95 protein-coding genes and 1 pseudogene are annotated in these 115,343 nt (G+C 46.3%); 54 read left to right on the top strand and 42 right to left on the bottom strand.

Annotation, left to right across the window (positions count from 1 at the left end; all coding sequences use genetic code 11):
• Window positions 1-6 precede the first annotated feature (6 nt).
• From IJ23_RS14615 to IJ23_RS14600, 4 genes are all read right to left on the bottom strand, one after another.
• Entirely contained in the window at window positions 7-1,620 is a 1,614-nt protein-coding gene (locus IJ23_RS14615; RefSeq protein ID WP_033906653.1) for an alpha-amylase family glycosyl hydrolase, read from the bottom strand.
• A gap of 120 nt (window positions 1,621-1,740) precedes the next feature.
• Window positions 1,741-2,247, bottom strand: a complete 507-nt coding sequence (locus tag IJ23_RS14610; RefSeq protein ID WP_033906652.1) for a hypothetical protein — start codon at window positions 2,245-2,247, stop codon at window positions 1,741-1,743.
• Between the two features lie 317 nt (window positions 2,248-2,564).
• A complete protein-coding gene (locus IJ23_RS14605) occupies window positions 2,565-3,374 on the bottom strand; it encodes a MalM family protein (RefSeq protein ID WP_005374786.1) in 810 nt (269 codons plus the stop codon).
• Between the two features lie 101 nt (window positions 3,375-3,475).
• Window positions 3,476-4,747, bottom strand: coding sequence for a maltoporin (locus IJ23_RS14600; protein WP_005374784.1), 1,272 nt, complete (start codon window positions 4,745-4,747; stop codon window positions 3,476-3,478).
• 446 nt (window positions 4,748-5,193) lie between these two features.
• On the opposite strand from IJ23_RS14600, the gene glgX reads away from it, so the two are divergent.
• Entirely contained in the window at window positions 5,194-7,185 is a 1,992-nt protein-coding gene (gene glgX / locus IJ23_RS14595) for a glycogen debranching protein GlgX (protein ID WP_033906651.1), read from the top strand.
• A gap of 78 nt (window positions 7,186-7,263) precedes the next feature.
• Here glgX and IJ23_RS14590 read toward each other — a convergent pair whose 3' ends face one another.
• Together IJ23_RS14590 and IJ23_RS14585 are read right to left on the bottom strand one after the other, a co-directional pair.
• Window positions 7,264-8,634 carry an L-serine ammonia-lyase gene (locus IJ23_RS14590; protein ID WP_033906650.1) on the bottom strand — a complete coding sequence of 457 codons (1,371 nt, stop codon included), beginning with the start codon at window positions 8,632-8,634 and terminating at the stop codon, window positions 7,264-7,266.
• An 11-nt stretch (window positions 8,635-8,645) separates the two neighbouring features.
• The gene (locus IJ23_RS14585; protein WP_033906649.1) at window positions 8,646-10,187 is read right to left on the bottom strand and encodes a sodium:solute symporter; all 1,542 of its coding nucleotides are present in this window, start codon (window positions 10,185-10,187) and stop codon (window positions 8,646-8,648) included.
• A 339-nt stretch (window positions 10,188-10,526) separates the two neighbouring features.
• On the opposite strand from IJ23_RS14585, the gene IJ23_RS14580 reads away from it, so the two are divergent.
• The 3 genes from IJ23_RS14580 (at window position 10,527) to IJ23_RS14570 (ending at window position 14,203) form a co-directional block, all read left to right on the top strand.
• Window positions 10,527-11,822, top strand: a complete 1,296-nt coding sequence (locus IJ23_RS14580; RefSeq protein ID WP_033906648.1) for an MFS transporter — start codon at window positions 10,527-10,529, stop codon at window positions 11,820-11,822.
• Between the two features lie 101 nt (window positions 11,823-11,923).
• Window positions 11,924-12,940, top strand: coding sequence for a nuclear transport factor 2 family protein (locus IJ23_RS14575; RefSeq protein WP_005374772.1), 1,017 nt, complete (start codon window positions 11,924-11,926; stop codon window positions 12,938-12,940).
• Between the two features lie 177 nt (window positions 12,941-13,117).
• Complete coding sequence (locus IJ23_RS14570; protein WP_033906647.1) at window positions 13,118-14,203, top strand: porin; 1,086 nt, start codon at window positions 13,118-13,120, stop codon at window positions 14,201-14,203.
• Window positions 14,204-14,267: 64 nt separating this feature from the next.
• Here the strand turns inward: IJ23_RS14570 and IJ23_RS14565 are convergent, their stop codons facing one another.
• The 4 genes from IJ23_RS14565 to hisD form a co-directional block, all read right to left on the bottom strand.
• Window positions 14,268-14,987: an alpha/beta fold hydrolase gene (locus IJ23_RS14565; RefSeq protein WP_033906646.1), complete on the bottom strand. Its 720-nt coding sequence runs from the start codon at window positions 14,985-14,987 to the stop codon at window positions 14,268-14,270.
• A gap of 1 nt (window position 14,988) precedes the next feature.
• Window positions 14,989-15,993 carry a cupin gene (locus tag IJ23_RS14560; protein WP_033906645.1) on the bottom strand — a complete coding sequence of 335 codons (1,005 nt, stop codon included), beginning with the start codon at window positions 15,991-15,993 and terminating at the stop codon, window positions 14,989-14,991.
• 65 nt (window positions 15,994-16,058) lie between these two features.
• Window positions 16,059-16,793 (bottom strand): SDR family NAD(P)-dependent oxidoreductase, encoded by a 735-nt coding sequence (locus IJ23_RS14555; RefSeq protein WP_033906644.1) that lies wholly within the window; start codon window positions 16,791-16,793, stop codon window positions 16,059-16,061.
• Window position 16,794: 1 nt separating this feature from the next.
• Entirely contained in the window at window positions 16,795-18,087 is a 1,293-nt protein-coding gene (gene hisD / locus IJ23_RS14550; RefSeq protein WP_005374756.1) for a histidinol dehydrogenase, read from the bottom strand.
• 289 nt (window positions 18,088-18,376) lie between these two features.
• Here hisD and IJ23_RS14545 point away from each other — a divergent pair, with 289 nt between their 5' ends.
• The 12 genes from IJ23_RS14545 (at window position 18,377) to IJ23_RS14490 (ending at window position 31,583) form a co-directional block, all read left to right on the top strand.
• The gene (locus IJ23_RS14545; protein ID WP_033906643.1) at window positions 18,377-19,126 is read left to right on the top strand and encodes an HpcH/HpaI aldolase family protein; all 750 of its coding nucleotides are present in this window, start codon (window positions 18,377-18,379) and stop codon (window positions 19,124-19,126) included.
• Between the two features lie 150 nt (window positions 19,127-19,276).
• Window positions 19,277-20,233 (top strand): LacI family DNA-binding transcriptional regulator, encoded by a 957-nt coding sequence (locus IJ23_RS14540; protein WP_025768661.1) that lies wholly within the window; start codon window positions 19,277-19,279, stop codon window positions 20,231-20,233.
• 267 nt (window positions 20,234-20,500) lie between these two features.
• On the top strand, window positions 20,501-21,496 hold the full coding sequence (locus tag IJ23_RS14535; protein WP_033906642.1) for a TRAP transporter substrate-binding protein: 996 nt from the start codon (window positions 20,501-20,503) through the stop codon (window positions 21,494-21,496).
• 58 nt (window positions 21,497-21,554) lie between these two features.
• Entirely contained in the window at window positions 21,555-22,118 is a 564-nt protein-coding gene (locus IJ23_RS14530; RefSeq protein WP_025768663.1) for a TRAP transporter small permease, read from the top strand.
• Entirely contained in the window at window positions 22,115-23,395 is a 1,281-nt protein-coding gene (locus tag IJ23_RS14525) for a TRAP transporter large permease (protein WP_033906641.1), read from the top strand. Before IJ23_RS14530 ends, IJ23_RS14525 begins: the two co-directional genes overlap by 4 nt.
• 524 nt (window positions 23,396-23,919) lie before the next feature.
• Window positions 23,920-24,894 (top strand): nuclear transport factor 2 family protein, encoded by a 975-nt coding sequence (locus IJ23_RS14520; protein ID WP_017820104.1) that lies wholly within the window; start codon window positions 23,920-23,922, stop codon window positions 24,892-24,894.
• A 49-nt stretch (window positions 24,895-24,943) separates the two neighbouring features.
• Window positions 24,944-25,939, top strand: a complete 996-nt coding sequence (locus tag IJ23_RS14515) for a nuclear transport factor 2 family protein (RefSeq protein WP_017634491.1) — start codon at window positions 24,944-24,946, stop codon at window positions 25,937-25,939.
• Window positions 25,932-27,665, top strand: coding sequence for a sodium:solute symporter family transporter (locus IJ23_RS14510; RefSeq protein WP_005374733.1), 1,734 nt, complete (start codon window positions 25,932-25,934; stop codon window positions 27,663-27,665). Before IJ23_RS14515 ends, IJ23_RS14510 begins: the two co-directional genes overlap by 8 nt.
• Window positions 27,666-27,882: 217 nt before the next feature.
• Window positions 27,883-28,890 (top strand): LacI family DNA-binding transcriptional regulator, encoded by a 1,008-nt coding sequence (locus IJ23_RS14505; protein WP_033906640.1) that lies wholly within the window; start codon window positions 27,883-27,885, stop codon window positions 28,888-28,890.
• A gap of 145 nt (window positions 28,891-29,035) precedes the next feature.
• Complete coding sequence (locus tag IJ23_RS14500) at window positions 29,036-29,680, top strand: recombinase family protein (protein ID WP_033906639.1); 645 nt, start codon at window positions 29,036-29,038, stop codon at window positions 29,678-29,680.
• Window positions 29,677-30,861 (top strand): multidrug effflux MFS transporter, encoded by a 1,185-nt coding sequence (locus tag IJ23_RS14495; RefSeq protein WP_033906638.1) that lies wholly within the window; start codon window positions 29,677-29,679, stop codon window positions 30,859-30,861. The genes IJ23_RS14500 and IJ23_RS14495 overlap by 4 nt, the downstream gene beginning before the upstream one ends.
• A 77-nt stretch (window positions 30,862-30,938) precedes the next feature.
• Window positions 30,939-31,583, top strand: coding sequence for an START domain-containing protein (locus tag IJ23_RS14490; protein WP_017820098.1), 645 nt, complete (start codon window positions 30,939-30,941; stop codon window positions 31,581-31,583).
• 81 nt (window positions 31,584-31,664) lie between these two features.
• Here IJ23_RS14490 and IJ23_RS14485 read toward each other — a convergent pair whose 3' ends face one another.
• Entirely contained in the window at window positions 31,665-33,419 is a 1,755-nt protein-coding gene (locus tag IJ23_RS14485; protein WP_200877254.1) for a hypothetical protein, read from the bottom strand.
• Window positions 33,420-33,846: 427 nt separating this feature from the next.
• Here IJ23_RS14485 and IJ23_RS14480 point away from each other — a divergent pair, with 427 nt between their 5' ends.
• Window positions 33,847-34,800 carry a M23 family metallopeptidase gene (locus IJ23_RS14480; RefSeq protein ID WP_005374721.1) on the top strand — a complete coding sequence of 318 codons (954 nt, stop codon included), beginning with the start codon at window positions 33,847-33,849 and terminating at the stop codon, window positions 34,798-34,800.
• Window positions 34,704-35,156, top strand: a complete 453-nt coding sequence (locus IJ23_RS14475) for a bactofilin family protein (protein ID WP_080276973.1) — start codon at window positions 34,704-34,706, stop codon at window positions 35,154-35,156. The genes IJ23_RS14480 and IJ23_RS14475 overlap by 97 nt, the downstream gene beginning before the upstream one ends.
• A gap of 87 nt (window positions 35,157-35,243) precedes the next feature.
• Here IJ23_RS14475 and IJ23_RS14470 read toward each other — a convergent pair whose 3' ends face one another.
• The gene (locus IJ23_RS14470; RefSeq protein WP_033906636.1) at window positions 35,244-37,994 is read right to left on the bottom strand and encodes a M16 family metallopeptidase; all 2,751 of its coding nucleotides are present in this window, start codon (window positions 37,992-37,994) and stop codon (window positions 35,244-35,246) included.
• A gap of 364 nt (window positions 37,995-38,358) precedes the next feature.
• Here IJ23_RS14470 and IJ23_RS14465 point away from each other — a divergent pair, with 364 nt between their 5' ends.
• The gene (locus IJ23_RS14465) at window positions 38,359-40,245 is read left to right on the top strand and encodes a methyl-accepting chemotaxis protein (protein ID WP_005383451.1); all 1,887 of its coding nucleotides are present in this window, start codon (window positions 38,359-38,361) and stop codon (window positions 40,243-40,245) included.
• Window positions 40,246-40,362: 117 nt separating this feature from the next.
• Here IJ23_RS14465 and fecE read toward each other — a convergent pair whose 3' ends face one another.
• From fecE to IJ23_RS14435, 6 genes are all read right to left on the bottom strand, one after another.
• On the bottom strand, window positions 40,363-41,127 hold the full coding sequence (fecE, locus tag IJ23_RS14460) for a Fe(3+) dicitrate ABC transporter ATP-binding protein FecE (RefSeq protein ID WP_005374717.1): 765 nt from the start codon (window positions 41,125-41,127) through the stop codon (window positions 40,363-40,365).
• Window positions 41,128-41,129: 2 nt separating this feature from the next.
• A complete protein-coding gene (locus IJ23_RS14455; protein WP_033906635.1) occupies window positions 41,130-42,101 on the bottom strand; it encodes a FecCD family ABC transporter permease in 972 nt (323 codons plus the stop codon).
• Complete coding sequence (locus IJ23_RS14450) at window positions 42,098-43,057, bottom strand: FecCD family ABC transporter permease (protein ID WP_375792656.1); 960 nt, start codon at window positions 43,055-43,057, stop codon at window positions 42,098-42,100. The genes IJ23_RS14455 and IJ23_RS14450 overlap by 4 nt, the downstream gene beginning before the upstream one ends.
• Before the next feature lie 74 nt (window positions 43,058-43,131).
• Window positions 43,132-44,055 (bottom strand): Fe(3+) dicitrate ABC transporter substrate-binding protein FecB, encoded by a 924-nt coding sequence (locus IJ23_RS14445; RefSeq protein WP_033906853.1) that lies wholly within the window; start codon window positions 44,053-44,055, stop codon window positions 43,132-43,134.
• A gap of 101 nt (window positions 44,056-44,156) precedes the next feature.
• Window positions 44,157-46,295 carry a TonB-dependent siderophore vibrioferrin receptor PvuA gene (pvuA, locus tag IJ23_RS14440; RefSeq protein ID WP_025768677.1) on the bottom strand — a complete coding sequence of 713 codons (2,139 nt, stop codon included), beginning with the start codon at window positions 46,293-46,295 and terminating at the stop codon, window positions 44,157-44,159.
• A 120-nt stretch (window positions 46,296-46,415) separates the two neighbouring features.
• Window positions 46,416-48,452 (bottom strand): TonB-dependent receptor, encoded by a 2,037-nt coding sequence (locus IJ23_RS14435; RefSeq protein ID WP_033906633.1) that lies wholly within the window; start codon window positions 48,450-48,452, stop codon window positions 46,416-46,418.
• A gap of 249 nt (window positions 48,453-48,701) precedes the next feature.
• Here IJ23_RS14435 and IJ23_RS14430 point away from each other — a divergent pair, with 249 nt between their 5' ends.
• Genes IJ23_RS14430 through IJ23_RS14410 form a run of 5 tightly spaced genes read left to right on the top strand, consistent with a single transcriptional unit; the run spans window position 48,702 to window position 55,950 of the window.
• Window positions 48,702-49,913, top strand: coding sequence for an ATP-grasp domain-containing protein (locus IJ23_RS14430; protein WP_033906632.1), 1,212 nt, complete (start codon window positions 48,702-48,704; stop codon window positions 49,911-49,913).
• Window positions 49,910-51,742: an IucA/IucC family protein gene (locus IJ23_RS14425; protein ID WP_033906631.1), complete on the top strand. Its 1,833-nt coding sequence runs from the start codon at window positions 49,910-49,912 to the stop codon at window positions 51,740-51,742. The genes IJ23_RS14430 and IJ23_RS14425 overlap by 4 nt, the downstream gene beginning before the upstream one ends.
• Window positions 51,743-51,748: 6 nt before the next feature.
• The gene (locus tag IJ23_RS14420; RefSeq protein ID WP_033906630.1) at window positions 51,749-52,954 is read left to right on the top strand and encodes an MFS transporter; all 1,206 of its coding nucleotides are present in this window, start codon (window positions 51,749-51,751) and stop codon (window positions 52,952-52,954) included.
• Entirely contained in the window at window positions 52,926-54,755 is a 1,830-nt protein-coding gene (locus IJ23_RS14415; RefSeq protein WP_033906629.1) for an IucA/IucC family protein, read from the top strand. Before IJ23_RS14420 ends, IJ23_RS14415 begins: the two co-directional genes overlap by 29 nt.
• Complete coding sequence (locus tag IJ23_RS14410) at window positions 54,748-55,950, top strand: type III PLP-dependent enzyme (RefSeq protein WP_033906628.1); 1,203 nt, start codon at window positions 54,748-54,750, stop codon at window positions 55,948-55,950. Before IJ23_RS14415 ends, IJ23_RS14410 begins: the two co-directional genes overlap by 8 nt.
• A gap of 73 nt (window positions 55,951-56,023) precedes the next feature.
• Here IJ23_RS14410 and IJ23_RS14405 read toward each other — a convergent pair whose 3' ends face one another.
• From IJ23_RS14405 to IJ23_RS14395, 3 genes are read right to left on the bottom strand one after another with little or no spacing between them, the layout of a single operon-like run.
• The gene (locus IJ23_RS14405; protein ID WP_033906627.1) at window positions 56,024-57,268 is read right to left on the bottom strand and encodes an ABC transporter substrate-binding protein; all 1,245 of its coding nucleotides are present in this window, start codon (window positions 57,266-57,268) and stop codon (window positions 56,024-56,026) included.
• 2 nt (window positions 57,269-57,270) lie between these two features.
• Window positions 57,271-58,701, bottom strand: coding sequence for an ATP-binding protein (locus IJ23_RS14400; RefSeq protein WP_033906626.1), 1,431 nt, complete (start codon window positions 58,699-58,701; stop codon window positions 57,271-57,273).
• A complete protein-coding gene (locus IJ23_RS14395) occupies window positions 58,691-59,398 on the bottom strand; it encodes a response regulator (protein WP_005383484.1) in 708 nt (235 codons plus the stop codon). The genes IJ23_RS14400 and IJ23_RS14395 overlap by 11 nt, the downstream gene beginning before the upstream one ends.
• Before the next feature lie 265 nt (window positions 59,399-59,663).
• Between IJ23_RS14395 and ptsG the strand changes: the two genes are divergently transcribed.
• Window positions 59,664-61,106 (top strand): glucose-specific PTS transporter subunit IIBC, encoded by a 1,443-nt coding sequence (ptsG, locus tag IJ23_RS14390; RefSeq protein WP_081886422.1) that lies wholly within the window; start codon window positions 59,664-59,666, stop codon window positions 61,104-61,106.
• A gap of 95 nt (window positions 61,107-61,201) precedes the next feature.
• On the opposite strand, the gene IJ23_RS14385 is transcribed toward ptsG, so the two are convergent.
• Window positions 61,202-61,648, bottom strand: coding sequence for a DUF302 domain-containing protein (locus IJ23_RS14385; RefSeq protein WP_033906624.1), 447 nt, complete (start codon window positions 61,646-61,648; stop codon window positions 61,202-61,204).
• Between the two features lie 227 nt (window positions 61,649-61,875).
• Here IJ23_RS14385 and IJ23_RS14380 point away from each other — a divergent pair, with 227 nt between their 5' ends.
• From IJ23_RS14380 to IJ23_RS14355, 6 genes are all read left to right on the top strand, one after another.
• A complete protein-coding gene (locus IJ23_RS14380; RefSeq protein ID WP_033906623.1) occupies window positions 61,876-63,867 on the top strand; it encodes a U32 family peptidase in 1,992 nt (663 codons plus the stop codon).
• Between the two features lie 105 nt (window positions 63,868-63,972).
• Entirely contained in the window at window positions 63,973-64,218 is a 246-nt protein-coding gene (locus IJ23_RS14375; protein WP_005374689.1) for a DUF3297 family protein, read from the top strand.
• Between the two features lie 225 nt (window positions 64,219-64,443).
• Window positions 64,444-65,154 carry an ABC transporter ATP-binding protein gene (locus tag IJ23_RS14370; RefSeq protein ID WP_017820083.1) on the top strand — a complete coding sequence of 237 codons (711 nt, stop codon included), beginning with the start codon at window positions 64,444-64,446 and terminating at the stop codon, window positions 65,152-65,154.
• Window positions 65,141-67,651: an ABC transporter permease gene (locus tag IJ23_RS14365; RefSeq protein WP_033906622.1), complete on the top strand. Its 2,511-nt coding sequence runs from the start codon at window positions 65,141-65,143 to the stop codon at window positions 67,649-67,651. Before IJ23_RS14370 ends, IJ23_RS14365 begins: the two co-directional genes overlap by 14 nt.
• Window positions 67,651-68,775: a lipocalin-like domain-containing protein gene (locus IJ23_RS14360; RefSeq protein ID WP_033906621.1), complete on the top strand. Its 1,125-nt coding sequence runs from the start codon at window positions 67,651-67,653 to the stop codon at window positions 68,773-68,775. The genes IJ23_RS14365 and IJ23_RS14360 overlap by 1 nt, the downstream gene beginning before the upstream one ends.
• Before the next feature lie 103 nt (window positions 68,776-68,878).
• Entirely contained in the window at window positions 68,879-69,145 is a 267-nt protein-coding gene (locus IJ23_RS14355; protein WP_004746427.1) for a DUF2999 family protein, read from the top strand.
• A 110-nt stretch (window positions 69,146-69,255) separates the two neighbouring features.
• Here IJ23_RS14355 and IJ23_RS14350 read toward each other — a convergent pair whose 3' ends face one another.
• Together IJ23_RS14350 and IJ23_RS14345 are read right to left on the bottom strand one after the other, a co-directional pair.
• On the bottom strand, window positions 69,256-69,843 hold the full coding sequence (locus IJ23_RS14350; protein ID WP_033906619.1) for a GNAT family N-acetyltransferase: 588 nt from the start codon (window positions 69,841-69,843) through the stop codon (window positions 69,256-69,258).
• 91 nt (window positions 69,844-69,934) lie between these two features.
• Window positions 69,935-70,795 carry a helix-turn-helix domain-containing protein gene (locus tag IJ23_RS14345; RefSeq protein WP_033906618.1) on the bottom strand — a complete coding sequence of 287 codons (861 nt, stop codon included), beginning with the start codon at window positions 70,793-70,795 and terminating at the stop codon, window positions 69,935-69,937.
• A gap of 184 nt (window positions 70,796-70,979) precedes the next feature.
• Between IJ23_RS14345 and IJ23_RS14340 the strand changes: the two genes are divergently transcribed.
• Both IJ23_RS14340 and IJ23_RS14335 read left to right on the top strand, forming a co-directional pair.
• A complete protein-coding gene (locus IJ23_RS14340; RefSeq protein WP_033906617.1) occupies window positions 70,980-71,879 on the top strand; it encodes an AraC family transcriptional regulator in 900 nt (299 codons plus the stop codon).
• Window positions 71,880-72,177: 298 nt separating this feature from the next.
• On the top strand, window positions 72,178-73,275 hold the full coding sequence (locus IJ23_RS14335; protein ID WP_005374642.1) for a YdcF family protein: 1,098 nt from the start codon (window positions 72,178-72,180) through the stop codon (window positions 73,273-73,275).
• 53 nt (window positions 73,276-73,328) lie between these two features.
• Here IJ23_RS14335 and IJ23_RS14330 read toward each other — a convergent pair whose 3' ends face one another.
• From IJ23_RS14330 to IJ23_RS14320, 3 genes are all read right to left on the bottom strand, one after another.
• The gene (locus IJ23_RS14330; protein ID WP_020195558.1) at window positions 73,329-73,664 is read right to left on the bottom strand and encodes a type II toxin-antitoxin system RelE/ParE family toxin; all 336 of its coding nucleotides are present in this window, start codon (window positions 73,662-73,664) and stop codon (window positions 73,329-73,331) included.
• A gap of 13 nt (window positions 73,665-73,677) precedes the next feature.
• Window positions 73,678-73,920: a type II toxin-antitoxin system Phd/YefM family antitoxin gene (locus tag IJ23_RS14325; protein ID WP_005383516.1), complete on the bottom strand. Its 243-nt coding sequence runs from the start codon at window positions 73,918-73,920 to the stop codon at window positions 73,678-73,680.
• Between the two features lie 264 nt (window positions 73,921-74,184).
• On the bottom strand, window positions 74,185-74,607 hold the full coding sequence (locus IJ23_RS14320) for an organic hydroperoxide resistance protein (protein ID WP_005374640.1): 423 nt from the start codon (window positions 74,605-74,607) through the stop codon (window positions 74,185-74,187).
• Window positions 74,608-74,744: 137 nt separating this feature from the next.
• Here IJ23_RS14320 and IJ23_RS14315 point away from each other — a divergent pair, with 137 nt between their 5' ends.
• The 3 genes from IJ23_RS14315 to ahpF all read left to right on the top strand — a co-directional run bounded on the left by IJ23_RS14315 (window position 74,745) and on the right by ahpF (window position 77,792).
• The gene (locus IJ23_RS14315) at window positions 74,745-75,203 is read left to right on the top strand and encodes a MarR family winged helix-turn-helix transcriptional regulator (protein WP_020195556.1); all 459 of its coding nucleotides are present in this window, start codon (window positions 74,745-74,747) and stop codon (window positions 75,201-75,203) included.
• Window positions 75,204-75,508: 305 nt separating this feature from the next.
• Window positions 75,509-76,066 (top strand): alkyl hydroperoxide reductase subunit C, encoded by a 558-nt coding sequence (gene ahpC / locus IJ23_RS14310; protein ID WP_005395542.1) that lies wholly within the window; start codon window positions 75,509-75,511, stop codon window positions 76,064-76,066.
• A gap of 157 nt (window positions 76,067-76,223) precedes the next feature.
• The gene (ahpF, locus tag IJ23_RS14305) at window positions 76,224-77,792 is read left to right on the top strand and encodes an alkyl hydroperoxide reductase subunit F (RefSeq protein ID WP_015313693.1); all 1,569 of its coding nucleotides are present in this window, start codon (window positions 76,224-76,226) and stop codon (window positions 77,790-77,792) included.
• A 245-nt stretch (window positions 77,793-78,037) separates the two neighbouring features.
• Here the strand turns inward: ahpF and IJ23_RS14300 are convergent, their stop codons facing one another.
• On the bottom strand, window positions 78,038-78,607 hold the full coding sequence (locus tag IJ23_RS14300) for a hypothetical protein (protein WP_033906616.1): 570 nt from the start codon (window positions 78,605-78,607) through the stop codon (window positions 78,038-78,040).
• 229 nt (window positions 78,608-78,836) lie between these two features.
• On the opposite strand from IJ23_RS14300, the gene IJ23_RS14295 reads away from it, so the two are divergent.
• Window positions 78,837-79,256, top strand: coding sequence for a VOC family protein (locus IJ23_RS14295; RefSeq protein WP_005374615.1), 420 nt, complete (start codon window positions 78,837-78,839; stop codon window positions 79,254-79,256).
• Between the two features lie 79 nt (window positions 79,257-79,335).
• Here the strand turns inward: IJ23_RS14295 and IJ23_RS14290 are convergent, their stop codons facing one another.
• Both IJ23_RS14290 and IJ23_RS14285 read right to left on the bottom strand, forming a co-directional pair.
• The gene (locus tag IJ23_RS14290; RefSeq protein ID WP_033906614.1) at window positions 79,336-79,875 is read right to left on the bottom strand and encodes a CAP domain-containing protein; all 540 of its coding nucleotides are present in this window, start codon (window positions 79,873-79,875) and stop codon (window positions 79,336-79,338) included.
• Between the two features lie 127 nt (window positions 79,876-80,002).
• Window positions 80,003-80,959, bottom strand: coding sequence for a LysR family transcriptional regulator (locus IJ23_RS14285; protein WP_017820076.1), 957 nt, complete (start codon window positions 80,957-80,959; stop codon window positions 80,003-80,005).
• Between the two features lie 126 nt (window positions 80,960-81,085).
• Between IJ23_RS14285 and IJ23_RS14280 the strand changes: the two genes are divergently transcribed.
• The 3 genes from IJ23_RS14280 (at window position 81,086) to IJ23_RS14270 (ending at window position 83,285) form a co-directional block, all read left to right on the top strand.
• Complete coding sequence (locus IJ23_RS14280; RefSeq protein ID WP_005383525.1) at window positions 81,086-81,772, top strand: DJ-1/PfpI family protein; 687 nt, start codon at window positions 81,086-81,088, stop codon at window positions 81,770-81,772.
• Between the two features lie 120 nt (window positions 81,773-81,892).
• The gene (locus tag IJ23_RS14275) at window positions 81,893-82,423 is read left to right on the top strand and encodes a sigma-70 family RNA polymerase sigma factor (RefSeq protein ID WP_255209459.1); all 531 of its coding nucleotides are present in this window, start codon (window positions 81,893-81,895) and stop codon (window positions 82,421-82,423) included.
• 166 nt (window positions 82,424-82,589) lie between these two features.
• The gene (locus tag IJ23_RS14270) at window positions 82,590-83,285 is read left to right on the top strand and encodes a VC0807 family protein (RefSeq protein WP_005383527.1); all 696 of its coding nucleotides are present in this window, start codon (window positions 82,590-82,592) and stop codon (window positions 83,283-83,285) included.
• Between the two features lie 73 nt (window positions 83,286-83,358).
• On the opposite strand, the gene IJ23_RS14265 is transcribed toward IJ23_RS14270, so the two are convergent.
• Together IJ23_RS14265 and IJ23_RS14260 are read right to left on the bottom strand one after the other, a co-directional pair.
• Window positions 83,359-84,351 (bottom strand): zinc-dependent alcohol dehydrogenase family protein, encoded by a 993-nt coding sequence (locus IJ23_RS14265; RefSeq protein WP_033906613.1) that lies wholly within the window; start codon window positions 84,349-84,351, stop codon window positions 83,359-83,361.
• Between the two features lie 88 nt (window positions 84,352-84,439).
• On the bottom strand, window positions 84,440-85,255 hold the full coding sequence (locus IJ23_RS14260; protein WP_033906852.1) for an AraC family transcriptional regulator: 816 nt from the start codon (window positions 85,253-85,255) through the stop codon (window positions 84,440-84,442).
• 111 nt (window positions 85,256-85,366) lie between these two features.
• Here IJ23_RS14260 and IJ23_RS14255 point away from each other — a divergent pair, with 111 nt between their 5' ends.
• Complete coding sequence (locus IJ23_RS14255; RefSeq protein WP_033906612.1) at window positions 85,367-86,059, top strand: MOSC domain-containing protein; 693 nt, start codon at window positions 85,367-85,369, stop codon at window positions 86,057-86,059.
• A gap of 66 nt (window positions 86,060-86,125) precedes the next feature.
• Here the strand turns inward: IJ23_RS14255 and IJ23_RS14250 are convergent, their stop codons facing one another.
• On the bottom strand, window positions 86,126-87,364 hold the full coding sequence (locus IJ23_RS14250) for a DEAD/DEAH box helicase (RefSeq protein WP_033906611.1): 1,239 nt from the start codon (window positions 87,362-87,364) through the stop codon (window positions 86,126-86,128).
• A 265-nt stretch (window positions 87,365-87,629) separates the two neighbouring features.
• Window positions 87,630-88,631 carry an arginine deiminase-related protein gene (locus IJ23_RS14245; RefSeq protein WP_033906610.1) on the bottom strand — a complete coding sequence of 334 codons (1,002 nt, stop codon included), beginning with the start codon at window positions 88,629-88,631 and terminating at the stop codon, window positions 87,630-87,632.
• A gap of 404 nt (window positions 88,632-89,035) precedes the next feature.
• Here IJ23_RS14245 and IJ23_RS14240 point away from each other — a divergent pair, with 404 nt between their 5' ends.
• Together IJ23_RS14240 and IJ23_RS14235 are read left to right on the top strand one after the other, a co-directional pair.
• Complete coding sequence (locus tag IJ23_RS14240; protein WP_005374597.1) at window positions 89,036-90,886, top strand: ABC transporter ATP-binding protein; 1,851 nt, start codon at window positions 89,036-89,038, stop codon at window positions 90,884-90,886.
• Between the two features lie 591 nt (window positions 90,887-91,477).
• Entirely contained in the window at window positions 91,478-92,185 is a 708-nt protein-coding gene (locus IJ23_RS14235) for a DUF445 domain-containing protein (RefSeq protein WP_005374596.1), read from the top strand.
• 103 nt (window positions 92,186-92,288) lie between these two features.
• Here IJ23_RS14235 and IJ23_RS14230 read toward each other — a convergent pair whose 3' ends face one another.
• Both IJ23_RS14230 and IJ23_RS25580 read right to left on the bottom strand, forming a co-directional pair.
• Window positions 92,289-92,765, bottom strand: coding sequence for an Lrp/AsnC family transcriptional regulator (locus IJ23_RS14230; protein WP_005374595.1), 477 nt, complete (start codon window positions 92,763-92,765; stop codon window positions 92,289-92,291).
• Window positions 92,766-93,057: 292 nt separating this feature from the next.
• Window positions 93,058-93,306: a hypothetical protein gene (locus IJ23_RS25580; protein ID WP_005374593.1), complete on the bottom strand. Its 249-nt coding sequence runs from the start codon at window positions 93,304-93,306 to the stop codon at window positions 93,058-93,060.
• 358 nt (window positions 93,307-93,664) lie between these two features.
• Here IJ23_RS25580 and IJ23_RS14225 point away from each other — a divergent pair.
• Window positions 93,665-93,940, top strand: a pseudogene (locus tag IJ23_RS14225) (GNAT family N-acetyltransferase); the annotation flags it as partial.
• Window positions 93,941-93,945: 5 nt separating this feature from the next.
• Window positions 93,946-94,380 (top strand): hypothetical protein, encoded by a 435-nt coding sequence (locus IJ23_RS14220; RefSeq protein WP_033906609.1) that lies wholly within the window; start codon window positions 93,946-93,948, stop codon window positions 94,378-94,380.
• A 91-nt stretch (window positions 94,381-94,471) separates the two neighbouring features.
• Here IJ23_RS14220 and IJ23_RS14215 read toward each other — a convergent pair whose 3' ends face one another.
• Window positions 94,472-94,711, bottom strand: a complete 240-nt coding sequence (locus IJ23_RS14215; protein ID WP_005374587.1) for an RNA recognition motif domain-containing protein — start codon at window positions 94,709-94,711, stop codon at window positions 94,472-94,474.
• A 148-nt stretch (window positions 94,712-94,859) separates the two neighbouring features.
• On the opposite strand from IJ23_RS14215, the gene IJ23_RS14210 reads away from it, so the two are divergent.
• Window positions 94,860-95,393, top strand: a complete 534-nt coding sequence (locus tag IJ23_RS14210; protein WP_033906608.1) for a GNAT family N-acetyltransferase — start codon at window positions 94,860-94,862, stop codon at window positions 95,391-95,393.
• Between the two features lie 124 nt (window positions 95,394-95,517).
• Here the strand turns inward: IJ23_RS14210 and putP are convergent, their stop codons facing one another.
• The 4 genes from putP to IJ23_RS14190 all read right to left on the bottom strand — a co-directional run bounded on the left by putP (window position 95,518) and on the right by IJ23_RS14190 (window position 102,217).
• Window positions 95,518-97,011 carry a sodium/proline symporter PutP gene (putP, locus tag IJ23_RS14205; RefSeq protein WP_005374582.1) on the bottom strand — a complete coding sequence of 498 codons (1,494 nt, stop codon included), beginning with the start codon at window positions 97,009-97,011 and terminating at the stop codon, window positions 95,518-95,520.
• A gap of 136 nt (window positions 97,012-97,147) precedes the next feature.
• Window positions 97,148-97,855 carry a 1-pyrroline-5-carboxylate dehydrogenase gene (locus tag IJ23_RS14200; protein ID WP_033906607.1) on the bottom strand — a complete coding sequence of 236 codons (708 nt, stop codon included), beginning with the start codon at window positions 97,853-97,855 and terminating at the stop codon, window positions 97,148-97,150.
• A gap of 11 nt (window positions 97,856-97,866) precedes the next feature.
• Window positions 97,867-100,998 carry a bifunctional proline dehydrogenase/L-glutamate gamma-semialdehyde dehydrogenase PutA gene (putA, locus tag IJ23_RS14195; RefSeq protein WP_033906606.1) on the bottom strand — a complete coding sequence of 1,044 codons (3,132 nt, stop codon included), beginning with the start codon at window positions 100,996-100,998 and terminating at the stop codon, window positions 97,867-97,869.
• A 406-nt stretch (window positions 100,999-101,404) separates the two neighbouring features.
• Window positions 101,405-102,217 carry an AraC family transcriptional regulator gene (locus tag IJ23_RS14190; protein WP_017820064.1) on the bottom strand — a complete coding sequence of 271 codons (813 nt, stop codon included), beginning with the start codon at window positions 102,215-102,217 and terminating at the stop codon, window positions 101,405-101,407.
• A gap of 972 nt (window positions 102,218-103,189) precedes the next feature.
• On the opposite strand from IJ23_RS14190, the gene IJ23_RS14185 reads away from it, so the two are divergent.
• On the top strand, window positions 103,190-103,909 hold the full coding sequence (locus tag IJ23_RS14185) for a helix-turn-helix transcriptional regulator (RefSeq protein ID WP_017820063.1): 720 nt from the start codon (window positions 103,190-103,192) through the stop codon (window positions 103,907-103,909).
• 73 nt (window positions 103,910-103,982) lie between these two features.
• Here IJ23_RS14185 and pdxH read toward each other — a convergent pair whose 3' ends face one another.
• The gene (gene pdxH, locus IJ23_RS14180) at window positions 103,983-104,618 is read right to left on the bottom strand and encodes a pyridoxamine 5'-phosphate oxidase (RefSeq protein ID WP_005374570.1); all 636 of its coding nucleotides are present in this window, start codon (window positions 104,616-104,618) and stop codon (window positions 103,983-103,985) included.
• 115 nt (window positions 104,619-104,733) lie between these two features.
• Here pdxH and IJ23_RS14175 point away from each other — a divergent pair, with 115 nt between their 5' ends.
• The 7 genes from IJ23_RS14175 to IJ23_RS14140 all read left to right on the top strand — a co-directional run bounded on the left by IJ23_RS14175 (window position 104,734) and on the right by IJ23_RS14140 (window position 115,323).
• On the top strand, window positions 104,734-106,608 hold the full coding sequence (locus IJ23_RS14175) for a sensor histidine kinase (RefSeq protein ID WP_033906605.1): 1,875 nt from the start codon (window positions 104,734-104,736) through the stop codon (window positions 106,606-106,608).
• Window positions 106,601-107,824, top strand: a complete 1,224-nt coding sequence (locus tag IJ23_RS14170) for a sigma-54-dependent transcriptional regulator (protein ID WP_005383565.1) — start codon at window positions 106,601-106,603, stop codon at window positions 107,822-107,824. Before IJ23_RS14175 ends, IJ23_RS14170 begins: the two co-directional genes overlap by 8 nt.
• A gap of 173 nt (window positions 107,825-107,997) precedes the next feature.
• On the top strand, window positions 107,998-109,389 hold the full coding sequence (locus tag IJ23_RS14165; protein WP_005374562.1) for an HlyD family type I secretion periplasmic adaptor subunit: 1,392 nt from the start codon (window positions 107,998-108,000) through the stop codon (window positions 109,387-109,389).
• A gap of 114 nt (window positions 109,390-109,503) precedes the next feature.
• Entirely contained in the window at window positions 109,504-110,187 is a 684-nt protein-coding gene (locus tag IJ23_RS14160; RefSeq protein WP_005374561.1) for a transglutaminase-like cysteine peptidase, read from the top strand.
• Between the two features lie 5 nt (window positions 110,188-110,192).
• Window positions 110,193-112,106, top strand: a complete 1,914-nt coding sequence (locus tag IJ23_RS14155; protein ID WP_005383568.1) for a bifunctional diguanylate cyclase/phosphodiesterase — start codon at window positions 110,193-110,195, stop codon at window positions 112,104-112,106.
• 15 nt (window positions 112,107-112,121) lie between these two features.
• A complete protein-coding gene (locus IJ23_RS14150; RefSeq protein WP_005374556.1) occupies window positions 112,122-114,236 on the top strand; it encodes a type I secretion system permease/ATPase in 2,115 nt (704 codons plus the stop codon).
• Between the two features lie 493 nt (window positions 114,237-114,729).
• Entirely contained in the window at window positions 114,730-115,323 is a 594-nt protein-coding gene (locus IJ23_RS14140; protein WP_033906604.1) for a mechanosensitive ion channel family protein, read from the top strand.
• The last annotated feature ends 20 nt before the right edge of the window (window positions 115,324-115,343 follow it).

Below are 115,343 nucleotides of genomic sequence, written 5' to 3'. Positions count from 1 at the left end.
AATTCCTTAAGGTTTTACCGCAAAGAATCGTCCTTGTAGTGGCGACATCAGAATCTGATATTGACCATTACTCGGAGTAATTTTTTCATTCGTGAGCAAATCCACCAACTCACCAGTACCAACACTCTCCTGAGTAAGAGTGACGCTTCTAGCGCTCTCTAAGGTATTTAGCGCAAACAAGACTTTGTCCGAACCAGATTGTTTCAAGTCCACATAACTGCCGTTACTCGCAACTAAATTCGTGCGTGACCCTTGATAAAGTGCAGGATGCGCATCGCGCATTGTCATCAGCGATGTCACATAAGATTTGAGATCGGCTTGGTTTGCATCAAGCGTCGCCGTCACGCCTTCAATTTTCGCACTGCTGCGCGCAACGTGATCATCGCACAAACCTTGAATGGCACAGGTGCTGTTGTCTTCTTTTGCGGCAAAACCATCCACTTGATCCCCGATTTCATCACCGTAGTACAACGTGATTGGCCCGGTGTACGCCGCTTGGAAAGCAAATGCGGCTTTATGGCGTAACCAATATTCCACATCATTCACATCCGCTAAATTTCCGCGCTGTAACAAGTCACCAAAGCGCACTAAATCATGGTTGCCGATCATCAAATTCGGCTGCGCATGTGTTGGATATTGGTTGTGTGTGCTGTAGCCGTTGTCTAACCAATCCGCACCGCGACCACCCACGCCACTCTCATTCACGGCCAAAGTTTCAACGATGCGATATCGCATAGGAAAATCAAATGCAGAGCACAATGCTGGATCGCTGTTCGATCCATACGCCTCATTCGCGATTTCAGACTCCCCTTTCCAAATCTCTGCTACCATGTAACCCAACGGATTCACTTGTTCGCCTTTGCTATTGGTGTACGTCACACTTTGTGAGGCTTCATCGACGGCTTTACGAAGTTGTGTCCAAGCGTCTGTCGGAACTTGATAGGCTTGATCTAAACGCCAGCCGTCAATCTTCAGTTCTTTGATCCAATACGTTGCCACTTCTTTGTAGAAATCGAGACTGGCCGGGTAATCAACGGGATTGCTCGATCCCGATGGCAACAAACCCGAGGGAGATGGTTTGATCAAACCATCTTTGTGATGACCAAATACACCATCAAAAAACACGTATAAGCCGCGTTTGTGTGCTTCCTCGACCAAGGTTCTCGCCGTTTCTAAATCACCAAAACGTGGATCAATGGTGAAGTAATCCGTTGCAAAGTAGCCCGTGGCATCCAGACGATCGGCCCAGTGTTCTTGGCCCGCTATCGCTTCCGATTCAAAAACTGGCGTCAACCAAATCGCGTTCATCCCTAAATCTTGGATGTAATCGAGTGAATCAATCACTCCTTGCAAATCGCCGTTATGATGGCTGGTGCCATAACCTGTACCGTGACCAATGCTCGCATCACCATCCACAAAACTCTCTACCATGATTTGATAAGTACGAAGTTGGTTACTTTGCGCCATGACATTGGCTTGGCAAGCATAACTGGTATCCGGTAGCGGAGTGCTGCTATTAGTGTCGCCACCACCAGAAGAATTACACGCAGATAAAGCACCAATCACACTTAACGCAAGCAACGATCGAGACAGGCGATGGTTACGTAGGATATTACGCATTTTATTCTCCCTAACTTACTCAAATAAACTACGGAAATTTGAGTAATAAAATTAACCCCGACATGTGTTTCATGCAGGGGTTAATAAATAAAAATAGATTTTAAATAATTGAATTGAATATTATTGGCACTTATTTACCATGACATGAACAGGTTTGCCTTTTCCTTCAAACTGAAGACTCCATACATATTTACCATCGTCTTTAATATCAACCGAAGTATCCGTACCGTAACCACCAAATGTTAATGGTGTTAATTCACCAACGTTCATTCTATTACCTTTTGCGGTAAATTGTGGGAACCACAACTCGGTCGCATACTGCATTTTGTAGGAGCCTACTTTTTCTTGAACCACGGCTTGGTAGAAATTATTCCCTTTGTAGGTGTATTGACGCTGAGGCACGTGTTTCCAATCGGAATCCGCAAAAGTACCCACCACAAATAGTGGTTTAGAAATAGGTCCTTTCGCTGTGCTATCTGGGTTGTCACACGCTTTCATGAAAGCAACCACTTCGTCTTGAGACATATTAACAACAGGCTCTGCGGCCGCTTCTGGTTCTGCCGTCGATTGACAACCTACTAAGGCAACAAGTAGGGCAGCAGCAAGAGAGGTCTTCATCATGTTCATTTCACGTAATTCCTTTTTAGTATATCCAAAGCAAAATAAACTCAACGGTTAAAAGAAATATTAATCGTTATTAAAATGGAAATATCAAACGCCAAATAAATATCGTCAGATTTCGAATTTAAATCACTTCGAGAAGTTTGTTTATTTCCTAAGTACAAAAAATAAATTAGGAACTGCCATTAATTATTGATCCAACCTATATAAAAAACAAAGTAATAAAAATAATTATGTGAATAAGGTAACTCTATGTAGGGGTATTTTTATTAGTTTATTTTCTATGAAAAAGGTCAGCATTTCGCTGACCTTTTTTTATCTGATTATTTTCTATTTACGGCTTTCACAAACACTTGTTGCGCACCTTCGATACCCAGTTCTTTTGCTTCATCAAGCAAAGTGAGCGCTTTCGGAATATCATTCGCTGCGACTGCCGCTTCAATTGAGCTGTAGTAGTAGCTAGTAAGGTCCGTACCTTGGGGAATGTTATCGTTTTTCGCAACAATCTTAGTATTCACAATATCATTCGCGGATACCGAAAAGCGGAACTGACCGAGTGGGCTATGTTTCGCTAGAGGGTCTGCAATATCTGGCGGCTGAGTGTGACGCGCCATGGCGAAGGCTTTTGCAGGGTGTAAAACTTGTGTACTTCCTTTTAGATCGGCGGAAGTCGTGTAAACCAACACATGCAGATCGTTACCTGTCATGTCTGGAATCACATTGAGATCAAGTACGAATTTATCGTTGTCCAACAGTTTTGCTGGTTCATACTTAAACTTTGAAAAATCTGCTTGGTAAATGGTTTCTCCTGCCGAGTTCATCACTGCGACATTAGGAGCATAAAATTGAAGTTCTTTACTTACGAATGTCTCTAATTTGATATCGAGACTGCCACGGTTACCTGGAAGAGCAAACGCTGCAATAGCGCCAGCACTGTTACCATCCAACAACATTTGGCTTTTATCAGTCAAAGCGAATTCAGTAACCACAGGCACGTTAAGCGGTACCCATTGAATATCACCCGATTGCGTGATCACTTGTTGCTGACCTTTTGGACTCATCTCTACTTGTTCTACAGACGCACAACCAGTAGCCAACATGCCCAGCAGTACGGGAGCAAGCCATTTTTTCATTACTGTCTACCTCGACTCTTTATTGTTTTTTTAAATAAATACAGCCAGATAAGTTCTGGCTGTATCATTCTAGGACAATTTAGGACTTAGTGGTTAGATGATTACCACCAAGCTTCAGCTTGTACACCGAACTGGAACGTATCGTCTGAACGACCGTTGTCAAATGTGTTTGAGTTGTCTTCTTTGTCAGCCGTTAGGTAAGAAGCGTAAACACGGATTTCAGGACGAGCCCAGAAGCTAGAGCCAGCAGACCATGCTTGAGCAACAGTTAGCTTACCGTATTTGTTTTCTTCGCCGTCGTTATCGTCGATAGCGTAACCAGCTTCGAAAATAGTTTTGTGGTTGTCATCCCATTTGTACATTGGACGAACAACAACAGACATTGTTTCCCACTTGTCTTGGCCAGCCCACATGTCTTCACCAACACCGTACACTAGCTGGTGGCCCATTTCCCAGCTGTCGCCCATGCCGATTACACCCCAGTTGATTAGGCGGTAACCAGATGCACCGTTGTCAGCTTCTGCGCCGTACCAGCTACCGTCGCCGTAGAATGCCATTGTTTTTGAGTAACCTTCAGTACCGTACTGAAGCACTGTTTTGTTGAAACCAGCGTCTAGACCTTGAGTCAATTCTGCTGTGAACATTACGCCGTTTTTCGCATCTTTAGTGCCGTTTGGCGCAGCGTCAGTTTCGTTAAGAATTGCGTAGTTCAAGCCCATTTCTAGAGAGCCGTTGTCCCATAGAGGAAGACCTGCGTAACGTACGTCTAGAGTGTTTACGTTTGTTGCGCCGCCATCGTTGCCTGGGTCTGCGATATCGCCGCGGTCGTTACGAACCCAAGCGAAAGAAACTTTACCAGGACCAGCTTCGATACCTTCAACACCAGCGCCCGCGCCAGAGATGTTCCAGTAGTAGAAGTCAGAGATATGAATGTCGTGACGTTGGTAGTAGCGTTTACCTGCCCAAAGCGTTGCTTCAGGAGCAAAGTTTAGTAGGCCTTTAGCTTGAACGTTGAACTGACGTAGTGCGAATTGTGCATCGTCTACACATTTCACTTCGCCGTTATCCAAACCACAGTTAGCAGAAGTGCTTTCCCAGTCGTTTGAACCGTTAGAAGTCATTGCAACCATAGAGTCTACGTAGAACGTTTTGCCGTTGTTGTTGTAAACTTCTTTACCTAGTTGAATCTCGCCGTAGATATCGCTTTCATTACCTAGACGACCGATCTTGTTCTTTTCGAATGTTAATTGTTGACCACCGTCAGCGTTCACGCCAACGCCAGCACGCATGTAACCGTGGAAATCCACTGCGAATGCAGAACCAGCAGCTAAAGTTGCAGCTACAGCAGCAGCAATTGCACTTACTTTTTTCATTCTTAACTCCATTAAGGGTATTTATAATTCTGTCTTCCCTGCTCACTCTTTTAGGTGAATATAGGCAGTAAAAACACACCTAAAGAAAGAGAGGTAAGATGGGAACGAATCCCCGTTTGTTTCAACAGTTGTGAGATTACCCGAGGCGTACAAGGATGACTTCCTCCGCCCTAAACTAATTTAAGGGGGATGAGAAGGGAGTAGAAAATTTACCGAATGGTGTTTTTTCGAGTCAGATCACCAATCTAGGGAGGAATTAGTAAGTTTGTTCGGTTTTGAGCCGCTACAAAGTGATAGCCATTTCATATTTTTGACTCTAAGCCGTCACATAAAGTAATTAAATTACACGAATATTTTTATATTTAGGGTGGTTGACCTTAGTAAGACAAAGTTTTTAACTTATAGTTTCCTAAAGGTAGCAATAAATATTAAATAAAGTATCTCCGATGACACGACTTCTCTCTCGCCCCTACCCCCTGGGCGCAACATTGAATAAAGAAGGCTGTAACTTCTCTATTCATGCTCCGGGCGTAAAAGACATTCAACTGGCATTGTTTGCAGACGATGGCAGCTACGAGCTTCACGGTTTACCGAATGAATACGCTGGCATACGTCATACTTTTATTCCAGATATTAAGCCAGGGCAAAAATACGGTTATCTTGTCTCCCACAAGGACGAGCCACTGTTAATTTCTGATCCGTACGCAAAATCAATAGATAAAGCCCTCCACTATCATCCTCCCTACTCTCCAGCCAAAAGTTTCGATATGCCGAAGTGCGTCGTTATCGAAGATGATTTTGACTGGCAAAACACGGATCACCCGCGTATACCCAGAGAAGAGATGGTGTTGTTTGAGACGCACGTCAAAGGGCTTACCCAACGCCACCCTGAGGTTGAGGACAAGCTGAAGGGGCGCTATTTAGGTCTTGCATCACCTGAAATGCTGGCCTTTTACAAACAGCAAAACATCAACACGCTGCAATTGCTACCTGTCGCAGCATGCATGCATGAGCCTCACCTACTAGAGATGGAAAAGGTCAATTATTGGGGATACAACCCTTATCTCTTTATGGTGCCCGATCCGCGCTACGCAGAACAAGACGCCGTTACGGAATTAAAAACAACAATTCGCGAATTGCATAAAAACGGCATCGAAGTGATTCTCGACGTGGTTTACAACCACACTGCTGAAGGTGGTGAAGGGCCTACAATTTTCAACCTGAAAGCCCTCGACTCCTGTTTTTACATCAAACATGGCAACCACTTCGCCAATTACACTGGCTGCGGAAATACAGTGGATCTCACCTACCAACCAGCCTTAAACCTTGTGATGGATACATTGCGCTACTGGGTTAGCGAATTTAAAGTCGATGGCTTCCGTTTTGACTTGGCTGCAACGTTAGGTCGACAGGGCGATGATTACAACCCAGAAGCAGCTTTCTTTAAAGCCGTTGCGCAAGACCCAATTTTGCGTGAAACCAAATTGATTGCCGAACCTTGGGATATTGGTCCAAATGGCTACCAAGTGGGTAACTTTCCATTTGGTTGGAACGAATGTAATGACAAACTGCGTGATATTTCCCGCAGTTTTTGGCGCGGTGATCAAGGCTATTTAAAAGAGTTTGCCACTCGATTAATGGGCTCTCGTGACATTTACAGTGCAGCGAACTGGCCATACAAACTCACCGTAAATTACATCACGTATCACGATGGCTTCACACTGCAAGATTTAGTGTCTTACAAGCACAAACATAACGAAGCCAATGGCGAAGAAAATCGCGACGGTCACGGTGACAATCGTTCAGAAAACTACGGTGTTGAAGGCGAGACCGAAAATCTGATGATCATCGCCACGCGTGAGAAGCAAAAACGCAACCTTATTGCTAGCTTGCTGTTTGCCTTCGGTATCCCACACATTCTCACTGCTGATGTTCTGTCTCACACCCAAGGCGGTAACAATAATGCCTATTGCCAAGATAACGAAACCAGTTGGCTGAACTGGGAAGAGACAGAACGTAAGCAACATTTCAAAGCATGGATGTCACAAATGGTCGCCAACCGAAATCAATACATGGTGCCATTTATCCGAGCTTTCAGTGGCGAGAATCGCAATAACAACCGTATTTTCTGGCGCCGTACAGACGGTCGCTTAATGGAGCACGATGATTGGAACCGTTTAAGCTCTGTCGCACTTCACCTTGGTATCGGTAAAGAAGGACAAGAGCTGGTTTACCTCATCAACCAAACTAACGCCACAGCGCGCTTTAAGCTCCCCAATGAGCGAAAGCAAGAATGGGTGACGATCTGTGATACAAACGTACGTAACCTCAACCCAGGACATGCTGAAGGCGAAGTCTTGCTGTCACCCACCTCGATGGTGATTTTGCACTATCAACCAAACCAAAGCACACCAAAAGGTGAGCAAACGCATAGCTAAGTTATAAACGCTCCAAAAAAGGAAAGCCGATGCATCTCAGTGCTTCGGCTTTTTTGTTGGTTAGATGTGCCTAACTCATTATTCGCAAGGCGGCGCTAGGTGAATCAAAGCTAACCCACCCAGTGACGTCTCACGGTATTTCTTGTTCATGTCTTTGCCCGTTTGGTACATGGTTTCAATTACCTTATCCAACGAGATCAGACATTTACTATTACGCTTTAATGCCATGCGAGATACATTGATCGCTTTCATTGCGCCCATTGCATTACGCTCAATACACGGTACTTGCACTAAGCCACCGATTGGGTCACAAGTCATGCCTAGTGAGTGCTCCATGGCAATCTCAGCCGCAATACAAATTTGCTCATTGCTGCCACCACGTAGCGCGGTCAAGCCAGCTGCCGCCATAGAAGAAGAAACACCGACTTCACCCTGACAACCTACTTCGGCACCCGAAATAGACGCATTGGTTTTGTACAAAATGCCAATCGCACCGGACACAGCAAGGAAGTCTTTAAGCTGTTTAGTATCAAGCTCTTTGATGAAGCGATGGTAGTACATCAATACCGCCGGAATCACACCCGCCGCACCATTAGTTGGCGACGTTACGACTTGTCCACCAGCCGCGTTTTCTTCACTCACAGCAAAAGCAAACAGGTTAATCCAATCCATGATTTCCATCGGATCGTTTTCGATTGCTTCATTTGCTTCAAGCTTCTTCAGCAAGTTAGGCGCACGGCGGGTCACATTCAAGCCGCCATCCAAGATGCCTTCTGTTTCGAAACCACGCTCCATGCAACGCGTCATCACACGCCAGATCTGTTCTGCACGTTGATTGATGGCTTCCATATCCTGAAACGCTTGTTCGTTTTTCAGAATCATGCCGCCAAGGCTCATGCCATTCTTCTCTGCCTGTGCCAACATTTCGTCTGCACTGGAGAATGGAAACTCAACTTCTACGGGAGCAGTCGCACTGCCATTTTGCAGTTCATCCGCCGTTGCGATGAACCCACCACCGATAGAGTAGTAAGTTTCAAACCCAACCTGATTGCCATGCGCATCTAACGCAGTAATCGTCATGCCATTCTCATGCAGAGGAAGGTTCTCTTCATGGAACAACATGTCCGTTTTGTAGTTGAATTCGATTTCATGACGGCCATCGACAGACATCATGCCCTCTTCAATTGCCTTGCGCATCGCTTTGTTCGCAGAAGCGATTTTGATGGTATCTGGTTTGTTACCCAACAGACCCAAAATGGTCGCACGGTCTGTATGGTGACCAATCCCCGTTAACGAAAGTGAACCGTATAAATCAACTTGAATACGAACCACTTTTGCCAAGTTAGATTCAATCAAACGAGTGAAGTGGTAACCCGCGATCATTGGACCATTGGTGTGAGAGCTAGAAGGGCCCACACCAATCTTGTAAATATCAAAGATGGACAGCATAAACTTACCTATTACGACAATGCAGCATAAAGCCAATCAGGGAGAACCATACAAGCAGCGATGGTCGCCACAGCGAACACCAACAGCCCGTAATGGCTTGCGGTTGGCTTTGCAAAAAGATGTTTTTGATTATTGATAAAGATTTGTTGCTCGGCAGTCACAGCGCCCCAACGACGGCTCACTAACACACCAAACAAAAGGAAGACGAATGTACCAATTGGCGCGAACCACGGCCAAGCCACGTCGAGATACATCGCAGTAAACACCGCAATCACACTCATGATACTGCCAACGATCACGCCTTTCTCATTGGCTTTCGCCCAGAATAAACCAAGCACGAATGACCCAAGACGGATACCAACAAAGATGGAAGTCAGGCTAGCGATGGTTTTGAGTACCGATTCATTCGATACCGCCAGAAGAGCTGGCACTACCACCATAGCCGCAGCGAGCAAACTCATCTTTCTTGCGACTTTTTCGTAGTGCTCATCATCGGCACTCTTGCGAACGAAACGCTTGTAGATATCGAACGTTGCGACGGTCGCCATTGAGTTGTAGGTAGAATCCAAGGTCGACATTGCGGCCGCCGCCAATGCGGAAATGATCAAACCAACGACGATTGGGTTAGTGTGGTTGAAGACGAAATCCAAAATCACTTCGTTGCTGTTTTCAAACGATTGATCTTGATAGAAAACACTCAAAAGAACACCGAGTACCGCGAAGAATAAGTACACAAAAAATGCACCGTAACCACACAACAGCATCGACTTCTGCGCCGTCTTTTCACATCTCGTCGCTAACGTGCGTTGGATGATCAATTGGTTGGTGCCGTACACACTCAAATGCAAAAAGCTCACGGCAACCACGCCAGCCCAGAGTGTGGTATCTACGCCTAAATCAAAGTCTAAGTTGATGATATTCAGGTGATTACGAGAAAGGTAATCTGCCGCATTAATCTCTGTCATTAGAATGGCAAAGATAGCGATGCTGCCTGCTACCAATACTGCAGATTGCAACATATCGGTCCAGATAACCGTGGAAATTCCGCCCGCATAGGTATAGCAAGCGGTGAAAATACTAATGTAGATAATGGCTTCAGAAATACTGATAGGCAGAACTTGCACTAAGATCAGCGCCACGGCATACAAAATCACACCCGCAGAGATACATTGAACCACAATGAACACAATCGAGTTGATGGTTCTTGCATACACCCCAAAGCGGTGCTCAAGGTATTCATAAATCGAAGTCAAGCCCAGCTTATAGAAGACAGGCACAAAGAAAATGACGGTGAAAAAGATAACGATGGGATAGTTAAGGTGAAGACTCATCGCTTCCATGCCAGAGCTATAAACCCAACCAGGCATCCCTACAAACGTCATCGCACTAATGTAAGTCGCAAGTATCGAAACACCCGCCGTAAACCAGCCAAATTGCTTTCCACCCGTAGAAAAGTCGCCACCATTGCTGTAGCGCTTGTTCACTAAATAGCTGATTAATATGGTGATTAACACGTATAACGCAATCACCACAAAACTTGAGTACGTAACCATTTCAGGGTTTCCATAATTCTGGGTGCTAATTATTTGTGCTTGGATATTACTTTAAAAAAGCATATCTAAACGATAACCCCGCCATAACTGTGACTATAATCACCAATATAGACGGTTATATATTCAAAAATGCCAAAAAGACCGATTTAATGAGACTCCCATCACTAAAAACCACTAATTGGGTACGCATTCATTTTAAAATTGATATTGATCACGGATCTAATGACCTTAAAAAAACTATGATTCACCACGACACGAAATCGAAGATGATCCCAATAAGATCGTATTCTTTAAGTTTGAATAGCAACAAATCCTAAGTGAAATAGAGGTTTATCGGTCATGAATGCCAAAAGACACATGAGCGAAGTTCCTATGATTCAAAGGGTAGCTGCCTATCTAGCGATACTGGTTGGTTACTTTTTCTATTGTTATAACTTTGTAATTATTGACTACGTACGCCCATACATCGTTGAAGCGTATGATGGTATTAGCCTGTCAGACACTGCCCAGTTCTATACATGGCAGTCGGTTGGTGCACTTATCGGTGCATTGAGCTGTGCTTGGTTCGCAACAAAATTTGGTAAGAAATCCACTCTTATTACCATCACAGCCCTAAACGGTGGCGCAACGATCATCAATATGATGTTCACCGACTACACAACATGGGCAGCAATGCGTTTCATCATTGGTTTGTCACTGGGTGGTTACTTCACCGTGGCAGTAAGCTTGATGATCGGCCTATTTACGCCAACGGTACGTGGTAAGTTGACGGCATTCGCGTCTTCTATGTTCTCTGTAGCACTGATGGTAATGGGTGCGTATGCAGCATTTATTGCAAGCATCGATGCACCATGGGAAAGCCTAATGCTTGTTGGTGGTATCCCACCATTGGCAGCCGCTGTGGTCATGATCTTTGTACTACCTAGCGACAGCAAAGTGATCGCTTACGGTGAAGAAGAGCAAGCAAAAGCAGAAGAATCAGATGCACCAGCGAAAAAAGGCTCTTGGGGCGAAATGCTAAGCAAGCCTTACCGTAAGATCACATTAACGTGTCTATTACTGGCTGGCCTTAACTTCTACGGTTTCCAATTCTTTGGTGGCTTCGTAACCACATACCTACGTGATGTACGTATGTTCGACGGTGCAACCATCGGTCTCATCTTCTCTATCTCAGCATTTGGTTCACTGTTTGGTGCGTGGTTCTGGGGTTGGGTAGCTGACAAATTCGGTCGTAAGGTGAACGCATTTGGCTTCATCCTAGCGGGCATCATGGTTTCAATCTTCTTTGTTGCACCTGGCGACATGGTGATTGGCGGCCTAAACATGCTGGCTCTACTTGGTCTGATTTACAACTTCGGTCTGTCTTCTTCAGCGGTATGGGGTGGTTACTTCTCAGAACTGTTCCCAGCACACCTACGTAGCTACGGCGCAGCGCTATTCCACGGCGGTCGTATCCTCGGTATGTGGGCACCAATGGTACTTATCTTCATCCAAGAGCGTACCGACCTACAAACCGCAATGTGGGGTTCACCAATCGTATGGATCCTTGCTGGTCTTCTATGGCTATCACTGCCAGAGACACTAAAAGGCGGCGTGTTCAATAAGAGCAAAAAAGCCGAAGCAGCAAAAGCGTAACTGAATTTCAAAAACTCCGGCTGGCTCCCCGGCCGGATGAAAAAACTTAATTTCGAGTCCTGTTCCCAAAGCCGACTCGACAGCAAATAAGAGAGTTTATTATGTCTAAATATCAAGAAGCGAAACGCGTTGTACGTGAATACTTCAGCGCAATGGAAAACGCAACTCACGAGAACGTGGCAGAAGTACTAAAAGCACACACTTCAGAAGATTACCTATGGCGTGGTGTTTACCCATTCCGTGAGCAACAAGGCGCTCAAGCAGCGGCTGACGTTTTCTGGGCTCCTTTGATGAAATCAATGACTCGCATGCAGCGTCGTCAAGACATCTTCATCGGTGGTGAGAACGAAGTAACATCAGGTGAAATCTGGGTAATGAGCATGGGTCACTTCATGGGTCTATTCGACGCTGAATACCTAGGCATGCGCCCAACTGGCAAAATCATGAACATCCGTTACGCAGAATTTAACTGTGTTGAAAACGGCAAGATCACTAAGACTGGCCTATTCCTAGACCTTCTAGGCGCGATGGACCAAGCGGGTTGTTACCCACTACCACCATCAACAGGTAAGCACTTCGTATACCCTGGCCCTCGTAACCACGACGGTCTACTGTTCGAAGACGCAGCACCAGAAGAAGGCGTAGCAACACTAGCACTAGTGAACAAGATGGTTGATGACCTATCTGCACTAAACGACAGTGGCGCTATGGGTTGCCCACCAGAAGTTCTTGAGAAGAGCTGGTCTAAAGACATGATCTGGTACGGTCCATGTGGTATCGGTGCGTCTTACACAATCCCTCGTTACCAACAGCAGCACCAATTGCCGTTCCGTAACAACCTGAAAGACAAGAAGTTTAACGGCCACGTATGTCGTTTCGCAGAAGGTAACTTCTCTTGTTTCTTCGGCTGGCCAAACCTATCTAACACGCCTATCGGTGGTTTCCTAGGTATGACAGGTGGTGAAGTACGTGCAGACATGCAAGTGGTTGATGTTTACTACCGTGACGGCGACAAGCTATCTGAGAACTGGGTACTGATCGACCTTCCTTACTGGCTAAAACAGCAAGGTCTAGACGTGTTCGAGCGTACTCAACAGATCCTAAACCCTTCTCTATAAGAAGTCCTAGGGGCGGGTTGTCAACCCGCCTTTATGTTGCCTGAATCCCCTCTCGGTTCAGGTGACATGCTCCCAACTCGTGCCTCAAGGATGGGGCACAACCTCAAGATAGAACCCTTATTCAAAACGGGCATGAACGCACGGTGGCTTTCTGCGCCCTGAATAATGAGATTGATGATGAAAAAGTCGACCCTTTCTGCAGTGATTTTAGCAGCGCTTACTTCTAGCTCAGCCTTTGCTGCACACACTTTTGTTAATGACGCTGGCGACAGCCTAACCATCGATGGCCGTTTCGATCTTCGCTACCAAGACCGTGGCGGTGATGACAACGGCGAATGGAACAGCGGCAGCTCACGTTTCGGTTTGAAAGGCCAAATGGGTCTGGATAACGGCTGGACTGGTTTCGGTCACGCGGAATGGGGCTACAACTCTGGCGCGAACGGCGACAACATTTACGACCGCTTGCTATACGCAGGTGTTGATCACGAAAAATACGGCAAGATTGCTGCGGGTACTAAGCTGTGGTCTACCTTCTACGACGTAGCATGGTACACCGATTTAGGTCGTGTATTCGGTACTCGTGGCTCAGGTGTTTACAACCTAGCTGACTGGGGTATCGCATCCGGTGCGGGACGTGCAGAAAACTCAATTACGTACCGTAATTCAATCAATGAAAAAGTGAGCTACGGCTTTACTTACCAAACCACGCGTGAAGATGTTGCTCTAGCAAGCAATGCGACAGCCTCACTGAAAAACGGCATGGGTGCTTCGATCACTTACAAACCCGTTGATGGCTTAACACTGGGTGCGGCTTACCATCAAAATGAAGTTGCGGATCTAGACGTAAGTGTGGTTGGCGTAGAAAACGGCGACAACATGCGCATCATGCTATTGGGTGCAAACTACAGCAACGGCGGCTTCTACGCGGGTGCGACTTTCCACGTTGGCGAAAACTGGGAAGCAGTGAGCCAAGGCGGTACGGACGTAATGTTCGATACCCTAGGTGGCGAAATCTACACTTACTACCACTTCGACAACGGCCTACGCCCAACGTTGAACTACAACTACTTGGAAGATCGTGGTGACGAGACGCAAAGTTACGAGCGTAACTTGCTGATTCCTGGTGTTGAATACCACTTCCAGAAGAACAAATTCCTAGTTTGGACTGAATACCAGTTCGACCTAGGTAAAGATCAGTACGATGGCAGCAAATTCGAAAATCGTGATAATCAATTCGCGGCAGGTATTCGCTACTACTTCTGATAATACTCATCCGCTCACCACCTATACCCAAGTAACCTTAAGGTGGTGAGTGATGAAGTTCTTATCAACACAAAGCAAAGTTATCTTGAAGCCAAGTAGTCATCACTTCACTAACAATTAAAGGCTGCTCAAGCGTAGATAGATGCCCACACTCTGGGATAACATGAAGCGTGACGTTTGGGATGCATCTCTCCATGAGCAGATGATTGTCTAGCGGACAAAGCTTATCTTCTTTACCTGTTATCACCAACGTAGGAACTTGAATGTCCGCCAATAAAGGTCGAGCATCCGGGCGAGTTGCTAACGCTTTAGCATGCGCTTCAAATGCCTCCAAACCTACATTGACCGCCATGCCTTCAATACGCTCTGTCAACACTTTGTCTTGCAAACGGCTGGGATGAATCAGCACAGGCATCAGAGTGTCAGGCGTAATGCGTTCAAACTCACCACTTAACGCACGGCTAACCAGTGCATCACGCTTTTGTGTCACCTCTGGCTTTTCATCTGCTGCATTGGTATCCATGAGGATCAAGCCTTTGACTCTGTTTGGCGCTTGACGGTACACCTCAAAGGCAAGAATCCCACCCATTGATAGGCCACCCAAGACAAACTCCTGCGGTGCGTCTTGCAACACTCTCTGCGCCAGCTGTTCCATTGACGGCAATGAAGCCAGCGTCGGGCATGAAGGCTCAACCCTACTTGGCAACGCTCGGTTAATGTCCTCAAACAATGTGCCATCACAAAGTAGTCCGGGTAGCCAAACTAACGAGGTGGGTTGCGTCATTTTATTCTCCTGCCAGCGGCTTTGGTTGATCAGAGCCAAGAATGCAATACGTCAAACTATTACCACGCAAGTTCGTCAGTGAGTATGACGCACCTTCTGGAACATTCAGCACATCACCGCGCGTTAAAACAACACTCGCTTGTTCGCCTTGATGCGTGAGGACCACTTCAGTATCGCCATCAAAGTTGATAAGCACTTGTTTTTCTTCTCGGCAGTGTTGAGGAATCGAGCCACCTTCAGAAAGCTCATAAGCCATGATGCTCACTTCATCTTCACTCTTTACTTGGAAGTCATAACTCGCCAAAGGATGACCCGTTAAGGCGTATTGTTTCACGTTGCTTCCGCCGAAATCGCCTTTGATTTCACGATAATCTTTTTGCAGAGCGACAAATGGCATCATCTCTTCTGCGGTGTAGGTATCGAAGGTCGCGAGCTCTTCTTCGGTAAGCAGCGGTATCAATTCTGATTCTTGTGGCACCGGGTCGCCATTAATGGTGTCCACGAGTGTGCCATCGGCTTTGAGGTATAAACCATAACCTTGACTGTCTTTAATAACGTTTGGATGCCAAATAACGCCGCCACCTGAATCGTCGCCGCCAAGTACCGAGAACATAAAGCCGTAATCGCGGCCAACCACTTCAAATCCACGGAAGAGATTGGTTGGAATCGAGATGACGTCACCGTGAGACAACACCGCCTCGTGCTCTCCATCGTTCCCCCAATAAAAACGGAACTGACCTTTGAACACCAAGAAAAGCTCAGCGGTGCGATGAGAATGTAACGAATTTTTGATGCCCGGCGGTTGGCCTGCGGCACCAATATTAAAGCCCGCCGTATCGCGAATATGAACATGCTGACGACTGCTCTCTGCCACCCCTGCACCGATAATACAAAAGTTATCTTTGAGATCACTGCCTGGCGTGCGCGCATCAATAAACGCACTCGTACCCGGAATCAGTTCCATGTAGCGGACCAGATTATTATTCATTTTAGATTGTAGAGTCATTGTAAATCCTTGTTGTCCTTGTTTGGACCTAGCCTTTGAATTGTTAGTTACAGACCGAAAGTGTGTTACAGACCTAAAGGTCGCCCACCATCAACCGCGATGGTATTGCCTGTCGAGAAGGTCAAAACTTCTGCTGCGGCGTACACGGCTTGAGCGACTTCTTCATCATTGGCTAAACGCTTAAGCGGTGTGGATTGTTCTTGTTGATTACGCCATGCGTCATCCAAGCCTTTGACAAACTCAGTGTCGACAAGCCCTGGAGCAACAGCCAAAACGCGAACCTCGGGAGACAGAGCGCGAGCTAAAGAACGGGTCATGTTCTCCGCGGCAGATTTACTTGCACAGTAAGCAATGTTGCTCCCCATCGCAGTCTGTGCCGCGATAGAAGTAATGTTCACCACACAACCATTGGCTTGCTTAAGCCAAGGCTCAAACGCTCGAACCATGGCAAAAGGCGCACGGACGTTCACTTGGAAAATTTGGTCAAACAGTTGATCATCTAAGCTTTGCAAATCAGAGTGCGCGACGAATTTCGTCATCCCCGCACAGTTGACCAACAAATCCAGCTTGTCGCTTATTTCACTGACTTGATGTTTAAGCTGTTCAATCGCACTAGAATCTGCCACGTTCAATTTGAATGCTAGATGCTCGTTACGTGGCAGCGAGGAAAGCACATCCTCGGCCGCTTTATGATTACTGTTGTAAGTCAGAATTACGCGATATCCCGATTCAGCTAGCTTGCGACAAATGGCGGCACCCAGTCCGCCACTGCCGCCTGTGACTAAGGCAAGTTTCGACATATTACGCCTCTTCTACTTTGCCTTTGTAACGGCGCACACGAATATCCGCTTGCTCTTTGTGGCCAGCAAAACCTTCGAGTGCACACAAGCGAGAGCAATACTCACCGACTTTGAGGGACGCAGCTTCCGTTACACGCTGGTAAGTACAGGTTTTGATAAATTTACCTACCCAAAGACCACCGGTGTATCGCGCCGCTTTCTTCGTTGGCAGTGTATGGTTGGTACCAATACATTTATCGCCGTAAGAAACGTTGGTTTCACGACCTAGGAACAAGGCACCGTAGTTGGTCATGTTATCTAGGAAGTATTTAGGATCTTCCGTCATCACTTGAACGTGTTCAGAAGCGATATCGTCTGCCACTTCCACCATTTCTTCGTAGCTATCACACACAATCACTTGTCCGTAATCTGCCCACGCTTTACCCGCGACTTCAGCCGTTGGGAGAATGGTTAACTGACGTTCGATCTCTTTAATGGTTTCTTGCGCAAATGTTTCGCTATTGGTCAACAATACAGCGGGAGAGTTGTAACCATGCTCAGCCTGACCAAGCAAGTCTGCCGCTGCCAATTCCGGGTCACAGCCTTTCTCATCAGCAATGACCAAGGTTTCCGTTGGCCCTGCAAACAAATCGATACCAACGCGACCAAACAACTGACGTTTTGCCTCTGCCACAAATGCGTTACCCGGCCCTACAATCATATCGACTGGCGCAATAGTCTCTGTACCAAGAGCCATTGCACCTACCGCCTGAACACCACCGAAGCAGTAGATTTCATCCGCACCCGCCATTGCCATCGCAGCGACAATCGCGACGTTCGGCTGGCCGTTAAACGGAGGCGCACAAGCAATAACACGTTTTACGCCCGCGACTTTCGCCGTCAGTACACTCATGTGAGCGGATGCAACCAATGGGTATTTTCCACCAGGGATGTAACAACCCACGCTGTTGACTGGAATATTTTTATGCCCCAGTACCACACCAGGCATGGTTTCTACTTCGACGTCTTTCATTGAGTCACGTTGAATTTGAGCAAAGTTTCGAACTTGTTGCTGAGCGAACTCGATATCATGACGAGTCGATTCATCAAGCGCATCCACACAGGCTTGGATTTGCTCTTCTGACAGGCGGAATTGCTCCGGCGACCAGTTATCAAACTTTTCAGACAACTCACGTACAGCGCTATCACCTTTCGATTCAATATCAGCAAGAATGTTTTCAACAATCTGACGCACTTTTGCGTCATTTGATGCTGATGCTTCTTCAGTGATTCCGTTTTTTAAAATGCGTGCCATTGGGTTTCTCCTTGAACATTGAGGCTGACGAACGGTTATTTTTATGCTTTTGGATACGAATGCAAAATCAGATTAAACACTTAATTAACATTTGACAAGTTAAGTAAACAAACCACAAAAACAATCCTTAAGCCTTTGTATTTATTAGTTTAAACAAATAAAAGCAAGTAATAAGGACCTTGATTGAGTTTAATTTTTAATCAAAAATGAGTTTTAGATCACATCATTTTTACTCATCATTTACATTTCGCCGTGTTAGCTTTTGCATACCTTTGCAAAGGAGATAATCATGAGCAATTTTAAGCAACGTCTGACTAAAGAAACGCTATTAGGTACATTTGTTAAAACCCCTCATCCTCACATTATCGAGGTATTGGCACTGGCAGAGTTGCCTTTTGTGGTACTGGATGCAGAGCACGCACCTTTCGATCGTTCCTCGCTTGATCTGTGCATCATGGCGGCCAGAGCGAATGACCTCGCGTGCGTGGTACGAGTACAAGACAGCGCCCCTTCAACCATTTTGAACGCGCTTGACTGTGGCGCGGCGGGTGTACAAATTCCCCATGTTTGTACTGCTGAGCAAGCGACGCAACTGGCGAAAATCTGCCATTACGGCGAAGGTGGCCGAGGGTATGCTGGTTCCAGTCGAGCAGCGCAATACGCCACTAAGCCCATGGTTGAACACTTAAAAGACAGCCGTGCGAATACGATTGTCATTGCACAAATTGAAGACCCTCAAGGGGTTGAAAATGTTGAAGCGATTGCCAATGTTGAAGGAATTGATGCGCTCTTCATTGGCCAAGTTGATCTCACTGTCGCTTATGGTGCTGATAGCGCTCATGATGAGAAAGTCGCACAAGCAAGTATGCGAGTAATCGAAGCGGCCAGAGCCGCCAATAAACCTGTTGGCATGTTTGTCGCGACGGCTCAACAAGCTCGGGAATGGCGTGAACTCGGCGTTAGCTTCTTTTGTGTTGGCTCTGAACACAAAATGATCATTGATGGCTTCAAGCAAGAGAGAAATGTGATGAATTCTTGAGTTTTCTCTGATATTTACGCCTTATCAATGTAATGCTCTAGACACAGAAATCCCCTAGCCCATACACTCAGCACGTATGAGCAGGTTCAATGGCCTTAAATAAGGAGTATCACCATTAAAGCGAAAGTAACTTCGATCGACGTCGCGAAGATGCTCGGCGTCTCTCAATCGACGGTATCTAGAGCATTCAGCCCGACTGCGAGTATTAGCGAGAAGAAACGCAAAATGGTGATGGATGCCGCAGCTAAGCTCGGATACACACCGAATGCCATCGCCCGAGGTCTGATTTCGAATCGTTCAGGCTTAGTGGCGATTGCGTTAGATAGCGAATCAAACCCAATGTACGACATGCAATCTCGTGCTTTGGCCGTCGAAATTCAAAAGCGAGGCGGACAAGTTGTGCTTTGCCCTATCGACAAGGACGACCTCGATCTCGCCATTTCACGCGCCATTGAATACCAAGTGGACGGACTCGTTATCGCCACCAGCCGTTTAACCTCACGCGCGTTTGCCCAATGCGAAAAGTTTGGCGTTCATTTAAGCTTGATTAACCGCTACGCCGAGGGTATTAATGCCAATAGCTCTGGTATTGATAACCGATTGGCGGGCCAACAAGCAGCCGAGTATTTAACGCAGAAAGGCGCAAAACAGTGTGCTTATATCAGTGGCGATGCTGGCTCCATGACCAGTGAAGAGCGTTGGCTGGGTTTCTCTTCAAAATTGCAAGAACTCGGCTCCCCGTCACCAACCTTTATCCAAGCCAAGTACAGCTTTGAAGCAGGCTTAGAAGCGGCGAAAGCGATCTTGTCGCACACTAGCAAACCCGATGCAATTTTTTGTGCAAACGACATCCTCGCCATGGGTGTGATGGATGGCTTGCGACAAGCCGGAGCAAAGATCCCCCAAGACTTCTCTGTGATGGGTGTAGATAACATTCCGATGTCTGCATGGCCGAGCTATGATTTGACCACCATTGCTCAACCAGTCGACAAAATTGTTAAACGAGCGGTTGAAGATTTGATGAATCGAATCAACGGCAACCTGGATGCAACTGGCGAATACCTTTTCGAGCAAGGCACCTTGATCGAACGTAGTAGCACCATTTAATAAATCCATTTTTATTCATTCTTCATAAACAAAATGCCTTGCTTTCGAGTAAGGCATTTTCTGTGATCACGATTAAATTTTCACCAATCGTTATTTAATTCCTCATCAATTCATCAATCTTGTTATTGACTTGTTACTTTAATGTTTTATTTTGGATTCGTATGCAAAATGGATATGAATTGCTCAACTAATTTATAAAAACATAAAAAGTTGTGTGACTTGCCGACGAATGCCCATGGCAGGTCATACCAGAAACAAGGAAGAACGATGAAGAAAGCAATCCTTACTTCACTTACCGCACTGGGGCTTGCATTTAGCAGTATGAATACGTTTGCAACCAGTGTTATTCGTCTTGCTCATGACAGTCAAGAAACCTCTCCCGTACACAAAGCAATGCTCTATTTCGAACAAGAAGTGGAAGCTCGCTCAAACGGTGAGATAGAAGTTGAAATCTATCCGGCAAGACAACTAGGCGATGTGCGTGAGACGACTGAACTCGTACAGCAAGGCAACTTACAAATGACGTTTGGTGCGTCAGTTTTACTCTCTCCCTACGTCCCAGAGTTTAACGTGCTCGACGTGTTCTACCTTTTTGATAGCGAAGAGCAAGCACACAAAGCGCTCGACAGTGAGAAGATCGGACAACCATTGTTGAATGCTATGGAATCAAAAGGCTTTCATGGACTTGGCTTTATGGAGGTCGGCTTTCGTAGCGTGACCAACAACAAACAGCCAATTGATAGTATTGAGGACCTGAAAGGGCTAAAGATTCGCTCGGCATCTAACCCCACTCAAATAAGCGCGTGGAAATCTATTGGTACTGCGCCAACACCTCTGTCTTGGGGAGAAACTTTCACCTCGTTACAACAAGGCCTGATTAACGCTCAAGAAAGTGCTATCTACTCTATTTATGCCGAACGTTTTTACGAGGCACAAAAGTACCTCTCTTTAACTAACCATATATACACCAACTACGTGTTGTTCATGAACAAATCGTTTTGGGATTCACTGCCTGCAGAGCAACAGGCGCTGATCAGTGAAGTAAGCAAAGAAACCATCGCTAAGCAGCGCGAGCTCGCCGCTAAGCAAAATCAAGAAGTGATCAAAGATCTCGAAGCGAAAGGCATGACGGTTAACATCGTCCCAGACGAGGTACGCAGCATCATGAAAGAGAAAATGAATGCGGCCGTGTACCAGGACTTGCGCAGTAAAACGGGTAAAGACTTGTTTGACAACGTGATGGCCGAGATAGAACGCCTATAACTCCCACTCTTTTGCACGATCTGGCAACAGGTCGTGCTTTCTCGTTTTGGAGGTGAACATGAAGTGGTTTCGCTTACTAGACAAATACCTAGAACCAACCCTTATCGTTATCGCGATCTCAACGATGACAACTTTACTGTGCTTGCAAATCGCCCTACGCCTGTTCGATGCAACGATCGCGTGGGCTGAAGAGCTGGCTCGTTATTTATTCGTATGGGCGATGTACCTGAGCATCAGCTACTGTATCCGAGATGATCGACACATCCGCATTCGTGTGTTCATCGATAAACTTCCGGGCAATTGGACGCAATTCAGTTTGATTGTCTCTGATCTTATCTACCTTGCCTTTAGTGCAACTGTCGCCTGGTTTGGATTTAAGGTTATAAACCGCAGCCTGCAACTCGGTCAGATTGCACCCGCAATGGAAATTCCTATTGCGTGTTTGTATGCCTCTGTTTTAGTTTGCGCACTATTAAGCTGCGCGCGCCTAGTGACAAGCATTTATCAACGTGTGAACGCGTGCTCCACCAGCAATGAACGAGTTCGCTTTTCTCGCCAACGCTATCGCCATATCAAAGCAAAGTATCGTACTTCTAACCGACTATTGGAGTTTAACGCATGACGTCTGCACTTTTGTTTGGCAGCTTTGGTCTGCTTCTGCTCATTGGCGTTCCGGTCGGTATTGCTCTGGCGGCAGCCAGTATGGTCGCGATACTCAGTCTGCCGTTTCTTAACATCGAGTTTTTAGTCCAAGGAATGGTAACAGGGCTCGACTCTTTCCCTCTCCTCGCCGTCGTTCTATTTACCTTGGCAGGTAACCTTATGAGCCAAGGAGGGATCTCAAAACGATTATTACACGTGGCGGAGGTCTTCTTTGGCCACTTTACTGGTGGGCTTGGCATCGTCGCCATTGTGGCGTGCATGTTCTTCGCTTCCATCTCTGGTACGGGGTCTGCCACTGTTGCCGCTATCGGCCTGACGATGATTCCATCTATGGTGAAGAAAGGCTACGACCGCAGCTTTGCCGGTGCCTTGATAGCCTCTTCCGGCGGAATTGGGGTCATTATTCCACCCTCTGTGGTGATGATCGTCTACGCGATCACAGCTGAAGTCTCGGTAACTAAAATGTTCATGGCAGGCATCATTCCTGGCTTGGTCGTCGGTATGGTATTGATCGGCTATTGTCTAATTGTCTCAAAAATGCGGGGCTACACAGGTAACGAACGCAAAGCCACTTGGTCAGAGCGTCTTGATGCACTAAAAGAAGCCAGTTGGGCAATGCTACTACCCGTAATCATTCTCGGCGGTATCTATTCCGGTATCTTCACGCCTACCGAATCCGCAGCGATTGGCGTGCTCTATGGCTTATTCTTTGGCATGTTTGTTTATAAAGAGCTCAAACCAGCGCAAGTTGTGAAAATCATTCTAGAGTCGTCACTGTTAGTTGGCGCAGTGCTCGTCATTGTGGGTGCGTCCGTGACGTTTGGCCGCATATTGACGCTAGAGCGTCTGCCGACTGAGATCGCTCAGTTCATTCTATCGATTACCGAAAACAAACTTCTGATACTGCTTTGCATCAATGTCCTGTTGTTGCTCGTCGGTACCTTTATGGAAACGCTGGCAGCGATTGTTATTCTCACACCAATTCTGTTACCCATTACGTCAGCACTCGGCATGGACCCAGTTCATTTTGGTATCGTGATGATCGTGAACTTAGCCATTGGCTTTGTTACGCCTCCTCTGGGTGCCAACCTGTTTATGGCAAGTCAGGTAGGCAAAGTACCGATAGAGTCGCTCTCTAAAGCCATCATGGGTTGGATTGGTGCAATGATAGTGGCCTTGATGTTGATTACCTTCATCCCTGCCATCTCGCTATCGTTACCTGCGCTTTTATCCTGATCGTTGCACTCATAGAGCGCTTATGACTGTTATAGCCACTAGATAAACACCTTTCTAGTGGCTTATTCGTTATCTACTTCCGATTTAATAAAAAAGCCTTTAAGCATTCGTATGCAAAAGGAAAATTTGAAAGATATAAGGATAATTGACACCAAAATAGCTGAATATTAGCGATAAAGTCTATTTGGGTGCCTTGATCTGCATGATTATCAGTTTTGGCTTAATCATTTGTTTCCATTCAAACAGATCAAAATAAATTAAGCGATTAAAAAACAATAAGATATTATGAAATTCATACAAAAAACTTTGACCTCCTTTCTTATTAACACGTCTCGATAAGAGATAGCTTCCATCTCTCCTGTACTTTTTTAGTTTATTTTCCGCTCAATTGTTAAAAACCTGATCATCAGCACGCTATTTAAACAATCGAAAAACAATCCGTTGACAAAATGGCAACATGATATATTTTGAATACGTAATCAAAACATAATTCAAACATAATTATTCAATTACGGAGGTGATTTATGGCCATGGTTGGCTTCGATGAAAAGTGGCGTGATTTTCCCGACTACATTCTTGGTATCACAAAAGAGATTTGGGAAGACCGAGGTTTAAACACCTTAGAACACTACTACTCTCCCGACATTGTTGTGCGTACTCCACTCTCTATCGTTCAAGGAAACGAAGGGGTGATCAGTGCAACAATGGCGACACTGGCCGAGTTTCCCGATCGCACGCTATATGGCGAAGACGTCATTTGGTCAGGCACCCCGGAACAAGGCATGCTTTCTTCTCATCGAATCATCTCTACTGCAACACACAGTGGCAACGGCTTCTACGGGCAAGCCTCGAACCGCAAACTTCGTTTCCGTATTATCGCAGATTGCCACGCTATCAATAACCAAATCAATGACGAATGGTTGGTTCGCGATCAAGCCGATATCGCGAAGCAACTGGGCATGACGTCAGAAGAGTTTGCACGCCAACAAATCGAATTTGAAGGTGGCGTGGAATCAAGCCCATTTCCGTTCACACCTGAAGTCGACATTCCTGGACCTTATTTGGGCGTAGGCAACGACAACGAATATGGTCAGCGATACGAAGCAATTCTCAGAAGCCTTATGAATGCCGAGTTCTCAATAGTACCGAAAGAGTACGACCGCGCTTGCATCGGCGAATACACTGGCGGTCAAACTGCCCTATCACACTCGGAAGTCGATCATTTTTGGATGGCACTTCGTGCGTCTTTCCCAAATGCTCAATTTACCGTTCACCATCGTATTGGCCGAGATGACGACATGATGTCACCACGCGCGGCAATTCGATGGTCTTTGCACGGTAAGCATGAGGGATATGGGATGTTTGGTAAGCCTTCAGGAAAAGAGGTTTACATCATGGGGATCAGCCACGCTGAGTTTGGCCCTTGGGGTCTTCGTCGCGAATTCACTTTGTTTGACGAGACCGCAATCTGGAAGCAAATCCTGCTTCAGCAAGGCTAACGGCTGACTAAACACTATTTATTAAAATCACAGACAGTAAGGAAGCAACATGTCACTCAACATCATCGAACAGTTCTACCAGAACTACTTCAAAGCCGCAGACATCGAGCAAAAACAGGCCGCTCTGCAAACTTTGAACCCTGACGTAAAATGGTGCGTGGCGCACCCTGTGAACGATCTTAATGGCCCAGATGCAACCCACGAATCTTTCCTCTCACCACTTGTTAATGCTTTGCCTGACGCCGAGCGCCGACCAATAATTGTTATGCACGGCGAATACGAAGGCCGCACTTGGTACAACTCTACCGGCTACTTTATCGGTACATTTGAACAACCACTGTTTGGCATCCCAGCAACAGGGAAAACACTCTACTTGCGTTACACCGAAATGGTGTGTGTGGAGAACGACCAAATCACCGAATCTTACATGATCCCAGACTTCATCGACGCGATGAATCAAGCAGGCTGCAACCCTCTTCGTAAAAGCTTAGGTCACGATGGCTTGGTTCCTTCTCCTGCAACTTCTAACGGTATTCAACAATCTGTTGTGTCTTTGGAAGAAAGTGAAAAGAGCGCCCAGCTGGTTGAAGATATGCTGTCTTGCTTGGGTCGTTTTGATGGCAAAGATCTTTTCTCGATGGATTTAGAAAACTACTGGCACAATGACTTCATGTGGTACGGCCCTGCTGGTATTGGTACTACGCGCGGTATCAAAGGTTTCCGTAACCACCATCAAGCGCCATTTGTGTTTGCGTTCCCAGATCGAAGTGTCGATATTGAGGTCAATTTTTTGGCCAAAAATGACTACGTATCCACAGGTGGTTGGCCACATATGCATGGTACTCACACTGGTCACAGTGGCTGGCTCGGTCTTGCCCCAACCGGAAAACACATCGAACTTCGCGTTATGGACATTTGGCGACGCGAAGGCGATTTACTGAAGGAAAACTGGGTGGCGATCGACATCGTTCATATCCTGCTGCAACTTGGCTATGACGTGTTTGCACAAATGAAAGAACAGTTAGAAGGACCTAATTATGCATGAGTTTGGCGCACTTAACTGGAGCATCCTTGGGGGATACATCGCCCTAACGCTAGTACTGGGTGCGGTGATTGGTAAGCGAGTCACTTCAGCTAGCCAATTCGCTTTGGGTGATAAGAGCATCCCTTGGTGGGCGATCGGTATTTCTGTCGTTTGTACTTACGTGAGTGCCATGTCTTTCCTTGGCGGGCCAGCTTGGTCTTACAAAGAAGGCCTGTCGGTTATCGCGATTCACCTCAATTATCCGCTGGTGATCTTCTTCATCGTGGCTGTGTTTATGCCGTTTTTCTACAACAACGGTTTAACCTCCATCTACGAGTATCAAGAACGACGCTTCGGTAAGGCTTCACGACTGACTTTGTCGTTTATCTTCCTTATCAAACAAGCATTGAGCTCGGCAGCCGTACTCTACGCGACAGCAATGATTTTAGAGTTCATTACTGGTATCGACGTGATGTACTGCATCATGATCGTCACTGCAATTGCCCTTATCTACACCGTAATGGGCGGTATCGCGGCTGTCATTTGGACCGATGTGATTCAAGCAGTAATCTTATTTATTGGCGCATTCATCATCATTGAAGCCGTTTGGAATGGCATGCCTGCTCCAATGACGGAGGTCATGGCAGAACTCAAAGCGAAAGGAATGACCGATGCCCTACAAACAAGTTTTGACCTAAGCCAAGTAACGACTGTATGGGCCGGCGTTATCGCAATGACGATGTTCCACACCACCGTGTATGGCGGTAACCAGATGATGGTACAACGTTGTATGGCCGCGAAAAACATGGGCGATGCGAAAAAGGCAATGTTGATGATGGGCTACGTGGCCTTCTTTATTTACTTTGTCTTTATCTTGCTTGGCGTCCTGTTCAACGCTTATTACGACGGTAAAGAGTTTGAAAACGGCAACACCATCATTCTTCATTATGCGAGTGAATATGGAATGCCAGGCTTGATGGGCATCATTGCCGCTGCGATTCTGGCGGCAAGTATGTCGAGTCTCGATTCCGCATTTAACTCAATGGCGACCGTTTCTGTGGCTGACTTTTACAAACGCTTCTACAAGCAAAACGAGTCGGAAGAGCATTACTTAAAGGTATCGCGTTTCTTCACGGTGGCGTGGGCGATTTTGGTCATCATTCCAGCGATCATGTTTGCCACCAGCACAGGCTCGGTACTGGAAGTGCTGAGTAAGGCAGGCTCTTACTTTGTCGGTGCGAGCTTCTGTATGTTCGTCCTTGGTTTCTACTCAAAACACATTACGGAAAAAGGCTTGTTAATTGGCGTTGCTGCTAGCTTCTTGGTGATCTGGTATGTAGCCGTTGCGACCGATATTGCGTGGCCTTGGTATTGCGTGATTGGCGTCCTTGTGAATGCCGTTGTCGCTTACATTGCTAGCCTTCTCCTGACGGGTAAACAAGATGAAATGCATCTTTACACAGTGAAAGGCCAGCAAGCGGAATATGCTCGTCTAAATAAACCAATCAAGGAAGATGGTTGGTATGTCGTTCCCGGCAAAATCGATGCTCCATGTTATGGCTTACTAGTGATGTTTGTATTCTCGATCGTGATGCTTTGGGGGATCAACGCGTTTACCGACAACGCTCCTATGCTGATTAACTTTATGCGTGGCTGCTCTATTCTTGTCGCTACCGCTTGCATCGGATACATGGGGTATTCACTCCTCTCCCCGAAACGTAAAGTTGCAGTCAAACAAGCAAATTAATGTTCTTTACGTAGATACTGTACGTCCAACAAACGGACAGTATCTACGCTCTAGATCTAGTGCTAGCTCAAAGCAAATCGAATGGGTTAACCCACATTTTGCTTTTTAACACTCCAAAGCCATTATTCTACTTAGGATACCCCGTCAGAACATTTATGAATACGTACCTATTTATGCTAGTCTTATGACCTCAATTACTGGCAACTAAGTTTTATTCATGAAATCAATTAAACACGTAGTCACATCAAAAGATGTGGCAAAGATGGCAGGCGTCTCTCAATCTACTGTATCGCGCGTGTTTGTTCCGGGTAGCTCAGTATCCGAAAAGACCAAGCAAAAAGTCTTTGAAGCGGCTAAAGCCCTTAACTACCGCCCTAACGCCTTTGCACGTAGCCTGACCACAAACGAATCGAAATTGATAGGTTTGGTGTTTCCTGATGCGGATTACCCTATCCATATGAAAACACTGCAGTTAATTTCCAGTGAGTTACAGAAAAAAGGTTATTCTGCCGTATTGATTCCATGGCAAGTGGATGAAGAAGAGGGCCACTCAATCCCAAATATCTTCCAGTATCGCGTCGATGGTGTCATTGCTGCTTCCGCAACCTTCAATAAGTCCCTTTATGAAGAATGTGAAGAGTTTAATATCCCAATTGTTCAATACGCACGAGTTGTTGAAGGTACTAGGAGTAGCTACGTTATCAGTGACAACTACGAAGCAGGCCAACAAGCTGCGCAACTTCTGCACAAAAGTGGCGTGAAGAACGCGGTTTATTTGACGGGAGAAGTGCCAACCTTTACGAATGACGAACGTCAAAGCGGCTTCTGCTCTGAATTTGAAGACCTAACCGGCAAGACGCCACGCATCATTGAAGCCAGCTATGACTACGCGAGCTCACTTGATAAAGTCCGTGCCATACTGGCAGACAAAAATCGGCCTGAAGCGGTGTTCTGTGCAACCGATAACCTTGCTATGGCGATCATGGATATCGCCCGTATAGAATGCGGGTTGAGCATTCCTCAGGACTTACAAGTCATTGGCTTTGATAATATTCCTCAGACAGAATGGTTAAGCTATCAATTAACCACATTCCGCCAGGATTTCCGTCGCCTCGCTCGCGAATGCGTGAAGATCATTGTTGATCAAATTAATACGAAAAACGGAAGCCTAGTAAAAATGATGGTGCCAGTGAAGTTAATCGAGCGACAGACAACAAAAGCTTAAATAGCTATAGCCAGCCATTCGGTTGGCTTTTTTATGTGCCTCTGACTCCCAAACAGCTCATTTAGTGTTGTCAGTATTAATGAACCCATGTATATTTGTGAGCCATTACACTATATGAACCAAACAAAAAAGGCTCATAATCCTTATGACCACGTATCTTTACACTCGCTATTCGCCAAAAAATCGAGCTTACCAAGAGCACCTTAATACTCTAAAAGCTTTTGCGCCCGAAGCTCAGCATTTTGAGGATAAGGTTCGTGGTTGCATGCCTCCAACCGAGAGAGAGGCATTCTTACGACTGCTCGATTCCGTCAGAGCTGGGGATACGATTGTGCTCTGGTGGCTGACCGCATTTGGTCGCGACTTTAGTCAAGCATTGAACACGATAAAAATGCTACTCGATAAAGGGGTAACATTGAAAACCGTATGTGAATCACTAACTTTTGAGCCAGGTTCTGTTCAAACTCAAACACTACTCACAGTGTTATCTGGATATGGGAAAGTTCAGACTGAACATCGCCTGCTTGCCGCAGAGCAAGGGCGACAGGCCATTAAAGAGCAGCCAGAATTATGGAAACAGAAGTTTCGCGGCCGCCCCGCAAACAAAACCAAACACCAACAGATCGCAACGTTGCTGCTAGAAGGCTACACATTGCAAAACGTAGCAGAGCAATGCGAAGTCAGTCTATCGACTGTGAAGCGGGTCAAAGCAAAGCTAAATGAAGTGGATGACGAAGGCGGCTTAAGATCACGACGCCAAAAAGGTTGTTTGAATGGAGACCAGTCATGAGTCGCCCAATCAACTTTCATACTATACTACTAGCCTGTCTTATTATTAGCGTTGGCCAGTTGAGCATGGGACTAGTCATGCCCTCTTTGCCATGGATAGCAAAAGACTTTTCCATCTCCCTCGACCAAGCTCAACTACTTGTGAGTATTTATTTGCTCGGCTTTGGCCCCTCTCAATTTATCTACGGGCCAGTGTCAGATGCTTTAGGACGAAAAAGAGTATTACTTACCGGTTTACTCATCGCGATGTCTGGTCTGCTGATGATTATTTTCTTCAGTGACACATTTACAGGGATGGTGATGGGGCGCTTTTTACAAGGGTTAGGTACAGGATGCTGCGCGGTACTCGCTAGGGCGTCGACTCGAGATAGATTTAGCGGGGATGAACTCCCTGTGGCAATGTCTTACATCGCCATGGCGGCTTCAATCACGCCACTTATTGCACCTGTAATTGGCGGCTTTATCAACTTCCACTTCGGTTGGAGTATGGTGTTTATTTCTCTGTTGGGCTATGTCTCGCTGGCCTGGGTAATCATCGCCTTTAAGTTCACAGAAACCATCGCAAAACGTTCTGTCATTCCGTCACCCCGAAAAATGTTGTTCCAATACAAGAACTTACTTACGTCTCGTTACTTTATGAGTTTCGCCAGTATCAGTTGGTTAAACTTCAGCTTAATGATTACAACAGTCTCTGTGATGCCATTTATCATGCAAGATCAAATTGGCATGACCTCCGCTCAATACGCGATGTGGGCGCTCATTCCCGCTTTGGGTATGTTATGTGGTACCACGATTTGTAACCGAGTAAGGCCAATTATTGGCAATAAAAAAATGCTGCTCTGCACCCCATTTCTTCACCTCGCTGCCGCAATATGGCTATTTTTCTGTCCTGTTGAGCCTCTATTTCTGATGCTAGGACAGCTATTAATGATCTTGGGTAATGGTATTGCCCTACCTTGTGCACAAGCGATGGTAATGCAACCTTATAAAAAGCAAGCAGGTGCCGCAGCGGCAATGTCTGGTGGTGGACAAATGGTCGTCTCCTCATTGGTCAGCTTAACTCTGGTGCAGCTTGGATTGAGTCAAGCATGGCATCTAGCGATCGTTATCGTAATATTTGCATCGCTTACCTTCACCAACATTCAACGTGGCTTCAGTGCAGAGCAACCTTCAGAACGATAACAAAAAACATACTATTGTCCTTATAGTTACGACAAATCGTATAAACTTAAATTTAGGAAAAGTTGGCGGATACTAACATGATGTTGCATTTAAGAATGGGCGCCTTAACACTCGCCACATTGATATCCGCTGGCACTGATGCGAGCGCCAACGAGAACTGGCAGTTCGAGAGTGACAAGAATGGAATCACAATTTACTCCCGAGAACATAGTGACGGTTTAGTTGAGATCCGTGCCCGGATGTTCACACCCACCAGCTATGGTGCATTTTTAACGCTACTGGAAGACAGTGACAATATCCCGAACTGGATTGACAATGCCAGTCATAGCCGGGTTTTAAATCAGATATCGGCCACCGAGAACATCGTTTACACCCAGTTTAAAGCACCATGGCCTGCCAAAAATCGGGATATGGTCACCTACTCAAAGTACTGGGTCGATGAGCTGGGATTCACGATAGAAATCAAAAGCGCACCTGACTCATATCTTGCTGAACAAAATGGTTATGTTCGAATTCGCTCGGTTGATGCGACTTGGGAGTTACAAAAACTCACAAACGATACAACACTCGTGGAATACAAGGCGTTTGCTGACCCCGGAGGTCTATTGCCAAACTGGCTGATCAACAAACTCTCAAAAGAAAGTGCATGGGCGACATTTAGTAATTTAAGAAAAGAGTTACCTGAATATCAGCAATACTCTCATCCTCAAATAGATGAGTAAGCGTCGCTCTTCCCACTCGCTTTTTAATACGGTACATAATAACAAAAGGCGGCTTCAAGCCGCCTTTTTCTACGCAATGTGTTACTGCTGTGCAACCGTTACAGGTTTAGTTGCACCGCGGTAATCAAACTCAAAACCAATACCTTGGTCTGTCACGTCCATCGTCATACCACCAACAAGCTCGCCTTGTAAGCTTTTGACAACATCATCCGGAACCGGCTCCCCTGTGATTGACGACGCACTCTCTAACACTTCCAAAATACGCTCTGAATCAAAATCAAAGCTGAACAAGCCATTTGGAGAAAGTGATTGCGCCATCACTTCTTTGCTTGCTTCCGCAGCACTATCACCACTGTAAAGGGTGAAATGGTTTTCGTTTAGACGAGCAAACACGTCCACCTTCATGCCAGTATGCATTTCTAATAGGTCACTGACATTAACAGGTTGGTTATCCGGTTGAATTTGCAATTGAGCAAGTTCAGGAACGAACATTTGCGCAGTTTGAATAAGCATCATTGGATCATTGGCAGAAAGAGACAACATACCATCTAGCTGGCTAAATACTTCACCATGCTGAGCATTAGTATCTACTTTGATATCAAACATTTGCAGGCTTAACCCTTTAAGGCCATTAACCATGCCTGACCCCATGCTTACAGCGGCTGCTGGATTCTGGCCGCCCATCTCTTGCTGCATTTGTGTCAATAAAGAGCATTGATATTGAGGCTGGGTCAAGTCAGCCCAAATCTGACCAATCGATGGCGCTAGAGTATTAATGTCTAAACCAAGCGCCATACTAAAGAAACTCTTATCACTTTTAGACTCAGCCAATACACCACGAATCGACTTGAGCGCATCTAGAATCACTTTATTGTTGGACTCAACAACAAAAGAACCTTTAATGAACGCCTGATCGCCTTTCATCTTGTATTCTGCAAACGCGACGGACTGAGGCCAGTTTTCTGCAACTTGAGTAAGCTCAGTATGGCAGGCTGGTGAACGCATTTCCTCAATCGTTGGTTCAGGATCTATTGCATCCAACGTGCTGATTTGACGAGCAAACATATTGCCATCTTTCGTCGTCAAACCTTTAATCACTTCGCGATGATCAAAGTAACCAAAAGAGTTGTTGTTTTCACCGTATTTGGCTTGCAACGCCTCAAGGCGTCCACTGTCAGCAATATTTTGACTTGGTGCTTCAAGCCCTAATGCCATTTTAATCGGGTTTTGAACGCCCAGTTGCGGAACATCAACCGTTAACGTAAGCACGTTATCAACCACGGCTACAACCAAGCCAATACCGTTCTGTGGGTCAATTGAATCAGTCATCTCGTAACGACGATACTCGACTTCACCAAGCTTAACCAACTCATGCTTAGCGCCGCTCATCTGCTCTTCATGATCCAGTGTTTTCCATAACGCGGCAGGGTCTTCAATATCCACTTTGTACACCGGTACCATACCAATTGTGTACAACACAGGATTAATGTTTTCCCCGGTGCCCAAATAAGCTTTTAATGTTTCTGGCGACGCAGCACTCTCTAGGTATCCATCGAATAAGTTAACTGCAAACTGCTGTTGTGGAGACAGTGGTTCATCGGCAAAAAGTTCTGCAATCGAGCCTTGATTCGCCGTACCGAATGCGTTCATGTATTTATAATGGTTAAAAGGTTCAGTCTGATACGTCACCATAAGTGAATCTGCAGGAACTTGCGTTAACAGTGAGCCTGCATCACTCGCGGTAGTATTGTTTTGGTACAGGTAGCCAGCGCCCCCTGCTGCTGCGACCACTGCTGTAGCCAATAGTAGTTTTTTCACGACCAACTCCGTTGTCATAGTTATGTGTTCCTAAACGAAATGTAACGCTTAGGTTTAAAGCCAATGAATAGTGCTTTATATCAACCGCTATCATAAACAAGTTATCGATGTAATGAATGTCGGTTTGATAAATTATCCAACATTTATAAGGCAAACCGTGAAGTAAGTTGAATTGCGTGCGGATGCTATTGGCAATATTCACAATCCAATTTCTCGGATAACCGCCTTAAAAATCATAATATTCAGTTAAATGAAGCGATTTGGAGTAATTACGACCAAAATCAGCAGAATATTAAATCTTTATTGAGTCTTTTATCTAATATCTGAAAACGCCTCACGACCTGACACTTCTTTCCAATTTGCCTCTGGCAGTCCCTACTCGTTTTCCTTACATTCCTACTAACTCAGTGACGAGACGTATACCAAATACGAGCAATAGAAGACGATGAAAGACCAGTTGACGATCTCTATATCAACTATCAATGGCTCAAGACATTGGTACTTCAGTAAAAGGATGCAACGCAACATAAAAACGTTTTTCGTTTTTTTTGTTGTTGCTCTGGCCGCGACCGTAATCTTAATTCATCACTTGTACACTCGCGTTGATAATGCAGCGTTAAAACAAGCTGAATTGACAGAGCATTCACGCACCATGGGTGAAGAGCTCAGCACACTGAAAACACTTAAATCAGAGCTAGAAAATGACCTTTCAGAACGGGAAGAACGGGTACAACTTGTTTCGGAACGTTTGGGTGAATTAGAGAAAGTGCTTGGGGTTGGAGAACATACCTCGACAAATAACTTGGATGCTAGGCTCGATGCAGCGGCGATAACCTCAAACGTTCGCATGGTGTTATTAAACCAAATACCAAGTGGCTCTCCAGTCGGCAACGTACGGCTATCTTCCGGATTCGGTAAGCGTATCCATCCGGTGACAAAAGTTGCCAAAATGCATCGTGGGCTCGATTTTGCCGTAAATATCGGTACCAAAATTTATGCCCCTGCCGATGGGGTAGTGGAAGTTACCCGCCGCAGTAATAAAGGCTCTGGTAACTTCCTCAGGCTACAACATTCTTTCGGTTTTTCGAGTTCTTATTCGCACTTGAAAGCGTTCAAAGTAAAAAGTGGTCAGTTCGTCAAAAAAGGGCAGCTGATTGCAATTTCCGGCAACAGTGGGCTCTCTTCTGGCCCTCACCTGCATTACGAGGTGCGATTTGTTGGGCGAGCACTGAATCCGAAACCATTTGTCGATTGGAGCCTTAATGATTTCGAAGACATTTTTACTAAGGAGCGAAGAATACGATGGGAATCTTTAATCAAAACAGTGGAACAACGAGTAGCTCAGCAGCTTCAACTCTCATCGCCAAAGGCTGTTCTCTTAGCGGAGAACTCAAAGTAGAAAACGATGTCCAGATTGATGGCATCGTCGATGGTCAAATTAACGTGGAAGGCACTCTCGTTGTCGCAGAAAGCGGGCGAGTAAACGGTGAAATCTACGCTAAACAGCTGATCATTAATGGCATGATGGACGGAAACTGTCACGCAGAACACATTCAAGTGCTTGCCAAGGGACGCGTAAGCGGTAGGATCTGGAGCAATAACCTCAGCATTGAACCTGGTGGCAAATTCTTTGGTGAAGCAGCCGAATTACCTGAAAAGGAAGTGGTAACGTTAAAGGGTAAGGCTCAAGACAGTGCGATCACAAAAGAAAATAACACCAACAATGAAAAGCGACTTTCGCGTAAATCAGCATAAAAGCTTTGATTAAAGTGCTTAAAAAAGACGGCTTTCACGCCGTCTTTTTTATTACTATTGCCACGATTTTCGTCAGAAACTACGTGATTATTCGGCCGGATTTAAAACCATTACCGAGCGTTTTGCTTGTGGACCAAAAGCTGATTTTGCATGCGCTTTCACTTCATCTAACGTCACACTCTTAGCCACTTTCTCAACGTCAAGCAACACATCGACGCCGTAATCATGCACCAAATAACGAGTATATGCCCATGATCTCTGTGCTGGGTTGTCATCCAATCCTTGCATCGCGACTGCCAGTTGTTTCGCGGCCGTATCCACTTCTTTTTGGGTAATATTTGACGCTAAACCATCAAACACTTTGCCCAGTTTACTCTCTAAAAGTGCCACGTCTTCGGGCTCAACTTGAGACTCCAAGAGCCAATCAGAGATGGGTTCGCGATCTTGTGTCATGGTGTAAATGCTCGGGCTGTAATCAAGGCTAGACTCTTCTCGCACAATATCCAAAACACGTGCATTACTAATACGTTGCAAAATATCTTCGATAACCGTGTCTCTTGCCGTACGTTGGTAATCGCTCGTATTAGTCAAACGCATTACATACAACGATGAAGGTTCATGCCCATCCGCAACCACAGTTCGCTCCGGCACTTCCGGGTTAAACGCAACGTGATAATCAATCGAACGACTCGGTTTCATTTCGATAGAGGCCACATACTTACGCAAAAGTGGTGTAATTTCTTCCGGCTCTACGTTTGCAACAATAACCATCTTAAAACCATCATTGGTTTTGAAAAGTTGCTCATGCACCGCTAGTATCTGCTCGGAAGTCACTTGTTCAACATCATCACTGGACACTATACGATGACGACTACCCGGCAAATAAGAATTGCCGTTTGCTTTTTGAATCAGTTTTCCCATCGGTGATTCAAAAAAAGCGCCGCTCTGCTGTTTAAACTCTTGCTTCGCTGCTTCCATCTGGCGCTCGTCGACTTTAATCTCCGTCGCTAGGTTGTATAGTCCATTCAAAGCATCAGTTAGGTGCGTATTTGGCGCCGTAATTTGAGCTCCGTGACTGGTCGCATCAAGCATCGCGCCAAGCGCAATGTTGTTTTTGCGTAAGTAGCTATCTAGCTCTGAACCAGAAAATGTCCCTAACCCACTGCGTATTGCCGTTGTTGCTGCGATTTCATAAGCGGCATACAACGTCGGATCAACAGCGGCTTTACCACCTTGGCTCGCATAGTAAATATACGCTCGACCACCCGCTTTAGTATCTTTTTGGAACCACACTTCGATACCGTTTGATAGCGTATAGACTTGAAAACCACCCGCTTCCTGACGCATGCTCGTGATGCTGCCTTCCTGGGTAGGCTTTAAGAATCCATCCACTTTGTCATACATCTCTAACGGTTTTTCGCCAGTTTGAAGATAGGCACTGTTTAGAGCGGCAAATACACCATTGAACTGTTCTGACGTTTCGCTTTTCCCCAAACCAATAAAAAAGCTTGGCTGCTGAGATAACAAAGCCGTCAATTGTGTGTTAATGCTCTCTAAATTCTCGTTGTTGATGAATTCTGCCAAACTCTGGGCATAATTCTCTTTTGATTGGCTGACACTGTCTTGTCCAATTTGAAAAACACGTGCTTCTGCGTAACTGTTTGGCTTACGCTGACTCCAATCTGAATCAATATTTGCAAGTTCACCTTGCCAATTTGACATAACGCTATCTAACTCGGATTGAGTCGCACCATAATCTCTTAACGACGCCAAGGTACGAATGAAAGTCTGGTGCATTTGTTCGCGGCGATCTGGTGCAAACGAAATCCCTGCCGACATCATACGCTGATAGTTAGAGTAATAGGGCTCTGCATAAGCGTATTGAAAAGGTTCAGCGGCATCACTGAGTACACGGATCAAACGCTGTTGAATGAGTTGTGTTGCGACTTCATCACGCCACACTTCATGTTGTTGCTCAATCGTCGCGCTGCCACTTAGACCACGCTCAATCACTAAATGAAGACTTGGTGATTCCATCGTGTTACTTGGCAAGATTCTGTTTTCGTTGTTCACTCGAATATCACGGCGCTTCTCTATTACCGTATCCGAGGTACTTTCCCAGTTCGAGAACTTGCTTTTGATAATCTTGGACAGTGAATCTACGTCGATATTACCAGTCACAATCAACTCGGCATTTTGTGGCTGGTACCACTTGTCGTAAAACGCCTTTAACTTACTCGAGGAAGCGTTTTGAATCGCTTCGCGAGTACCAATTGGGTCATGTTCACCATACATAGTGCCTTCAATCGAGGCTTGGTAAGCATGCATAGAAAAGGACTTATCATCTGGATTAGCACGTCGCCATTCCCCAAGAATCACCCCTTTTTCTTTCTCTACTTGCTCAGGAGCAAACTCAAGTCCGTTACCGATATCTCTCATCCACTTCAGGGCGTCTTCTAGCTTCGTATTATTCGCAAGGTCAAGTTGGTAAGACGTTTGCTGATAACTGGTAAAAGCGTTGATATCAGCGCCAAAGCTACCACCAGATTGCTCAAAAAGTTTGACAACGTCGTTACCGGTAAAATGCTCACTACCATTAAACGCCATATGCTCAACAAAGTGAGCGTAACCCTTTTGAGAAGATGTTTCTTGGAATGAGCCGATATTCATCACCAAACGGACCGAGACTTCTTGGTCTTCTGTTGGATAGAGATGGTATTTCATACCGTTCGATAACTGGTCCACGTGCCAGTTGGCGTCAGGTTGAATCGGCGTCGACTGTTGTATCAGAGCACACCCTGACACTAATAACGCGGGGACTAACAATATACTGCGCATAACGATTGCCCATAACAATGATTAAGCTAATCAATATATATCCGGTGCTATAACCTTCACATTTTTAATGGATTATCAGACACGCAAATGTGATAAAGATCACCATTTATTGAAATCAATTCTCATTTACAAAAATCGACAAATCCTTACTTTACAAATACATAAATAATATCGTTCCAAATCCTTTTGCTTATTTGGTGTAAAACTCAAATTCGCGACATGGAGTCAGTATTTATTTTGAGCAATAAAATATAATTATTGAACAGATTCGAATCTGACTTTCTGCTGCATATTCAACAGCGCAGAGAGCACTGATGAGAATAAAAACACAACAACTATTATTCAAAGATCTATTATTCGCTTTATGTTCAAAAATCTATCATTAAAAAACAAACTGGCAATCTCTGCCAGTGCCGCCATCATTCTAGGGGGAGTGCTGGTAGAGGGGCTGTCTTTTCGAGATTCATTAAATAGGCTCGATGTCGAAGTCGCACAGCGACTAGAAAGCACTAGCGCATCTTACAATCAATACGTAAAGGACTGGCTACTCTCTAAAGAGCGCGCACTGACTTCACTCTCTTCTGATTCAGAGAAACGTTCTCTGGTTACACATTTGAAACAAGTCCGAGACTCTGGCGCGTTCGATAACGTTTTCCTCGCTTACCCGGACGGGTCACAAGACAACGCTAATGGGGTGGTTTTGCCACCAGGTAATAACGATCCTCGCAAGTGGGGCTGGTACACCAACGCCATTGCCAATCCATCGAAAGTCTTTATGGATAATCCGACCGTTGCTGCTGCAACTGGTGCGAATGTGGTGTCGCTCGGTAAAGCCCTGCAATTGCATGGTCAAACCGTCGTTCTGGGTGCTGACGTAGAGATCGGTGATATCCTGAACAGCCTCAACCAAGTGATCCTACCGGGTGAAGGTTATATGTTTATTGCCAATGAACAGGGCAATATTTTCACTCATAACAACGGTAAACTGCTGAATCAACCGGTTAGCAAGCTAGGCCTCAACAACAACGACATTACGTCAGCCGCACGTTCAGGTACAGAACGTCGCGTCTCTATTAACGGCATCGAATATGTGATTTACGCGCGCCACATAGAGGGTACCAAACTCACAACGGTCACAGTGTTAGATCAAAACTCGTTGGTTGCCCCACTTTACGATGCAGTTTGGGATCAAATCATCGCAACCACTATCGTCGTCGTTATCTGTGTGGCTTTGTTTAACCTGCTATGTAACATCTTGTTCCGTCCGCTCTACAATGTTTCGAATGCGCTTGCGCAAATCGCCAACGGTAGCGGCGATCTGACTCAACGCATCAAAGTAGAAAACCGTGACGAAGTTGGTGAACTGGCTGAAAACTTCAACCAGTTTGTTGAAAGTTTACAGCAGCTTATTGGTCATATTCGTCACCAAGCGGAAGAACTAAGCCAGCAATCAGAACTGAGCACGACTCGCGCGAATCAGTCGGTTTCTGATCTGAACCATCAGCAACAAGAAATCACTATGGTGGCGACCGCTGTGACCGAAATGGCATCGGCAACGCAAGAGATTGCCGCACATGCAGAGCAGACGGCTAAAGCCGCTCAAGACTCTTCAGCAAGCACACAAAATGGTCATGAGTTGGTGATCAACTCCAAATCGTCCATCAATAATTTGTCTTCTGAAGTCAACCAAGCGAGCGTTGTCATCGGTGAGCTCAACCAGCACGCGCAAGACATCTCAACCGTGCTATCAACGATTCGAGACATCGCAGAGCAAACCAACTTACTGGCTCTGAATGCGGCGATTGAAGCGGCGCGTGCAGGTGAACAAGGTCGCGGTTTTGCCGTTGTTGCAGACGAGGTTCGCGTGCTATCACAACGCACACACACCTCAACCGAAGAAATTCGCTCGACGATCGAGACCTTGCAGCAAACCACACAACGCGCTGTGACTATCATGGATACAAGCTCTCAGCTCGCGCAAGGTTCGGTGGAAGATGCTGATCGCGCAGCACTGGCTCTGGATGAAATCAACGCGGCCGTTGCGCTGATCAGCGATATGGCAACGCAAATTGCGACAGCCGCCGAAGAGCAAACGCACGTAACCAATGAAATCACGCAAAACGTCACGTCCATTAAAGATGTGACCGATCACTTGGTAGTTGGTGCCGAAGAATCGATGAATCAATCTGCTGAGCTGAAATCGCAAGCTGAGGATCTCAACTCGAAAGTGGCAACGTTTAAACTGGCTTAAACGCCACATTAAGGACGCTCTTAAAAACAACAAACCCCGCTAGCGACTTTGTTACTAGAGGGGTTTGTTTTTATGGATCGACGTTTTTATTGCAGATAGCTTTCGAAAGACGTAAACCTACACCGCCACACACATCGGCGTGCCTGAGATTGGGTCGTTAAATACTCTCGCTTGTAAATCAAACACCGATGCCAACATACCTTCTGTCAGTACCTCTTGCGGTGTTCCCTGCGTGACTAACTGACCTTTTTCCAACACCACCAAATGATCGCAGTAACGGCACGCTTGGTTTAGATCGTGCAGCACTACCACCACTGTTTTGCCTTTGTCGTTCATCTGCCTCATGAGTTTCATCAGCTCAACTTGGTGAGAGAGATCCAAGTAAGTGGTTGGCTCATCAAGCATCACTACGTCGGTATCTTGCGCCATTACCATCGCAATCCACGCCCTTTGTCTTTGGCCACCAGACAACGATTCAACTGGCTTGTCAGCAAACTCAATCACGCCAGTATCTTGCATTGCTTGCTCGACCAAGGCTTTGTCTTGTTGACTTAACCTGCCCCAATGAGAGAGATAAGGCGAGCGGCCATATTCGACCAGTTTTCTGACGGTAATACCTTCAGGACTGACAAGAATCTGCGGCAGCAAAGACAACGAACGCGCCAAGCGTTTATCACCGTAGCTGCTTAGTGGTTTGTCGTCATACAACACTTGGCCAGAAGCAGGTTTATTGATGCGTACCAAGGTTTTTAATAGTGTCGATTTACCGCAACCATTTGGACCAACTAGTGCGGTAATTTTACCTTGAGGAATCGACAAAGAGAGATCTGGAATGATGGTCTGTTTGCCGTACGCGACGGATAAGTTCTGCGTTCGTAACATGCTTACCAACCTCTGTAACGATACAAAAGAAAAATGAAATATGGTGCGCCAATAACAGATGTTAGCACTCCCGCTGGTAGCTCAATTGGCGGCTGTAAGCCTCTCGCTAAACCATCGGCGCAAATCACCAACAAAGCGCCAAGGGTTGCAGCGGCTGGAATCAACAACTTGTGGTTGTGGCCAAACAGCAAACGCGCAAGATGCGGCGCAAGCAGGCCAACAAAGCTGATCGTGCCTGCCACAGACACACTGATGCTCGCCAATAGCACGGCAGCAATCAGCGCAAGAATTTGGATCTGTCTTGGTTTCGTGCCAAGCGTAGTAGCGCTTTCTTCTCCCAGTCCCATAACATCTAGCCGCCAAGCCAGCCAAAACGCCAATGGCAGTAGCAGCAATAGAGCACTCCAAATAAACGGCACTTGTTGCCAATTTCGTCCCCACAAACTGCCGGTTAGCCATACCATCGCCGTGTTGATTTCGATAGGGTGCACAATCAGAAGAAAATCGATACCGCTGGCTAAAAATGCGCTGACAGCAACACCAATCAGCGCCAAACGTGCTGGTGTTGGTTTCGACCAGTAAGCCAGCACAGCAATAAAGCCAGCAGCAAGCAAGCCTCCCGCCATAGCGACCATCGGCAACATTGCCACTGGCGCATTCGGATACAGCACCAAACAAGCGGTAGCCGCCAGTCCTGCTCCGGCGCTTATCCCCATTAAATCTGGTGAGGCAAGTGGGTTACGGATGACGCCTTGAACTAAAACGCCTGACAGCCCCAACCCAGCGCCCACGCCAATGGCGAGCAACATTCTCGGTAATCGATATTGGTGAATCACAAAGTCCGAGTCAGAGAAAGAAAACAGTAATGCAAAAACCTGTTGAGCCGACATGTTCGCCTCGCCAACAAACAGCGTGAGAGAAGACGCAATCAGCAACAATCCAACTAATGCAAACAGTTTGGTTTGATTCATCATGATGATTTTCTCATTGCAATCGCGATAAAGCAAGGTGTGCCCAACAGCGCGGTAATCACGCCCACTGGCGTTTCAGCCGGAAAGGCAATCGATCGTGATAAAGCATCTGACCACGTCACCAATGCCGCGCCACACAAAGCGGAAACCGGAATGAGAATGTGATAGTTGTGACCAACAATCGGGCGTACCAAGTGCGGCACTAACAACCCGACAAAGCCAATTGGCCCAGCAATCGCCACGCTAGTACCCGCCAACAGCACAACCGCTAAACCACTGATTAATCGCGTAAGACGAATGTTACCACCTAGCCCAACAGCAACTTCGTCCCCCAACGCGAGTAAATTTAAGTTTCGCGCTAAGCCCATGGCGAGCACCAAACCTAAGGTCACAAAAGGCCACAGTTGCTGCCACTGCTCAGAATCTACGGCAGAGAGTGAACCCGTTAACCAATGCAACACGCTGTAAGCCATGTCATCCGCCAAAATTACCGACGCACGAGTTAACCCTATCAGCAGTGCACTGATGGCAATGCCCGCTAGCACTAAACGCAATGGGTGAGAACGCGCGGAGAAAAAACCACCCAACAACATGACCGCACCACCACTTAGTAGCGCGCCGAGTACTGCGTTGATGATTGGGTTCAATTGACTAAAGAATGGTACGCCGATGGACGCCAAGGCCATAAAACAAGCCGCACCAGCATTAATGCCGAGAATGGATGGCGACGCCAAAGGGTTACGAGTCAATCCTTGCATCAGCACTCCAGATACCGCAAGCGAAGCGCCAATTAGTAACCCAGCATAGGTACGAGGCGCACGCAGCGTCTCGAGGATTTGATGCAGCATATTGCCCTCATCAAACGCAAACCAATAGCTTGTCAGATCATTAACGCTCAAAGAAAAGTTGGACCAGCCAATCATTGAGGCTGCATAGCCTGAGAGCGTACACAACGCCATAGCACAGACAAACAAGCTCGCTTTCCAATGCGATTTGCTAACCGAAGACGCGCTTTCCGAGCTTATCGCCGCACTCATGAGCGCTCCAATAACGCTTCAAGATTGCGGGCAATTTCTTCCGCAGCCAACATGCCGCGATTTAACGACCACAGTTCAGGAGAAACCTCAACAAGTTGCTGTTTTTTTGCAGCAGTTAGCAACTTAAACAATGGATTTTTGCGCCACTCATCCACAATATTTGGTTGAGAGTAAAGTCCAACTAACAACCAATCAGGGTTGGTTTTTAGTAAAAGTTCGAAACTGGTTGGGATATACGCTTTTTGCTCAGATGGAGCCAGCGGGCTTTGGATGCCTAGCGTACTCAAAACGCCACCAGCGTAAGAAACCGGGCTATGCAGCCACATCCCTTTGTCAGAAACCACACCAAACTGAATGGTTTCTTGTGTTGCAAAATGCTGTTTGAACTCCGCCATGGTCTGTTTGTGCTGCTCAATTCGTTGTGTCATTTTCGCTTGTTTGCCAATTGCCACGCCGATTTTGTGTGCGGATTCGAGATTTTCTTGATATGTCTCACCACGGCTTTTTAACAGCAAAGTTGGCGCAATTCGCTGCAAATCTTGATAAATCGCGCGATGACGTTCTGCATCAGCAATGATCAAATCCGGCTTGAGCACCGCAATCGCCTCTAAACTCGGTTGCGAGCGCATGCCGACCGATTGCCAAGGCTCAACCTTGGCACGAACAGCAGGAATGACTCGTGTGGCATCGTTGTCATCGGCGACGCCTACCGGTGAGACATCGACTGCCGCTAATGCATCGACAAACGAAAATTCTAAAACCACAATACGTTGAGGTATCGCTTCTAGCTCAAAAGTGCCTTGCTCATCTTGCACGCTGCGCGCCTGAGAAAATGCGCTAAATGACATCAAAGCTGAGCTCAGTAGCATCAGCAAAACGGTTGAAAAGTGTTTGATCGTAAATTGTTTTTTATTTTTCATCTTGCTTTTTTCCAGTGCTAAGAGTTTTCCAGTATCTAAGATCGGCAAAGTCGCCAAGGTAAATTGGCGACTTTTCTTTTCAAACTCGGTGAACGAAACGCTTAAAACTGATAGTTCAGATCCAGTGTGTAAGAGCGTCCCGGAGCTGGGTACCGACCAACTGGGCTTGTATCAATCCCGCGGAAGTAATACTCCTCGTCAAACAAGTTGTTCACCGCAACATTCATGCGTAACTTGCCTTTGTCGTCTTTGTATAAATCCGTCCCCAAGTTGAAGTTCCACACCATGTAAGATGGTACTTTACCCGTTGCGCCAGTTGCATCTTCGGCACTGGTGTTGGCGTTATCGGTATACGAATCACTAAAGTAGAAGCCCGATAGCGTGGTGTCCATGCCGTAAAATGCGTAGGTTGCATCCCAACCAAGCTGATGCTTAGAGGTGTAAGGCAGTTGATTACCTTTATTCGCGCCTTCTTCTTCAAGCGTAGCGTCTAGATAGTTGTAGCTTGCGCCTAAACTCAGTGCAGGTAGTGCTTCAGGCACGTAACGAGCAGAAAGCTCTATGCCTTGGTGAAGTGTTTTTCCGATGTTATCGAAGGTCTGCGTTGAGCTTTGCCATTGCAATTGATCTTCAAAGTCGATGCGATAAAGTGCAGCGTTAAAGCTGGTCGCATCTTGGGTGTAACGCGCGCCGACTTCGTAGTTCCAAGCCAGTTCGCTACCTTCTTCACCCAAACCTCGGATGTAGGCAATTTGTGGCGCACGAAGTGATTTTTGCGCGTTCGCATACGTCACCCACTGGTCAGTTAAGTTGTATGCCACCGTCAAACCTGGCAACCATTCCGTCACGGTGTTGTCTGCCGTTTGTTTTTTACCACGATCGGTAAACGTCATTCGAACCGACTCAACACGCAACCCAGGCGTTACCTTCAATGTATCATTGAACAAACCAATTTCGTTGCTAACGTATCCAGCAAACGCGTCCGTATCTAGATGCCAATCACGCGGAACGCTGGTTGCACCACCGGCGATTGGAGTCTGAGTGAGTTTGTAGTCAATGTCTTCATTAACATAACGGGTACCCACGATCCAGTTTTGAGTAACGGATTTACCTTCGCCAAAGTACATCGCCATTTTTGGCTCTATACCATACACGGTAAATTCACGTGGAGAGGTACGAACGTCCGTCGCTGGCAGAGCCGGATCCGCCCAATGGCCACCCGCGCTGTTAAAGCCCCACTTGAAAAGACGCTCTGACTTATGGCCAAACGTTAGCACTTCTAGCTCGGCACTGTCGGCAAATGGCAAATCGTGGATGTACTTAACACTCCAGCGTGTCGACTTACCTTCATAATCATCGTAAGGACGTTTCGATTGGTGACGATCTTGTTCGTAGTCTTGTGGCGAAAGTGCGCCCGGCATTTGCGTTTCAGCATCGTAACGTTGCAGGAATGCTTGAATCTCTTGAGTGTCACTCAATAGCCACTGTGCTTTAGCTTGAAAGTTCTTCACGTCCGTATCGGAATGTTCACGGAAGCTTTCACCTTTTAGGAAGTTACCTTCCAACTGTAGTGCAAATGTGTCGCTTAACCAGCCGCCCGTGCGTAGGTAAAAATCATTCAGCGGCGCATCACCGCCATCAAACACGGTAAGGCGGTTACTGATTTCAGTTTGCCACGTGTGTGGAATCGGTTTGGTCACTAAGTTGATCACACCACCGACGTTGTTTGGGCCGTACTGTACTGCAGCACCACCGCGTACAATGTCAATACGATCAAGCATCGACAGTGTTGCTGGGAAGATAGACTGACCAGTGTGACCATATGGCGCAAGTGTTAGCGGTACACCATCCATCAAGAACTGAGCATGACCACTACGGCTTGCTTTCAAACCACGTACGGAAATGTTGGGCAATACGCCCGTTCCGCTTTCATCCTGAACTTTAATACCCGGCACGCGCTGTAGCGCATTATCAATCGAGCCTGCGGCGGTTTTCTCGATTTGATCGCGGGTAATGACGGTACGAGCACCTGGGTACTCTTTGACGTCTTCAATTTCAGATTTACCAATCACGCTACCAGTGACAACGACGGTTTCCATCGCGGTAGTTTGTTCTGTTTTAGCAGGAGCGGCAACCGCGCTCATGGATGTGGCAGAAGCGATTGCAATCGCAAGCACACTGTAAGTGGTAGACAAACCAGCACGTACACGCACTTTACCATCCAAATTCTGGTAAGACATTAAGATCTCCTTTGCGAGAAATTGAGCCTCGGGCAGAATACATCCCGTAAGCTCTCGGGGCTAAACATCCTCAATATGAGGTAAAAATTGGCTAACAGGCGCTAACTACGCACAAAAAGCCTAGAACTGATATCCGTAGCTGAGCATAAACTCGGCTGGTGCGCCGTAGCCAATCTGGTTTAAGCCAGACGTGCCGTTTGTTGCGCCAAGAATGTATTTCTCATCCAAAATGTTGTAAGCGTTCGCTTGGATTTTATGACGACCAGTGGTGTACGCCGCCATCAAATCCACCGTTGTGTAATCGCCAAGTGCGACAGCTTCGTCGTTACCTGCGTAACGGTCGCCCACGTACTTCACACCACCGCCTAAACGCCAGTTGTCATCCAATTGGTAAGTGCTCCAAAGAGAGAACAAGTGGTCTGATACATCGTTCGGCTTTTTGCCTGTGGCTTTGTCTTCCGCGTCCAAGTAGCTGTAACCCACAGAGATGTCCCACTGTTTGGTGATTTGACCGCGAGCCTCTAATTCAATACCTTGGTGACGCACTTCAATTTTATCGATCACATCGCCGTCCACGTTAGTTTGTGGTTGCTCTTGATCAATCTGGAACAGTGCCGCATTCAACATTAATGCGTTATCCAAAAGGTACGCTTTCGCACCCACCTCTTTTAAGTCGGTGTGGAAGAATTCCGCCAATTTTGGATTGATGTAGATACCAGCGTACGGTAACTGCCAAGAGCGCGCTAAACTGGCGTATACGGATGTGTCGGAATTGATGCGGTATACCAAACCAGCACGGTAGCTGACTTTGTCATCATCCAATTTTTCCTTATCTGAGCCCGCTTTTTGTTGTTCGAGCTCCATCGAGTCGTAACGCACGTTACCGATCAAAGAAAGGTCGCCCCACGTATAGACGTCTTGCACATACAAACCTGTCGTGGTGGTGGTATTGTCACGAAATGGCTTAAAGCCCGGATCAGGCGTTGGACCAACGACTGGGTCGTATATATTTTGCGGAGGAAGCGTTTTGTCACTTGCCAACGTTAGGTCGATATCGATCTGGTTGAAATCTGCACCCACCATCAATTGATTGTCCCTGGTTTCCCAAACCAACTCAGATTGTAAAGTGGTCGTAGTACGTGGATCGTAACCAAAGTTGTTGACGGTTTGAGACACTTCATTACCCGTCACTTTGCCCTGACGCGTGCCTTTTTGCTCAAGTTCGATATGGTTGAACGCCGCTCGGTTGTTCCATACCCATTGATCATTCAGACGCCATTCGTAATCCACCGCAATACGGAGACTGTCTGACTCCTGATAGTCGTTTGTGCCGCCAAAGTAAGTGCTTACTGGCAAATCAACTGGCTTGCCATTTTTTGATGGCACACCACGATACGGCACTAGTTCTTGATGGGCGTATTCCACGTCAATATCAATGGTGTGACCGTCCGCTGGTAACACACGAATGGTCGGTGCAATGAAGAAATCGTTTGAATCAACATGATCAACGTACGAGTCGGCTTGACGGTATTCCAAGTTAATACGCCCGTTGACCTTATCTGTAAACGCCATTGAGCTGTCGACCTGACCAACATACTGGTTGTTGCTGCCTACACTACCGTTTACGTGAGTAAAATTCTCACCGTTAGCGCGTTTCGTCACCAAGTTGATGATGCCCCCAGCCGAACCGCGGCCATACAAAGCACCCGCAGGGCCTTTCACAATTTCAACGCGTTCAACGTTCGCTAAGCTGCGGTAAGACTGCAACGTACCGTCATCTCGCAAGCCATCACGGTACATATCGTTGAGTGAATCAAAACCACGGATCATGAACTGATCGCGGCTGCCTTCGCCCAAGGTGTTATTGACCCCGGCTACCCCATCTAGCGCATCCACTAAACGCACCGCGCCTCGGTCTTGCATTTCTGTTTTCGTTACTACGGATACCGCTTGTGGCACATCAAGCCATTCCACATCGGTTTTGGTGCCTGATTGAGGCATGTGTTCAGCATAACCTTCGTACTGATGACCGAAGACTTGAATCGTTTCAGTTGCTGATGAGGTTGAGTTCGTCTCTTCTGAAGCCACTGCGCTTGGTGCTACTAATGAAGAACCAATCGCGACCGCCAAGGGGGTCAGGGTCAATAATTTATTCATTCCATAATTCCGTTTAGTTGTTATAAAGCCAACGGATGGAAATAAGAACAAATATTATTTCTATTTGCAATATTAATTTTATGCTCTATATTTATTTACCCTAAAAACACAACTAACAACAAAAAAACCAAATATCATAACAATAAATACTAAAACTTCTGCCCTCCGTCTCGAGAGAGGCACATTGGAAGACGACCGTGAGCGACTTTATCAACGTTAGAAGAAAATGTTAGAAAATTAGGAAAGCTCATGAAATCTACGATGATTATCGTAAGTCATGTCGTTAACGATGCAGTCACTCACGGCTTTGTGCCTGCAGCTAAAGCGATGGACCTTCACGTCGTTCTTATCACCGACCATAAGCTCAGCCATTTAGAGTTGGCGAGTCATGATAGTCACTTTAATCCGGATACCATTCTAGAATGTGATGTCTTCAACCCATTAGAACTCATCGAAACCATCACGGAGCATGAATTAAAGCCAGACGCTATTTTCAGCAATAGTGATCACTTACAAACTTCCACCGCCATCTGCGCGCAATTTTTTGGCCTCCCATCCAAAGATTGGTCTGTCACGTTAAAGGCCAAAAACAAACACTTAACTCGACAAGTGTTAAATGAAAAATCCTTACCCAACACACAAAGCTGTTTGCTGCATCGCCATTCGAATGTGGCATTAGGCATGGCCTTCCCTGTCGTAGCAAAACCCAAAGAAGGCGTGGCAAGTTTAGATGTACAGCGCTGTGACTCCCAAAGCGAGCTCGATGCTTACTGCGAGGCGTTTTGGCAAAAGCACCCAAACGCCGCCATTCTGGTGGAGCAGTTTCTTCAAGGACCGTTGGTTACGCTCGAAACTTTAGGAGACGGTAACCAACTTATCGCCGTGGGCGGTTTTGATGTGTCGCTCTCTGAGCCGCCTTACTTTATCGAAACCGCCGCAGACTGGAACGGACCAAACGGCATTGCTCACCGAGAAGCCGTCTTGGCTCAACTGAAAGCGTTCGGCGTTGGTTTTGGAGTTTGCCACAGCGAATTTATTATTACGGAAAATGGCCCGGTTCTGGTGGAAATTAACTACCGCAGTATTGGAGATGGCCGCGAATTCTTGCTCAACAATCTCGCTCCCTTCGGTTGGTTTAGCACGATTTTGGGTCTGCATCTGGGTCGAAGATTGGACGGCGATTACCAAATTCATGGGTCAGCGCACGTGCACTACGTAGTTGCGGAACACAGTGGTGTGATTGACGGAGGTTCGACGTCGTTCATCCAACACGATGACGATATCATCACCCAGCAACAGGTACTAAAAACCGCTGGAGAACACTTCCAACAGAGTTATTCCAATAAGGATTATCTCGCCCGAATTTCGATTGTCTCACCATCAGGGCGAAACCTCGACCAAGCGCTGCAGAACGCGCTTAGCAATTTCGATCTAGCTCCGACTCGTGAGGTGGCAGCATGAATGACAACGCTTTGTATCTAACGCAACGATTGATCGACACTTGCTTGCGCGAAGACATGTTTGGCATTTTGTCGAAGGCCAAGTTCAGTAGAGACGCGCCAAAAGGGGTAATTGTTCCTCAAGACGAGCAAGTCTGGCTGATATTTGCCAACTCTGATTTCACGTTGTATTTACCTGTTGCGCCAACGTATTACATGCAGCACTGGCGCTACGGTCACGCCAATGACGAAACACCACCAGGTTGGTGGGTGGAGAAAAATGGCCAAGTCGAGCATCAACAGCATTACAAAGAGTGGATTGCGCTACTAACGACACTGGCGCACGAGAGCTCTCACGAGTTGCTGGCGGGATACCTTCAAGAACTGGAATGTGCAGAGAAACACAAAGCGCTGTGTGACCAAGCGTTTCATCATCATGCAGACCACATTTCTCAACCAATATCCGAGCTTGGTTCTTGGCATCAAAAACTGCTGCTAGCCGACCAGATCGCTTCTTACCTTGACCACCCGTACTATCCAACTGCGCGGGCGAAGTTTGGCCTGAGCGATGAAGACCTTGCTAAGTACGCGCCCGAGTTCGCACAAAGCTTTGCTCTGCATTGGATTGCGATTGAAAAATCACTGGTGACATTAACCAGCGGACAACCTGATTGCTGGCCAACAATGGAGCAAGTGGGGCTTCCTGCTGATTTTGCACTGAGCCACGTTCTGTTCCCTGCACATCCGCTCACCCTGCGATCTTTAGAAGCCTTACCCGAAGGTGTGATAGAAGCGCCTTTAACGTATCTAGACGTGACGCCGACGCTTTCCGTTCGTACTGTGGTCGTCAACGAGGCACCGCACATTCACATCAAGGTTCCGCTGATCATGCGATCGCTAGGCACGAAAAATATTCGCTTAATCAAGCCTTCAACACTGTATGACGGCCACTGGTTTGAACGCCTACTCAGCCACCTTGAACAAACGGACGCCGACTTAAACAGTCGCTTGTTCCATTGCAACGAAAAACACGGTGGACACATCGGCGAGGATAAAACCTTCGCGTACATCGTACGTGAGTACCCACTTACTCATTGCGAAGACAAAGCGTTAGTTCCGGTTGCAGCACTAGCAAGCCCAATGCCTGACGACCGCTTGTTCTTAGAACATTTGGCAGAACATTACTATCAACAAGATACGCTGGCGTGGTTCCAAGATTACGTCGATCTATTATGCCAAGTGCACCTCACCTTGTGGCTTCGTTATGGCATCGCATTGGAGTCCAACCAGCAAAACGCCATCGTTGCATTTGATCAACAGGGCAGAATGACGCTCGCGATGAAAGACAACGACGCGGCGCGAGTTTGGCCAGAGCGCTTCCGCTTTGCAACAGACCATGCTGCCGAAAAACACGGCGAAAAAACAATTCCAGTGGATTGCGATGAACTGCTCGACCAACGCATCAAAGTCGACAATGAATTGGCGCTCGGTCAGATGTTTACCACCATCACACTGCAACTGGATATCGCAGCGATTGTAGAATCTATGGCAGCGAAGGGCATTGCCTCTTCAGCATCGCTTTACGCCATCGTGGCCAAAAGCATTGCAGAGCAACTCAACCGATTGGAAGGCGAAGGGTTAGAGACAAAACTGGCACGCGAGTTACTGCAAGAGGCGCCTGATTTGTACGCCAAGTACTTGTTGAGCTCTGGCAGTTTGCTCTCGAAAGAAGCCTCCGGCGCGAGTGACATCAATAAGTTCTATGGTTTGTCGGCTCCGAACTTCTTGCTGCTTTCTAACGAAGAAGCGCAACGCGCCTACTTAGAAGCCATCAAAAAAAGCGTACGTTAAACGATTATGACCAAACTCATCTACAGTGTGTTGTTGTGCCACTTTATCGCTGCGTTTGCCGCGTTAGGTATGCCGCTATTTCTACCCGTCGTGTTGCCAACGTTAGGCGCAAGCATTGATGCGGACTGGGCAGGGGTATTGTTTATCCTACCTACGTTTTGTACTGCGTTGGCGGCGCGATTTTGGGGCAACTTTGCCGATCGCTACGGTCGCCGCCTCTCACTCTTGCGTGCGCAACTTGGCCTTGCAGCAGGGTTTGCGCTGTGCGGCTTGGCAGACAACCTCGCCATGTTTGTGTTTGGTCTTATTGTTCAAGGAACCTTTGGCGGCACCATGGCCGCCTCGAACAGCTACTTATCTAGTCAAATTAAAGAAGCCAAAACACTCGGCAAGTCACTCAATAAAACCCAACTATCTGCTCGCTTGGCGCTGATCGTTGCGCCCATTGGGCTCGGCTGGAGCTTGTCAGAGACCAACCCGCTCAACGCGTACCTGTGGTTATGCGTTTTGCCTTTAATTGCTATGGGCATCACGCTAACACTGCCAGCGGATAAACCCGCCGACCAAAACCTCGAAAAGCCAAACTCAGAACCTCAGCAAGAAAAACCGGTTGCACAGAAAAACGCAATGCATGCCATTCGTTGGATCTTCTTTGCTCAATTCGGGTTTGCGTTTTCTATGGTGGTGACCTTTCCTTACTTCTCGCCGTTTGTGCAGCAATATGGCATCACTAACCACGCATGGATCGGTTTTTTGTACGCACTGCCGCATGGCGTCTATCTGTTGCTGGCAGGAAAAATTCACGTGTTGTCAGATGGGTTGAATCGCCATCAACCGCTGCGCACGTTGTGGCTTGGGTTTGCATTGCTTGCCGTGAGCTCTGCCTTGCATTTGATTGCGTCCGAAACCGCACTCATTGCTGCGAGAATTATCTTCGGCATCGCGATGGTGTGTTGTTATCACGGATTGCATCAGCATCTTGCGAGCAATCTGGATCGCAAACTCAGTGGCAAAGTATTTTCTCGCTTTGATGCCATGTCCAAATGGGGTGGCGTGGCAGCGGGATTTTGCGCTTCTTTCATTTCTAGCTTGGGGCTACTTGAGGTTCCTTTCCTACTTTCTGCGATAGTCAGCGTAATCACCTTGATCGCGCTGGTTCCCCACTCAAAATTTGGAAATCAACATGTTACAAACTCAATCCTCTCAGACTAGCGAGTTGCGCGCACATGAGGTGCAGCTCAACCGTGAGAAAGCCCAACTCAACACGATAATGGGTGTTCTTAATTGTTACTTACGTGAATTTGCGCTACCGAATCAACAAGTGGAATGGCACTACCAATCGACATCGCTACCCCAAACGTTAAAACGCAACTATCCCGCTAAACAGCGGATAGCCGTTCATCTTTCTCAACAAAATGGCGTGCTGGTTTTGCCGATTCACTACGCGAGCAAACTGGGCAAAATCAAATTGGCAGAACTGCCTTGGGCGAAAATGCCGGGATCTGGTTGGGCGAAATTGGATGCCACGCAAACTCTTACGCTTTTGCTTAACTATCTCAAGCAGGTGTTGGCGATCCCGTTTAACCATGAGCTGATCGAACAACTGGAAAATAGCGTGCTGGTTACCGAGCAGTTTCTCAACGTCGCGCCCAAATCGCATCACAACGAGTTTATCGCTTCGGAACAGTCTCTGATTTGGGGGCATACTTTCCATCCGACCCCAAAAAGTCGTTCGGGCGTCACCATGGATGATCTCTTGGCGTTTTCTCCAGAAGTCGGCGCGCAAGTCCCGCTGTACTGGTTTGAAGTGGATACGTCCTTACTTGATGTGCTGAGTTCCGATAGAGAAGCTAACCCTGCTCAGCACATGCTACAACAGCTCGCGCCACAACACGCCACCAGCAATGGGAAGACCCTCTACCCTTGTCATCCTTGGGAAAGCTACACCATTTTGAGTAACCCAAGCGTGAAGCGCGCCATTGAACAAGGCAAGATCACGCCACTGGGTTTAGGTGGTGAAAAGATGCAGCCGACCTCTTCAGTTCGTACCCTCTACCACCCAGACATGGACTGGTTTGCGAAATTCTCCATCAACGTACGATTAACCAATTGCGTGCGCAAAAACGCGTGGTACGAACTCGACAGCGCCGTGCAGCTCACGTCGATTCTCAAACCGATTCGAGAAAACGAACAGCTGCACAACCCCGTATTTAAAGTGATGACGGAGCCTTACGCCACCACGTTGAATCTAGAAAGTGTCGCTGAGCGCAATTGGGATGACAACACCAAAGCGCGCGAATCGTTTGGGATTTTGTATCGCGAAAATTTCTCGCTGAGCGAAGTCGATATCTTAAAACCAACCCTCGCTGGCGCTCTGTTTGCTTACGACAAAAACGGCAACAGTTGCATTGCTCAGCGCCTTAAAAACAAAGCGCGTACTACGCAAAATCGCTATTCCGACATCGCGACACTGTGGTTTGAACGCTATTTGCATTGCCTAATTCCGGGTGTGTTTAACTACTACTTCAAACACGGGGTGGCGTTCGAACCGCATTTGCAAAACACCTTGATTGGCTTTGAGCAAGAGATGCCGTGTTGTGTTTGGATTCGTGATTTGGAAGGCACTAAATTACTGCCGGAGTTCTGGCCAGCAGAAACATTAACTAATTTGTCTGAACGCGCGCGACAATCGGTTTACTACAGTCGCAAACAAGGCTGGAATCGCATCGGATACTGCACCTTTATCAACAACATCAGCGAAGCGATTTTCTTCATAGCAGAAGGTGATGAGCCACTAGAGCAAACGCTGTGGAATGCGGTGCAAAGTGCCATTGTGCATTGGCAATCAGTGAATGGAAAACAACCGGAACTAGAAACGTTGCTAAATGGCGGTCACTTCCCAAGCAAAAATAATTTCACCACGCGTTTGATGCAAAAAGCCGATAAGGAGTCGGGCTATACCCAAGTCGCCGCGCCTTGGCAGCAACACGAAAAAGGAGCGCAACATGTCTAATTCCCTCTCTCTACCGACACTCGTTTGCCAACAAGTTCACACACTCGCACAGCAGCAAAGTCAACCCTTGTGCGCATACGTGTATGACCTAAGCGCCTTAGAAGAACACATCAAACAACTGCGTCACGTTTTGCCGAGAAATGTCGAGCTATTTTACGCAGCCAAAGCCAATCCATCGGGCCCGATTCTTAAAACGCTCGCGCCGTATGTCGATGGTTTTGAAGCGGCATCTGGCGGGGAGTTGACACACCTCCACCAGCAACAACTCGATAAGCCATTGATCTTCGGTGGCCCCGGAAAAATGCTAAGTGAATTGCAACAAGCGATTGAGCTTGATGTTGATGCAATTCATGTCGAAAGCCTCACCGAGCTACAACGCATTGGAGCACTAACCGAGCGCCTCAACCGCCCTGCTTCGATCTTTTTGCGTATGAACATCGATATTGGCGACATCACGCTCAGCAAGTTGGCGATGGGTGGCAAGCCGACTCCATTTGGCTTGGACGAGTCCGAACTGAGTAATGCCTTGATGTTGCTGCGCGATTTCCCGCAAGTGTCACTGAAAGGCTTCCATTTTCACTTGATGTCGCATCAGCTCGATGTTGAACGTCACTTAGCGTTAATGCAGCGCTATTTCCAAGTCGTGAAAACGTGGCAGCAGGAGTTCGAACTCAGTGAGCTGATGATCAACTTGGGCGGCGGCATGGGGATTAACTACCAAAACCCTGAGCAACACTTTCCGTGGATGGAGTTTTGCGACAAGTTGGAATTCCTCATCGCCAAAGAGCAAGCGCAAGACTGGACACTGCGTTTTGAATGCGGACGTTTCATCACGGCGGCATGCGGTTATTACGTGATGGAAGTGCTCGATATTAAGCAAAATCTTGGCGAAAACTTTGTCATCGCACGCGGGGGAACTCACCACTTCCGCACGCCAGCAGCGCAGAGTCATGACCATCCATTCGTCATCCTGAAAAGCGAGCAACACCATGAGATTTCTCACCCAATTCAGCATGCACAAGCGACCTTTGTTGGCCAGCTTTGTACGCCCAAAGATGTGCTGGCACGCAATCAGCACGTCGCCCACGTCGATATTGGTGATTACGTTGTGTTTACCTTAGCGGGCGCCTATGCGTGGAACATTTCCCATCAAAACTTCTTGATGCATGAACCGCCGATCTTCCACTATTTCTAAACGGCATACTTCGCTTTACTCAAGCCCCAATCATTGGGGCTTTTTTATTCCACTCGGCACAAATTCATTGCCATTAACCGCTTTGCGAAATAGCAATAATGCGTTTTATCAGCTCGTCGGGTTCCATTTTGGGATTGCGGTAAAAACGGAAGATTTCCGAGTTTATCGCTTGCTGAGCAACCGGATTGACCGCCATCGAATCAATCATACTCGGCACAGCGAGGTTGTGCTTAACGCCGTAGTGAAAGTCTTGATATGACTGGACCTGACACGGATTAAAATCGCTGATGTCGATATCGGTGCGTACCGGAATCGAGCCTTTTATCTTATTGAACTTAGCTTGAAACTCGACGTCTGCTAGCGCGCTTGCGGCTTGCAGAGCCGTCTCGGCAGAAAACGACTTGCTCGACATAAACACCAAGCTGTCCATGTTGTAGAGGAACACACCATCGCTGTCAGGTGTTGGGTAACAGCCGACCTCTTGCGGAACCGAGACTTGATTGGCGAGCAGCTCACCCAAAATCCAATCACCGCCGATTTGAAACAGTGCTTGGCCGTCGGCTAGCGCTTGGGTCGCCGTATCCCACTTACTGTCGGGCAATTGGTTGTCGATCAACAAACTCAGGCGACGAAATTGCGTCAGCGCTTGGCGCAGGGTATCACTGTCGATGCTGTCTCGCTCAAGTTTAACCATTGCATTGGTGTAGAACTCAACGCCGCCAGTGGAGATCACTAAGTTCTCGAAAAGTTGGGCGACTTGCCACGGCTGCTCACCAACCGCGATCGGTACAATGCCATTTTGCTTAGCAAGCTCCATGGCGGCGAACATCTCTTGCCAGTTTTTCGGCGCGGATAGATTCAGTTGTTTAAGCAGCTTGTGGTTGACCCACAGCCAGTTCAAACGGTGTAGCGTAAGTGGCAGGGCGATATAGCCGTTTTGTGTTTTATTGATTTCGATAGACAGTGGGTAGAGCACCTCGTCCCAGCGCTGCTCATCGGCAACCGCGTTGACGTTGTGCAAAATACCGATGGCATCCCACGCCTTAATACTTGGCCCTTCGATTTGCGCGAAGCTCGGTGGATTACCCGCCAGCGCGCGAGCTTGCAGTACCGTCATCGCGCTGTCACCACCACCGCCTAACACCGGGCTTTGCAGCAGCTCAATATCATGCTGTTTCAGTTGTGCTTTAAGTGTTTGCAGCGCTTGCTGCTCGCCGTCAGAAGTCCACCAATGTAAAAACTCTACCCCTTGTGGCGACTCAGCGTGAGCAACGCAAGGGGCGAGCAACAGTGGGAACCAGAATGCCAGTTTGTTCATAGTCAGTCTCTCGGGAAAGTCAGTGTGGCGCAGAGGCCGCCAAACTGAGAATGGCTCAGCAACAAGTTGCCGCCATGAGCCTTTGCAATACTCTGTGAAATGGTTAACCCCAGCCCACTGCCTTCTTTATCGTTGCTAGCGCGGAAGTATGGCTGGCAGAGCTTTTCAAGTAATAAATCGTCAACGCCGCCACCGTGATCTTCAATTTCAATCTGGATCGACTCTGGGCTTTCACTCAGCGTAATGTCCGCTTGATGGCCGTATTTGAGCGCGTTATCGACCAGATTCTGAATGCAGCGCTTAATCGCTAACGGTTTACCAGCAAAGTGGGTGCGGATTTCGCCGTGGATGCGAATCGTGTCCGGCGCATCGGCGACATTGGCGGAAATGTGCTGAATCAGTTGGGTGAAATTGATCGGCTCGATTTCCTCGTGGATATCGGTCTCTTTAATGCATTGCAATGCGCCTTTGACCATCAAGTCTAGGTCGTTACTCAGGCGGATAAAGCGTTCTCGGTCGGCGTCGTCATCCAGCATTTCCGCTCGTAGTTTTAGGCAGGCAATTGGTGTTTTCAGATCGTGGGAGATGGCGCTGAACAGCATCTCGCGGTCTTTAATGTGGCTGTCGATGCGTCGGTTCATTTTGTTAAACGCACGGACCGCCGCTTTCAGTTCGTTGCTGCCGCGCTCAGAGACTTCGGGCACGTCTAATCGGCTCGACATCAGGGTTGCGGCTTTTGCCAGCTCTCGAATGGGTTGAATTTCTTTGCGAACGATAAACCAGGTACACAGCAACAGCATTAGCGCGGACACCAATAGCGTCAGCCATTGGCGCAGCTCAAAATAGTTAGTCTCTAGGTTGATGTAAGGCGCGGGTAGCACCGCCGCGAGATAAAACCATTCGTTCTGTGCGACTTCGACCTGCATCACCAGAATCGGTGGATTGAGGTCACCAAACGAAAGCGAATAATGCGCCCACAATAGTGGCAGTTCATCGATAGGTAGCTCGTTGTTGAACACTTTGAGTTTGTCGCGCTGGGTGAACTCCACCTCGATATTAGGAATGCCGCTCAGCTCGCTTTCTAATACCTCGCGAACTTGGTTGATGACCAACGTTTTGCGTTCGCTCTCTGGCAGTGGGTCGACCTCAATCTGGTGATTATTGAGTGAGACGAAAAAGCGCGTGCCGCCCATATTGCGTAGTTGATTGAGCACCAAGTGGCGGTATTCCGAAGGGAGGGTTTGAAAGAAAGCGATGGTGGAAGAAGCGCTCAGTGCTAAGCTTTTGACCGTGGTGGTCAGGCCTTCTTTATCGCGTTCGCTGGCGTGTTGATACCAGATAATCCCGGATAATACCTGCGCCAGAATGATCACCAGTAACAAGAACACACTGGTGCGAACGACCAGTGATCCCGTCCAGCGTTTAATTCTCATAATGCACGTCCGTGGTCAGCATGTAGCCTTTGTTGCGCACCGTTAGGATCAGCGAGCGGTCTTTATCTTCAAGGTGATGACGCAAGCGGCTGATCTGCACGTCAATGCCGCGTTCAAACGGGTCGGCATCACGTCCCCAGATCTCGCGCGCAATGTCATCGCGAGACAATATTGATTGCGCGTGGTTGACGAACAAACCGAGCAGCGACAAATCCGCGCCACTCAGTTGCTTAACTTCGCGGCTAGCGACGTGGGTCAGTTGCCGGGTTACGGTATCTAACAACCAATCGTCAAAACGCACTTTACGCGTCAGTTTGCTATTGGCGGTCGATTGGCTGCGTCTCAGAATCGTTTTGATGCGCGCGAGCAGTTCTCGCGGGCTGAATGATTTGGTGATGTAGTCGTCAGCGCCCATTTCTAGTCCTGCGACTCGGTCGGCTTCTTCTGTGACGGCGGTCAGCATGATGATCGGGATATCGGAATTTTTGCGCAGTTTCTGGCACAAGGTAAAGCCGTCTTCACCGGGCATCATAATATCGAGGATGATTAAATCAGGATGGTGATCGTTGAGCAGTTGCCACATCACGCCGCCGTTTTCCGCGCAAAGCACTTCAAACCCTGCGCGGCCAAGGTAATCCGACAACGCTTCGCGAAGGTCGAGGTTGTCATCGACGACCAGTATCTGCTTGTTTTCCATCCTACTTTCCCTGTGTCCGTCCCTGTGCCTGCCCCTGAGTTTGGCGCTGGCCAATATGATGCATTCTTAAACGCCCATGCACAATCGAGCCGATTGCAATTTTCACTTCTCGGTGTAAGAGATTTGTAAGCGGCCACTTACAAACTGATTGCCTTTTGTAACCTTAGGCGCCGCCTTGCTCGCTATGATCATCCTGACCTTACGTGAAACAACATGACCTGAAGGAATCAGGTCCTACAACACTGGCATTCGTCAGGAGGAAACCATGTTTGCAAGTATATTTGGACAACTACAAAAAATAGGGCGGTCGTTGATGCTGCCTGTGGCGGTGTTACCGGTGGCTGGCTTGATGCTGGGTATTGGTAACGCGGGTTTTGCGTTTATTCCAGACGCGGTCAACAAAGTGATGCTCGCCGCCGGTGAAGGCGTGTTCGGCAACATGCAGTTGATGTTTGCGGTCGGTGTGGCGCTCGGGTTATCAAAAGGCAATGACGGTGCGGCTGCGCTCGCAGGCTTAGTTGGCCTAATTATTATGAACGCATCGCTCGGTATCGTGACTGGCCTGCGCGGCCTAGAAACTGACGCCACGATCATGGGCGTTGAGACGCTGCAAACCGGGGTGTTTGGCGGCATCTTTATCGGTGCGGTGGCGGCAATCATGTACAACCGCTTCTACAACATCAAACTGCCGGAATATTTGGGCTTCTTCGCGGGTAAGCGATTTGTGCCCATTGTCACCGGTCTATCGGCGATCGTCGTTGGTGCGATTCTCGCGTTTGCATGGCCACCTGTCGGACAACTTCTTGATGCATTCTCTCATTGGGCAGCGTACCAAAACCCTGTACTCGCGTGGGCGGTTTACGGCGCGGGCGAACGTTCACTACTCCCGGTTGGTTTGCACCACATCTGGAATGCGCCGTTCTTCTTTGAAGTCGGCAGCTATGTAGACCCAGAAACCGGCAAAGAGTTTACCGGTGAGCTCACTCGCTTCTTCGCGGGCGATAAAACCGCAGGTTATCTGTCTGGTGGCTTTATGTACTCCATGTGGGCGCTACCAGCAGCGGCATTGGCGATTTACCACTGCGCGTCTCCTGAGCGTAAGAAAATCGTCGGCGGTTTGATGATGTCTGCGGCGTTGACCTCTTGGTTAACTGGTATCACAGAGCCAATCGAATTTACCTTCCTATTCGTCGCGCCAGTGCTGTACGTGATCCATATTTTCCTAACTGGTATTGCGTTTGCGATCACCGCATTTTTGGAAATCAAACACAGTACTGACTTTGCGCACGGCGCGATCCAGTTCTTCCTTTACTACCCAATGTCGAGCAACGCGTGGATGTTCATCATCATCGGTCCAATCTGGGCGACGCTCTACTACGGCTTGTTCCGCTTCCTAATTGTGAAGTTGGATCTGAAAACGCCGGGTCGTGAAACCGACATTGCAGAAGTGAAGATTACCGGAGAGCCTGATGAAATTGCGGTGGATGTAGTAGCTGCATTGGGCGGCAAAGCCAATATTAAGTCAGTCGATGCGTGTATCACTCGTCTGCGTGTCTCGGTGAAAGACATCGCTAACGTTGATGTTGCTAAGCTAAAAGCACTTGGCGCGCGAGATGTGTTAGTGATTGGCGACAGTTTACAAGCGATTTTCGGCACGCAGTCTGACTCAATTAAGTCAAAAGTGCACAGCGTACTCGCCACCTCCTGATCTTACCTCCCCCAATCTAGGTAAGATTTGCCAACCTCCTTGTGAGGTTGGCTTTTTCGTTTTCGGAGTAAAAAAAGCGAAGCCAATAACCAGCCCTACTTCGCCGCCGCGTTGGTTAAATTGCCCAGCACGCCGCTGATTTTGTTCAATGCCTCGTCACAGCCTTCAATATGATGGCGCTGCTTTAAATAAATAGGATCGTTATAAGCTAACCACGTTTTGCCTTCATCATCTTCATACACCAACACTTTTTGGGGTAAATCGAGCGCCACTTCCTGCGCACAGATCATCAGTGGCGTGCCTACTTTAGGGTTTCCAAACACGATAACTTCGGTTGGTCGCAACGTCATATCGACTTTCGTGGCATTCTCTTGATGGTTAATGCGCGCAAAGACGTTCAACCCTTTTTCTTGCGCGATAGCGACAAATTTATCCGCCGTATTTTTTGCTGAATGCGTGCTCGCAACGGTTACCACACCCTCCCCAGCCAATGCACTCAATGACGTCAACGCCACGACCAACCCAATGATTACTTTTTTCATTTGTCGTCCCTTCCTCTCTCTGAGTCGAAAACTAGATATAGAAAAACCAAGTGTAGGAAAACTATAGAAGTCAAATTCCGCTATCGCGAATTGCACTCTACCCACTCAAGAGTCGACCGTGTAACACGGATTAATTGATTCAGATTAATAAAGCGTTAACTAGCTGAGCATCAAAAGCGTGAAATACGTAACATTTGCAGCCTATTTTAGTAAGAAAGAGAAAAGTAGTGACACGCGATCAATTTGAGTTATTAGCACCCGGTGGTGATTTAGATTCCATCAAAGCCGCCATTGCCGCTGGCGCCGATGCAATTTACTGTGGGCTCGACCGCTTCAATGCTCGTAACCGAGCGACCAACCTCACTTTAGATAACTTAAATGGCGTGTTAACGTTGGCCCATCAGCACAGCTGTAAGATTTTCCTAACGTTGAATGTGCTGATTTTAGAAAGTGAAATTCCAGCGATTGTTCGCTTGCTCAGCCAACTGAACACCACCAAAATCGATGGCGTGATCGTACAAGATCTCGGTCTGGCCTACATTCTCAAACATCACTTTCCCGATTTGGATGTGCACGCTTCAACGCAACTGAACACGCATAACGAAGGCCAAATCCTCTTTCTCAACCAGCTCACCGCAAGCCGAGTAAACTTATCTCGCGAACTTAACATCAGTGAGATAAAACATCTGGCGCAATTTGGTCGCGAGCACAACGTAATGATGGAAGTGTTTGTCCACGGCTCATACTGCATCGGATTCTCCGGAATTTGCTACATCAGTTCCGCTCGCAATGGCGCATCAGGTAACCGTGGACGCTGTAGCCAACCTTGTCGCGAACAGTACGAAACGACCAAAACAGGCAACAACTACCCACTCAATATGAAAGACAACTCCGCCTTTGGGGACTTGGAAGCGCTTGCTGATGCGGGTGTGTATTCGTTGAAAGTGGAAGGCCGCATTAAGAAATCCCACTACGTGTACACCGTGGTCGATAACTGGCGTAAACAGATTGATCGCTTGTGCGAGGGTTTGGAACTCTCTGAAGACACCACAGAGTTATACACAGTGTTCAACCGTGATTTCTCCAACGCATTTTTGCAAGGTGATTTCGGCAAGGCGATGTACATCGACAACCCGCGCGACCATGCTGTAAAGCATTTTTCGAAGGTTTACCAATGCCAGTCTGCTGATGATGTACAAGCGGTGAAAAAGAAACTCTACGATGACAAAACCGCGATCATTGAGAAAGTGGCAGAGCAAACTAAGTCGTTCGATGTCACTTCAACACAAGTATCCGGCAGCAGCTTGAAAGGGTCGATTGATGTGCCAACTCTGCCAACGTTACCTCAACCAGAACCTCGCCAAGGTGCGCCAAAATTATCGGTTCTGATCTCGTCAGCACAAGAAGCCATGCTGTGCGAATACCACGACGTTGATGTTTACTATCAATTGCCAATGGGATTGTCTGGTGAACTGAGCGCGATGATTGAATTGTTCCAAGCCAACCCAATGCTCAAACCTTGGTTCCCAGCCATTTTGATTGGCGAAGACTACCACGCCGCGCGCGTATTTTTGGAAACCATCCAACCTGAGTTGTTGATCACCAACAACTCAGGTGTCGGCATGATCGCAAAAGAGCTCGGCTTAGGCTGGGTGGCAGGCCCACAACTGAACACGGTGAACTCATACGCGTTTAAATGCCTTCAAGACGAGTTCGCGGCAAGTGGCGCGTTTGTTTCTAACGAGCTGAATATGAAGCAGGTGCGTCACATAAAGCGTCCGAAAAACATGCGCAGCTTCTACAGCATTTATCACCCGAACACTCTACTCACGAGCCGCCAATGTTTGTTTCAACAAACCGAAGGATGCCGTAAGGTGAAGGTCAACAAAAGTTGTTTGAAACGCTGTGACAAACGCACGTCTATCATCAACTTAAAAGACAATCCTTACTTGGTGCAAAAACAAAAAGGCAGCCACAATTCAATCTACAGCGAGCACAACATCTTAAACCTGCAAGTGCTGCACGATCTGCCGCAATTGTTTACCGATGTGTTGATCGATCTGCGTGATATCCAGACCGAAACGAAAGTCTCAGCAAGCAAACCTGAGTTGATTGACGCGTTCTTAGCTCTACTTGAAGAACACAGCGAACAAACCGTCCAAACGCTGAATGCCATGATTCAACCAACAGCCAACGCGCAGTATTTAAAGGGGTTGTAGGAGTTACTTGAAAGTTAAACAACGCATCGACTCTCAACATATCTTGAACACACACAGTGCACTGACTACAATAGCGCACTTTTTACGGAATTTAGGTCACACAAAATGACAGACACAGCTAAACCAGCTCTACCAGATCGCCTAGCGGGTAACCCACGTAGCCCATTCTTCATCAAAGAATGCTTCGAGCACCAAATCGGTATTCGTATCAACGGCCAAGAGCGTACTGACGTAGAAGAATACTGCATCAGCGAAGGTTGGGTAAAAATTGCTTCTCCTAAAGCAAAAGACCGTTTCGGTAACCCAATGCTAATCAAACTTAAAGGCGAAGTTGAAGCGTACTACGTGTAAGCTGACCACGCTGAATGTATTTGAAAGCTCGAGTTTGACTCGGGCTTTTTTAATGCCTGTCATATCCCTCCTCATTTAATCTCTTCCCTCTTCTTTTCAGTACAAGTTATTAAGAAATCGATGTAAATCGCTGTTTTTATCTGATTGTTGTCTAAAGTTTCTAAAGAACGAACAGCAATAAGCATTGCCAAAAGAAACGACACCTTTTGAATACAGGGAGAGGAAATGGAAAGCCCACTTGTCACACTCAAACACGCCAGCAAAAGCTTTGTCGATGGCAAAGAGACACATCGCGTGTTGGAAGGCGTCGACTTCACGTTGAACACAGGAGCGAGTGTTGCGCTGACGGGCGCAAGTGGCAGCGGCAAAAGTACTTTGCTCAATGTCATCGCTGGCTTTGAGCCGCTTTCCGATGGTGAGTTGTGGTTAGATGGCGATAACACGGCGGCTTGGAAAGACCCACAATGGAGCCGATTTCGACATCAAAAACTCGGTGTTATCTTCCAGCAATTCAATCTATTAACGCCGCTCAACGTGCAGCAAAACATCGCCTTCCCTCTGCATTTGAATCAACAGAAATGGAACGACTGGTGCGATTATTTGGTCGAGACTCTAGGTATCAGCCAACTTCTCGACAGGCATGTTTCTGCCCTTTCCGGAGGTCAACAACAACGAGTCGCGATTGCGCGCGCATTGGCACACAAACCTAAGCTTCTACTCGCCGATGAACCCACAGGTAACCTCGACCAAAAAGCAGGCTTGGAAGTGATGAAACTACTCAGTGAAATCACCACCCAAGGCAATACCGCCGTGCTCTTGGTGACCCACAGCCATGAATGCGCTGAATTTATGAAAGCACGGCTGCGATTGGATAACAGTCAGCTACAGAACAGCCATCAAGTAAACAAACATGAGCTTCACCATGAAGCAAACTAAGCCATCAAACAACAGATTCACTCATACTCGACTCGCCCTGAATCTGTTTGCAGCGCACTATCGGCAGGCGCCACTGCAAGCCGCCGCGATTCTGATCGGTATCGTGTTGGCTGTGACCTTATTCGTTGCGGTGCAAGCCATCAACCTCAATGCCAAACGAAGTTATGCGGAATCTACCGAGCAGCTTAGCGCACAAGCTCAGAACTTAATTATTCCACCAGCAGGGCAAAACTATCTGCCCGAGTCTCTTTATTTCACCCTTAGACAAAACGGGCTCAGTGCAGCACTACCTGTAATCGAAGGGCGAGTGAGAGACGAACAAGGGCGTCGCTGGTCAGTGCAAGGTAGTGAGTTGATTGCCGCAATTTCCTCACGTTCGCGCTATTCGTCAGAAAACCAACAAAACGTGTCTTTGTTCGACAGTGCTTTACCTTTACCTGAGCTTTTGGCCGGTAAGCCGATCGTGATGATGAGCCAATCTCAACATCAAAACTTAGGGGAAGTAGAAACCCTAACTCTGGATGACATTCCAACCCAAGTGGTGGTGCTACCAGACGAATGGCAGTTAGGTAGCCGAATGTTGATGGACATTGGCTTTGCCCAGCAACTGCTCAATAAACAAGGGCAGCTCAGTTACATTGCAGTTTTCCATTCGGGTGATAAAGGGGATAAAGACACGCAGGCAAATTGGCAGAAGCTGATTAGCGATCAAGGGCAATGGATTTCCAATAACCAAAGTACAGACCTTGGTTCGCTGACCGACAGCTTTCACCTCAACCTCACCGCAATGAGCTTACTCGCGTTTTTAGTCGGGCTGTTCATCGCTTACAACGGCGTAAAGTACAGCTTGCTGAAACGCAATCGGCTGTTAGTGCAAATTCAACAAGCGGGTGTTGCGCCGAGCATTGTGTTCTCTGCGCTGTTAGTTGAGCTCACTCTTCTCGTTACCATCGGCGCTTCCCTCGGTTTTGTGTTGGGCATACAGCTCAGCCATTGGCTGCACCCGACCGTAGCACTGACTTTAGAACAACTTTACGGCGCAACACTGCTGCCCGGCACTTGGCAGTGGCAATGGTGGGCGCAAGCATTGCTGCTCACGTTAGCCGCCACCCTATTGGCATGTTGGCAGCACTTTAAACAGCGAGTGCGCCAACCGCTTTCCTCTCATGGCGGATTTTATCAAGCACCTGAAGCCTCTAACGAAAACCAATTGTTTTTGATAGGTGCTGCGTTAACGATTCTTGCGCTTGCGGGTTTATGGCTGAGTGAGCACCACCGATTTACCATGGCGTGGCTCGGCGTGCTTGTGGTGTCGATTCCTTTGTATCTACCCAAAACAATCAGCGTATTAGCCAATTGGTGTGAAAAACGCACCAGTTCCGGTTTGATGCAGTATCTGTTTGCTGAGCTGCGCGAGCTGATTTCTCCGCTTTCTCTCGCCATGATGGCACTGCTACTCGCCGTTACTGCCAATATGGGGATGAACACCTTAGTGGGCAGCTTTGAATCCACCCTTAAACAGTGGTTAGAACAAAGGCTGCACGCCGATATTTACGTCAGCCCTGCGCAAGGAGAAATCGCTGATGTAGAGCGCGCATTAGGGCAGTTCGATAAGGTTGAGACCGTCTACAAGCAATACTACGTCGACGATAACCTGCAAGGCTTACCGATTTTGCTTGGCACCAAAGACAAAGACACCTTAGAACAAACCATGGTATTCAAATCGCACTTGGAAAACTTCTGGTCACGCTTTTATCAAGGTAAGTTAGTCGCGATCAGTGAACCTACTGCGGTCAAACTGGGTTTATCACTGGGTAGCGAGCTCACGCTTGATGCTGTTCCAGATAAGAACCTGCTTGTGGGTGCGGTATTCCACGATTACGGCTCACCCAACGGTGAAGTCTTATTAGCACCCAAATTATGGCAAGAGAGTGGCTTTACCGACCTGCCAACAAGCCTTGGTATTAAAGTCTCGGGTGACCCACAAATCGTCTACGAGCAACTGCGCGAGCAATTGAATCTGCACCCAAATCAGCTCTACGATCAGGCGCAAATCAAATCCATCGCGTTGGATATTTTCTCGCAGACCTTCGCCATTACCCGCGCACTCAACGGTGTGACTTTAATGGTCGCGGTGATTGGCTTGTTCAGTGCTTGTTTCATGTTACTCGACGCGCGTAAAGCCGCTATTGCAAGGCTGTATGCACTTGGCGTCAGCCGTCGTAAATTAATGACCATGGTGGTCGGACAGATCGTCGCTTTAGTCAGTTTTACGCTGGTTATTGCCCTACCTTTAGGAGCCATGGTGGGATATGTGCTGACAGATATTGTCACCTTGCGCGCTTTTGGTTGGAGCTTAAATTATCTGTGGAATTGGAGTGATGCGCTGAGCATTGCGGCAATCACCATCTTGGTGGCAGTGATCGCAACCTTGATTCCGCTGTGGCGATTGGTCAGTAAGCCTGTCGTATCCAGTTTGCAAAGCGAGGTGTTGTGATGGTTCGATTGGCAAGCAAGCTTACTCTACTCATAAGCAGCTTATTCCTATTCGGTTGTGAAGATGCCCAACAAAAAAATATGGGCACGCAAAATATGGGCACGTTGCTGGGCAGTGGAGATACACAAAGCGAGAGCAACTTATTCACACCCGTAGAAAAAGGGATTGAACTCACCTTCCCTGCAGACCATCAAGCACACCCAAACTTTCGTCATGAATGGTGGTACTTAACCGCTAACTTAATTGATGAAGATGGCACTCCACTTGGCGTCCAGTGGACACAGTTTCGCTTTGCTGCTGCGCCGCCAACGGGCGAAGATGACGTGAAGAAAACCGAATGGCAAGCTCAACAAATCTACATGGCGCACAGCGCAGTGACGACCGCAGACAAACACTACGCCGATGAAAAATGGTCGCGCGATCAAGCCTCTCTCGCTGGCGTCGACACTTCACCATTTCGGGTTTATCTCGATGATTGGCAGTGGACTTCTTCAACCACCGATCTCTTCCCTGCCACATTGAATGCAAACTCCGAACAGTTTGGCTATTCGCTCACTCTTACCAGCAGCGCACCGTATCAAAAACAAGGAGAGCAAGGGTACAGCACCAAAAGCGCCGATGGTCAGGTGGCTTCGTATTACTACAGCCAACCGTTTATTGATGTCTCCGGTGAAGTCACGATCGACAGCAAAACCCATCAAGTGTCGGGCAAAGGCTGGATAGACCGAGAGTGGAGCTCGCAACTCTTACTCGACTCACAACAAGGCTGGGACTGGTTTGCCCTAAGGTTGAGTGACGACACCAGCTTGGTGGTGTTCCAATTGCGAGATTCCAAAACCGGACAAGCCAGTTACTCCAGCGCAAGGCTGATGCAGCAAGATGCTTCTGGCATTGCTATCCCACAGAAAGACATTCAGCTAGAGGCGACTAAGCAAACAGAAATCCAAGGGCGAAAGTATCCAACCCAGTGGCAAGTGTCGATTCCTAAGCAGCAAATCGAGCTAACCGTTTCTGCACTCAACCCGAACGCGAAAATGCCGCTTTCAGTGCCTTATTGGGAAGGCCCTGTGCGCATTAAGGGCTCTCATTCTGGGACAGGTTATATGGAACTAACGGGGTATTGAAAAGTTGAGTGATTACCCCAATTATTCAGCTAGTACAAACACAGGTAACCGAGTGATACACTGCACCTCAGTGTCATCCAATGAATGATTGAAAGGAAATATGATGAACCCAATTATCGCCTTGCTGAAAGAGAACAATATCAGCGACGAACAAATCAACGAGATTTTTCAGACTCTGACGCAAAACCCTCTAGCGGCAATGGCAACAATCAGCCAACTAGGTTTGCCACAAGACAAGCTACAAATGCTGATGGCGCAAGTGATGCAAAACCCTGCGCTAATTAAAGAAGCCGTAGACGAGTTGGGATTGGATTTCTCAAAGGTTGAAGAAGCAAAAGAGAAGCTTCAAAGCCAAAACCAAGGCAACTAAGTGTTAGCCATTTAGCGCTGAATATAGAAAAGGCCGTTAACCCGAGCATGTGGGTTAACGGCCTTTTTTGTTGGCTACTTTGTTGTTAGCTACTTTTTGTCGGCTAATTATTAGCGATTTAAAGACGCGAATTGTTCTGCGGTTATGCCGTAATAGAGCTTGTCGTCAAAGCCTTGCGTTAGTTTGTAGTAGTCTTTCTGACGGCCTTCCTGAGTAAAACCATTTTTCTCTAACGTCTTGTAAGAGCCAGCATTAGAAGCGTAGCAATCCGCACTGACTTTATGGGCGTTTAGCTCAGTAAAGCCAATCGCGGTCATCATTTGGCAAGCACGGGTTGCAACGCCTTTGCCCCATGCGTAAGTAGGTAATTGATAACCCACTTCGTAGTTGCCAGTTAAGAACATCACTGCGGTCACTGCACACATTCCCATGTACTGACCTTGCTGGTCACGAATCACGAACGTTGGGCTATCTGGCCAAACACCGTCTTTGCTCGCTTGTGCCGTATTTTCAATAATAGGGTCAAAGAAGCCTTCATATAGGCTGTTGTCAGCAGGTGCGAAGAACAGATATTGATTGACCTTATCGTCGTTCAACATCTCGATAATATCTTGTAGATCAGAGCCTTGAATCAGTTGGATAGTCAACGATTCGTTAAATGGGATGGCTTCGCCTTGTTTTAGTTTTTGATATGACATGTGTTACCTCGTTATCTGCTGAAAATAGTAGCCCAGCGGATAAGAGAAAAATTGGATTTTTGCGACAACTTTCGGGCTGATTAGCAATGTATTACGACTCAAAATCGCCATAGATATCGATGGTTAAGTCGCGCTTTTTCAAGTATTTGCTTGGCGTTTTTCTTAGCTGCTGTTTGAGGGTACGAATCAAATGCGATTGGTCACTGAAACCAAATTGTTGTGAGAAACTCGCCCAATCAATCGCTTCTTGTTTGTAGAGGGTCAAAATCATCTGCTCCAGACGTGCCATTTGTTGATACTGCTTAACGCTCAGCCCCACCACTTGCTTGAAACTGCGCTCAAGCGTTCTTCGAGAACAGGCGCATTGTTTGGCTATCTCATCAATATCCATCGCTAGCTCAGGTGAGCGTAGCGCTTGAGCGTCCATCACGGATACCGCTTTTTGCGATGCCAAAAACGGTTTGGTGCAACAAGGTTCGATATCTAACGCATCTAGATGTTGTTTGATGTAGTTCAGCAAACATTGCGGTGAATCTTGCAACTCTAGCTGCCATAACCCTTGTTGAAAGCACACATCAAACGCCGCGTTGAGCCAATCAAACCAATCGCATTGGTTAATTGCTGCTACTTGGGATGCATCACTAAACCGTGATTCAATGGCATACAGACCCTCTGGACGAAAGGTGATACCAATACGCTTGATGGGAGCCGTATCTTCCAACAACAGCAAATGCTCGTTAGCCGTTAATAAATGGCAGCCTTTGCCAGCAAGCTTTGTGTCTCCCGTGTCGTAGCTGTAGCCTTGCACTGGTGGCGTAAAGAGTAAATGAGCACGCGGGTTTGGAATAAGGTGCGGCTTGGGGTCAATGACTTCACCCTCTGGCACTTCCAAGTACCAAATTTGATGAATGAGCCATTCGTACTCTGGCAGAGACTGTTTCCAAGCTATCATGATTGTCCTAGCGGTTAGTAAAGATAATAAGCGCAACGTTTTTGCTTAAACATCTGCTCGTTGAGTGTGACTGATTGACGCTCATCTCGCCACGCATTTCTCACCCTGCTCCCTTGCAAGCTTGTTGGATTGCAGTAGGCTTTGAGCAGAGAATACAAGCTGAACAGAACAAGGAAATACCCCGATGCGCGTCGACTACCACCAACGACTGGTTCCTGTGATTCGCTTTTTAGAACAACACTTTAATGAACCACTCAACCTGCCAGAAGTGGCCGCGCTGGCGAACCTTTCTCCTTATCACTTTCATCGCACCTTCAAAGCCGTGCAAGGCGAGACATTGGCTGATTTCATTCGACGTTTGCGTCTAGAAGCCGCCGCCGATGACTTATTCAAATCCAAGCAACCAGTATTGAACATTGCCCTAGAGTACGGATTTTCTAGCTCACAGAGCTTAGCCAAAGCCTTCAAGCAACATTATGGCGTTACACCCACGGCCTTTCGTGACTGCGAAAACTATCAGCAGTTTTCTGAATTAGCACGAAACAGCAAGATTGGACACACGTTGCGCAAGAATGGAAACGTAGTAACACCAAGCGATTCATATACTGGCTCTGAACTCACCAAATGGAGCATGACAATGGAAACGCAAAACTTTGAAAAAGCAAAACTGGCTTACATTCGCGTAAACGGCCCTTACGGCCAAGGCTATGAGGAGCCATCAGGTCGCTTGTATCAATGGGCAGGAATGAAAGGTTTGGCAGGCAATACCTGCATCTTCATCTACCATGACAACCCAGAAATCACGCCAGACGAGAAGTGCCGTACTGATATCTGCTTGATGGTGCCAGAAGATACCGAAGTTCCGAAAGGCATTGAGCTGCAAGACTTCCCCGGCGGTCAATATGCCGTGATGCGCCAACACATTACTGACCCGAGCCAATACTCAAAAGCGTGGGATGATGTCATGAGCAAGGTAATTGAATCCGGTATTGAGAACGACGATCGTCCTTGCTTTGAGCTTTACCACAGCTTCGACCCACAAACGCACCATGCAGACGTTAGCTTCTGCACTGCCATCAAATAAACCAAAAGCCTGCATCGTTGCAGGCTTTTTCATTTCTTACTCTGGTTGCTTAAATCCGTTCTTCCAAACGCTGTTTATCTTTTAATCCAATGACTTAGAACACAAACGAATACCTCAGTATTTTCGTGATCCTACTTCGCGTTTTGACCACGCGCGTTCATTCGCTCGGCTGAGTTGGGATTCATTTCACAGATTATTCATGAAGCGAACCTAGACTGAAAAAATTCCATCGACCCCGTTCGACCTACAACACTAAGCACAATAAAAACTAGGTACTACAGCACCTCTAGGACATTCCATGAAGAAGAACTTACTTGCTATTGCTCTTGGTAGCGTAATTGCGCTGACTGCTGCCCCATACTCTATCGCGGCTAACGATGCTGCCGTTCAATCTTCCGCCGACTACTCACAGATCGTCACCAAACGTCAGGTTGTCGACCAACTGCTGAATGACGCGGTACAAGCATTCAAATCCCCTGCGCGTATTTCGCATGCGGGTTTTACCGCCAAAATGCCGAGCAACATGGAGATTGTTACCGACCGCTTACTAGAAGCATACAAACTCGAGCCGTACCGTACTGACCTACTGATTTCTGCAGCAAACGCGCAGATCTACAACAAGAATGCAGACCGCGCGATTGAACTGTTTGAACAAGCCCTTTCTGTTGCGCCAGACGATGTGGATTTGCACGCCTACTTAGCAGTGTGGCAACGCTTTGAGGGCAACCAAGCGGAATCAGCGAAACACATGGCTACGCTCACTAAGCTCAATGCAGGTAAAGCCGCAGACATCCAACGCATCTTCGACACCGTAGACCGCGTACTTGCCACGCCACTGAAAGAGAAAGCCGACAAAGGCAAACTGGATGACAAAGGCGCAATCGTCACATTGGGATACGCACTGAACCCAGATGGTTCAATGCATCAAATCTTGGTTGAGCGTTTGGAAACCACGCTAGCCATGGCAAAAGCAAACCCAGACGCGTTGATCGTATTGACGGGTGGTGTACCGAAGAACCACAAAACCGAAGGCAAGTTAATGGCGGATTGGCTGATTGAAAAAGGCATCAGCAAAGATCGCATCATTGAAGAAAACTACGCCACCAGCACGGTAGGTAACGCCCTATTCAGCAGCTACGCATTGGCGCGTCATAACATCAAGCACGCAACCATCATAAGCTCAGCGAGCCATGTGCGCCGTGGTCAAACCTTGTTTGAAATCGCAAGCTGGCAAACTGGCCCGCAAGACATCACTTTTGACACAGTGAGCTACCCAGACAAACCACTTAAAGACTTAGCCAAAGCCAGCGATGGCGAACTGCTTGGTATCTACCGCGATGCTCTGCGTACTTACGGCATGTGGAGCTACCGCTCTTACCCGCTAGAGTCGCGTTAATACACTAGAGCCAGAAAGCAAAAGAGACCGCGTTAATGCGGTCTCTCATAGAATCATTTGAACATGATGCAATGGTCAATCAATGCGTTTTGTAGGTTTTGTTTATCACTCAGAATCACTAGAGCATAGATAGTATTTTTGTCACCAATTCGGTAAAGCAGCTTGAATCCATCAAAGCTAAATTGCCGGATGTCGTAAACACCGATTGTTGTCAGTTCATAACAAGGGGGATAGATAGACGGGTTATTCAAAACGTTGTGTTCAAACCTCTGCTGAACCGCAATTAATCTATCAATCACATCGTTGCGAGCGCTCCAGTTCGATAAATAGTTAATACTCTGAATAGCCGTATTTTCAAAGGTTTGTGTATAGAGAACTTTTGCTTCCATGCTCGTATCAAACTCAATCTTTGAGTGCTGCTAACGTGCTCTTCATATCTTCTGATGACTTTACACGTTCATTCGCAACATCATTTTGAGCAAAGCTAACAAACTTCATTAAAGCAATGGCTTCATCACGCTTCTGACGTTCTTCATAAGACTCAACGACATAAATAGGCTTACCATTTTGCGTAATCGTCATTGGTTCATCCAGTTCAAGCTTCGCAGCATTCTTTTTTAAATAACTTACCGTTTCAGTGCTCATCACATGACTCCTATCGGCAACCTCGCTGGTGTAACAACAAGCGAACCCAGCCGAGCTATACTGCAGGTTTGACCGAAATATTTGAATCAATAGAAAGTGCTAATCACATTCTATTTTTCGTTTAGATTTTGACCTAATCTTGCCAACTATACCTGTGCATTTCGAACAAACCAAATTAAGTTTAAATTTAGACTTCTACTTCAAATATAGAAAAAGCCTGCGTATTTGCAGGCTTTCTTGTCTTTGTGCAGTGATAAGAACCGCTTAAATTGCTTCGCCGTTTACCGTTACTGCCACATCAATGTTGCCACGAACTGCGTTTGAATATGGGCAAACTTGGTGTGCAATGCGCGTTAGCTCTAGCGCTTGTTCTTGTGGCATGTCTAGCTCTACCGCTAGGCTCACTGTTAGTGCAAAGCCACCGTTATCGTTAGGACCGATGCCTACTTCCGCGGTTACGGGTGCGCTTTTCAGGTTTACTTTACCTTCACGCGCTACGTGAAGAATCGCGTTAGAAAAACACGCTGAATAGCCCGCTGCAAAAAGCTGTTCTGGGTTAGTTGCTGCGCCTGTGCCACCCATTTCCTTCGGGTATGACAGCTCTAGATCGAGAAGACCGTCATCTGTTTTTACTTGACCATTACGACCAGCCAAAGCAGTAGCTTGAGTTTTGTATAGAGTAGTCATGCGAGTGTCCTTCTTAATTTAAGTTGTGCACAATTTAATTGCTTGCAATCTTATATCGAAGTAAAGATCGTTCGCAACTATATTGTGCACAATTTATTTTATGACTCTCTTTCTCTATGAGCAGGTAGGCAACGCCAATGAGCCAGTGTTACACCGACAACACCATGACCAACGACGATAAACTCTTACTCGAAAACCAAGTTTGCTTCCCGCTCTACAGCGCAGCAAATGCAGTGATCCGAGCGTACCGCCCGTTGTTGGATGAGCTTGGTCTGACTTATTCGCAGTACTTAGTGATGATGGTGCTGTGGGAGAAAGACGGTGCCAGCGTGAAAGAATTGGGGTCACAACTGCATTTGGACTCAGGCACACTCACACCTCTGCTTAAACGCTTAGAAGCAAAAGGCTATGTGGAACGCGGCCGAAGTGAAACCGATGAACGCGTTCGCGTACTAAACCTAACAGAACAAGGTCGTGTCCTCAAAGAACAAGCCAAGTCAGTGCCAAACGCCATGATGTGTAAAATCACCTTAGAGCTAGATGAAATGATCATGCTGAAGAAGTTGTGTGGCAAAGTGCTCGACAATCTGAGCTAACAAAATAGAAGCATCCGCTTCCCCACTTCCTATTAGAAAGAGCCTGCCGAGATGCAGGCTCTTTCGATCTTAGCCAGACGATCCACTTAAGGTCATCATCGGTATTCTCTATTGCTAATCTGCCTTCATCTTCAATAAAACCTATCAAAGCAAACTCACTTACATCGGATTTCCCTATCAAGTGAAATAGGAAATGGCTATCAATAGGATAGTTACAAGCAATTTTCCTTAAACACAATCCGATGCGAATATACTTTCCGAAAGCAAGAACTGCTCACCCTAAAACATTCTGAGGAAAGTAAAAAATGATTAATACAAAGATCAAACCATTTGCAGCTACAGCATACAAAAACGGCGAATTCGTTGAAGTAACAGAACAAGATGTTCTAGGCAAATGGGCTGTATTCTTCTTCTACCCAGCAGACTTCACATTCGTATGTCCGACAGAACTAGGTGACCTAGCAGACCACTACGAAGAGCTACAAAAACGCGGCGTTGAAGTGTACTCAGTATCAACAGACACACACTTCACTCACAAAGCTTGGCACGATAGCTCAGAAACAATCGGCAAGATCCAGTACTACATGCTTGGCGACCAAACAGGCAACATCACAAACAACTTCGGTGTGATGCGTGAAGGTCAAGGCCTTGCAGACCGTGCAACGTTCCTAATCGACCCAGAAGGTACTATCCAAGCAATGGAAATCACTGCTGAAGGTATCGGTCGTGACGCAGAAGACCTACTACGCAAAGTGAAAGCAGCTCAGTACGTAGCAGCACACCCAGGCGAAGTTTGCCCAGCAAAATGGAAAGAAGGCGAAGAGACGCTAGCTCCTTCTCTAGACCTAGTAGGCAAAATCTAAGCCACTGAATTTAAGCTCAATTTGACATGCTAATTGACGCTTAACTTAGAGAGCATTCCAGGTTAGATACCTTGACGACCTTCTGCCTGGTTTGCTCTCTCCCTACTGATTTTATCCAGAGTAACCACTCTTTTGTTTATTTAAGGTAACAACAACTATGTTAGACCAAGCGATCCAACAACAACTCAAACAATATCTGGCTAATGTAAAAGAAGACGTTCGTCTAGTGGTTAGTCTAGATGAAAGCAAAGCATCGAATGACATTCTGTCTCTGGCGAACCAAATCGCAGAGATGAGCGACTTTATCACCGTTGAACGTGACGACAACGCAAGCGCACGTAAACCAGTGATGACGGTGACCAATCCAGTAAAAGGCACAGCACTTCGCTTTGCTGGCTTACCAATGGGTCACGAATTTACCTCTCTGGTATTGGCATTGCTGCACTCTGGTGGTCACCCAATCAAACTAGAGCCGGAAGTGATTGAACAAATCGCAGCGCTAGATAAAGAGTTGGAAGTTGAAGTGTTCATTTCACTGTCGTGCCAAAACTGTCCAGACGTGGTTCAAGCGTTCAACATGATGGCGGCGATCAACCCGAAAGTGAAAGCAACCATGATCGACGGTGCACTCTTCCAAGATGAAGTGAAACAACGTGACATCATGGCAGTACCAAGCGTATTCGTAAACGGAGAGCTATTCGGTCAAGGCCGTATGTCTCTGACTGAAATCCTAAACAAAGTGGATGACGGTGCGAGCGAGAAAGCCGCCAAAGCACTGAACGAAAAAGACCCATACGACGTGCTAGTTGTCGGCGGTGGCCCTGGTGGTAGTGCAGCAGCACTATACGCAGCGCGTAAAGGTATTCGCACTGGTGTTGTCGCTAAACGCTTCGGTGGTCAGGTGATGGACACCATGGCAATCGAGAACTTTATCTCGGTAAAACGTACTGAAGGTCCAAAACTGGCGACTGACCTAGCAGAGCACCTAAAAGAATACGACGTAGACGTCGTGACTGAGCAACAAGCGCAAAAACTGATGGGCGCAGCACACACAGATGATGGCTTGATTCATATCCAACTTGAAAGCGGCGCAACGCTGAAAAGTAAGAGTGTCATCCTAAGCCCTGGAGCTCGCTGGCGTGAAATGAACGTTCCGGGTGAGCAAGAGTACCGCAACAAAGGCGTCGCGTACTGCCCACACTGTGACGGCCCGCTATTCAAAGGCAAGAAAACTGCGGTTATCGGTGGTGGTAACTCAGGCATCGAAGCGGCTATCGACCTAGCAGGTATTGTTGAGCACGTAACCGTTCTTGAATTTGCAGACGTACTTCGCGCAGACCAAGTGCTTATCGACAAAGCGAACTCTCTACCAAACATCGACATCATCACGATGGCGCAAACCACAGAAGTAGTGGGCGACGGTACTCGCGTAACAAGCTTGAAGTACAAAGACCGTAACACAGATGAAATCAAAGAGATTGAACTGTCAGGTATCTTTGTCCAAATCGGTCTAGTACCAAACACAGAATGGTTAAAAGATTCAGAAGTAGCGCTTTCTGAGCGCGGCGAAATTGAAGTTGGTAGCCGTGGTGAAACCAGCCTGGAAGGTGTCTTCGCAGCGGGTGACGCAACGACGGTTCCTTACAAACAGATCATCATTGCGATGGGTGAAGGTGCAAAAGCAAGCTTAGGCGCGTTTGACTACCTAATCCGTAAGCAAGGTTAATCTCCAAATTTCTTGAACACAAAGCGCACGGTGCAGTGTTTTCTTCCCCTGAAAACCAATCGGGGCACCGTGACAGCGATGAGTAACAAGAAATAAAATCAAAAAACCTAGAAGCCCAAAGACTTTGCCAGCAGGTACTAAATGCTGGCTTTTTTGGTTTTTTTGGGGGGAAAACAAATTATTGCTAGAAATAACAGAGTAAAATAAAGCTGCCGAAATACACTTAGGGTGAAACATTGCGGGCTTTAACTCGTTTCTACTGCTTCAAATATCAGACCTTTTAGCTGACAACGATGGTAAATTTCATACAAACCACCTAATTCATCATTGCAGTAAACACCGCTTCCGTTATTTTCAATCCTGAACAAGCCTCCGGATTTGATTGATTTACTACTCAACACTAATTTTTTAAACCGCTTTACACGACTTGGCTTACCATTAGCTCTTACATTTAACACAGTGCGATCCTTATCAATGGCATCGCAAGTTTTGAATATGTTTATAGCATACCAACGCTCGCCAGCGACGCGTAATGGCAAAAACTCACAACTGGAATCAAGAGCTTCGTTTATTTGATTATATGCGGACTCAGAACAAGCAAACTCGCCTGCACGCCAGATTGCAAAATCAGGTTTTGTTGTAAGCATGTGGTTATCACTCACCCACTCCAAATCAATAATCATCCAAGTATCAGCGACACGCTCACCACATAACTCCCGCAAATCGCCATCCGAGTATTGTATAGAAATCTCTAGTTGAGTTTCTTGTAAAAAAGGGAAATTCTCAACATCATGATTAAGTGTAAAAACCTTCATCTTTTGCTTACTTAAATCAAACGGTTAACTGGAAGTCCCCATCATGTAACATCTTTCCAATCTTGCACAAGGTTTCAATGATTTCTGTGTGAGCCAACTCTTCAGTGTCAGCGGCCTGACCTTTATACATGGCGTCTACAAATAAAATCAAAAAAGCCCTTTACCTCAACTTTACTTGAGGTTTTAGCATATTCATCGTTGGCTAGAAAATGACAAAAAGGAGCACATCATGATCCAACTAGAACATATTAACTTAGTCGTGAAAGATATCCCTGAAATGCTGAAGTTTTACCAAACTGCATTTCCACATTGGTACGTGCGTGATGAAGGTAAAGGCGAATGGAGTGGCAAGCCAAGAAACTGGCTACATTTTGGCGACGAGTATCAATACATAGCCATGAGTGACCATGGCGAAGGAGAAAACCGCGAGTTGAGCGGGCACCAAGTTGGGCTAGCGCATTTTGCTTATGTGACCAACAACGTCGATGCAATCATCAAAAGACTAACCGATGCAGGTTATCCGATTGCCCAACCTGGTGCTGATGAACCATACCGCAAGAATGTGTATTTTGTTGACCCTGCCGGTTTTGAGATTGAATTTGTTGAATACCTGGCGGATGACCCAAAACTTCGTAACCTGACAAGCTAAAAGAGATGTAAATAATAAAACGCCAGCAGATAGTGACTGCTGGCGTTTTATTTTTTATCTATCGGGCTTCTTTATCGCATTAGCGCTGTTTGGCAAAAACCTGAGTCCAGTAATACCCGTAGCGTGCAGAGTGATTTTCGACAAGCGACGCGCCCATCTGATCAAAATCCGCACTCATGATATTAAGGCAGTGGCCTTCACTCGATAACCAAGCATTAACGACGGCGTTAATGCTGCTTTGCCCTACTGCGACATTCTCACCAATGGCGCTCCAAGCATAGCCCGTTGCGTTAACTCGATCTGACATTTTGCTGCTATCAGAGCCTGTGTGGCTCATGAAATCGCTGTTCGCCATATCGCTTGAATGTCGATAAGCGGCGCTTTCCAAATAGTAGCTCCAAGTCAGGGCCCCAACAGGTGGCATGGTGGTTGCGCCACACTGTTGTGTAGTAGAGCGGGCGCTGTTGACCGCTGCAAGCATCTGCTCGGCAAATGTGCCTTGTGACGATGTGGAACCTGTGTTTTGTGAGCCGCTTTCTGCTGGGGCTGACGACTCCCCATCGCCGCCACATGCGCTGAGAAGTAGGGCCAAAGCAGGCACTAAGATCTTAGTTGGCATTGTCTTTCCTTTATGAGTGACGAAGAGCAAACTGCGCTTTTCGATAATAACGCCCAATAAACTAACAAAAACCAATAAAAGCACCATATAGCTTAGGTTTTTTTAACCAAAGACTCACATGAAGTTTTCAATCGCCTTGGTTCGGTCGATAAATCGGCAACGTTTCAGCCCAAGTATGGAATGGCGTTTCATCCATATCCTGTATTGCTTGAGTGATAAAATCGATGAACACCCTCACTCGGGCAGGCACATATTCCCGGTTGGCATAGAGAAGATACACGCCATTTCCTGCTTGGCGCATGCTCGGAAATATCGGCACTAAACGCCCCGCTTTAAGCCAGTCTCTCGCGATAAAATGAGGGATCTGAGTTAATCCTAAGCCTTCTGCGCAAAGCTCTGCCATGGATTCACCGTCATTTACAATGTAGTTTCTTTCGGGGTCATATTCACTCGCACCGTCTGGTTCTGGCATCCGAATCGGCAACAGTTTCCCCGTTTGTTTAAAACGAAAACGAACCCAAGAATGGTCATTGAATACATCCGGGCCACTCGGAACACCATGGCGCGCTAAGTAATCCTGACTGGCACAAATGATAAAATCGATAGGGCTGAGCTGACGCACAATCAATTGACTATCGTGAACGACACCAGAGCGAATCGACACATCAATACCTTGCTCAATAATATCAACGTAGGCGTCATCGTAATGAATATCGATAGTGATGTTAGGGTAGCGGCGACAAAACTCTTTTAATAAAGGACGAATATAGAGGCGACCGTACGAGACTGGCACATTAATCTTAAGCTGCCCTGAAAGCGCATCATTGTGACTTTTTAATGAATCCTCACATGCCGCCAGCTCCTCCAGTACAAACCTAGCAGTATTTGCGTACCTACGACCAGCTTCTGTCAGGCGGCTCTGTCGCGTAGAACGTTGAAAAAGCTGTATACCCAAATCGCTTTCAAGACGATGTATGGCTTTACTCACGGTCGAAGGGTCAGTGCCATACACTTTGGCAGCCGCAGCAAAACTACCGCCATCTAAAGTGGCAATAAAAAATCGTAGGGACCGTATCTTATCCATATAACCAATGAACTCTATTCATGAATTTTATTCACTTTAGTAAAGACAAAGTGGCTCTTCAATCACTAATTAGCCTAAATATAATGAACCTCAATAACTTGATGCTCTGTTAACGAGGAAAAAACCATGGGTAAAAACGGATTGAAGAATGCACTACAACTATTGATAGCGACACTAGTCCTATTCTTTGGGATGCTTCAAACAGCACATGCCGCAGATAAACGAATTGGTATTCTGGTTTACGATGGCGTACTGACCTCTGATGTTACTGCTCCTTTAGAGGTTTTTGGCGTCGCAAGTCGTCTCACTTGGTTTAGTGATTATGACGTGCTCACCATTTCCGTCTCAGATCAGAAAACCATCACCACTGAAGAAGGATTAAAAATTGGTGTGGATGCTTGGATTGGTGATCTGCCGGAACTCGACGTATTGGTTTTAACATCCAGCTATGACATGGATGCACTAATCGAAAATAAAGATCTCATTCACTTTATTAAAACTACCTCAAAGGCGGCAGATTGGATGGCAAGTAATTGCTCTGGCGCGTATTTGTTAGCCGAAGCTGGCCTTTTAAACGGCAAAAAAGCAACAACTTGGGCCGGAGGTGAAAACGGCTTTCAAAGAGATTACCCAGCAGTCAAAGTACAAGTCGACCAGAATTTTGTCATTGATGATGGCGTTATCACTTCGAACGGTAGCCTAGTTAGCTATCAAGCTGCTCTTAAGCTACTTCACCTTATGACTTCAGAGTCTAAAGCTCAGGAAGTCGCAGATGCCATCCAGTACTCACGCTTTTCCAACCAACCATTTTAAGCGTGTAAGAAAGAAATCAGAGTCACCCTTCGATATTTGGAAGGTTAACTCTTCGAATTTGTCTTCCTAATCGAACAACCCTTTTTATCACTGTAAAAGCGATAAAAAGGGTTGTCGTTCATCTGGCAGACACAACGTGCTCTCCAAACTTTTTATCTTAATGCTATGGAAAAACATAAACGTTACGAAGCACTGACGAAAGATCGATACCAAGAGATTTACCGTCTCGCGTATTGGTTATGCAAAGATCACCACCTTGCTCAAGATTTAGCGCAAGAAACCTTTCTGAAAGCGTGGCGATTCTTTGATAAATTAAATGACCCCAACGCCGCGAAGTCTTGGCTCATTACTATTTTGCGTCGTGAGAATGCTCGGCGCTTTGATAGAAAACAGTACGATTTTGTCGACATTGATGAGTGTGCAATACAGACAAAAACCTACCCTGGCAGTGACTACGACATGGCCCAAGATTGGCTTCAAAAACAAATGATGATTCTCGAACCCAAATACCGAGAGCCGTTGCTCTTGAGCTTAGTGGCTGGGTTGAATCATGATGAAATTGCCCAAGCCTTGAGGCTCAACCACAACACAGTGGCGACTCGATTATTCAGAGCGCGTAATCAGATCATCGCACAGAAGGAGAGTCATTAAGACACAAAAAGTAGTCAATCATGTAAACTAACTGGCTATGCTCCGGTCTATTTCATAAGTCGTTACACAACTCGACGCTTTAACGCTTTACATCAAGCGCGACTAGATGAACACTTCTTGTCAAAGTACAATAACAGCCGACATAGAGTAGAGTCAGTAAAACATTATGAGTAACACGACGGCGAAAAAGCCGAATCCCTTATTTGAAATCCTTTTCAACGTATTTATCCCTTCCTTCATTTTGATGAAGTTTAGTGGCGATGAGCATCTAGGGACAGCAATGGCGCTGGTTGTCGCTTTGCTATTTCCTATCATTTATGGCGGTATGGACCTTGTCCGTAACAAGAAATTTAACTTTATTTCTGCTCTGGGCTTTATCAGTGTTCTACTAACTGGTGGCATCGGCTTGTTAGAGCTTGATACACGCTGGTTAGCACTAAAAGAAGCCCTGATTCCTGGCCTGATCGGTTTAGCGGTTTTGGGTTCAACGTTTACCCGCTACCCGCTGATGCAGAAGTTAGTACTGAATGACACTGTGTTGAACCTCGCGTTGATTAACCAACGTTTAAAAGAAAATGGTAAAACCGATGCGTTCGAACGTTGCCTTATGTCTTCTAACTACCTGTTTGCAAGTACTTTTGCGTTCTCATCTGCAATGAACTACTTCCTTGCGACTTGGATTGTGACTAGCCCTTCTGGTACTGCTGCCTTTAACGAAGAGTTAGGAAAAATGACGCTGTACAGTTACCCAATGATTGCCATCCCAAGTATGTTGATGATGTTCGGTATTTTTTATTACATTTGGCGTCAAGTACGTGCGATGACATCGCTCGAAACAGAGCAAATCTTCCATCTAAAATAGCCCTATCATTACAAATAAACCCATAAAAAAGGGAGGATTTTATCCTCCCTTTTCTCAACAGGCCCACTGTAATTCACAGCGTCAAAATGATTTTTCCTGACACTGCTGACGAGCGTCGCTCAACCATTTCAATCGCTGTTTGAAAGTCCTCTAACGACAGATCATATGCAACGTTTAACTTTATGTCGCTGCTAATAAAGTGTTCTAACATTTCAGCGAACACCGTCTTTCTCCCGCCTTTACCTACCGATTCTTCCCAATACCGCAAAAAGAATGTACTAAAGTCGATGTTGTTGGCCTTCATCGATTCAAAAAACTCAGGCGTATAAGGCGTTAACGACAATGTTCCGTAGTTGATGTATTGGCCATTTTCTTTCAAGGTACGAATGAGATCCGTGCCAGCCTCACCACCTATCGCGTCCAGAGCGACCGTTGGTTGTGGCAGTTGGCGCGTTTGCAGCTGCGCTTGTAAGTCTTTCTTCGCGTCCAACACTGGAATAGTATCGTACGGATACTCGTCTGGCTTTGAGGTCACAGCAATTAGTGTAAAACCCAGTGAATGGGCGAGCTGGGCAAATATCTTACCGATCGCTGACCCTGCTGCATTGATGATCACCACATAGTCTTTGTTCAACTTAGCTACTTTAGTGGTGATCACCCACGCGGTTAACGCGTTGATGTACAACTGACTGGCATAGCCGTTCTCCAAACTCTCAGGTAGCGGAAAAAGATTCTCAGGCGAGGCATCGATGTAGTATTGCCAAGTACCACTCATCGCCACCAACACCTTTTGCCCAACTTGAAGGTCAGTTTGACCAACTGCACTGACTTCCACCACACGCCCAACCGCTTCAAATCCCGGCACGCGAGGTGGTATGTGAACGCGGCGGTATTGCCCAACACCATGAATGGAAAGCAAGTCACTTGGGTTAATGTTTGTAGCTTCGAGTCGCACCCGAACCTTGCCCTGAGCAAGCGGTTTGAGGGGCTCTTTTTCCAACGACAGCGACGTTTGGGGCTGACCAAAACAGAATTGATTCACTCGAGTATTTATCGTTGGTGCCATTGTTATTCATACCATGTAATTGAAATTCAAAAAGGAAGTTTCGCGACTTCTACTCAAAAGCATTAAGTGAAGTCGAAGCTCTGTATTTCTACCTGCGCGATGCGCCGTTCACTCTAAACTGTTGTGGCGTCATATCAAAATAGGCTTTAAATGCTTTGATGTAGGATGAGTCATTTTGATAACCCACTAGGTCTGCAATGGCTTGGATTGGCAACGATTCATCTAACAAAGAAAGCGAGTAAATTAGCCGAATTTGTTGCCGCCAAAGCAGAAATGAAGTGTTGAATTCCTTGGCGAACAGCCGTGATAAAGTACGCTCAGACGCCCCAATTTTCTCCCCCCACTCTTTTAGCGAACAGCTTAACGCGGGCTCGTCTGTCAATTGCTCGAAAATCAGTTTTAGTCGTCTGTCTTGTGGCAGCAATAACTGAAATGTCTGCACGTTGCTTTTCAAAATTTGATCATGCAACACCGCCAGCAAATGCAGCACTTCTTCGTGGCTTGTCTCACCTTCACACTGTCTGCGGATCTCTTGTAAAAGCTCATTTAAAAACGGCGTTAAAGCAATGGTTCTCACTTGTTGCTCGTACGTTGCGCCAAACTCAGGGTTGAGGTAAATGCCAACAAATATCGTGTTGCTTAGAGCAATCGACTCGTGTTGAACACCCGCAGGAACAAATAACGCAGAGGTGTGCGGAACCAAGTGCTGATAATGCTCAGTTTGTGTTTGCAATAACCCTTTGATAGGAAAGATGATTTGATGCCAAGTGTGTTGATGCAGCGCATCAATGTAACCTTTTGGCATGTCGATGGTTTTCACCAAAACAGGAGAATGGGGATTCGCGTCCATCATCTTATTGGAGGTGACGACGCCTGACTTCGAATCAATTTGGCGAGTTAGCATTGTTAGTTGTCTTTTCATCCCTACTCCGACACACGTTTACTAGGCTATCATGCTCCGCATCGCGAATGAAGGTAAACACTTTATCTCTCATTCAAATAATAAGGAGGTTATATGAAGAAAATCGGCGTCGTAAAAGCTGTGCTAGCAGGGAAAACCGTCCCTTATGCTCATGGAGCGCAAAGCGCAATCAACAAACAAGTGCTGCCTGAGCGCCAGCATGCAACAGAGCTTGGTTTTATCAGTGATGAGCAAGGTGATCCGCGCTTTCATGGTGGCATTCAAAAAGCGCTTCATATTTACCCAAGCGAACACTACCCAATCTGGCAACAAGAATTAGGCGAAAGACCAATTTTCCAATCCGCCGGCGGCTTTGGCGAAAACATCAGCTCCGAAGGCGTCACCGAATCCACGATTTGCTTGAAAGATAAAATTCGCATCGGCTCAACACTACTGGAAGTGTCGCAAGGTCGCATGCCTTGTTGGAAACTTAACGTACGTTTTGACCAACACGACATGGCGAGAAGACTGCAAGATACGCTTCGAACAGGCTGGTATTTCCGAGTGTTGGAAGAAGGCGATATCGGTGCAGGTGACGAGATTATTCTGTGCGAAAGACCTTATCCAGAATGGCCATTGGCTCGCATCATGGGTGCGGTTTTCACTGGCTGTTTAGATAGAGAAGAACTCACTAAGCTGTCTGAACTGCCGTTAGTCGAGTCTTGGGGCAAGTTAGTCGAGCGCCGCCTAGAAACCGGCGAAGTTGAAGATTGGGAAATGCGCTTGGTTGGCCCAACTGTGAGTTAACACCCCAAAGTAAAATTTTAAGCCACGCTCTGAACCGACTATGCCGCCAGAGCGTGTTTTTTTGGTTTACTTCGCACTCGGGGCTGGGCGTTTCGACTTACCTTGGAACTGCTTAATGCTCTTCTTAGCATGAGTTCGGCGGTTGGCTTTTTTATCGCGTGGCGCGCGTTTGCTCTCGCCAGTTGATGGCTTATCCGTTACTGGAAAACCAACCAGATCTTGCACTAGCAATGCACGTTGAGTCAGGTGACGAATCGCGTTTAGTGCGTCCATTTCACCATGACAAACCAATGACACCGCCACACCTTGTTCGCCTGCGCGAGCGGTACGTCCTACTCGGTGAACGTAAGTTTCTGCATGCATTGGCAGTTCAAAGTTGATCACTACAGGCAATTGCTCAATGTGAATGCCGCGCGCTAGTAGATCGGTGGCAATCAACACCTGAATTTGCCCAGATTTAAACTGCGCCAGTGCTTCTTCTCGCTCATCTTGACTCTTATTGCCATGCAGCGCATTGGTTGAGATGCCCGCTTTATTCAGCTTCTTCGCTAAGCCATCGGCGTTCTCTTTCGCACCAATAAAGACTAATGCCTGCGTCCAAGCATTCTGTTTGATAAGTTCAATCAACGCCTTGGTTTTGCTGCCTTTATTGATCAAATACAACGTTTCAACGATGTCTTGATTTGTGCTGTTTTCTTGATGCGCTGAGACTTGCTTTGGTGCCTGCATGAGTAGCTTCGCTTTGCCCTTTAACTCATCTGAAAACGTAGCCGAGAACATTGCCGTTTGACGCTGGTTTGAAATCAGCCCCGCAATATTTTGCACGTCAGGCCAAAAGCCCATATCCAACAAACGATCCGCCTCATCCAGCACTAGGTAGTGGATATTGCTTAAGTCTAAACCGTCTTTTGCCAGATCAACCAAACGACCTGTCGTCGCGACAAGGATATGAGGATTTGTCGCTAGCGCCTGCTGTTGTTGCTCTTTATCAACGCCGCCACACAAACACACTGCGTTGAGTTCAAGAACTTGACCAACTTGGTTAATTGCTTCACTCACTTGCATTGCCAGCTCACGAGTTGGCACAAGAATCAGCGCTTTTTGCTCTGGATTGACACCCAGCTTTTCCAACAAAGGCAAACCATAAGCAAGGGTTTTGCCGCTGCCTGTATTTGCCAAAGCCAATAGATCTTGACCAGCCAACAGCTCAGGAATGGCCAACGCTTGAATATCGGTCGGTTTCTTGAAGTCTTTTGGCAGTGCGTGAATCAGCTCAGAACTCAATGAGAGAGTAGAAAATGGCATTAACGAAAACCTTGTACTTTGGGTTGAAGAAGCAATAAAAATAATGAAGATGCGGTAAAACGCAGGCGCGGACTTTACCACAATCTGCTAGGTGAACCATCCTATTTTAGGCGCTTAAACCAAGCGTCGCCTACGCAAATCGTCAGAAAACAAAAAAGCGCAATAAAGCCGTTAGTCTGTACTGCCACAGAGCTAACGGCTAAAAACCCTTGAAGAGAACGCTTCGTCAGCCTTTCACTGCGGCTGAAAAGAAATGTGCAGTTTATTAAAGCACAGCTTTACGATTCGGTAAGAACACTTCACCCAACATGCAACGAACCGAACCACCACCAATAGATTCTATGGTAGAAACGTCGAATGGCAGCAATTTACCGTGCGTTGCCAATTGCTTTCTTTGTGCAGGTGAGAATGCATCGTACGCCGATTGCGACATCGCAATCACCTTGTCGCCGTTGATCGTTTCTAGTTGCAGAATGTTACCGCAGAACTGGTTCATCTGATCAAGCGAAATTGAGATGACTTGCTTGTCTTTGGCGAGTGACTTCATTACAAAACGACGCTCAAATTCTGGGATCACTTCGTCACAAATCACGCAAAACTGTTCGCCAACCGCCATCATCACATTGGTGTGATAAATCGGCGCACCAGACGGCAAACGAGTTTGGAAAGAAATCACTCGTTCATAGCCAATACGATCGGCGTAATCTTCTAAAACCAGACGATCACAACGTTGTGAGAGTGCGGCGTAGACCGTTTTATTTAGGTGGTCAAACACCATCACACCCGTGCTTTCTAAATACGCTTGCTCGTCAAGATATTCAGTTAGACTGCTGCGTCGATGAACTTCTCGCCCTGCTTGCGCTAGTGCTGCCACAAGTGCATCGGGACGTACTTCTTTTTGACGGTTTTCACAGGCCATTGGAAAGGTGTACAACGTGCCATCTGGCGTAGTGCTAAACCAATTGTTTGGAAATACCGCGTCTGGCGTTGCAACATCTGAAGTTGGATAATCAAACTCAACAACTTGAACGCCCTCTTGACGCAGCGTTGCAACCATACTCGCGAACTCGGCCATTACTCGACGTGAGACTTCTTCTTGGCTGAGTGACACTTTATGTTGGAACTCATTATCTTGTGCGGTTTCTTCATTAAAACGAAACTCTTTCGGTGGCACCATCACTACGCAGTTTGCGGTTTGGCGCTGAGCACTTTGCGTGCTTTCTTCTTTCCCATTAGCAAATTGGGTCACTGATTCGTGTAATAGCATCCAATACATTCCTTATCACTAGAATGAGGAGATTGTAAATTTATTGTTAACTTCAGTTTTGCTGTTTTGACAATTAATTTAATTGCCCAAAAGTAATTTTTGCTGCATTAAGTTCATTTTTCCTTAAATTTTATTGTCACTTTGCAGGTTTAAGCTTTTATGGCACCACGATGAACATGATAAGAATTCATCATAAGAATCAGAACCATAGACAATCACACTCATAACCAACTAGTTACATTTAAGACACAATCGGTTAGACTATTTTTTCGCCCCTCTCGTCAATCGGTCTGCTTTATCGAGGAGCAGGCAAAAAACTCTCATACACGCGGTTTCGTCCAAAGCAGCGTGAATCGATGGATTTAGCCACCCCAAATGGCACTGTTTTAACTTTAGGATGAGTTATGTTTAAACGATTTGAAGGCTTTACAGAGCCGTTTCCCAAATCTACACCGGATCAGCCTCCTTCAGGGATGTTCGCTTTTCTGCGTTATTACACTCGTGGTTATGAAAAGCCTTTGATCATCATGTCTTTGATGGCCACAATTGTGGCTGTTGTTGAGGTAATGTTGTTTGGCGCCATGGGACAATTGGTTGATTGGTTGTCTACCAGCAATCCAGAAACGTTCTTACAAGACAACAAATCGGATTTGATTTTCTACGGAGCCTTATTGCTGGTTGTCATGCCTATATTGGTGATCTTGTACTCGTTGCTCGTTCATCAAACGTTATTGGGCAACTACCCAATGTCTATCCGCTGGCTTGCACACCGGTATTTGCTCAATCAAAGCTTGAACTTCTATCAAGATGATTTTGCAGGCCGAGTCGCAACGAAAGTCATGCAAACCTCATTAGCTGTGCGCGAAACCGTGATGAAAGCTATGGATGTGTTTGTTTACGTTACGGTTTACTTCACCAGCATGATCATTATGTTAGCGACGGCAGACTGGCGTTTGATGATCCCAATGATTGTCTGGCTACTCGCTTACATCGCTATCCAAATCTATTTTGTCCCTAAGCTCAAAGACGTCGCTTCAGCACAGGCCGATGCACGTTCGACAATGACAGGGCGCATCGTCGACAGTTATACCAATATTCAAACCGTCAAACTGTTTTCTCATAGCCAGCGCGAAACCCAATATGCCGAGCAAGGCATGAAAGGATTTTTGAATACGGTCTATCGTCAAATGCGCCTAGTGACCGGCTTCGACGTCGCTGTAGAGATCTCAAACTATATTTTGGTCTTTTCCGTTGCTGCTTTATCTATTTACCTGTGGTTGGATAGTGCCATTAGCGTTGGCGCGATTGCGATTGCTGTTAGTCTTGCATTACGCGTAAATGGTATGTCGATGTGGATAATGTGGGAAGTTGGCGCCCTCTTTGAAAACATGGGAACCGTTGTCGATGGAATGAAAACACTCTCTAAGCCTATTGATATTAAAGATAAACCAGGTGCAAAAGACTTGGTTGTCACTGAAGGAGGCATTCACTTTGATAACGTCAGCTTCCATTACGGTGAGAACAAAGGCGTAATTAGCCATCTCGATCTCAACATCAAACCAGGAGAGAAAGTAGGCTTGGTTGGGCGCTCCGGCGCCGGAAAATCGACTTTGGTGAACTTGTTACTTCGTTTCCACGATGTCGAAGACGGCAGCATTAAGATCGATGGACAGAACATCTCAGAAGTCACACAAGACTCTTTGCGTTCAAAGATCGGTATGGTGACCCAAGATACTTCTCTGCTACACCGTTCAATTCGTGACAATATTTTGTATGGCAATCCAGATGCGACAGAAGAAGATTTGCTGAAAGCCACTAAGCAAGCGCATGCCCATGAGTTTATCGAAACTCTGACCGACCCATTTGGTAATGTCGGATACGATGCGCAAGTTGGTGAACGTGGTGTGAAACTGTCTGGCGGCCAACGTCAGCGTATCGCAATATCTCGTGTGCTACTCAAAGACGCACCATTGCTGGTATTGGATGAAGCAACATCGGCTCTGGATTCAGAAGTCGAAGCGGCGATTCAGGAAAGCTTGAATGAATTAATGCAAGGGAAAACGGTTATTGCTATCGCTCACCGATTATCGACCATCGCACAAATGGATCGCCTCATCGTGCTAGATAAAGGCAGCATCGTTGAACAAGGTTCTCATCAAGAACTCATTGCGAATAACGGCATTTACGCCCAGCTTTGGGCGCATCAAACTGGCGGATTTATCGCTGAAGAACTAGACAATCAACACGCTTCTTAACGAGTGATAAGCTCAATAAAAACGGCGCTTTAAGCGCCGTTTTTTATTTTAATCCATGGCTAGATGCTCATATAGCCATTGTGGTTTCTCATATATGAAACACTCTCCATGATAAAGCTCACACTTTTTCTGCTAATATACCGCCTCGTTGCGTATCCATTGCAATGAACACAATACAGAGTATTGAGCCGTCTTCATTTGTCATTTCACTTTTTGAGAAACAGCTATACTCAATAGATGGCTTAGTTATTATATTAACAATAAGGTAATTAGCTTATGTGTAAATGTGGTTCAATGCAGATCGTACAACTCAAACCAAGTTGGGCTGACAAGCTATTCGGCTACTCAGAAAGATGGAAATGCCAACTTTGTTGTAAGATCTACCGCATCTAAAATTAAAAATAGAATCTTAGTTTTTCTAAGAAAAAGCAGTGGCCCGACAATGATTGTCGGGTTTTGTTTTTCCGAGCATTCATTTTTTTCCCTTCGCTACAAGACTACTCATCACGGCAAAACCTAGCATCTTAATGTGACTTAGGTATAGAATCAGGCCCACTTATTCTTTCCGATATTCATATATAACTGGTCACTATGAACAAAAGTTTGCTAACGAATGTCCTCGCTATCGCTTTGATGGCTGGAGGTCATCAATTACAAAACGACTATCTTTGGTATGCAGGGCTGTTTGCGTTCTCAGGCGCCATCACCAACTGGCTTGCCATCCATATGCTGTTTGAGAAAGTGCCTGGATTATACGGTTCTGGCGTGATCCCCGCGCGATTTGAAGAGTTTAAACTGGCTATCAAAAACCTGATGATGGAACAGTTTTTTACTGAAGCGAACATTGACCGATTCTTGAATAAAGAAATGGCGGGCGGTGTGAACATCGATCTTCAACCAGTAATTGAGAAAGTAGATTTAAATCCAGCATTTGATTCCCTAGTGGAAGTAATTGAAGGCTCTCAGTTTGGTGGCATGCTAGCGATGTTTGGCGGCTCGGAAGCGCTACAACCCATGCGCCAACCTTTCGTCGAAAAGATGCAAGAATCCATCATTGAGTTGAGCAAGAGCGATAACATCAAAGAAGCACTGAAAGAGCAATTCGAATCTCCTGCAATGATGGATGAGATAAAGCAGAACATTGAAGGTATCATCGATCAACGTTTAAGCGAATTAACACCGGCATTAGTTAAAGAAATGGTGCAAAAGATGATCAAAGAACACCTTGGCTGGCTAGTCGTTTGGGGCGGTGTTTTTGGTGGTTTAATTGGCGTCATCAGTACCTTTATCGGGGCATAATCGCTCACCGATTTATTAAAAAAGGAGCTTCGGCTCCTTTTTTAATCGAGAAAAAGTAATATACCAAGCCACGCTAAATAAGGAGGCTCAACACATGCCTCGCCTAACCAAGGAGCTCGGGATTAACACCAAATCCCGTTTTATGTTCTTCTATGACCACTTCACTACGAGTTTGAATCACGCCCGGAAGCGTGCCTAACTTGCTCGACATAAACTCCTGATACGCTTTCATGCTCTTAACACGAACTTTTATCATGGTATCGAAATCTCCAGAGAGCGAGTAGCACTCTTCAATTTCAGGCATCAATTCCACCGCTTTCGCAAACTTTTCAAAAATAGAAAAACTGGTTTGGTCTAAACGAATATGGATGAATACTTGCACATCCAGCCCCAACTTTTCCGCATTCAACTCCGCATGATAACCATTGATATACCCTTCTTTTTCTAGCCGCTTTACACGATCAGAACATGGAGAAGTCGTTAAGTTAATCAGCTTTGCTAGTTCTACAACCGGAATTCTGCCTCTCGAATGAAGCACTCTCAAAATATGTAAATCAATCCGGTCCAATTGATAACTCATTAACCCACTTCCTTGTAACCACTTAGAAAGCATCACATTAATCGTTGCTCAAACAATTGCAAACCATCAAATGCACAGCATGTGAAATTCAGCAGAGAATAACCAGAAAACAACGAAGGAGGGAAAGAGCTATGATTATTGCCGCTCACTTAGTAACCGTGATATGAAGAGAAAAAGCAACCTAGCGGCTCCCGCGGAGTCGCAAATTTGAAAGCGCATGACACGCCTGTATAGATATGTCGTTCGGGCAACACTGCCCTATTTAGCCATTAATCATGGCTATCACTCAGAATTAGAGTGCGGCCGATGTATGCCGTGTAGGATGTGGAACAACCTCTCCAATTGCACGATGATTACAACAACGGCAGTAGTATTGAGGCTCCATCTCGTAATAATGTTCACCTGATACAAATTTCGCCATCAGCTGTGTAAAACTCACCATTTTGCCTGTTAACGAGTCAACAGACTGAGGCTCGCAACGCTTCATAATCACTTTATGTTGCGTTGATTTTCTACAAGCTGCGCAATATATATCCGGCATTTCTCTTCTCCCTACTTTTTCGTCCTACTGACAATTGACATATTTTGTTCAAAATAATTCCACAATTAAAAAGCTCCTTTAATTTTTTGTGCCCTATCTTCAAAAAATTGAACGAAAGTATCAAAAAACTGAGACATTGGTCAGACATCAACTTTTGTACCATCAATATGAGCAAACGTGCTTATGTGTGTAATAATACGACACATTACACATAAGCAATTGTTCGGGCTTATTATTTAGTAAGGCGCATGACAACTTTACAGCTGGCTAGATCGAGCTTTCGAGACGCCTTGTTATCTCGATTTACCCCGCAAACCAGTTGCTAGCAGCTATAGCCGTCTCATCAAGGAAGAAATGCATGACGATACAACCGATTCTCACTACCGAAAGACTCGTCCTCCGGCCATTCAATATCGATGACTGCCAACAAGTGGCTTTACTCGCTGGAGATAAGCGAATTGCCGACATGACAGCAAACATCCCTCATCCTTATGAGCGACCGATGGCGCAAGCATGGATAGATAGGCACGATCCGATGTATCAGCAGCATCAAGGCGTAGCGTACGCTATTACCTTGCGAAACACTGAGGAGTTACTTGGTGCGGTGAGTTTACCGCGTATAGAAGAGGGATATGTCGGATGATCATCCATGAAACTTCACAAAATCTGCCCAAGAACAACCCTTTCTTGCTAGGAGCTGTATTGTTGTCGCTGTTCTATTTTTCCTACCTAGCAGACAAGATCGTCGAGTTTGGACTCGTAGCACTCACAATAATAGGATTGAAACTGCTCTCAACGTACTTCACGCGCCGCGCGTTCAATCCTAAAACGCTAGATATCGATGCAAGCACCAACACCTTGAAGTACCGCCAGGGCTCAACGGTTTACTTCCGTCTACCTCTTGATGACATTGTCAAAGTCCAAATACAGAAAGAGTTCTTCTCTAGCAAAAGTTTGATGCTCTACACAGTCAACGACGCTTACCAAGTGCCGAATTCAGACAATTTCGATTCTCTACAGTTAAAGGATTTAATGAAACAACTTGAAGAGAGAATTGATGATCAATCTCGCTAAAACGAAAAGAGAAGACATTCTAGAATGTTGCCAATTTGGTCTCTAAATAGAAAGACAAAAAAGCCAGCAATAACGCTGGCTTTTCTCTGTGTTAGTCTTGCGCGACTTTCACGCGAATTTTGCTTTTTTCTACGTTCGTCAAATTCAGTGCTTCAAGAGCAGAAATGGCTTCTGCTTCGTCCGGCATGATGACAAAACCGAAGCCTTTCGACAAACCCGTGTCTTGATCAAGCACTAGCGAACACAGTTCTACTTTGCCGTACGCTGAGAATAATTTGCGGATATCTTGCTCGGTCATGTGACGAGCCAAGTTTCTTACTAAAAGTTTCATAATGAACCTAGTTGGTTTGATAACGGTTCGATTCTCTCAGTTTCTCTCTGGCAAACCAAGTGAATAATATGACGGCGTTGACTAGATCATTCTAAGTACATCTGTTTAAATGATTTTCCGTTCATTTTTCACCCATAGGAGAGTCGGCATGGAAACGAAACGTCTCAAACTCATCCCTGCTTGTTTAGAACGAGCCGAAGAGGCGCATCAAGCTGTCGTTCGCAGCCAAAAGACTCTCGAAGTCTATCTGCCGTGGGTGCCTCATGTGCTGACATTAGAAGCGATGATAGAAGGGACAGAGAAAGCCATCGCAAACTTTGAAAACTTCGAAGAAGAGCTGCGTTACTACATCATTGAAAAGGAAAGCGATCGCTTACTGGGTGCGGTCGGCTTGATGATTCGAGATCCCGACGTACCATCCTTTGAGATAGGTTATTGGTTAGATGATGCTGCCGTTGGCAATGGTTATGTTGCCGAGGCTGTGCTCGAAGTTGAGCGCTATGCGTTTGATGACTTGGGCGCCAAGAGAATCGCAATTCATGCTGATAGCACCAACCAAAAGAGCCGGGCTGTAGCCGAGCGCTGTAGTTATGAGTTCGAAGGAGAGCTCAGAAACGAACGTCTGACTACATCGGGAGAGTTGAGTAACACCGTTATTTACGCCAAAATTCGTCGCGACTAACACTCCAATCTAACCGAGCAATGCTAAGCTTTGATCTCAAGCTACCACCATTAACGTTAATTAAGTTTCAGATAAAACAAAGCCCGCTAAAATAACGGGCTTTGTGTTCATATACGGGAAGTTACTAGTCTAGTTCAACCAGTTTTTTCTCGAACGACTGGTGTTGGTCTAACACGTCTTGCGCAGCACCGCCCGTTGCTTTACTTACCACAATGATAGCAAGCGTAGAGAAGATGATGCCCGGTACGATTTCGTACACATCAAACCAACCGCCAGTTAGCTGCTTCCAAACCACGATAGTGATACCACCAACAAGAATACCTGCTAACGCGCCGTTACGGTTCATACCGCTCCAGTAAAGGCTAAGTACAACCGCAGGACCAAATGCCGCACCAAAACCAGCCCAAGCGTAAGATACAAGACCGAGTACTGAGCTATCAGGCGTCATCGCTAGGAATAGCGCAACAAGCGAAATAACGATAACACCGATACGACCAATCATTACGATTTCTTCAGAAGACGCTTCTGGCTTGAATACTTGCTTGTAGAAATCTTCTGCAAGCGCTGAAGATGAAACAAGGAGCTGTGAGTCAGCGGTACTCATTACCGCCGCTAGGATTGCTGCTAACAACATACCCGCAACGACAGGGTGGAATACTGCGTTAACCAATAGCATGAAGATCTTCTCACCGTCCTCTAGTTGAGTACCCGGATGACCCGTAACCCAAACCAGACCAACAAGACCAACAAGCATTGCACCAACCATAGATAGTGCCGTCCAAATCACTGCGATACGACGTGCAGTCGTTAGATCTTTGTTTGAACGAGACGCTTTAAAACGCGCTAGGATGTGTGGCTGACCAAAGTAACCAAGGCCCCACGCCGCTAGAGAGATAATGGCAATCGCAGACAATGGTTCGCCTTTCGCGTCATTCCATAGCGTTGCAAGTTCTGGGTTGATGTCATGTAGATCAGAACTTAGCTGACCTAAACCACCGTCCATTACCGCTATAGGAACAATCATTAGCGCAGCCGCCATTAGCAGACCTTGCACTAAGTCAGTCCAAGATACCGCTAGGAAACCACCGAATAGTGTGTAAGAAACGACACACACCGTACCGATGATAACAGCGTAGGTATAATCTAGACCGAATACCGTCTCAAACAGTTTGCCCCCTGCGACCAAACCTGAGCTGGTGTAGAAAAGGAAAAATAGAAGAATGAAAAACGCAGAGATTGTCTGAATCAGTTTCGACTTATCGTTGAAGCGACGTGACAGGAACTCTGGCAACGTTAGCGCGTCAGTTTGGATACTGTAGGTACGGAGGCGTTTTGCACTGATGAGCCAGTTTGCCCATGTACCAAGAAGTAGACCGCCGGCTAACCAGAAGGCCTCGATACCCGCAGCGTACGCATAGCCAGGCAAGCCTAGCAGCAGCCAACCACTCATGTCTGAAGCACCTGCAGATAATGCAGCAGGCCACGGACCTAGGCTACGGCCACCTAGGAAGTAGTCAGATGAATTGGAAGTCCTCTTATACGCGTAAACGCCAATAGCAACCATAATCAGTAAATACGCCACAAAAGTGGACGTGATAGCAAAGCTATTTTCTATCATTAGATAGTCCTCGTTATAATTATTTCCTTCCTTGCCTGCCCTGATATTTTACCGTCTCAGCAATACATCAGAGTATAAAAAACCAATCTGGACCGGCTCTCAGTCCAGTTACTCCAGATTAGCATTACAAGTCAGGTTAGTGAGTTTCGTTCCCCAACTCGAGTAGAGTTGCGTTACCACCCACCGCGGTAATATTTATCGTTCGAGTGCGCTCAGTAATGAAGCGCAACGAGAGATGAGGATCATGAGCCAATTTCGGTGACTCTAAATCCGTTTCAGAAACTAAGCCGACGATTGCACCGTCACGCTTAGCTAGTTGAAGATTGAGCGCATGCTCAATCTGTAAACGCCCAACATAACCCACACTACGTACATCGCTCTCAAGCAACGGGGCAGACGCATCGTACGCAACAACCTGGACTAAGTTAGATGGGAAGTTTGCCAACGCTACAGCTTGCTTAACCAATTGGTTTAGCTCTGCATTGTCACTGCAAACGACCACACTGTTTCCTGCAATTAAGGCACAGGTGATCATCGCAAAAGCACTGTATAACGCATTATCAGCAGGCTCGATGTTGTTTTCACAAATCACCAAAGCCACACCGCGTCCTGCGGCATACAGTTCGTTAGTTTCCCCTGTAGGGCCAACTAACTGGTGAGTTTCTGCAAGAAGAGCTGATGCTTGTTGCAAGTGGTAAGAAACCACTTTGGCAACGGTAGACTGCTGCCCTTCTAGTGCAGATTTAAATGCCAGAACATGCTCGCATTTGTAATCAAAATCAGTCAGATTCCACTGCTCCCACGCAGAGAATGCATCTTTAAAATAGGTGATCTGATGAACCATAATGCGACTCCTTATGCGTTTTCTGCTTGAGCAAGAAGATGTTGAGTAAATCGGAATAGGTAGTGTGGACCACCAGCTTTCGGGCCAGTACCCGACAAGCCTTGACCACCAAACGGCTGTACACCAACCACAGCGCCAACTTGGTCTCGGTTGATGTAGCAGTTACCTACTCGTGCATGTTTCTCAATCCAACGGTACGTGGTTTCGTTACGGCTATGGATACCCATCGTCAAGCCAAAACCCGTTCTGTTGATCTGCGCAACCACGTTCGGTAATTCAGACGCTTTAAAGCGAACAATGTGCAAGATTGGACCAAATTGTTCTTCTTTCAGCACATCGATGCCCGAGATTTCAAACGCACTTGGTGAGACAAAGTCACCATGCTGGCACGATTCATCCAGCTGTAGCTGAGCGACTTTAGTCTGTGTTTTGCTCATTTGCTCAAGGTGAGCAAGGAGTTTTTGTTTTGCATTGCTGTCGATAACCGGACCAACATCCGTTTTGTGTAGGTAAGGTAAACCAACATGCAGCTCATTCATCGCACCTTGAATCAGGTTGATCATACGGTCTGCTACATCTTCTTGTACAAATAGAACACGAAGGGCAGAACAACGCTGACCTGCAGATGCAAACGCCGAACGAATCACATCACGCACCACCTGCTCTGGCAATGCAGTACTGTCCACGATCATTGCGTTTTGACCACCTGTTTCCGCAATAAACGGAACCGGTTTCGCGCTGCGCTCCGCAAGCGTGACGTTAATGCGTTGCGCCGTTGCCGTTGAACCAGTGAATGCCACACCAGCAATGGCATCATGAGAAGTCAGTGCATGACCGATCTCAGCGCCGCGACCAGTAAGTAACTGAATCACACCAGCAGGGAAACCCGCATCAAGCATTAATTCAATAGCGCGAGCGGCAATTAAGCTTGTTTGCTCAGCAGGTTTTGCAACCACAGTGTTACCTGCAATCAGTGCTGCCGTTACCTGACCAAGGAAGATAGCCAACGGGAAGTTCCAAGGGCTAATACACACAAACACACCAAGACCTTCACGGCTAGAAATGCGTTTCACACCATCAAAGCCTTCTAGCTCAAATGGCTGTAAGTTTTGCGCTTGTTTCGCGTAATAACGACAGAAATCCACCGCTTCACGAACTTCATCAATGCTATCGTGAATCGTTTTACCCGCTTCTTTGTGACAAATCGCCACCAGCTCAGCTAGGTTTTCTTCCATTAAGTCAGCAAGCTTTTCTAAACAAGCCGCTTTTTGCTCAACAGGAACGGCTTTCCAATCAGAGAAAGCAGTTTGCGCTGCGTCAATTGCAGCGGAAACGTGATCAAGAGTTGCAAATGCCACTTTGCCGACTTCAATTCGGCGATCGTATGGTGCGGTGATGATCTCAGCCGCATTTTCCTTGATCATGCTTTCGGCAAAGCGCTCACCATTGATCATCGGGCCTGCAACCCACTGATTGTCCATGAAGCTTTCGACCTGAGCTTCAAATGGCTTCGCTTCACTGTCGATGTCGATGTTGACGCCATATGAGTTCTTACGCTCAGGGAAAATGTCGGCAGGTAATGGGATCTTGTCGTTGTGTAGCGTGTCAAAACCCGTCAACACATCCACAGGGTGATGAGTCAACTCGTAAATTGGACAACGCGCATCAACTAGACGGTGTACAAACGAGCTGTTCGCACCATTTTCAAGCAGACGACGAACCAAGTACGGAAGAAGATCAGCATGGCTACCGACAGGTGCATAAATACGTACTGGCTGAGCGTACATTTTCATAACATGGTTATACAGTGAATCACCCATACCATGCAGGCGCTGGAACTCGTATTCTTTGTGCTCCGCCATGACAGCAATTGCCGTCACCGTGTGAGCATTGTGGCTTGCAAATTGTGGGTAGATATTACCGCGAACACCTTCGCTAAGTAGGAAACGAGCACAAGCTAGGTATGCAACGTCCGTCGCTTCTTTGCGAGTGTATACTGGGTAATTTGCATAACCCGCTTGTTGAGACCACTTGATTTCGCTGTCCCAGTACGCGCCTTTAACCAAACGCAGAGGAATAACGTCACCTTGTTCTTTTGCGAGTGCATTTAGCCACACCAAGACTGGTAGCGCACGTTTTGAGTAGGCTTGAATAACCAAACCAAACTTGCCCCAACCCTTCACAAGATCGCTACGGTATACTTTCTCAAATAGCTTCAGGGAAAGCTCAAGGCGATCCGCTTCTTCTGCATCGATTGTGATTGCAACGTCGACTTCAATAGCACGTTTTAGTAGTTGCATTAGTGAGTCATACAACTCTGTCATTACACGTTCTTCATTTGCGACTTCGTAGCGCGGGTGTAATGCAGAAAGCTTGATGGAAATCGAAGGCTCAGGGCTGGTGTCGTTACCGTAAGTCTCGCGACCCACCGCTTCGATCGCCATTAGGTAATCTTTGAAGTACTTGTTCGCGTCCGCTGTAGTTAACGCCGCCTCACCCAACATATCAAACGAGTAGGTGAAACCTTTGTCGCGCATTGGGCGACCGTTCTTTTGCGCTTCTTCGATCGTACGACCACGAACAAACTGGTGACCCATGATCTTCATTGCCTGATACATGGCTTTACGAATCACGGGCTCAGAGAATTTATTTACCAGACGGTTTACAGCCTGACCTGGGCTCTGGGTGCCTTGCTCACCAAGACCAACCACTTTACCTGTTAGCATGAGGCCCCATGTTGATGCGTTAACAAACACAGAGTCAGAGTTCTTCAGGTGAGATTTCCAGTCTGCGACACTCAACTTATCTTTAATCAAAGAATCTGCTGTCGCGGCATCTGGGATGCGCATTAATGCTTCTGCAAGACACATCAGCAAGATACCTTCTTGAGTATCTAAGCTGTATTCCAGCAATAAAGCATCAATCATCTGGATTGACTTCTTATCGGCACGAATGGCTTCGATAAGGTGGGTCGTTTGGGTAGTGATCGCCGATTTTTCATCCTCTGTCGGCGTCGCTAGTGGCAATAGTTGCTCTAGCCATTGAGACTCGTCCACCATATATAATGGCGAGATCAGTGACCACAACTTATCAAGCGGCTGCCCGATAAATTCCGGTGTCAACACGTTCGTAGCTGTAAACATGTGTGTTCCTCAATCTCACTCCTCGAAAACCGCTTCGAGGATTATCAATGGCTGGCAGTGTATTTTGAGGCCGATAAGAATACTTGTCAAAAACTACGACATTTTTGCCAAAAACTCGCTTTTATAACAAAACATCCACATAGTCACATTCAAATAGGTAATATTTTGTGTTGTAAATTTTAATTTTTTCATTGCATTCACAACAAAATATTAAGAATATCAATAAGATTTTTGTGAAGAGCTCGTTCTAAGAGAAAATGTAGGATCAAGTGGCATATCAGCCACTGCAAAGAACAGAGAATTTAAAAAAACGAGAGATAGGTCACGTGAATAAAACATAAAAAAACCATGCATAGTGCATGGCTTTATTCTAATTGATGATTATTTGACCTAAAAAAACGCGTTGTTATCCAACTTGTTTTTTATAACGGGAAGGTGATATTCCCTGTAAGCGAGTAAAAGTATGAGTAAAAGTACTCTGGCTTGAGAAGCCAGTAAACTCGGCAATTTGCCCTAAAGAAAGGTGCCCTTGCTCGATTAATTCACGAGCCATGTCGATTCGCTTTCCGAGAACATATTGATGAGGTGTAATCCCCATCTGCTCTTTAAACAAGCAATGGAACTGACTTTCCCCAAGAAACACTCGCCCGGCCAATTGAGCCACACTAATCTTATGACTCAGGTGCTGCTCAATGTAACGATCAATCGCCTCCAAATCAAAGCGCGACTCTTTTCGACTGGTCTCAAATGCCGAGATATGGCGCTGCATTAACGCAATCACAGTGTCGTTACACGCACGACTTAACAGCAGGTCATCCGGATGGTTTCGCATTTCCTGAACCAACATCTGTATCAGCTTCTGAATTTGACTATCTAACTGGAAGTAGACATGGTCTCTCTCCAGGTTATTGATTTTTTGAAGCATTTCAGGATCATCATTTGTCGGTTTGGGCATATTCAGCACCAAAATATCCGATTGATTGATGACGCCACCGAAAGCATGATCAGAGCATGCGGTAACCACACAACCTTGACCAGGGCCGACAAGATTACCTCGCCCGCGCACTTCAAATTCGGCTTGCCCTTTTAAACCAATCACGATCTGCGTATAAGAATGATCGTGGCAATCCATATAAGACGGAAGTGTGATCAGCTCCGCCGGCTTTGGCAGAATAATCTCTTGATATGAAAGGATTTTTTGGTTATCTGAGTCACTCATTTTAAACAGTCGTCTTTACACGGTCAGCTTACGTCTTCGCATCATATACCTTCTTTGTTGGGTTGCAACTTTTACCCAACTCAATCGACAAGATCAAATCAGCATGATCAAGTTCATTTACATGATCATAGTTCCGGAACGATGATCATGCGAGGTTAATTTACGGTCAGTGAGCAACCAATTTTATTAACAAAAACGGATAGATAGGCAACACCTTACGTATACATAACCAATCAATGTAAAGATCCTTATTACCGAACAATCTGTTATTTTGTAAAACACCGTGCTCCATATTAGATAAGTCGTCCCTGAAACGGATCGAAACCCACTCTTAAGCTCAACATAGAGGGATTTCCCCCCTTACTAATATGCCTCTGATTCAATACATTAGTTATCGAGCTTTAAGATGCATACGATCTAAAGCTCTCGGTATCTCATTGATACCTCTAACTTACTTAGCAGACCCTCGCTAGGTAATTTAGAACCTCTTCTACACGTCGACAAGATTATATCTTGTGTTGCCAGCCCGTCTTCAGGCTGGCTTTTTTTTCGCTTCTCAACAATGAAAACAATGGCATAAGCTGATATCATAGCTTTTGTCTCACTGTCCCTCTCATATGCTTAGGTGCTGCTCTTTCGCTCACAAGTGATATGAACGTCAACCACATTACAACTGAGTTGTAGGAAGCATGATCAAGGACGATACGAGTTGTAAGCCGAACATTAGGCGGACATCCGTGAGCGCACATATCTGTAATGAAACAGACCATTTTCCCAATTAAACTCTTCGTTCCATTTCGTCGTTGTCTATGACTACCTGACGAAAACATCGAACACCTTGAATTTAATTGGATTGAGCGCCAATCAACGAACGTGTTCTAGCAACGTAACTGCCTACTTGGCAACATCAATACGAGCCATGTAACACGGACGTCTCTGTATTGGTAAAAGCAGTATGTAGTGAGTCCTTTTGTGAATATTTCAGTCGATACCATAGAACAATCCCTCCTTAAACAGCTACCAGGTTGTTGGGGATGCAAAGATAAAGATTCGGTATTCCTATACGTAAACCAGGAATACGCAGAACTGTTAGGGCACACGTCGCCCGAGGAGTGCTTGGGTAAAACTGATTTTGATATGGCCAGCCCAACCACTGAATGCGCGCAAGAATTTCAACGCCAAGATAAACACGTTCTCGAAACTGGCGAGTCACTAAAAATTCTGGATATCCACCCTTATCCAGATGGCCGCTGGCGAGCACATATATTTACTAAAACACCGTGGCGAGATGACAAAGGCGACATCGTAGGCACCATTTTCTACGGAAGAGAACTCACCGACACCGCCGTGATTGAAGTCGGGTATTGGGTTTGTCGTGCAATCAGTACCAACCCAAATCAACAATCCATCTTTCGTTTTTCTGACTTACAACCAAAACCAGAGAAGCTCACATGCCGCGAGCAAGAAACGCTTTTCCTCTTGCTCTATGGCAAAAAGCCACAATTCATCTCTCAGGTCATGGGCATATCAACAAAAACCGTTGAAGGTCACGTCGCACGCTTACGTAATAAGTTTGCAGCGAACAGCAAGAACGAACTAATAGATAAAGCAATGGAAGCAGGCTACGGCTCTGTTGTACCCAAAACGCTGCTTAAGCATCAATTATCGGTTGTGTTGAATGGAGAGCGATAATTCGAATCGCTTCTACCTACAAAAACACCGCCCCAATTCGGCGGTGTTTGTTTATTCATGAGGAACCATAAGCCTATGGCGCTAAACGATCAATGTCCCAACTTCCATCATGCTGGGAGAAAAGAAAACGATCGTGAAGGCGATGCTCGCCACCTTGCCAAAATTCGATGCTCTTTGGTTTTACGCGAAAGCCACCCCAAAAGGTTGGTACTGGTATTTCACCCTTAGCAAACTTCTGTTTTAGCTCTAAAAACTTACCTTCCAACACACCTCTGGCAGAAATACGGCTACTTTGTTTGCTCGCGATTGCGGCCAACTGGCTCTCTTTAGGACGAGAAGTAAAGTATTTCATATTCTCTACGGCGGTAAGCTTTTCAGCCACACCAGTAATATGAACTTGGCGCTCTAACGGATGCCAAGGGAAGTGCAAACTAATATTGCTGTTATGCTCTAGCTGCTGGGCCTTGCGACTGCCTAGGTTGGTGTAAAACACAAAACCATCTTTGTCGACGTTTTTCAATAGAACAATGCGTTGAAACGGCATGCCATTTTCATCAACCGTTGCAACTGTCATCGCAGTCGGGTCCGTTAAACCCGCTTCAACTGCTTGCTCTAGCCACAGATTAAATTGATCAATAGGATCAGCTTTCAAATCTTTACGACGCAGCCCACCTTTGGTGTACTCACGACGAATATCAGCAAGTTCCATCTTTACTCCTTCACTCGTTTTTGTCGATTGTGCTCCCGATACTGAGGAAATACAAGGACATCATTGTGCTTGTTATCGTTGCCGCTCACAGCATCACAGTGCGTCATTTGATACCATGACACAAAAAACCAGTGAGCCGATCGTGAACTTACTCAACCCCAAAGCCCTACGTCATTTTTTACTGCTACTGTGTGCCGTTGGCATTTCAGGGCTTGCGCTTACTCATCATTACGCAACTCAATACCAACATGATCAATGGCAACAAAAGCTAGAGAGACAAGCCGCGCAAGTGTCACAAGAAGTGGACTACGAACTGGCAAAGTTTGAACAGATACCAAACCTATTAAGTCACGACCCAAGACTACTCAAAGCAGTAGAGCGCGGAACGCCCTCTCAAGAGCTCAACCTACTGTTATCAGATTGGTTGAAGCAAAGTTTGGCCGATACGATTTACGTTCATGACCGCACCGGGTTAGTCATTGCCTCAAGTAACTTTCAGCAAGAAGATACGTTTGTTGGCTCTAGCTTTAGCTATCGCCCCTATTTTAAAAATGCGCGACGCGGTGAGCCCGCTCAATACGTTGGATTAGGCGTGCGCTCGAATAAACGTGGGTACTTCTTCTCATCTCCGCTGTGGGTAAATGAGGAAGTCGTTGGCGTGATCACAGTAAAAGTGAACTTGGAGCAATTAGAACAGCGCCTTTCGCAAACCACGACTGACGTACTCATTACAGATAAACACAATGTCGTGTTTATGAGCAATTTACCAGACTGGCGCTATCGTGCACTTTTCCCACTGTCATCGAGTGCAATAATTGAACTTACCGAAACGCGTCAATATGGCGATACCTTGCCCGAATATTTTGGTGAGTTGACGGCACACAGTGGTGTCACGGAGTTTGATGACAATCAATTGCTTCTATCACCAAATTACCTCGCATACGCAACACACTTATTGGATAAAGGGTTTCGCGTCGTTGCCTTAATTAACCACAACAGCGTTCTTGCCGCCGTTTTACAGGCCGATATCGTCTTCCTGATCTTATATGCGCTCATTGCTCTAATTGCGTTAGCGTGGTTCCAAACCCTAGTTAACAAAGCACGCCTTGCCCATCTCAATGTGAGCCTAGAAGAAAAAGTAGTGCAACGGACACTAGTTCTGAGTGAAGCCAACCAAAAACTACAACAGACCATCCGCCAATATGAGCAAAGCCAACAAGAGCTTAAACAAACACAACAAGAACTGACGCAAGCCGCGAAATTGGCACTGTTGGGCGAGCTATCAGCCAGTATTAATCATGAGATAAATCAGCCACTTTCCGCACTAAGAACCTATACCGAAAACTCGCAGCGTTTGTTGGCAATGGAAAAATACCCAATGGTCGCTGACAATTTGGGCAAAATGCTGACACTCAATGACACCATTTCGGAAGTCATTGCCCGCTTAAAAGTCTTTACTCGGAAAGCCACGCACGATTCACACAATGAAATCTCAGTACTGCACGACGCGGTACATACTGCCACCAGCATTTTGAGCAACAAGCTTATTAAGCAAGGAGTAACACTAAAAGTTCCGGCCATCGACTATGATGTGAAGCTGGCCATTCACAGCGTTGAATTAGAACAAGTGCTGATAAACCTCTTCCACAACGCCGCACAAGCGATGGAAAACCACTGTATCGATCCGCAAATATCCATTGCTGTTCAGTGTCATGATGACAGTTGCGACATTCTTGTTTCCGATAACGGACCAGGGATGTCAGACGAAGCCCTAGCAAAAGTGTTCGACCCATTTTTTACGACTAAGCCGGAGGGTCTTGGATTAGGTTTAACAATCTCCAAACGCATTTTAGAGAGCTATCACGGCTCCCTCTGTGCCTATAAACATCAGAACACAGAACAACAAGCAGGAGGGATGACCTTTATCGTGACGCTACCAATAGTCAATCAGAATAAACGTACCCCAGAAGTGGAAAACGACCATGAATAACCCAGTTTTCTTTGTTGATGACGAACCACACATTCGTGATGCCGTGTCTCAAGCCCTGCTGATTGAAGGGATAGACGTCACCTGCTTACCAAACGCAGTAGAAGCCTTACGCGTAATCGACTCAAATACACCTGCGATTATCATCACCGATATCCATATGCCCGTGATGGATGGCTTGGAGTTTATGCGAACTTTGCGAAGCAAAAACGATCACTTTCAATTCATCGTACTTACTGGACATGGAGATGTGAAAACCGCGGTAGATGCGATGAAAAGCGGCGCGTACGACTTTCTAGAAAAACCGTTTTCAACGGAACAGCTCATGAAATCGCTCAACAATGCCAGCGATAAACTGAACTTGTTGCAAGAAAACATCTGGCTTAAGAAAGAGCTCGACATGCAAACTCATGTTGGTCCGAAAATGATTGGTCACAGTAAGGCTATGGTGAGCATTCGTCGCGCCTTGATCAGTGCGCCCACAAGCCAGCCGCTCATTTTTGTAGGTCAAGATGGTACGGGTCGGCGACTCGCTGCACAATTTGCCCACGACATACATGCAACACCGGATAGTGAGCTAATCGCCGCTTCTGGTGAAGACCTCTATGAGCTTTCATTAGAAGCGCTCGACAAAGCCATACACCGCTTAAGTGAAGGAAAACGCCACTGCAGTTTGTACTTACATAGCGCAGAGCATGTATCATTTGAACAATGGGAATACTTGTTCAAGCACCCAAAACTTGAACGTGTTTTTGGCGCGACCACCCAAGCCGAGCCACCTCTAAAATCCCTGGCGACTCTAATTCACTTACCGACGCTCGATGAAAGAAAGGAAGATATAGGGCCTTTATACAAGCACTTTGTGCGCCACACAGCGAGTCGATATCAGTTACAGCCGCCACATATCAGCCTAGAAGAGGTCAAACACCTCACCAGTCTCGAATGGCCAGAAAACGTTAAGCAGCTACGCCAATTTGCTGAACTTCGTGCCCTCAAGCCAGATACTTTTAGAATGGAAGATTGGAACAGTGAGAAAAGTCTTGAAATTCAGAGTATGACTCAGCGCACAGAATACTTTGAATATTGCTTGTTATTCGATGCATTGCAAAGACATCGCGGCAGACTCAAAGAGGTTCAACTAGAATTACAGGTATCACGCAAAACCTTGTACGACAAACTAAAAAAACATCAGTTGGATAAAGCCAAGTTCAAGGCGTAATAGCTATACTCCGGCGCTAATTATGCTTTTGTTTGATTTAGAAAGTGTAAGAAAGCTCATTTGAAGAGAGAATAACCCTCTTCTCATATTTTATTAGCCGAGCATGCTGACATGATCGGTTAATAATAATAAGATCAAAAAGATAATCCGTAATTATATAAGCAGGGACTGTGATGAGCCGAGATAACTACAACAAACTCAACGATGAAGAGTTGGATTTTGTTGATGACAAAACTGCAGCATTGCTCCTCAATACCCCCAACAGCGCGCGTTTTATGCTCTGGGTTATGGTGCTATTTTTCATTGCAGCAATAGGTTGGGCATCTTGGGCTGAAATCGACAAAGTCACGGTTGGTCAAGGCAAAGTGATTCCCTCCTCACAGATACAAGTAGTCCAAAACTTAGAAGGTGGCTTAGTCAAAGAAATCTTGGTCAAAGAAGGCCAGTTGGTTGAAAAAGGCCAACAGTTACTGCTTATCGACGACACCCGCTTTCGCTCAGATTTTCGTGAACGTGAGCAACAAGTTGCCAACCTTACCGCATCTGTGCTGCAACTATCCGCTTCTATTAACAGTGTTGCCGTTAATCGTGATTTTGAAACGGAAAACTGGCGTCAAAGTGTACTACTTGATTACGGTAAACTGACCTTCCCACCAACCTTGGAAGAGACTCGACCTCAACTCACACAGCGTCAAAAAGCAGAATATCGCGAAGATCTAGATAATTTGCGCAACCAACTTTCTGTTATTGACCAACAAGTGCAGCAAAAGCAGCAGGACTTGGTAGAGATCCAAGCGCGAGTAAGGAACTTGCGTCAAAGCTACCAATACGCGAAAAAAGAACTCGATATCACCAAACCTTTGGCAGACGAGGGCGTTGTTCCTCGTATTGAACTGCTCAAATTACAGCGCCAAGTCAACGATACCCGTCGTGAAATGACGTCCAGTGAGCTCAAGATTCCCGTATTGCAATCAGCAATTCGAGAATCCATGCTCAACCGTATTGATGTTGCACTCAAATTCCGCTCTGAACAGCAAGAGAAACTCAACAGCGCCCAAGACCAGTTATCTGCCTTGGTTGAATCAGCGGTGGGCTTGGAAGATAGAGTAAACCGAACGGTTGTGAATTCGCCAGTAACAGGCAAAATCAAAACACTGAACATCAATACTGTCGGTGGTGTTATCCAACCTGGTATGGATATCGTCGAGATCGTACCAACAGAAGACACACTATTGGTAGAGGCGAAAATTGCGCCAAAAGACATCGCATTTTTACGCCCAGATCTTCATGCTATCGTGAAATTTACAGCTTACGACTTCACAAAGTACGGCGGTTTAGAGGGAGAGTTGGAACATATCAGCGCGGATACCACTCAAGATGAAGAAGGCAACAGCTTCTACATTGTTCGTGTACGCACCGAAAAAACAAACTTTGGTCAAGATGCAGATTTACCAATCATTCCAGGAATGACAGCATCGGTCGATATCATCACAGGGAAGCGAACCGTTTTGGAATATCTACTTAAACCGATTTTAAGTGCCAAAACGAACGCCTTGAAGGAGTAAACCACATTAAGATACTCGCGATAGGGAGTATTGAGCGATAAGTGATTAAATAAAAAGCACTTATTTCTCACTGACGAACTCTCTAGAAGAGTATACTTGTGATACGAGTCGAATATGCGATCCAATTTGCAGCGTAAAGTTACATTATTAATCAGCTTAAGTTGTTTGTCGTTCCAACTTGGTGCGCTGAACAGTAAAGAACAACGATGGGTCAATACGGTCACAGCGGTGTACGGCGAACGTGCGGGATTGCGCGTAAATACATGGCGAAAGAACCTCGACTTATTTAAACAATTAGAGACTCATGAACAGCTCGCTGGCGTTAACGACTTTTTTAATCAGCTGTATTTCGTTGACGACATAAAACTGTGGGGAAAGACAGATTATTGGGCTACGCCACTCGAATTTTTAGGGAGTAACGCAGGAGACTGTGAAGATTTCACTATTGCTAAGTACTTCTCTTTACTCGAGCTAGGAATACCAGATTCAAAGATGCGGTTAATATACGTAAAAGCCATCGAACTGAATCAGTTTCACATGGTATTAGCTTACTACCCTACCCCAAGTTCTGAGCCGCTCATTCTCGATAATATCAATCCTGACATTGTCCGAGCCTCTAAGCGTAGCGACTTGCTACCGATATACAGTTTTAATGGTACAAACCTGTGGTTGATGAAGTCATCTGCTAGCACTGGAGAGCTGGCAGGGAAAGCATCACGGTTGAGCCTTTGGAATGACTTACGCTCGCGCGAACGTAAGTTGCAGTTAAATAAACCTAAAATTAACTATGACGAGTGAGAAACATGACCCTATATAAGAAGCTTGTGGTGGGGATGGTTACGGTCTTTATACTCTTGTTGGCATCAGTATTCGTAATCCAATTCAACACGACTCGAGACAGCTTGGAGCAACAGCAACGTTCAGAGGTCAACAACACTATTAACACCGTAGGTTTGGCACTGGCTCCTTACCTAAAGGACAAAGATAAAGTCGCGGTTGAGTCCGTGATTAATGCTCTGTTTGACGGCAGCACCTACTCCGTTGTTCGTCTTACAGCATTAGATTCTGACTACCAGATCGTGCGTACTTACCCAGTTAAACCAAGTACGGTGCCACAATGGTTTATCGACATGAATCTATTTAAAGCGATTCACGATAAGCGTGTTGTGACCAGTGGTTGGATGCAGCTCGCCGAAGTAGAAATCATTAGCCACCCAGGCGCAGCTTACGAGCAGCTCTGGCAAGGTTTTATTGGCTTGCTGTCTGTATTCAGTGTTATTTTTCTAGCTGGTTTAGTGGCAATTTCATACATCCTACGTCGCTCGCTAAAACCATTAACGGCCATCGTAAATAAAATGCATGAAATCGCGAATAACCAATTTGGTGAACCGCTTGCTCGTCCAAGAACCAAAGATCTTATCGCGGTGGTAGATGGCATTAACATGATGTCTGCTCAAATCGAGCTATCATTCAAAGAGCAAGCCAAAGAGGCGCAACGTCTGCGTGCTCAGGCTTACCTCGATCCTATATCTAAATTGGGTAACCGCTCATTCTACATCAACCAAATCGACCAATGGCTTGCAGAGCAAACGCAAGGGGGTATCGCGCTACTCCATGCTGAATACATTGGGGACATTTACGAGACCAAAGATTACCAACGCGCAGATGCCCACGTTAAAGAACTGTCTCAACGTTTGAAAAACACCATTGATGTACCGGGTGCCACTATTGCTCGCTTGTCTAGTGATGAGTTCGGCTTGCTTTTCCCTCATATGGATGAGAGCGAGTTACGCATTTTATCGGACAGCATCGTCAATTGTGTGAACGGCCTAAATACTGACCCAACAGGCTTAGCAAAACCTAAAGCGTCACTAGGGGTTGCACACAGCAAAGATCAGAAAACGCGCTCTGAAATCCTCTCGATGGTGGACAACGCACTATCGAAAGCCAAAGCGCAACCAGACAAGCCATACGGCTTCATTGGCAGTGATACACCTTCTAGTTTGATGGGTAAACAGCAATGGAAAGCGTTGGTTGAAGAAGCCATTCATAGTGATTGGGTTAAATTCCGTTTCCAAGCTGCGAAAAACACATGGGGTAAAGTATTCCACAACGAAGTATTTTCAAGCATCGAAAAAGATGGTGAAACGTATCGTGCGAATCAATACCTATTCGCACTAGAACAGTTAGACGCCACCAACATCTTTGACCAGTATGTCATTGAATCAATGATTAAGATGCTAGAAAGTGGTGAACTTAATGACCCAGTCGCGATTAACATCGCGCAAAGCAGCTTGTCTCAACCATCGTTTATTCGCTGGACAACTAGCATGCTGGAAAAACACGCCAAAGTGGCCTCTAAGCTACACTTTGAAATTCCAGAGGAATGCTTTATCGATCAGCCTCACCACACAGCACTGTTATGTAATGCCATTCGCCAATCAGGTGCTGAGTTCGGCGTAGATAACTACGGACGTAACTTCCAATCTTTGGAATACATCCAAGAGTTCCGCCCGAACTATGTGAAGCTCGATTACCTATTCACACACAACTTGCACGACGAAAAACAGAAATTCACGCTAACGTCGATCTCTCGTACTGCCCACAACCTTGGTATTACGACTATCGCATCGCGTATCGAAACTCAAATCCAGTTGGACTTCCTCACTGAACATTTTGTTGAGGTATTCCAAGGATTCATCGTCGACAAGGAATAAAAAGGTTTATCAACGATGAAAGACCCTTTACTGAATTCGCTCATCTACGTTAGCCGTTACTATGGGTTAGCTAACTCGCCAGAAGCGCTAGTCAACGGACTACCGCTATCTGACGGTAAACTGACCCCATTTTTGCTACCAAGAGCAGCGGAAAGGGCCGGATTGGTTGCCAAGGAAAACCGCGCAGAGCTGGAGAGCATCTCTAGCCTAATTCTGCCGGCAATCTTAGTTCTTAAAGGCGGTGACTCTTGCGTTCTCAACAGCATCAATATGGAGAAACGCGAGGCCGAAGTCACCACCCTAGAAAGTGGAATGGTGCCGATCTCTATTCCATTAGAAGACCTACTTGAGCAATACACTGGTCGGTACTTTTTAGTTAAAAAGCAATTCCGTTTCGATGAGCGTTCTCCCGAAGTGCTCAAAACCAACGAAGGCCACTGGTTCTGGTCAACCTTGTGGCAGTCAAAACGCATCTACCGTGATGTTTTAATCGCATCACTTCTCATCAACCTCTTTGCGGTTGCCGCTCCGCTATTCACTCGCTTGGTGTACGACAAAGTGGTTCCGAATCTTGCGTTTGAAACCCTATGGGTACTAGCAAGCGGCATCTTTGTCGTGTTCCTGTTCGACTTCATTCTCAAGTCGCTGAGAAATTACTTCATTGATGTGGCGGGCAAGAAGTCTGACATTCTGATTTCATCCAAACTGTTCAGCAAAGTGATGGGGATTAGAATGGAATCGAAGCCGCCTTCGGTCGGTGCCTTCGCTCGCCATTTACAAGAATTCGAATCTATTCGAGAGTTTTTTACTTCAGCGACCGTCAGTGCTCTCATTGATTTGCCTTTTGCCATTTTGTTCTTAGTGATTATATGGCTAATGGCTGGCGATCTTGTGTATGTACCGATGGTGGGCGTGGTCATTTTGATTATTCACTCGCTACTGATACAAGGGCCGCTGCGCCGCTCCATTGAGGAGGGTTCACGCCTAGCATCGCAAAAATATGCCAATTTGATAGAGAGCTTGGCTGGGTTAGAAACCGTAAAAATGCTCAGTGCGCAAAGCCAATTCCAATACCGCTGGGAAGAGGCAGTTGCGCACATGGCGAACTGGAATATAAAAAGCCGCCGAATTACGGATAGCATTCAAAACGCAGCAGGTTTTGTGCAGCAAAGTAGTAACGTAGGGATGATCATCCTAGGCGTTTACTTGATTGCAGAGGGCGACTTAACCATGGGTGGTTTGATTGCCGCAACCATGCTTAGCGGCCGCGCGATTGGTCCTTTGGTTCAGTTATCCTTACTCTCTACGCGCTACAACCAAGCGAAGTCTTCTATGACAATTATCAATCAAGTCATGGAAATGCCGGATGAACAAGAAGAAGGTAAACGTTACATTCACCGTCCAATAGTACAAGGCAAAATTGAACTTGAACGCGTGACCTTCCACTACCCAGATTCACCGGTGGCGTCGATTCGAGATTTGAGCTTGACCATTAACCCAGGCGAAAAAGTAGCGATCATAGGCCGTATCGGTTCGGGTAAAACCACGTTAGAGCGTCTCATCATGGGCTTGTATCAGCCGACGGAAGGTCATGTTCGCATTGATGATACCGACATCGCACAACTGCATCATGTCGACATTCGCCGTAATATTGGTTGTGTGCCGCAAGATTCGAATCTGTTCTTTGGTTCTATCCGCGACAACATTACGTTAGGTCGCCCATTAACCGATGACCGTGACGTACTAGACGCAGCGAATCGTGCCGGTGTTACTGCGTTTACGCAATCTGACCCAGCGGGCTTAGAACGCCAAGTTGGTGAAGGCGGTGCAATGCTTTCGGGTGGTCAACGTCAAGCAGTCACGATCGCTCGTGCATTTTTGGGTCGTCCTCCTGTTCTACTCATGGATGAACCAACCAGTGCGATGGATAATCGCTCAGAGATGCACATTAAACATCAATTAGCACAGTTGAAACCTAGTGAAACGCTGATTCTGATTACGCATAAAACGTCTATGCTCGACATCGTTGATCGCGTAATTGTGATGGAGAAAGGCAGCATCATCGCAGATGGCCCTAAAGCGCAAGTGCTGAACGATTTGAAACAAGGCAAAGTGCGTGCGGTTAGCTAGCCTGAATTCACATTGATAAAAAACAAGGGCCCCGTTTAACTTGTGTTTAACGGGGCTTATTTTATTGGGAGCCCGAGATAATTAAGTTCTTCAAGCGCGACCCAAACGAGTACAAGGCCAACAATCACGAATAAAATCATAATCGCCTTTTCATCTTCTTCCATTTTTCAACGCCCTAAAAGCTATTTCAATTAATACACCTTAGGTTATCAGGACAAAAGTCATATTCAGCTCGTTTATAAGGAACTAGCGTCATAGAATGTCGGATATGGGATACAGCTCAAAGATTGCTCTTTTCAAAATCACGTCAGCTTTGGTTGAATATAAGTAATAAAGCCAAAGAGTTTGTAATACTCACTAAGTCTTTGATTAACTTATATAGCACTCTGTGGAACCTCAACACAGAGACAAATGGTGTAAAGAAAAATTGTGATTACTTACAGCAAAAAATCAGCTATAAAAGCCGCTTTCTAGATATCGTCGAGATGAAGAAATGAATGATTGGATCCAATTAGAGCAAGTGAGCCAGTATTTCACTACGGGCTCCCTCGGTTACAAACTATTGATGGGCATTTTTGTCCTGATCGCGTATCGCATCCTGAAGAGGATTGTAAATAGAGCCATCCTAAATTTGGCAACAGCGAAAGGTGTAAAAAAGGCTCGTTTGAGTTTTATTCAGCGCTGTTTCAATGTCGCGCTGCTATTTTTGACCGCCTCTATTTTTGCCATTATCACAGGTATTGGCTATGGCGATGTGTCTTTGTTCCTATCGTCCATTTTTGCCGTATTAGGTGTGGCGTTTATTGCGCAGTGGTCAATTCTGAGCAACATCACTGCCAGCTTTTTGATCTTTTTTGTCTTCCCGTACCGAGTGGGTGACCGAATTAAAGTCGTAGACAAAGATGAAGACATCTGCGGTGAGATTCAAGAAATCAGTATGTTTCACGTGTTAATTAAGCACGACAACGGAAACTTGATCACTTACCCAAACAACCAGATTTTGCAAAAAGCGGTACTAAAGCTGGCGAAAAACAAGCCAGAGCCAAGTAAAGCCAAATCTCGAATTTATACTCGCAGAAAGAAATAATGACCCGTCCTGATATGGGT

It is taken from the genome of Vibrio sp. OY15, from assembly GCF_000742455.1.
Lineage (GTDB): Bacteria > Pseudomonadota > Gammaproteobacteria > Enterobacterales > Vibrionaceae > Vibrio > Vibrio alginolyticus.
Note: the sequence above shows the minus strand (reverse complement) of the source record. Positions and strands in the feature narration are given on the sequence as shown.

What these genes read in the sequence shown, in the direction of transcription:
- IJ23_RS14270 (WP_005383527.1), top strand. Translation starts at nt 82,590, where the DNA reads ATGAGTAACACGACGGCGAAAAAGCCGAATCCCTTATTTGAAATCCTT.
- IJ23_RS14605 (WP_005374786.1), bottom strand. Translation starts at nt 3,374, where the DNA reads ATGAAAAAATGGCTTGCTCCCGTACTGCTGGGCATGTTGGCTACTGGT.
- IJ23_RS14530 (WP_025768663.1), top strand. Translation starts at nt 21,555, where the DNA reads ATGAAGTGGTTTCGCTTACTAGACAAATACCTAGAACCAACCCTTATC.
- IJ23_RS14280 (WP_005383525.1), top strand. Translation starts at nt 81,086, where the DNA reads ATGGGTAAAAACGGATTGAAGAATGCACTACAACTATTGATAGCGACA.
- IJ23_RS14355 (WP_004746427.1), top strand. Translation starts at nt 68,879, where the DNA reads ATGAACCCAATTATCGCCTTGCTGAAAGAGAACAATATCAGCGACGAA.
- IJ23_RS14565 (WP_033906646.1), bottom strand. Translation starts at nt 14,987, where the DNA reads ATGACGCAACCCACCTCGTTAGTTTGGCTACCCGGACTACTTTGTGAT.
- IJ23_RS14285 (WP_017820076.1), bottom strand. Translation starts at nt 80,959, where the DNA reads ATGGATAAGATACGGTCCCTACGATTTTTTATTGCCACTTTAGATGGC.
- IJ23_RS14470 (WP_033906636.1), bottom strand. Translation starts at nt 37,994, where the DNA reads ATGCGCAGTATATTGTTAGTCCCCGCGTTATTAGTGTCAGGGTGTGCT.
- glgX (WP_033906651.1), top strand. Translation starts at nt 5,194, where the DNA reads ATGACACGACTTCTCTCTCGCCCCTACCCCCTGGGCGCAACATTGAAT.
- IJ23_RS14325 (WP_005383516.1), bottom strand. Translation starts at nt 73,920, where the DNA reads ATGAGCACTGAAACGGTAAGTTATTTAAAAAAGAATGCTGCGAAGCTT.
- IJ23_RS14545 (WP_033906643.1), top strand. Translation starts at nt 18,377, where the DNA reads ATGAGCAATTTTAAGCAACGTCTGACTAAAGAAACGCTATTAGGTACA.
- IJ23_RS14525 (WP_033906641.1), top strand. Translation starts at nt 22,115, where the DNA reads ATGACGTCTGCACTTTTGTTTGGCAGCTTTGGTCTGCTTCTGCTCATT.
- IJ23_RS14610 (WP_033906652.1), bottom strand. Translation starts at nt 2,247, where the DNA reads ATGAACATGATGAAGACCTCTCTTGCTGCTGCCCTACTTGTTGCCTTA.
- IJ23_RS14600 (WP_005374784.1), bottom strand. Translation starts at nt 4,747, where the DNA reads ATGAAAAAAGTAAGTGCAATTGCTGCTGCTGTAGCTGCAACTTTAGCT.
- IJ23_RS14445 (WP_033906853.1), bottom strand. Translation starts at nt 44,055, where the DNA reads ATGAAAAATAAAAAACAATTTACGATCAAACACTTTTCAACCGTTTTG.
- IJ23_RS14255 (WP_033906612.1), top strand. Translation starts at nt 85,367, where the DNA reads ATGAAGAAAATCGGCGTCGTAAAAGCTGTGCTAGCAGGGAAAACCGTC.
- IJ23_RS14395 (WP_005383484.1), bottom strand. Translation starts at nt 59,398, where the DNA reads ATGGAAAACAAGCAGATACTGGTCGTCGATGACAACCTCGACCTTCGC.
- IJ23_RS14190 (WP_017820064.1), bottom strand. Translation starts at nt 102,217, where the DNA reads ATGAGTGACTCAGATAACCAAAAAATCCTTTCATATCAAGAGATTATT.
- IJ23_RS14315 (WP_020195556.1), top strand. Translation starts at nt 74,745, where the DNA reads ATGAGCCAGTGTTACACCGACAACACCATGACCAACGACGATAAACTC.
- IJ23_RS14505 (WP_033906640.1), top strand. Translation starts at nt 27,883, where the DNA reads ATGAAATCAATTAAACACGTAGTCACATCAAAAGATGTGGCAAAGATG.
- IJ23_RS14490 (WP_017820098.1), top strand. Translation starts at nt 30,939, where the DNA reads ATGATGTTGCATTTAAGAATGGGCGCCTTAACACTCGCCACATTGATA.
- IJ23_RS14350 (WP_033906619.1), bottom strand. Translation starts at nt 69,843, where the DNA reads ATGTCATATCAAAAACTAAAACAAGGCGAAGCCATCCCATTTAACGAA.
- hisD (WP_005374756.1), bottom strand. Translation starts at nt 18,087, where the DNA reads ATGGCACGCATTTTAAAAAACGGAATCACTGAAGAAGCATCAGCATCA.
- IJ23_RS14360 (WP_033906621.1), top strand. Translation starts at nt 67,651, where the DNA reads ATGGTTCGATTGGCAAGCAAGCTTACTCTACTCATAAGCAGCTTATTC.
- IJ23_RS14555 (WP_033906644.1), bottom strand. Translation starts at nt 16,793, where the DNA reads ATGTCGAAACTTGCCTTAGTCACAGGCGGCAGTGGCGGACTGGGTGCC.
- IJ23_RS14365 (WP_033906622.1), top strand. Translation starts at nt 65,141, where the DNA reads ATGAAGCAAACTAAGCCATCAAACAACAGATTCACTCATACTCGACTC.
- IJ23_RS14230 (WP_005374595.1), bottom strand. Translation starts at nt 92,765, where the DNA reads ATGAGTTATCAATTGGACCGGATTGATTTACATATTTTGAGAGTGCTT.
- IJ23_RS14435 (WP_033906633.1), bottom strand. Translation starts at nt 48,452, where the DNA reads ATGAATAAATTATTGACCCTGACCCCCTTGGCGGTCGCGATTGGTTCT.
- IJ23_RS14385 (WP_033906624.1), bottom strand. Translation starts at nt 61,648, where the DNA reads ATGAAAAAAGTAATCATTGGGTTGGTCGTGGCGTTGACGTCATTGAGT.
- ahpF (WP_015313693.1), top strand. Translation starts at nt 76,224, where the DNA reads ATGTTAGACCAAGCGATCCAACAACAACTCAAACAATATCTGGCTAAT.
- ahpC (WP_005395542.1), top strand. Translation starts at nt 75,509, where the DNA reads ATGATTAATACAAAGATCAAACCATTTGCAGCTACAGCATACAAAAAC.
- IJ23_RS14240 (WP_005374597.1), top strand. Translation starts at nt 89,036, where the DNA reads ATGTTTAAACGATTTGAAGGCTTTACAGAGCCGTTTCCCAAATCTACA.
- IJ23_RS14480 (WP_005374721.1), top strand. Translation starts at nt 33,847, where the DNA reads ATGAAAGACCAGTTGACGATCTCTATATCAACTATCAATGGCTCAAGA.
- IJ23_RS14150 (WP_005374556.1), top strand. Translation starts at nt 112,122, where the DNA reads ATGAAAGACCCTTTACTGAATTCGCTCATCTACGTTAGCCGTTACTAT.
- IJ23_RS14485 (WP_200877254.1), bottom strand. Translation starts at nt 33,419, where the DNA reads ATGACAACGGAGTTGGTCGTGAAAAAACTACTATTGGCTACAGCAGTG.
- IJ23_RS14160 (WP_005374561.1), top strand. Translation starts at nt 109,504, where the DNA reads ATGCGATCCAATTTGCAGCGTAAAGTTACATTATTAATCAGCTTAAGT.
- IJ23_RS14245 (WP_033906610.1), bottom strand. Translation starts at nt 88,631, where the DNA reads ATGCTATTACACGAATCAGTGACCCAATTTGCTAATGGGAAAGAAGAA.
- IJ23_RS14415 (WP_033906629.1), top strand. Translation starts at nt 52,926, where the DNA reads ATGTTACAAACTCAATCCTCTCAGACTAGCGAGTTGCGCGCACATGAG.
- IJ23_RS14590 (WP_033906650.1), bottom strand. Translation starts at nt 8,634, where the DNA reads ATGCTGTCCATCTTTGATATTTACAAGATTGGTGTGGGCCCTTCTAGC.
- IJ23_RS14210 (WP_033906608.1), top strand. Translation starts at nt 94,860, where the DNA reads ATGGAAACGAAACGTCTCAAACTCATCCCTGCTTGTTTAGAACGAGCC.
- IJ23_RS14370 (WP_017820083.1), top strand. Translation starts at nt 64,444, where the DNA reads ATGGAAAGCCCACTTGTCACACTCAAACACGCCAGCAAAAGCTTTGTC.
- IJ23_RS14575 (WP_005374772.1), top strand. Translation starts at nt 11,924, where the DNA reads ATGTCTAAATATCAAGAAGCGAAACGCGTTGTACGTGAATACTTCAGC.
- IJ23_RS14425 (WP_033906631.1), top strand. Translation starts at nt 49,910, where the DNA reads ATGAATGACAACGCTTTGTATCTAACGCAACGATTGATCGACACTTGC.
- IJ23_RS25580 (WP_005374593.1), bottom strand. Translation starts at nt 93,306, where the DNA reads ATGCCGGATATATATTGCGCAGCTTGTAGAAAATCAACGCAACATAAA.
- IJ23_RS14570 (WP_033906647.1), top strand. Translation starts at nt 13,118, where the DNA reads ATGAAAAAGTCGACCCTTTCTGCAGTGATTTTAGCAGCGCTTACTTCT.
- IJ23_RS14515 (WP_017634491.1), top strand. Translation starts at nt 24,944, where the DNA reads ATGTCACTCAACATCATCGAACAGTTCTACCAGAACTACTTCAAAGCC.
- IJ23_RS14320 (WP_005374640.1), bottom strand. Translation starts at nt 74,607, where the DNA reads ATGACTACTCTATACAAAACTCAAGCTACTGCTTTGGCTGGTCGTAAT.
- IJ23_RS14375 (WP_005374689.1), top strand. Translation starts at nt 63,973, where the DNA reads ATGACAGACACAGCTAAACCAGCTCTACCAGATCGCCTAGCGGGTAAC.
- IJ23_RS14615 (WP_033906653.1), bottom strand. Translation starts at nt 1,620, where the DNA reads ATGCGTAATATCCTACGTAACCATCGCCTGTCTCGATCGTTGCTTGCG.
- IJ23_RS14540 (WP_025768661.1), top strand. Translation starts at nt 19,277, where the DNA reads ATGCTCGGCGTCTCTCAATCGACGGTATCTAGAGCATTCAGCCCGACT.
- IJ23_RS14535 (WP_033906642.1), top strand. Translation starts at nt 20,501, where the DNA reads ATGAAGAAAGCAATCCTTACTTCACTTACCGCACTGGGGCTTGCATTT.
- IJ23_RS14200 (WP_033906607.1), bottom strand. Translation starts at nt 97,855, where the DNA reads ATGGTTCATCAGATCACCTATTTTAAAGATGCATTCTCTGCGTGGGAG.
- IJ23_RS14155 (WP_005383568.1), top strand. Translation starts at nt 110,193, where the DNA reads ATGACCCTATATAAGAAGCTTGTGGTGGGGATGGTTACGGTCTTTATA.
- IJ23_RS14220 (WP_033906609.1), top strand. Translation starts at nt 93,946, where the DNA reads ATGATCATCCATGAAACTTCACAAAATCTGCCCAAGAACAACCCTTTC.
- pdxH (WP_005374570.1), bottom strand. Translation starts at nt 104,618, where the DNA reads ATGGAACTTGCTGATATTCGTCGTGAGTACACCAAAGGTGGGCTGCGT.
- IJ23_RS14520 (WP_017820104.1), top strand. Translation starts at nt 23,920, where the DNA reads ATGGCCATGGTTGGCTTCGATGAAAAGTGGCGTGATTTTCCCGACTAC.
- IJ23_RS14295 (WP_005374615.1), top strand. Translation starts at nt 78,837, where the DNA reads ATGATCCAACTAGAACATATTAACTTAGTCGTGAAAGATATCCCTGAA.
- ptsG (WP_081886422.1), top strand. Translation starts at nt 59,664, where the DNA reads ATGTTTGCAAGTATATTTGGACAACTACAAAAAATAGGGCGGTCGTTG.
- IJ23_RS14450 (WP_375792656.1), bottom strand. Translation starts at nt 43,057, where the DNA reads ATGGCGTTGTGTACGCTCTCAGGCTATGCAGCCTCAATGATTGGCTGG.
- IJ23_RS14300 (WP_033906616.1), bottom strand. Translation starts at nt 78,607, where the DNA reads ATGAAGGTTTTTACACTTAATCATGATGTTGAGAATTTCCCTTTTTTA.
- pvuA (WP_025768677.1), bottom strand. Translation starts at nt 46,295, where the DNA reads ATGTCTTACCAGAATTTGGATGGTAAAGTGCGTGTACGTGCTGGTTTG.
- IJ23_RS14345 (WP_033906618.1), bottom strand. Translation starts at nt 70,795, where the DNA reads ATGATAGCTTGGAAACAGTCTCTGCCAGAGTACGAATGGCTCATTCAT.
- IJ23_RS14170 (WP_005383565.1), top strand. Translation starts at nt 106,601, where the DNA reads ATGAATAACCCAGTTTTCTTTGTTGATGACGAACCACACATTCGTGAT.
- IJ23_RS14410 (WP_033906628.1), top strand. Translation starts at nt 54,748, where the DNA reads ATGTCTAATTCCCTCTCTCTACCGACACTCGTTTGCCAACAAGTTCAC.
- IJ23_RS14500 (WP_033906639.1), top strand. Translation starts at nt 29,036, where the DNA reads ATGACCACGTATCTTTACACTCGCTATTCGCCAAAAAATCGAGCTTAC.
- putP (WP_005374582.1), bottom strand. Translation starts at nt 97,011, where the DNA reads ATGATAGAAAATAGCTTTGCTATCACGTCCACTTTTGTGGCGTATTTA.
- IJ23_RS14290 (WP_033906614.1), bottom strand. Translation starts at nt 79,875, where the DNA reads ATGCCAACTAAGATCTTAGTGCCTGCTTTGGCCCTACTTCTCAGCGCA.
- putA (WP_033906606.1), bottom strand. Translation starts at nt 100,998, where the DNA reads ATGTTTACAGCTACGAACGTGTTGACACCGGAATTTATCGGGCAGCCG.
- IJ23_RS14465 (WP_005383451.1), top strand. Translation starts at nt 38,359, where the DNA reads ATGTTCAAAAATCTATCATTAAAAAACAAACTGGCAATCTCTGCCAGT.
- IJ23_RS14400 (WP_033906626.1), bottom strand. Translation starts at nt 58,701, where the DNA reads ATGAGAATTAAACGCTGGACGGGATCACTGGTCGTTCGCACCAGTGTG.
- IJ23_RS14330 (WP_020195558.1), bottom strand. Translation starts at nt 73,664, where the DNA reads ATGGAAGCAAAAGTTCTCTATACACAAACCTTTGAAAATACGGCTATT.
- IJ23_RS14265 (WP_033906613.1), bottom strand. Translation starts at nt 84,351, where the DNA reads ATGGCACCAACGATAAATACTCGAGTGAATCAATTCTGTTTTGGTCAG.
- IJ23_RS14335 (WP_005374642.1), top strand. Translation starts at nt 72,178, where the DNA reads ATGAAGAAGAACTTACTTGCTATTGCTCTTGGTAGCGTAATTGCGCTG.
- IJ23_RS14215 (WP_005374587.1), bottom strand. Translation starts at nt 94,711, where the DNA reads ATGAAACTTTTAGTAAGAAACTTGGCTCGTCACATGACCGAGCAAGAT.
- IJ23_RS14580 (WP_033906648.1), top strand. Translation starts at nt 10,527, where the DNA reads ATGAATGCCAAAAGACACATGAGCGAAGTTCCTATGATTCAAAGGGTA.
- fecE (WP_005374717.1), bottom strand. Translation starts at nt 41,127, where the DNA reads ATGTTACGAACGCAGAACTTATCCGTCGCGTACGGCAAACAGACCATC.
- IJ23_RS14560 (WP_033906645.1), bottom strand. Translation starts at nt 15,993, where the DNA reads ATGACTCTACAATCTAAAATGAATAATAATCTGGTCCGCTACATGGAA.
- IJ23_RS14235 (WP_005374596.1), top strand. Translation starts at nt 91,478, where the DNA reads ATGAACAAAAGTTTGCTAACGAATGTCCTCGCTATCGCTTTGATGGCT.
- IJ23_RS14420 (WP_033906630.1), top strand. Translation starts at nt 51,749, where the DNA reads ATGACCAAACTCATCTACAGTGTGTTGTTGTGCCACTTTATCGCTGCG.
- IJ23_RS14455 (WP_033906635.1), bottom strand. Translation starts at nt 42,101, where the DNA reads ATGATGAATCAAACCAAACTGTTTGCATTAGTTGGATTGTTGCTGATT.
- IJ23_RS14340 (WP_033906617.1), top strand. Translation starts at nt 70,980, where the DNA reads ATGCGCGTCGACTACCACCAACGACTGGTTCCTGTGATTCGCTTTTTA.
- IJ23_RS14140 (WP_033906604.1), top strand. Translation starts at nt 114,730, where the DNA reads ATGAATGATTGGATCCAATTAGAGCAAGTGAGCCAGTATTTCACTACG.
- IJ23_RS14495 (WP_033906638.1), top strand. Translation starts at nt 29,677, where the DNA reads ATGAGTCGCCCAATCAACTTTCATACTATACTACTAGCCTGTCTTATT.
- IJ23_RS14475 (WP_080276973.1), top strand. Translation starts at nt 34,704, where the DNA reads ATGGGAATCTTTAATCAAAACAGTGGAACAACGAGTAGCTCAGCAGCT.
- IJ23_RS14165 (WP_005374562.1), top strand. Translation starts at nt 107,998, where the DNA reads ATGAGCCGAGATAACTACAACAAACTCAACGATGAAGAGTTGGATTTT.
- IJ23_RS14260 (WP_033906852.1), bottom strand. Translation starts at nt 85,255, where the DNA reads ATGCTAACTCGCCAAATTGATTCGAAGTCAGGCGTCGTCACCTCCAAT.
- IJ23_RS14250 (WP_033906611.1), bottom strand. Translation starts at nt 87,364, where the DNA reads ATGCCATTTTCTACTCTCTCATTGAGTTCTGAGCTGATTCACGCACTG.
- IJ23_RS14175 (WP_033906605.1), top strand. Translation starts at nt 104,734, where the DNA reads ATGACACAAAAAACCAGTGAGCCGATCGTGAACTTACTCAACCCCAAA.
- IJ23_RS14585 (WP_033906649.1), bottom strand. Translation starts at nt 10,187, where the DNA reads ATGGTTACGTACTCAAGTTTTGTGGTGATTGCGTTATACGTGTTAATC.
- IJ23_RS14405 (WP_033906627.1), bottom strand. Translation starts at nt 57,268, where the DNA reads ATGAACAAACTGGCATTCTGGTTCCCACTGTTGCTCGCCCCTTGCGTT.
- IJ23_RS14430 (WP_033906632.1), top strand. Translation starts at nt 48,702, where the DNA reads ATGAAATCTACGATGATTATCGTAAGTCATGTCGTTAACGATGCAGTC.
- IJ23_RS14510 (WP_005374733.1), top strand. Translation starts at nt 25,932, where the DNA reads ATGCATGAGTTTGGCGCACTTAACTGGAGCATCCTTGGGGGATACATC.